Origin of the sequence: Vibrio sp. S9_S30, from assembly GCF_014694455.1 — a bacterium.
Lineage (GTDB): Bacteria > Pseudomonadota > Gammaproteobacteria > Enterobacterales > Vibrionaceae > Vibrio.
On the sequence record NZ_JAAUWT010000005.1, the window covers coordinates 1 to 115,343 of the forward strand.

Genomic DNA, 115,343 nt, shown 5'->3' on the forward strand with positions numbered 1-115,343 from the left:
AACTGGACAGTGGATGTGGCGGGCAGCGACCTGGCAGCGGACACCGAGTTCACGGTGAGCGTGGCGTCAACGGATGAGGCGGGCAACACAGTCGACAGCACCGCGACCTCCACGCATACGGTGGATACGAAAGCGCCAGACGGGGGTAGCAATAGCATTCAATTTGATTCTTCTGTGAATGGAGCACCAGAAGGTGGCTCTAACCTCTTTACATTAAGCCAAGTATTTACGCAAAGTGATATTGGTATTGGTGCAAACGGCTCTCCAATTGGATTTACGTTTACTGTAGATGAAGAAGCACAAGAGTTGACCCTGAGGGATGACGATCTTCTCCTTGAAGATAATAACGGCAGTACTTCTGTTGCAGGCTCTCAGTCGTTAGACGCAAGTTTGCAAGTGTTAACGTCTGATTTCAATAGCAATGGGGAGGGGGCTTATGTACACGCTCGCGCCTATCAGGAAGTAACAAATTTAACCACGGGTGAGACGGGGAGAATATACCAAATTCGTATCGCCGATGGTTATGTGTCGGGAACGACACCTGTGGGGACGCAGTATTGGGCATTTAGCAATGGGTTTGTCGTCAACCCTGGTGATGAAGTTGTGACGACCAGTAACTTTACAGCTGGCGGGAACGTTGCTTATGACGATCTTTTTGTCGATATCGATGACGGCATCATTAATAAGAATGAGTCAACTGCTGTGCCATTACATGGTCAAGTAGAGTCAGGGGCATCAGTCATCAGTATAGTCATTACGGATTCAGCACAAAATGCCATTACAGTGGCAAGTGGGGATTTCAGTGTAGACAGCGATGGTAAGGTCGTTGTTCAAGGGCAGGATTTGTCTGAGCTGGAAGAGGGTCTGTTGACGGTGACCATGACGGTTGAGGATAGTGCAGGTAATCGTGGTCAGGTTCAAGATACGGTTATTTTGGATACAACTATTACAGCACCAAGCATCACGCTTGAAGCAGCGGATACGAACGAAGATGGTATCTACAACGCCGAAGAGCTTGGTGATGATGGCACCGTGACAGCGACTATTTCTGTCGCGGAGTCAGATGTGGGCGATACGTTGACGTACACGGTAAATGGGGCGCAAACCACCATTGTATTAACCGAAGCGAATATCACCAATGGTATCACTCTCAACGTGGCACCGAATGCGATTGTGACCGCGACGCTGTCGGATCCTGCGGGCAACAGCTCAGATACCGTGACAGAAACCGCCTTGGATGCCGATACAGAAGCGCCAAATGAAGGTAGTAATAGCATTCAATTTGATTCTTCTGTGAATGGAGCACCAGAAGGTGGCTCTAACCTCTTTACATTAAGCCAAGTATTTACGCAAAGTGATATTGGTATTGGTGCAAACGGCTCTCCAATTGGATTTACGTTTACTGTAGATGAAGAAGCACAAGAGTTGACCCTGAGGGATGACGATCTTCTCCTTGAAGATAATAACGGCAGTACTTCTGTTGCAGGCTCTCAGTCGTTAGACGCAAGTTTGCAAGTGTTAACGTCTGATTTCAATAGCAATGGGGAGGGGGCTTATGTACACGCTCGCGCCTATCAGGAAGTAACAAATTTAACCACGGGTGAGACGGGGAGAATATACCAAATTCGTATCGCCGATGGTTATGTGTCGGGAACGACACCTGTGGGGACGCAGTATTGGGCATTTAGCAATGGGTTTGTCGTCAACCCTGGTGATGAAGTTGTGACGACCAGTAACTTTACAGCTGGCGGGAACGTTGCTTATGACGATCTTTTTGTCGATATCGATGACGGCATCATTAATAAGAATGAGTCAACTGCTGTGCCATTACATGGTCAAGTAGAGTCAGGGGCATCAGTCATCAGTATAGTCATTACGGATTCAGCACAAAATGCCATTACAGTGGCAAGTGGGGATTTCAGTGTAGACAGCGATGGTAAGGTCGTTGTTCAAGGGCAGGATTTGTCTGAGCTGGAAGAGGGTCTGTTGACGGTGACCATGACGGTTGAGGATAGTGCAGGTAATCGTGGTCAGGTTCAAGATACAGTTATTTTGGATATGATAGCGGATGCGGGCACCGTCACGGTGGGTAGCATTACCGCCGATGATGTCATCAACGCGACCGAAAGCGACGCGACCATCGCGGTGAACGGTACGGCGACAGGTGGCGATATCGCCGAAGGCGATAAAGTGACCATGACCATCAATGGTACCGACTACGAGACCACGGTTGGCGCGATGGGCACCTGGACCGTGAATGTGGCGGGCAGCGACTTGGCAGCGGACACCGAGTTCACGGTGAGCGTGGCGTCAACGGACGCGGCGGGCAACACCGTTAGCAGCACCGCGACCTCCACGCATACGGTGGATAAGACAGCGGATGCGGGCACCGTCACGGTAGCGTCAATCACCGCCGATGACGTGATCAACAAAGCCGAAAGCGGCGAGACCATCGCGGTGAGCGGTACGGCGACAGGTGGCGATATCGCAGAAGGCGATAAAGTGACCATGACCATCAATGGTAAGGCTTACGAAACCACGGTCGGCGCGACGGGCACCTGGACCGTGAATGTGGCGGGCAGCGACTTGGCGGCGGACACCGAGTTCACGGTGAGCGTGGCGTCAACGGATGAGGCGGGCAACCCCGTCAACAGCACCGCGACCTCCACGCATACGGTCGATACGATAGCGGTTTCAGCACCAAGCATTACGAATATTACTGATGATTCTGAAAACAGTGATTACTCTGAAGTCACCTTACACGGTGCGGGCAGTGAGGTAGGAAATACGATTGAAGTGTTTGCTAAGGATGGTAATGAAGATTATGTATCCATTGGATTTGCGACTGTGCAAGATGATCTCACTTGGACGCTTGATATATCTGATGTCAGTGTAACGCCTACGAACGACGACGAGTTCATGTTTGCTAAGGAAACGGATTCTGCAGGCAATGTAAGTGAAGCGTCCGATACAGTTCATTATTACCATGGTACTGTTGATCCTTTAGTTACTGAGTCGTCTGACGATTACTCGCTTCTGGGCGGTGGAAATGATGACCTTGAAATGGTATCGGATGATGATAACGATTATTTCGTTGCAGATGGTGGCGCACATCGTGATAGAGCGATATTCTCTGGCTCAATCGAAGATTACGTTATTAGTATTAATAGCGATGGTGAGATAGTCATATTCGAACCTGAAGAGAATGATACGAATATCTTTAGAGATTTTGAGTTATTTAAGTTTGGGGAAGAGGTTTACACTGTAGAACAACTTCTTAAACCCGAAATCTCTATTACCAGTGATATAAATGACGATGAGGTACTAGCAGGGTCTGAGATTGGTCAGAGCATTGCTTACCAGATAGACCTCCCGAAAGGTGTGACCGTTGGTACTGTTTTACTCGTCACTCTGCCTTCAGGCGTTCAGTCCATTACATTGACTGAACAGCAAGTAACTAATGGAAAGGTTGAAGGTTCTTATGTTACACCTGCTGCGGGTAATAATTTTGAGGTAAGCGTTTCTATAACTTATCCAGATGGTTCTCAATATGGGGCTACAGATACGGTTTATATCAATCAAGGACCTGAAGTTAATGATTTCTCAGTATCATCTACCTCTGGTGTTTTTGATATTCCATTCTCTAAATACGCTACCGATGAGGAAGATGATGCGGATCCAAGTAAATCCACGAGCATTGTCATTACTAGCCTTCCTGAGTTTGGAACACTGTATGTAGTCAATGAGGACGGTTCTAGAACGGATTTGGTCGTAGGCTCTAAAGTTGACGACGCCTCTATCATTAAGTATGAGCTGGATGAAAATGTTCATGAAGCTTTCAGTTTTGATGCGACTAATTACAATAACGAAACCCCAATCAGTGATTTAACCGAAATTGCTTTAGACAGCGGCATGTTGATCACAGGAGGCACCATAGCGGATGATGGCTCGCTGGTTCAGGGAGTGTTAAATTACCATAGTGACGACAACGAGCGTGGAATAGGCGTAAACGATAATGAGATAGAGAGTGACGGTAAAGACGGTAAAGAATATCTCTCTATTGATTTTGGCGATAATGTGAATATAACCGAAGCAAATGTCTCTCTTGGTAGTCTGCATGGAAACTATTCTGACGCTACTCTTGGCATGAATGCCAAGGTTCATATTGAGTTATATAAGGACGGTATTCTACAAGAAACCGTTGTTGTTGATTCGTCAAGTGACATTGTTAATTCTCAGTATGTTGCAAACCTTCAATTGGCGAGTGGCTTTGATGAAATTCGTCTAACAACGACAGCAAGTGAAAACTCAAATTTCATTGTTTCTAATATCGAAGTGCTAGATTCAGAAATCTATGATGAGATTGAATATAAGGCGGTCGATTCTGATGGTCGAGAAAGTGAAAGTACTGCAGTTGTTGACATTGCGATTCCAAGCTCTGAGTCAGCGCTAGAGCGAGCGCCTGTTATTAATGGCGATGCTGATTTAGGTAGTTCGGCAGAAGATAATGCCTTTATTATTGATGCTTCCAAGTTACAAGTGCTCTTAAATACGGCGACGGACGACAACCAGGACGATTTGTTTATTTCTGCTCTTTCTGTCGATGGGTCTAAGGGGGAGCTTGTTGTGACAACGAATTCTCTTGGGCAAGTTACAGGCGCGGTGTTCTATCCGAATGAGAACATGTCTGAAGATGACATTCAGTTCGATTTCACTGTGAGTGACGGTAAGTTAACGGATACGGGCAGTGCGTATCTAAATGTGACGCCAGTGGCTGATGAGCCCGTAGTGGATGTATCCATTACCGGCAATATCAATCATACCTATGATAACTATCCAACATGGGGTATCACTGTAGAAGACTTCCAATCAGGACAGTTTGATAAGTCCATATTTAATATCGCAAATGAGCAATCAGATAGCCAAACAACAGCTGAAGCTCTCTATGGGACTTCCGGAAATGATTACATTGTAAGTGTCAACGGAGGGGGCGATTCAATTTACGGGGATATTTATTCGAACTACCAAAATGACGGTGACGATATTTTGGTCGGAAGTAATGACCTTAGTAGTGATTCGCTTTACGGCGGGAACGGTAAAGACATATTGGTTTCAGGTTTTGGTTCTGATGCGCTCTATGGCGGAGCCAATATTGATATCGCTATTCTTCCTGGTAAATCGTTAGCTTATAACGTGGAACATATTGCCGGTACCAATTCGTTTAATTTTGTTAGTATGGAAAATGGTGTCTCTGAAACAAAAGTTCTTCACGACATTGAAACGGTTCAATTTGAGGACGGCATTTTTACTCTGGATGCAACGTCCGGTGAAATGGTATTAGTTAATCCTACATCATCTGAATACCCACTAAGTATAGAAGCATCACTGACCGATGTTGACGGTAGTGAAGCACTTACTGAAATTGAAATTTCAGGGCTTGCAGAAGGTGATGTATTGAAAGACAGTAACGGAACGGTTATCGGCACTGCGTCGAGTGACGGCACAATAACGCTTTCTGGTCTTTGGGCTGCTGATGCGACATCGGTTACTTTATCTGGTTTAACTTTAATCACGACAGCAACAAATGCAGCCGAGATTTCTGTTGCGGCAACTTCACAAGAAGGAAGTGATACAACGAATACAGCATCGGCAGTTGACTCTATAGCCCTTAGTGATTTTGCTGGCGTAACAATGGGTGATGAGGGACAAATCAAGACAGCAGGCGACACGCATGACATCGTTGTTGGAGATACAACTGGTACCATAATTACTCATGGGCAGGACTACAACATAGCATTCATGGTGGATACATCAGGAAGTGTTGGAAGCAGTAATATCGAAGAAATGAAAATCCAGTTAAATCAAGTATTTGATAACTTGATTGACAGTGCGCAAGGTGGGCGTTCTGGTGACGTGAATGTCATGTTAGTAGACTTCGATACATTGGCACACACAAGCATAAGTGTAGATCTTACAGACCCAGATGCAAAAGAGAAACTTGGAACAGTCATAGATAGCTTATCTTCCTATGGTGGTACGAATTATGAAGATGCATTTACTGTTACTAGTGACTGGTTTGATACCGTGAAGACGACGCATCCCGATGCAAATAATATGGCGTACTTTATTACTGATGGTCGTCCGACCTATTACAATACGGATGTGACGAACCCAGTTGTATATGACAGCTATTACTCAATCTATGATCGTACGTTGAACGATATTCTCAACGATACGGACTATGTACCGGGCGAGTCTTATAGCTACGCAGGTAGGACGATTATCGATACGTCTGGTATGGTTTATAGCTATACGTCGCTTAGCTATGATGCTACGTACCAAGGGTATATGAGACCTAACGGTTCGGGTGAATATGAGTTTGTTCAGGTAGCTGGAAATGGCTATTACGAGGACGATGTGACTATTTCACAAGCGGCAGCAGGGTTCGAATTGCTAGAAAATAATGGTGTAACGGTAGAAGCAATCGGTATAGGCGTCGAATTGGATGAAGCGCAGTTGCAAGACTTTGACTCAGACGGCAATGTACAAGCCAATCTGGATGTTGCTAGTTTGTCCGAAGCCATTCTTGGCACTTCAGAAGATAAACTTCCTGGTGGCGATACCATCAAGGCAGGTAGAGGTGATGACATCCTATTTGGTGATTCTATCCATATGCTTGGTGTATCTACACAAGGATATGAGGGAATAAAAGAATATGTAGCGGGTAAGCTCAATGTCGAAGAGGTGTCCGATGCGCAAGTACACGGTTATATAAGGGAAAATATCGGGGAGTTTGTTCAGTCAACAGACCAAGACAAAGCGGATAATCTCCATGGTAATAAAGGTGATGATATTATCTTTGGACAAGGTGGTGATGATTACCTATATGGTGGTGTTGGCAACGATACATTAATTGGTGGACTTGGAAATGATATTCTAACGGGTGGTGACGATGCAGATGTATTTAAGTGGGTTAACTCCGATTTAGATGGAAGTATCGATCGCATTACCGATTTTCACATCGATGAAGGCGATAAGCTTGATTTGAGTGATTTGTTCACGGATCTATCTGAGAGTGAAGTGACGTCTATGCTGGACCAAATAAAAGGGACAGTGGATGGTGATGATGTCAGCTCAAGCCTAACCGTTAGTAAGGATGGTAATTCGGTAACGATTGACTTTGAAGGCGTATCGGCAACCGATCTTACGAACAACTTGAGCACCATTCTTCTCATCAAAGATGACTAATCAATAAGTTAAATCTTTGAAGCACTTTAAAATGCTGGGGCTAAAACCTCGGCATTTTTTGTTTTATACACTTTCATATCCCATGGGTATGGGATGCCTTATGATAGACATCATTGGATAGAGCCTATTCCCAGCGTTATTCCAGTGCTATCTTTTTGAATACACAAACGAGGAAGGAGCATCAAAATGGATTCGGACTGGGTTGAATGGTTTGGCTATCTCGCCTCTTTGGTCGTCTTAGTGTCACTCACAATGACATCAATTATAAAGTTGAGGGTGATTAACTTTATCGGTTGTTTGCTGTTTGCAGCATTTGCGTATTTTATTGACTCTTACCCCACAATGTTGATGAACTTAGGTATCGCAGGAATCAACATCTATTATTTGTGGAGTATTTATACCACTAAAGAGAGATTTAAACTGATCTCGGCTTCTGTCGATTCTGAGTATTTTGACCATTTTGTTTCTACCAATTTGGCTGACATTGAGCAGCAAACCTCGATTGAAGCGTTAAAGAAATCGGATACGGCTTTTTACACGCTTCGGAACAATAGTATTGCTGGGGTGTTGGTTGGAAATAAGGGCAAGGATGGCACACTATCGCTTGTTTTAGATTTTGTGACGCCAGAATATCGAGATATGAAAGTCGCGCAGTATTACTACCAATTACACCCCGAAGTGATGAAGCAACGGGGTGTAAGTATGCTGGAAGCCATAGCAAAAACGAAAGAGCATGAAGAGTATCTTTTGAGCGTTGGTTTTTCTCCATCCAAAGAAAATAGTGCGGTGTATTTAAAGGCTCTCTAGGTTCTATGTTGTATTTCTTGTTTATAAAAAGGTTAGGGTATGGCAATAAAGAACATCGTTTTTGATGTAGGTAATGTGATTGTAAAGTGGTCTCCTCTTGAGATCGTTTCCGCAACGTTTGGTGTGACAGGGGAAACGGCACAAAAAATGGCTCGGGATATTTTCTCTCATCAGGTTTGGCTTGATTTAAATAAAGGTCGTCTAACGGAAGATGAAGCGAAGTTAGCTTATCAAGCACAGTTGCAACTCAGTGTGATTGAAACAGAACAACTGTTCGATAACGTGAAAGCTTCCCTATCCTTATTGGAGGGTACGGAAAACATGATGAGAGACTTAAAAGCCTCGGGCTACGGCATTTATGCGCTCACCGATAATGTGCATGAGATCGTGGCTTTTCTAAAGGATAGGTACGATTTTTGGTCGCTATTCGACAAAGCCATCGTATCGGCTGAATGGGATGTATTGAAACCTGATCCAAGAATTTATCAATTGGTTGTAGAGCAATGCAACGTGGAAGCCAATGAATCCGTATTTTTGGACGATATGCCCGCGAATGTGGAAGGGGCTAGGACCCAAGGGTTTCACGCTTTCCAGTTTTCAACGGCTGAGAAAGCGCGAGAAGATCTTCGTAGTTTAGGCGTTTGCGTATAACCCAGACGAATTAAACATATACGTTAATGGATGATACTGCGTGTTCGCCAATGGGGGATTGTCAATGCCATCGAAAAGGTAATCATACTGACAATGACGCGCAGTAAATTTGCCCTATTCCATTGTTCTCGGACGGTTTGCCAATCATCAGGTAGCGCAGAGGGATCCCATGATTCTGTGTAATAGTTAAGTGGTAAATTAACAAACCGAGTAAAAATAACTATTCCAACAAAGTAACTCATAGCGATGGCTAACCAAACAAGCGCTCGTCGTTTGTCTCGCCTTAGCCACACTATTCCCGTTATCGCCGGCAGCAGGGCTGCCCCAAAAAAGCACGCAAAAAATCCAGCGTGCCTGACATTGATATTAAACAGTGATTGCACCGTTGCGTAAGTGCTGCCATCGACTTCCAGCATGGCGTAATTCACATTAAAGCTGTAGGTGGCAAAAAAGCCTGCCATAAGTCCAAGTAGTAGAGTTGATGTGGCTTCCAATCCTTTTTCCATTTCGCATTTCCGTTTTTTCGTTAATGGAAAGTGTGACGAAATGTTAGAGGGTTGTACTTATCATTTGGTGAGTGAGAGGGTCATTTGGTAAGTGAGAGGGATTTTTTTAATCGGGAGAACGATTCAGGTGTTACGCCAATATAACTTGCTAAGTGCATGTTGGGCAAACGCTCGAATTCCGGTCTCAGGGTGATGAGTTTAACGTAGCGCTGCGCTGCGGTAAGTTGCAGCCAGTCCTTTTCCCGATTGAACTTCTCTGCCAATACCTTTTCTATCCATAGGCGAGAAAATGCCATCCAGTCGACTTCGTTGCTGAAGGTTCGCTTGAATGCATCGACATCCCAGCACCATCCGTTACAGAGTTCTATGGATTCAATAAAGAATCCAGCGGGTTCATTTCTTAGTGACTCTGTCACCGGTCAGAAGAAAGCCTGATCTACAAAAAAGGCTTTGTTGTGCTCTTTACCGTCTCTATCCAAGTAATACATTCTGACGGCGCCGGAATTCAAGAGAAACACGGTGTTCCATTTTAACTGTGAATCAAGAAGGAACGTCTGCGGTTCGAATCGAAAGGATCGCGCTGATTGGGCAAGTTCTTTCTGCGTTAGTTGGTCAAGTGACCTAAAGAACTGACTTTCCACTATGGCTACCTTCTCACTATCACTCACTATCACCATTACTATCACTCACTATTGCTACCATTTTTAGAATTTAGAGAACCGATTACCTTTTGCCGACAAATTATCTAGACAGTTCTCCAGATCTTAACAACCAGTATAAGACTCAAGTCTGTCAGAGAAGAACTCGCTCATGTTATCAATGATAAGATCTTGGTTTTTATTATGTTTGAAACCTAAAAGACGAGGTCATCGACCCTAGGTTGGAAGCCGGTGAATGAGGGAGTGACTCAAAGAAGTAAACTAAAAAAAGACCCTAACGAGTAGGGTCAGTCATATTGACATGGACTAAAAGTTAAGGCCTTAGGGAATAGCCCTTGAGGTATTATTCGATATCTCAGTTTTTGCAAAAGCGAGTGAGTGTATAGTCTTCGCCACTGCGTGAGGTGTATTCTTTGTCAACACTATGGGCAATAGGATCCCCTTTTGCGCCCGTTTCGAGAAGGCTGATCCAGTAACGGTGATTAGATTGGGTTTCCATGCACAGTGACGTACGTGATTCGAGCTGTATGTCTTGGATATTCGCTAAATTATCAATGCTACCTAAGTGTGCCCCTAGCGTAATTTCTAGGTGTGAACCCTGTGCATCTTTTAGCAAGATGGCTTCTGGTTCGCGTTTGTGACCGGATAAAGCGACAAACTGTGAAGGATTGTCTAACCCCACCAACTTCCCATCTGCAAAGCAGGCCACTAAGTTGCAGTAGTAAACCATATAGTTCACCACATCTTGGTGTGAACCATATTCTAGCGGGAAAGATGAATCCAGTATTTCTTTTGCTCGTTGTTGCTTCTCTGTCACTCGTTGCGCATTTGATTTTTCAGCAGCGAGGACAGAAGTCGCATCAAACTGTTGTTCGGTTTCTGCATTTTGATTGTTCGAAGCAGTTGATATAGTCATAGTGATGTCCTCATCATTTATCTTTTTTGCTAGCTTAGGTAAAAGGAAGTGACTGTTCTTTTGCCCTTGCTTCAACTTTAGATTAGCGTCAATCAAATAAAAATTTCACAATAAAAATTTCACAGTGTAAATTTTACAAAAATGGCTGTGAAATTTTATACAGACTCTACCGTCTTTATACGGTTTGTATTTTGAGAAGCGCGAAAATATTAGAAACACAAAAAAGCGACCGCAATGGTCGCTTTTAGTCTTTTTGGTTACTTTTTCAAGGAGAAAGAGTTTTATTCCCTTCCTTGAGCGGAGTGGTTATTGGAATGGAACACCGCACTGACGGTTATAGAGCTACACGCTGGCTTCTTCATGTTGTGTATCCGCTCTTTTTTCACCAAGCAATCGGCTGGTAATCGTGCCAGCTGTCATCGCGCCAGAAACATTCAATGCCGTACGTGCCATATCAATCAAGGGTTCGATTGATATTAATAGAGCCGCTATCGTCACAGGTAACCCCATTGCAGGTAATACAATGAGTGCCGCGAATGTCGCGCCGCCGCCTACACCCGCAATGCCAAACGAACTAATGGTGATAATGGCAATCAGTGACAGGATAAAGTTGATATCAAGCGGATTAATACCCATGGTTGGGGCAACCATAACTGCGAGCATAGCGGGATAAATACCAGCGCAACCATTTTGACCAATTGTCGCACCAAAGGATGCTGATAAGTTTGCGATAGCGGGTGGTACATTGAGCTTGGTTATCTGTGCTTCAACATTAAGTGGAATGGTGGCTGCGCTACTACGAGACGTAAACGCAAAAGTCAGTACAGGCCAAATTTTCTTGAAGTACGCTAATGGGCTGACGCCAACAAACGAAACCAATACACCATGAACGACAAACATCAGCATGATCGCAACATAAGAAGCAACAATAAAGCCCAAAAGATTAAGGATGTCTGTAGCACTGGATGTCGCCACCACTTTGGCCATGAGAGCCGCAATACCGTATGGGGTTAAGGCCATGATCATTTTAACCAAGCGCATGACAATGGATTGGGACGCCTCGACAAACGTTCGAATAGGGGATGCCAACTCCTGTTTTTCCAGCATGACTTTTCTTGCGGCAATACCGGTTAAAATGCCAAAAATAACCACGGCGATGATGGAAGTGGAACGTGAACCCGTGAGATCGGCAAATGGGTTGGTAGGAATAAAGCTCACCAACATTTGAGGTATGGTCAAATCGCTCACTCGATCAATTCGATTCTCAAGTACAGAAATACGTGCCGTTTCACGAGCTCCTTCGGTTAACCCTTCTGCTGTTAGCCCAAATGCTTGAGTAACGCCAATACCGATCACGGCTGAGATCATGGTGGTTACAAGCAGCACGGAAATGGTGAGGGCGCTGATCTTTCCTAGCGACCCTGAATTTTCAAGTTTCACGACCGCAGCAATCATCGAAACCAATACCAGCGGCATGATGATCATTTTCAGTAAACCAACATAGCCAAGACCCACCACATTTATCCAATCGAGGCTTGCCTGTATGGATGCGTGGCCTTCCCCATAGATCAGTTGAAGTACGAGCCCAAAAAGGCTTCCCGAAACCAAACCTATAAGTACGAGCCTTGATAATGTGTTTGATTTTTTCTGCTGTTTAAAAATGAATAACAAAATGAGCGCAAAAACAGCAAGGTTGAGTAAGACGGCGACTGACATTGATAAATAACCTATATTTACATTTAAGATACATAATTCTGATTAATTTATGAATTTCAGAATTAATAACTGCTGGCTAACATAGTCTTAGGTGACTGAATCGCAAAGTGTGATTTGAAATTAGATATATGAAAACATTATATGAAAGATGTTTTTATAGATTGAAAGTCATATTGAGAAGTGTTGGGTACTGAAGTGTTTGGAATCTAGTGGTGAGCTTACTGGCTACTGGCTATTGAGGAAGAACGATTCGTGTTCCAGTGGATTCGGTCAAATCGTCGGTTATTTAAATTGGTCTAACATCGCGAGCATTGAACGCGTATCAATAATTGTAGGGTAGGGCTGAGTTGTTTGAGTTTCAAATAAGGAATAAAGCATGCACTGTGCGACGTCTTTTCCTGAAATAGGTTTGAAGTTTGCCAGCTTACCAATAAGAAGAGGTGAGAATAGCTTAAGGATATGTTCAGTAATAACTTCGTTTTTTCGTGGCTTATCGCGTTCACCACTTAAGGGACCTGGTCTAACAAATACAGTTCTCTCGAACCCCATTCTTGATACGGCAGACTCCATGCGACCTTTACATTTCAAGTAATGAGAATAAGAGTGGGGGTCTGCGCCATAACTGGAAATAACGGCAATTCGCGTTACACCGAGCAGTTTCATTTCCTGAGCAACGTTGCACACCAAATCAATGTCGACTTTAGCGAGCTTTTCTTTCGAGCCAGCTTGTTTGAGTGTTGTTCCTAGGCAAATAAAACCTATTTCAGGGGAGCGAGCGTTTTCATCCCACTGTGTTACCGAAAGGTCAACGTGGATATGCTCTGTAAGCTTTGAATGAGAGAGGTGCGTCGGCCTTCTGCCAATGGCGTGAATTTCGGCAATGGCGTCTTCTTTAAGAAGCAGCATCATTAACTCATGACCGACTAAACCACTGCCACCTGCGACAATCGCGACTTTACTTTCTGGAATACTCATAACCCCTCTCGAGAATTTAGCGCGAGGTTGTGGACAATAAGATTCCTGAACCGACAAACACGCTACCAGTCAGCCTATTAAACAGTTTGGCACGCCCCCTTTGCAATAACCAATTTGAAGATTTTGCACCTAAATAGGCATAGATCAAAAGCCAAGACAATTCCATCACCGCAAAGGTACTGGCTAATATCAAATATTGACTGAGTAAAGTGGCTTGAGGATCAATAAACTGTGGGAAAAGAGCGGTAAAGAATATGATGGCTTTTGGATTACTGGAGCCGACAATAAAGCCACTGATGAACAGACTTCGGGGGGATTGCCGAGGGGTGTTCCCTTCTGCCACTTCATAACTTTCCTGTTTGGAGAGCAACGCCTGTACGCCAAGGTAAATTAGGTAGGCAGCTCCCGTCCATTTAATGATACTAAATACCCACTCGGATGTCGCGATGATCATACCTAACCCCGTGAAGGAGAGGGTTAGAATACCCATAATGGCGGTCAAACTGCCAAGAGCGGTAAAAACTGACGAGTGAAACCCTTGGGTTACCGATTTGCTTAAGCAAAGCAAAACACTGGGTCCCGGTGAAGCGGTAAGTATGAATATCGCCGCGACGTAGATCATCCATGTATTCCAATCCATTTCTCTATCCTTATGAAAAATGTGCCACAAAAAAGGCAGCGATATCACCGACTCGCTGCCTAAGTTGATACTTTCCTTAACTTACTGAACTTTAAAGCGCCCGACAACCTCATTTAGCCCTCTTGATGTCGAATCAAGGGTTTGGTTCACGGTATTGGCATTGGAAGCGTTATCATTCAATTGATGTACAATTTGCTGAATGGCGACCATATTTCTGCTCACTTCTTCTGTAACCAAGCTTTGTTGATCAGCGGAGGTTGCCATCAGCGCGTTTAACTCGTTAATTTCAATAACGGAATCGGTGACTTGGTTAAGGGAGTCCATCACCTTATTGGTATTTTCAGCGGTATTCTCACAGCTGCTGCGGGTCGATTCCATTGCTGAAACCACATTGTCGGTCGCGTTTCGTAGCTTACTGAGCATTTCGTTTATCTGAGACGTACTGTCTTGTGTGCGTGCGGCTAATGCCCTGACTTCGTCGGCGACGACCGCGAAGCCTCTTCCTTGTTCTCCTGCTCGGGCTGCTTCAATCGCAGCATTCAGGGCGAGCAAGTTAGTTTGTTCTGCAATTTCGCCAATGACTTGGAGTACGGTGCTGATTTGTTTGGTGTCTGCGCTCATTGTGCTAATAGACTGAGACATACTGCTTACTTCATCTACAAGTGCTGAAACACTGTTTACCGCTTGAGAAACAATTTCTTTTGATTCCTCTGCATTTGCCGATGTGTGCTCCGTCAACTTCGCTGCATCGGAGGCATTTTGTGCGATGGATTCAGCCGTTGCACTCATTTGATTGATTGCCGTGATCGCTTGTTTGGTTTCAATATTGTGATTGTTGAGTGTGCGTAGGTTCGATTCTGTTTGACTGTTTATTTGGGATACAGCGTTATCAATACTGCGGCTGGATTGTGAGACTTCAACAAACATGTTTTGAAGTTTTTGAATGAACAAGTTGATCGAGTGGGATATTTGACCAATTTCGTCTTGAGAAGCCACATCCAATCGTTGGGTTAAATCGCCACTGCCCTTCGACAAATCTGCGACCACACTTTTCAAATTTTGCAAAGGTTTGAACGCAACGTGTAGCAAAGCGACACTGATTCCGATAATAACCACGGCACAAATGACCAGCGCCATGGTGATCAGCCAGTTTAACGAAGACGTATTTTTCTCAATTAAATCCAAGTCGATATAGCCATTCAGTTGCCAGCTCTTGTCACCCAAAGAGACGCGTTTGTTAAAAGGCATGAGGTTCTCGCCTTGCTTATTTGAGTATATAACCGTGCCATTTTGGGAAATCAGTTCAATGTAACTGCCGCTGATCGCATAGTCGGCAACAATGGATGACATTTCACTCAAATCAATAACAAAGAAATCGATAGAATCATCTGGGCGACGTATTGAAATAGTAAGAAGTGGTTTTCCATTCGTCACTGTTACTTCACTGATCGAGGGTAATTCTGTTTGCGAAGAGGCGGCATTAATAAAAGCCTGAGAATTCTCTTCTTCCATAATGCCAGAATCATCAAATGCGTAGTCGTTTACGATTTTAACTATTTTATAGAAACCGGTGTTTTCTTTGGTTTCGGCTATATCCATCATACTGAAGTTTAAACTTTTCGCTAAATTGACTTGCCGTTGCAAATCGGTGCTGAGTTTCGTCTTAACCAGATCGATATTGTGGCTGATGTTCTTTGTATCCGAGTCGCTAATGTATTGGCTAATGAAGTAGTGAACACTGACGTAAGAAGTAAGAATGGTAATGGATACAATGGTGGTAATTAGAGCGATGATCTTGTTTTTGAACGATAAGTTTTTCATGCACTTTACATCCCTAAAAGTGTACTGAAGAAAGCAACCGCATGGCGAGGAGCTAACGATATGCACCACATGTTAAGCAGAGCGCTAACAATGTGCAATCGATATGCAATAAAGACCTTAAATTGAGCTTCATATTAATCAAGTTGAGCTTTTATCAAGACAGAACATAGATGAATGTAATTTATAAAACCATTTTGAATAAGTGTCTGTATGCATAATATTTTAATGGCGTATCAATAGTTTGAGCTATAATTATAAGTATTGAACTGGACGCTATATAAGCAAGCGCTAAAATTCAAGCATAAAAAGTTTTTAATTATAAAAAGATAAATTATTCATGATGCAGATGAAGAGAGAGTTTTGCGTATTGTAGCCAGTGAAACCAAACGGATTTAGGCTGATTATGAAAGTCAAAGTTAAAAATATAACACTACTAACCGTTGTCACATCGTTGCTGTTTTCAGTTCTTTATTACGTTACGTGGAGCGCGACACATGAACTGGAAAGTAAAGTGCAAAGTGAAATGCAAAACGCGGCAAAAGAACTGATTGAAAAGATCGATCGTAACTTATTCGAACGGTTTCACGATGCACGAGCCTTTGCTCTCAATGCGAGTTTATTGTCAACTATCCCCAATCAAGACGACGCCTCAAACATCAATCTTACGGAATATCTCGATAAGTTAATTACCGAATATAAGGTATACAGCCATATTTTGCTTTTTTCTAACCAAGGTGTCCTCATCGCACAAAATCGAATGGATGCATTTGGGGAAGAGATAAAACCAGTAAAGCCAAAGCCAGAAGAAGTTATTTTAAAACAGTGGTTTAATGATGTTTTGAATGAATCCTACTTGCAACCCTTATCGCCAAACCCAGCCTACCCAGAATTAGGAACAGTCGTATCCGGACCCAATTCATCTCTTTTGGGACAGAAGAGCGGGCGCGACGAGCAGTACGATATGATGTTTGCGACGGCAATAAATAATGATTTGGGTGAGGTGATAGGGGTATGGGTAAACGTTTTAGATTTTAAGTTTCTAGAAGATATATTTCTTGAATACCACTTATCGCTACTCATGAAAGGCTATCACAACATTCAGCTACTGCTTGTTGATCACAAGAATGATGTCCTTATCGATATGCGGTCAAAAGACAATCAAGCCATGGATTACTTTCGGACAAACGCGGAGTTAAAAGGAAAAAATTTCAATACCGTCTATCAAACTCAGTCAGTGACGTACCCAGATTCGACGAAGGATATCTCCTTCGTCAATCAACCCGGAGAGGAAGAGCTTCTCAGAGTGAGTGCAAATAGCCTCGGTGCCTATGACTTTCCTGGGCTTAGCTGGCAGGTATTCATTCAGGTGCCAAGCGAATCGGCGTTTGTAGAAGCGGGGCAACTCAAAACAAAATTGTGGTTGATCTCGATTATGATCATCGCCGTGCTGGTATCAACGGGCTTATACATGTTTTACCGCGTGAGCTCCCCGCTCAAACAGTTAGCAGACATATTCTCACAGCTATCACGTAGCGATTTTTCGACACCGTTGCCCAAATATCGCCGAAATGACGAAGTAGGGGAAATTATTAGAGCGGTGGATATCTTTAAAAGCCGGCTTCAAGACCGTGAAAAACTGCTTAAGAAAACGTTAGACCTACAGCAAGAGTTGGATTTGCAACGAAGGGCGATTCGTGCCGCAAAATCCGGAATGATGGTTTGTGATGCTAAAGATCCTGCGCTTCCTATTGTGTATGTCAATCACGCTTTCTTAGCGATGACGGGGTATACCAGTGAGGAAGTCATAGGGAAAAAACCTGATTTTTTCCACGGTTCCGATCAGAGTCAGCCAGGGTTAAGTGAGCTAAGGAGTGCTTTGTCTGAAGGACGCTCTTGTAATGTATACATTCAAAATAGGCGAAAAGATGGGTCACTATTCCAATGCCATTTATACGTTGATCCTGTTTATTCCGACGAAGGCATATTGACACACTTCATCGGCATCCAAACAGACGTAACAGAATTACACCAAGCGAAAGAAGAAGCGCAAGAAGCTAACCGGTTGTTGCAGGACTTGATTGCTCAAACAACGTTAGATCTCGAAGACAGTGAGAGCCGCATGAAGGCGGTGTTCAAGTCGGCTATTGATAGCCTAATTATCTTTAAATTGGATGAATCCATTTTAGATATTAATGATTCAGCAAGAAAACTGTTTGGTTGGACTCGGGAGGAACTGTTAGGTAAGCCATTTGACATTTTGTTCGCCGACGATTTTGGGCAGAAAAAAGGCAACTTTCTTACTCATTCGTCCTCGGTGGATACGTCCGATAAAGGGAAAGACAGTGATGAGGTGATGGGGAAATCCAAAAGTGGGGCGCTTGTGCCACTAGAAATGTCGATTACCCAAGTTGCAGCCAATGGGGAAGCTTACTATTTAGGAACGCTGAGGGATATCAGTGAGCGTAAGCAAGCCGAGTCGGAGTTGAAGTTAAGTAAGAGCAACCTCCAAAATTTGGTTAGGCGTTTAAACCTTGCCACGGAGGCTGGGGAAATTGGGATTTGGAATTGGGACTTTAGAAGCGGTGAACTCGAATGGGATGACCGGATGTATCTTATGTATGACGTGGACAAAGAAAAGGCCACAGATACCTACGATATGTGGAAAGTTCGAGTTCATGAGGAAGATGCCTCTTACGCTGAAGATGAACTGATGAGGGCGAAAGACAGTTTGTCTCGTCTTAATTCTGAGTTTCGAATTCAGTGTCGAGATGGTGAAGTCAGGTGGATAAAAGCCGCAGCGGATGTTGTGTTTGACGAAAGTTCAGGTGAAGCCATTGGCATGGGCGGAGTCAATATCGACATTACCAAAGAGAAAACTGCGCAAGATGTTTTAAGGCGTGAAAGTGAAATCGCAAACGCCGCCAATGAAGCGAAATCGATGTTTCTGGCCAATATGAGCCATGAGATTAGAACACCAATGAATGGTGTGGTTGGGATGATCAACTTGTTAAGTGAAACCGAGCTGACGCCCGAACAAAGTACGATGGCTACAACCATTCGTGATTCCTCTATGACGTTATTAAACATCATTAATGACATTTTAGATTTCTCCAAAATCGAAGCTGGGCAAATGCAAGTAGAGAACATTCCCGTTGAATTCCTAGTGGTCATGGAGCGCACAGCAGACGTGTTGTTCTTGCAAGCACAAAAGAAAAATATCTCGCTATTGCTAAAGCATGATGCTCGAATTCCTCAGTACATAATGAGCGACGGAGTTCGGTTGGGGCAGGTGTTGCTCAATGTGGTAGGGAATGCTGTGAAATTCACCAGTGGAGATCAGCACTATCAAGGGCAAGTATGGATCATGTCCGAACTCATTTCTCAACAAGGGGGGGATGAAATAGAAATCCGTGTTCAAGACAACGGGATTGGTATGTCGCAGCAACAAATGGACAAGCTATTTTCAGCTTTTTCACAAGCCGATACATCAACAACCCGTGTATACGGAGGAACTGGGCTGGGCTTGTCTATTACTAAGTCGCTGATTGAAATGATGGGTGGTCGCATTCGAGTGGAAAGCCAAGTGGGTGAGGGCAGTTGCTTCATCGTGACCATACCCTGCGTTTATGATCTTAACTTCAGGATGGACCAAAAGGATATCCCTTACTCTGAAGCGAAAATTTTATCAGTTTTACGTTCCCCAGAATTAAGTGAAGTCGTGAAATACAACCTTGAATCCGTGGGGTGTGAGGTGGTTTCAGTGTCTTCATTTTCGCAAGCCGAGATGGTTCTGACTCATGAAGAAAAAGGCTTCACTATCTTAGTCGCAGGACCTGAATATTCAGTGAAAGACATTGAAAAAGTCTATGAAGGCAACGTAGGGAAGCTACTCGATGGTAAAGCAAAGACATTGTTATTATCTGCGGATTCTTCTTCAAGCAAAGGATTTGTGAATTCTAACACTATGGTGTCTGGCGCCCACCCATTAAAACCCAGTGAGCTTGAAATGGGCATTGCGATCTTAATGGGCAAACGTAGCCCTATTGTGGAAAACAAGCAAAAACTAAGATCAACTCAAGACTTACCCACGAAAGAACAAGCCGAGAAAGAAGGTCGGCTTATATTGGTGGCAGAGGATCAACCCACCAATCGTGATGTGATACAAAGGCAACTTAACCGGTTAGGGTATGTTTGCGAAATGGCGGAGGATGGATTGGCGGGCTTGAACATGTGGAATAAAGGGCAATACGGTCTGATACTGACAGATTGCCACATGCCTGTTATGGATGGGTTTGAATTTACTAAAGAGGTCCGGAAAACGGAGCTAGAATTCGGTGCCACTCGACGGATCCCCATCATCGCTATTACTGCTAATGCGCTCGTTGGTTCGGCGGAACACTGTATTAAAGCAGGGATGGATGACTACCTATCAAAACCCGTTGAGCTGAATGCATTGGGGGAAATGGTGGAAAAGTGGCTTGCTAATTCAATTAGACGAGAAAGCGAAGACGCCGAATTCAAACATACGGAACACGTTATTAATATTGATGCGCCATTTAAGCACGATTTGGAATTATCGGAATTAGAGGAATCAAACGCCATCAATTTAGAACAACTTGAAGCCATTCTCGGCACCGCGGAACTGGATGTCGTTGCCCCACTTTTGCAAGGGTATTGGGATTCACTGCAAGAAGACATGAGCGCTTTGGAAATCGCACTAACCAATAAAGATGAAAGTCAGATTCAAAATATTGCTCACGCCGCAAAAGGAGCGGCGAGCTCAGCGGGCGCAGAGCGGCTGGCAGAATCGTTTATGATCTTACAAAACGAGGCATTAAAGCAAAATTGGGGATACTTAGAAAACCTTTACCAACAAAGCGTTATGAAAGTAACGGATATTCAGAAATACCTAGAAAAAGAAAAAATCATTTAGCTGGAATAGGTTAATAGAGCGAAAGCTGATTGACTGGAATGCAACGTAAAAAATGCTGGGAAGGAATACACCATGAAAGCTTCAGATATATTCTCTAAAATAACGGTCATGGTTGTTGAGGATCATGATTTTTCTCGAAAGGCGACGCTTTCTATACTTTTGAGGCTAGGAGTAGAAAATATCCTGACGGCTTCAAATGGCAAAATAGCGATTCAAAAGCTGGCTATGCACAAAGTCGATATCATTATTACCGATATCAATATGCCAGAAATGAACGGAATAGAATTGTTGAAAGAAGTACGAACGGGCAATACATGCAACGACAAATCCACGAGAATAATTGCCGTGACGTCCTATTCTAATACCGAAGTATTGCGTGCGTGCATGAACCTAGACATTAATTCTTTTCTTGTTAAACCTATCACCCTCGATATGGCGAAAGAAAAGATAATGGCGGCTTTTAGTGAGCCAGCCCAACTCTTCCGTGAGCATGAATACCATCAAGTCGAATCAGACTTTGACTGCGTGACAGAGGATCCTGTTATTCAGCATGACATGAAGCCAGTTAATCACGTACCTGAAAAGCCTACGTTGGGGTCCAATGAACGGTTGATTGATAAATTGAGTGACTTGGAGGTGGGGATGTGCCTGAAGCGTGATATATGTGCTGCCAACGGCTCTCGCCTTATCGCGGAGGGAGTCGTATTGAACGAAAGGCTGATTAATCGGATTCAAGAACTCAGTACCATCATCACCATAGATCAGCTTAGAGTGGAACTACCAGAAGAAGATGTCACAAAAGTTTCATAAACCAGGCAAATTCCAGCTGCTGTTAATGTTTCTTTGAATGATGGTTTGAATTTCTTATTTCATTCTCTAAATTAAGAACCGTATTGCGCACGCTTTACTTTATAATCTGCCAATAACGTTACGGTAACCACGAATAAAGTGTGGTTAATAATATTACGTATGTACATAGGTTGTATGTAAGATGGGGCGCGTATTAAAATGAAAGCTATATTTCAAATCATTTTAAGCTCATTTAGAGCGGCGATGGTCTCACTGATTCCTTATTTGTTTTTTCGCTCAACTTGGATTGTATTCATTGTTGTAAACAATAATTATGAGCTTATTCGCTATCAAAATATTGCAACGATAGATATTTTACTTGGAAAAATATTTCCAGTTTTACTGACATGTACTCTTGCCTATCACCTTTCATTTCATTTCTTCGATGAGCGACTGTTGGTTACCTCGCTTGCATTAACCATGTTTCTCATTTTTTCGGGTTACATTACTAAGACCGATAATGGACTTATTCTTTCTGATGCGTTTGTTCTTGATGATGCGGTGTTCGTGCCGATTATGGTTTGTTTGGGTTATTTCCTTGTAAACAGGCACGTGAAATACAAGCTGATACACAGTAGAGTCGTTAACCCAGTTCTAGAAGGTGCGATCAACGGGATGATGCCTCATCTCGTTGTTTTTATAGGAATAGGTGCTCTTTATTTTATATTTGGTCAATATACATTACAGGCCATTGTGGAAATCATTGCCCAGTGGCCTTCTGGTATTCAAGCTTATTTGCATACGCTGATTATTCATATTACTTGGCTGTCAGGAATACATGGTGCAGCTGCGTATTACACTTTTTTTGATACCTCTTTTGTATCGGATGTGTATGTATCAAATATGTCGTTTAGCCTTTTTTTCGATGTCTTTGTTATCTATGGTGGTGCAGGAAGTACATGGTCACTAATCATCGCCCTCCTTTTATTTTCAAATATGAAATACGCAAGAACACTCGCAAAGCTTTCCATTCCTTTTGCGATAGTCAATGTCAATGAGCTGTTGGTTTTTGGTTTGCCAATCATCTTCAATCCGATATTAGCTGTGCCATTTGTTTTGGTCCCTATTATTAACCATCTGTTTGCGCAGATATGGATTTCTGCCTTAGACATTACGGTGGTACAAGATAGCATCGAATGGGTAACGCCATCGCTGCTGAATTCGTATATCGTCACTGGGGGCAGTGTAAAGGCAATATTATTGCAGGTCGTGACGATAGGGTTGGGTGTGATCATTTATATGCCTTTTGTTAAAAAATACACCAATACCAGCAACGATAGCTTGCTTAATACCTTGATGAGAAAACTGAGGTTCAGCTACGCCGTTCCCGTTCAAAAAGAAGTCACCTTCATGGGAATGCACTATGAGTTGGTGGCTCAACAAGATAAATTGAATCAGAGCTTAAAAGAAATCTTGGCAGGTGAGCTGAAAATGTATTATCAGCCTCAGTTCGATTCCAAAACACTCAAGATGGTTGGCGTCGAGTCATTGCTTCGATTGGAAAGCGAGGAGCACAAACCACATTCACCGGACTTCATCCAGCATTTCGAAAAAGCCAAAATTGGGGAATATATTGATAAGTGGGTAGTGGATGCGGTCGAAAATGATGTAAAGAACCAGCCTGTATTCAAGGACTTCAGCTTAAAGATCAGTTTGAACCTTAATGTTGATTCTCTAAGTGATAGGGCATTCATCTCTGATGTCATTGATCAATTGTCTGGTTATCCAGTTTTATTTGAAATTACCGAATCTATTTATTCACAACATGTTGAATTAGTGAGTGAAAGTGTTGCAATGCTGCGTAAAGCGGGCTTTATGGTCGCCATAGATGACTTTGGTACGGGTTATTCTAGTTTGTCTATGCTCGGGGCATTAGATGCCGATGTGATTAAATTAGACCGGATCTTTTTAAAGCAAGCGAATAACGTCAGGGGAAAAGAACTCTATCGGTCTGTTGTTTCTACCTTAAAACGGCTGGGTTTTTTTGTTGTATCGGAAGGCATTGAAACCGATGAAGAACTGGATTTTGTGCGAAGCTGCAACGTCGATATTTTACAAGGTTACTACTTCTCGCGTGCAATCAATATTGAAGAGCTGGAACACTATTTTTCCGTTGAAGAGGTGCCGGAGCAGGCTTATGAACAACACTATACTGCTGTAAATTGATTTTGTGTGTACAGATGAATAAAAAAGCTCAATAGTCCAAGGGTGTATTGAGCTTTTTTATGAAGGTGACTTGCGCAGGGAGAGCATAGTCTGTTCTGCCTGTTTAGAAACGATGACTATGCTCTTCAATGGTTGTGCCAAATCAAATTGTATTTCAAGACAATTGGTTAAGGCGTCAGTTATGTCAATGACATTGGGATTCTCAATTTGCCCCGTGCCTTAGGTGAGCCTTTTTTGGCTGTGGGTTTCTGTTTTGTTGGTTTGTTCGGTTGTCGATTAGGTAACATAACGCCTCCTACATCTTGGCTTCATGCAAGTTGAGAATGAAGATCCCCCTCAATGTTCAACTTGCCTAGTTCAACAGACCCTAATTTCTCACTTCTTCGATTCATTTACTGTCTCAAAATGAGATAACGAAGAGCCGATTTTGTTATGCCCGCATGTTACATGCCTAGGGCTAACAATTCTTGTGCTCGTATACTAGGATGACCTCTTTTTGTATACACGTTATCTATCAGTATAGACCATGCTCTGCGATAGAGAAGTTCTCTCCATTCCTATGTTGTTTCCGTTTTCATTGAAATAATGGATGTAAGTGCAAATGGATATATTGGTAAGGGCGAGAATTGCTGAGCGAGAGAGTGGGGCTTCGATATATTCAGTAGTAGAAGTAGTAGAAGTAGTAGAAGTAGTAGAAGTAGCAGAAATATAAGAAGCATAAGCACTATCGATCTTGTCCGATAGTGCCAATTGAACCAGTGACGTAACCGAAATTTGGGTCAACGTGTCCTAATCGTGTTGTTCAGTAATAGAACGATTGGTTAGCGCTGAAATGATACTGTTATAGCATTGGTCTGCACGATAACCATGAGCGATGTGCGCACCCGCTTTCGATATTTGATGAAGGGAAGCCGGCTCATTAACAATTAATTCTAACTTTTCTTTTAAAGAGGACGTGTCATATGGCTTGTATTTTAGGCAATTGACTTGGTTCGATAACGCCAAGTCCCAAAACGAACCGTCTGCTGGTAGTATCACGCACATTCCAGAACTCAATGCTTTTAGTATCTGTCTTTCATTATCTGGGTTTTCGGGTAATGCAAGATAAATGTGCCCTGGTGACCAAGGTATTGAGCCTTCAATTTTGCAGCAGCCCAAATGATCTGATTGATGTTTTAGGTCGGTATTTTGGTTTTCATCCGCACTTACCTGTTTCAGCTGAATAGAAGGGCGAGCACTTTGCTTAATGTGTGCTAAAGCATCAAGCAGGTGAGACAAATTCTTTGTCTGAGTTTCGCAATACACTTGAGTATGCTCGGTGCTGTTTTCGACAGCTTGGTCTATATGAACGTATCCCAATTTGAAGGGAGTGAACTTTTCGCTTTGAATAACATCGAGGGCTTGCTGGTGAGCGGTGGTGTTTGGGCAATGTTGCCATTGACACGCAATGGCTTCAAACATGGATTCTCGCATGCTTTGCAAGTAAAACACGTGGTCTGCTTTGATGAGACTGGCACCATTCTTAGGGGTCCAACTCACAGGCTGACACACAATCTGAACAACTTGGTATTTGAGTATATGTCGAAGCCAGTAAACAGGAGAACTGTGACTCGGTTGAGCGGTGAGTAAAACACTTGAGATTGCACCAAACTTGATTCTTGCGTAAAGCACATAACAACAAAACATCACGGTGCGATACCAACGAGACACTGCGTGAACATGGGCAGACATGGTCTGGTTGCCCATCGAGATCGTATTGTAGCCTTCGATTTTGGAATGCTCTGGCGCCACCACAGTGATTTTTGTATCGTCACCTTTTAGCTGACCAAGTACATCTTGAGTAAGGCTTTTCGCACTTTGACCTTGCTCGTTTGGTGAGACAACCAGTATGTGAGATGTATTGTTCATAGTGAACCTCCCGTCGCTTTACTACCTGTTAGCAACTTAGTGATGTAGCCCAAATTATTAAGAAGAGGAGACAAATGGTCCGAGTCATTATTTTCAAAATGTGTGTCGATTTCTTGCTTGTATACCGATGCGAGGGATGCACCGTAGCGTTTGGGGTCGGATAATCGTTGTGCAAAAAAGTAAGCCTGTTCCGAAAAGTAAGATAGGCGATCCGGATCGGCGGTCATCATTTCGATGGCTTCGCTGATGGAAACGTGCGAATGTGCCAACGCCAAAAAGCCGGTTATACCTTGGCGAATACATTCTGGGTTACTGCCTATCATAGGAGCAATAGAAGGGAGGCGGTTTTGCCCGGCAGTCAGGATGTGGGGTCTTGCCCCCTCTTTTCGGGCTCCACTAATGTAAACGTCGGCTTGTGCTAAATAGGGGCTATGGTCGTCGGAACTCTTAACAAAATGCACAAATTCTTTCATGTTCAGCAGCATGGCTTGTTGTTCTAGCTGGCATCGTTCTTCTCCTTGCCCCAACAAAACCAAATGAACATTGGGTTGCGCCACGCGCACGCTCGAGAGTGCTTGTATCAGTGAATCAATGCCACTTGACAGTACTAATGGCTCCGAATTGATCAGAATGTACTCGTCTTCCCTGATGCCGAAGTGCGATTTTAAATTAAGCGCTTCTGTTGTACTCGATTTAACTTCTGCTAGCGAAACTGGACTGGGGATAACCGCCAACTGCTCACACGGATACCCAAATGCTTTAAGTGCATTCGAAATGTTATTGCTAGGTGCAATCAGTTTGGGCATCAACCTAATGCCTAACGGCAATGAATGCGCTTCTGCAAACTCAAAGCCAATATCCGCTATTATCGGGACGTTGCAATGATTAGAGACCCAGTTCATCCATTGACAGCATTGGATGTCCAGACAATGAATTAAGGATATTTGCTCACTCCGTACCATTCTTTTTCCGACTTGGTATTTTTGATACCAACGCGATAAAGATTCAGAATTGCAAATCGCAGAAGAATAAAACTTAACCGTAGGAAAATCGCTCTGTAATTCATTTTCCAAATCTGAATTTAGGCGGTGCCACAATGTGATGGTCAATGCTTTCGTATTCAGCCCAGAAAATATCACCCTAAGCCGGTTGACGACTTCTTTGGGTTTTTCATTGTTGTGCTGAACAAGCAAAATATTTGTTGTTGCCATCATATTGCCCCCTACGTTCCATTTCTTAAATGGCTTGTACTAGACAACAGCAATAGATGTGCCAATTTAGTGGTTGAATGTATCTGTATGATTTATATAAAAGTAATGGGTTGATGTGCTTGTTGTTTCCTATTATTGCAAAGGTGCATTTGCATTTTGAAAATCGATTCCCAAAATGCTAACTCTGAATGCGTTAATAATAAAAGTGTAATAAAGAAGGCGTAACAGCCTGAGTCGAATGGTTATTTTTTATGGCTCGTTATGTCACTTTCCGAACGCCATTTCTTTTTGGCGCATGGCATGGGTTGCGATAGAGCAATTGCCGCTGGCAATCAGTGGGATCAACTAGGCGTCACACCTTGCTCTATGACTAAAAAGCATTGAACTAAAAACACATTGAATCCCGAAAGATCAATAGACCTTAGCAACCACTTAGGATTGATTGACGCTGTTCTTTCACATTGAGATGGCTTTCAAGGTAATTGAGATGGCTGCCAAGGGAGCCGTGTATGAGGTCTCAGGATGAAGCGAACATACTGATGTAACGTCTTGTTAGTGATATTCATCGAACTTGCTGTATCAGTTGGTTGATACGTGATATTTGTGTTATTAATATGTTAACGTATTGTTTGGACAAGTGTTGGGCTGAAAAAGGACATCTGTCATTGGTCACGTATTTTGGGGACGGAAGGTGGAGTATGGTTTACAAAACGCTTTTTCTCTTCCTTGTTACCGTCATCGCTAGCATGTCGAATATTCGTATTTTATCCGCACAACAAATCATCGGTGTACAAGATAGATGGGCGCCATTTTCTATGTCGGGTAAAGACAAAGGTATTGCTGTCGATATTGTTACCGAAGCGTTTAAATCCCAAGGCTACGATCTTAAATTTAAGCTTATGCCATTTTCTAGAGCCATTCATGAGGTGAAAAAAAACCGTGTGGATGTATTAATTGCGACTTGGTATATCGAAGAAAGAGCAACCTACCTCGAATACAGTGATCCCTATTTTTACAGCAAGGTTAAGTTCATAAAATTGAAAGGCGATCCATTCGAATATTTTGGAATGGAAAGTTTGAGAGGAAGAAATGTAGGTATCGTAAGAAGTTATGGTTATGATGACGACTTTTCAAGTTCCTTGTTATTTCAGCGCGATCCGGTCGCAGATACATTAAGTAACTTAAAAAAACTTATCGCACGTCGAATAGATTTGACCATAGAAGAGCCTATTGTTGCGTCCTATCTTATGACTGAAAATGGATTGAACCCAGACCTGTTCGAGGTTTCAGAAAACTCATTGTCCGTAAATGCATTGCATATTACTACCAGTAAGCACCACCCTTACGCGAATCAGCTCATCCATGATTTCAATGCTGGGCTAAGAAAAATCAAGAAAAATGGTACCTATTGGTCGATATTAGTTAAATATGGGCTCCAGCCAGAATGAGCCACTGCTCATCTTGACCGTTTCCCGTACTGGATTGAACTCCGCTTTTCAGTGATAATTCCGTAACTAATAATAGTGTATCGTGAAAATAATGAAGCAAATCACTATCTGATTCGATTTGCTCATAAAATACTCCGGTATGAGTTGTACAAATACCTTGATATTCAGCATAGCCTGAGGTGCATTGAGCGAGTAGACTACGATGCGCCTAAGTAGTCAAAATAAGAAGAAAAATGCTAGACCAAACACACTCTAACCACATTCAAAATGTCATCAACCAGAAAACGAAGCCGCCCGGTGCGCTCGGTTTGTTGGAAGACACCGCACATCAATTGGCCTTGATTCAAAGCCAAAACAAATCAAGTGCTATAAACAGAATCGTATTAAATAAGCCTCAAATGATCGTATTTGCTGGCGATCACGGGATCGCCGAAGAGGGGATAAGCATCGCACCGAGTGCGGTAACCCAGCAGATGGTCAGGAATTTCCTGGCTGGTGGGGCAGCAATCAACTGTTTTTGTACGCTCAATAATATTGATTTATCGATCGTCGATGCAGGTATCTTGCAACCAGTCGAATCGAGTCAGAGCAACTATTTTGTGCAGCGTCTCGGCTCGGGAACGGAAAACTTTGTGAAAAGCCCAGCGATGTCTTTAGAGCAAGTCAATCAGGGCATCAAGCTTGGGCGAACTCTGATCGCAAAGTTTAGCCAACATGGTGCTGATATTCTCATGTTTGGTGAAATGGGCATTGGGAACACAAGTAGTGCATCCGCTCTGCTAAGTTTAGCGCTAGGTATTGAAGCAGAAGAATCCGTAGGGGTTGGAACGGGGATTAATCAAGAACAGCTTTCTCGTAAAATTAAGCTTGTGCAACAAGCTATCGAGCGCAGCAATGCAACGCATTTGAGCTCAGATCCTTTGGTGATGCTAAGCGAAGTGGGTGGTTTTGAAATCGTTCAAATAGTGGGCGCTTTTCTGGAGGCCTGCGATAAGAAAATTCCCGTATTGGTTGATGGATTCATTGTTTCAGTCGCTGGGTTGATTGCGAATAGAATTCAACCTGACGTTCGGGATTACATGCTTTTTGCTCATTGTTCAGAAGAACATGCCCATAAACTTGTTCTTGGAGCGTTAAGAGCAAAACCTATGATCGATCTTGGCCTAAGGCTAGGAGAGGGCACAGGGGCAGCATTAGCGTATCCACTTGTACTTGCCGCCGCCGCGTTTTACAACGACATGGCGAGTTTTGACAGTGCAGGAGTAACCGTGTGAGTTGGCTGAAAAACCAACTTCAGTTGTTCTGTCTTGCTCTGAGTTTCTTTTCTCGAATTCCTGTCCCCGCTTCGACCCCCTATTCAGACGAACGTATGAATAGGGCTGGCAGATATTTTGCCGTGGTTGGCGCGATACTCGGTCTGCTCTGCGCCTTGGTCTTTGAGGCATCAAATTTACTCTTTCCGTCTCAGATTTCGGTATTTATCGCGATGACATTTAGCCTCATGTTAACGGGCGCCTTCCATGAAGATGGCCTTACGGACATGGCTGATGGAATAGGGGGCGGAATGACACGAGAGCGGCGCTTGGCGATCATGAAAGACAGCCGAATCGGGACCTATGGTGCCAGTGCGCTTATTATGGCGATGTTGGGCAAATTTTTATTGCTTTCGGCATTAGCACAGCATGAGAGTATCTTTTTAATCTGGATCGCAGGGTATACCTTTAGCCGCGCGGTTGCCGCCAGTTTTATCTACGATACACCCTATGTTTCGGACTCCGATACCAGTAAAAGTAAGCCCCTTGCGCAAAAGCAATCCCTCTCTGAACTTCTTTTTTTACTCGTTTGCGGTATGGCTTCGATACTTTGGTTGCCTTTCATTTCCGTCGTTATCGTCGGTGTAACTGGGATCGCTTTTCGCATCGTATTTAAGCGTTGGTTAATGGCTCGGATAGGGGGCTTTACTGGGGATTGCTTAGGTGCTGCTCAACAACTTGTCGAGCTCCTTTTCTATTTGATTGTATTAGGTGCGATGGGAAATTTGGCATGAACAAACATCACTTGATTTTGGGGGGCGCACGAAGCGGAAAGTCGACTTACGCAGAGCAGTGTGTGCAAGAAATGGCAAATGCCTACAGCCTAAAAAAAATATACATTGCAACCGCGATTTCGTTTGATGAAGAAATGTCGCAACGGATCGACATACATCAAGAACGAAGAGGTGAAAGCTGGGATCTTATTGAAGAACCGCTGAATCTTGCTGTTGTAATTCAAGCTTTGGATGAAGATTGTGTCGTCTTGTTAGATTGCTTAACGCTCTGGTTGAATAATGTTTTGTTCAAGCTAGGAGATGAAGCGGCAGATAGCCAAGTACACGAAAACGTCGCGGAACTCGTGCATGCCATTACTGCGTCTCGTTGCCGCCTTGTTATTGTATCTAACGAAGTTGGAATGGGGATAGTCCCGTTAGGCAAAGTAAGCCGGTTGTTTGTGGATCATGCCGGCTGGATGAATCAGAAGATGGCTACTGTATGCAGTAAAGTGACCTTTGTTGCCGCCGGATTGCCGTTGTCTTTGAAGTCATAGAGCCCAATTATCTTAATCATGGCGCTGCCGGAGCCGAAAATAGGCACAGCGTTCATTCACAGAAATTAAGAAAGGAAAATGGTCGCCAATTACAACATTTATTTAGTGAGACATGGAAAAGTGACGGGGGAACCCGCTCTGAATGGTCTGACCGACGCTAAGGTATCGGAAGCATTGCAGTCTCAAATTGCTCAAGATTTGGTATCGGAAATCGGTACTTTTAATTCTATCATTTCGTCACCGTTATCTCGTTGTTTGAATTTAGCTAAACTCTTATCGTTAGGGAAAGACTCGACTGCAGAAAACAGCTCTCAGCCCTTAGCAAGCGTTGAAGTGTCAGAAGCATTCAAAGAAATGTTTTTTGGGGATTTGGATGGGAAACCATTCGACTCAATACCATCTCATTGGCATCTTCTGGATGATTTTTGGCGGGACCCGGCAAGTCATCCACTCCCCAATGCTGAAACATTAGAAGAGTTTCATGATCGAGTTGAATCGGAATGGCAAGCACTAACACAAACTTGCCAGCAAAATACGCTGATTGTTACGCATGGTGGTGTAATCAGAATGATACTAGCAAGCGTATTGGGTCTAGATTGGCGCAACCCTGCACTTTACTCTACATTATCAATCGCTAATGCCTCTGTTACACATATTGAACTTTGCAAAGCAGAACAGGTTTTCATAAAAGTGAGGAGCATTGGCGTTACCATAAGGAAATAAAAATGACAGCTCCAAGCTGGGATCTCAGTGTCGCATATCAGAATCTTAATGACGCCAGAATCGAAAAAGATATCCACACTATTGAGCAAGGTATAGATCAGCTTAATTACCATTCAAAACAAGGGTTTGATGAAGGTGAGCGACTCATTACTCAACTCCAAAAAGGCATTGTTACCTACTCCAATGTTTTCAAAATCCTTAGCACTATTTCCAGTTTCGCCAATTGCTACGCTTCCGTTAATTCCACATTGAGCAAAGCCAAGCAATTGGTTGGTCGTACGACGAAATTAGGTGCGAATCTTCAGCAAGCCTACAGCCCATATCAAGATAAACTTGTGACGGTAGGCGAGGACATCGTTGAAAAAGTACTCAGCCATCAGAGCGACGATGTGAAAGCGCAACGTTTTGCGATTCGTTGCCTCAGAGAAAAAGCGTCTCAAAGGTTATCGGTTGGGCAAGAGCAGTTGCTGTCTGCTTTGCAAGTCGATGGTAAGACGGCGTGGGGGCGGTTGTACGATAATCTTACAGGAACATTGAAGGTAAATGTTTCCTATAAAGATGGCTCCTCAGAAACAGTGGCTCTGTCGCAAGCTGCAAGTGAGTTATTCAGCGGTAACGTTGACAAGCATGAACCCACATGGCGGGGCATTCAAACTGCAATGGAAACACACAAAGAAACATTTGCAGCCATCGTCAACGCACTCGCGGGGTGGAGACACACAGAAGCGCAGAAGCGAGGCATTTCTAACTTCTTAGAACCCAGCTTGAACGATAGCCGTATATCTGAAAAAACGCTCGATGCATTGATTGGCAGTGCATGGGATAATAAAGAAATTTCACAAAAAGCCGCACGATTAATGGCAATTGTACGAGGCTCTGAAACGTTAACACCGTGGGATATGCATGCGGCAATGCCGTCGCTAACCAATGGGGTAACCAAGGTTTATGATTTTGATGAGGCGATCGAGATCATTAAGAGCGCGTTTGCTTCCGTGTCTCAGGAAATGGCAGACTTTGTCGATCTTATGGTGGAAAACGGCTGGATAGATGCGGCTCCCCAACCGAATAAGAGGCAAGGCGCTTACTGCGATAAACTTGCAAGTACACGCACTCCCATCGTCTTCATGACGTGGAGCGGCAGTCAGAAAGATTTGATCACCCTTGCTCATGAACTTGGGCACGCATTCCACAACTGGGTGATGAAGGACATGCCGCTGGCTGAAACTTCTTACCCGATGACGCTTGCAGAAACCGCCTCTGTTTTTGCTGAGAACATTGTTCGCGATGCGTTGTTAGAACAGGCGGAAAGCGACTTAGATAAGCTAGAAATGTTGTGGGAAGAGTTGTTTGCCTGCGTCGCCTTTATGTTGAACATTCCCGTACGTTTTGAGTTCGAACGTGAATTTTACGAGAAACGTAAAAAAGCGGAGCTGTCGTCAGAAGAATTGTGCGCGCTAATGGATAGCACGTGGCAAGAGTGGTATGGCAGCGTGATGCCAGAGTCAGACACCTATTTCTGGGCAAGTAAGCTCCACTTCAGTATTCCTGAAGTCAATTTTTACAACTATCCGTACCTATTTGGCTACTTATTCAGTAAAGGCGTGTACGCTCAACGCGACTCTAAAGGAGAAGATTTCTATCCTGATTATGTCGCGTTACTTCGTGATACGGGTCGAATGAAAGCAGAAGAAGTCGTAGAGAAACACTTAGGCATGAATCTGGAAGAGAAGGCCTTCTGGCAACAGAGCATTGATCAAGTCGAGAAGAAAATTTCTGAGTTTGAAGCCTTGTTGGCGAAGATTAATAGTTAAGCTTTTGTTAACCCCAAAGAAAATGCTTTGGGGTTCTTTCTTCCATAGTGCGATATTCTTCGCAGTAATCCATTTAGCCTTCTAAAAGTACGCAGTGCGATATTGGTTTGTTCTAGTAAATCGAATAGTTTGTAAGCAGTGTTAAGTTGCATATGTTGCTAGGAACAAAAATGACAAGAATAACGTTAACTGGGTCAGTTGGGCTTAAAGGTAAAAACGCCTATTCTGATATAAAACGAATTCAAATTTCTCTTAATAAACTGGCTAGTTTAATCAATCTTAAAGAGCCTCTGGCAGAGGACAGTTCTTTAGGTTCCAATCCAGCTAAATCAAAAACAGTTGGGGCGATAAAGTCTTTTCAGGCTCTAATGGTTGGAATGGCAAAACCCGACGGGCGAATTGATGTAAACGGACGTTCGCACAAAACTCTATCAAAGGTGCTCGATAAGACTAAAATTAATCAATCAAAGTTGCCTTCTATTAAGATTGCCCCATTTTCTATCATTTGGCCATTAAAGAAAAATAAGATCAGGAGAGGATCGAAAAGACATACGTTTGGATATGTAAGACGAAACAGAGATGGGAGCAAACGAGGGCATCAAGGTTGGGATTTTGAAGCAAGAGTGGGTACTCCGGTATATTCTATCGCTACAGGAAAAGTTGAGTACTTTCGCAACTTTGGTGATTACGGAAAGCAACTATGTGTATCCTTTCTTTTTAATGACAAAATTCACTATGCATTCTATGCCCACCTTAAAAGTGTCACTGTTTCCAAAGGCGATCTGGTTCATGCTGGAGAGCATATTGGCTATACAGGTGATAGCGGTAACGCAAAAAACGATGATGTGAGAGAAGAACATCTCCATTTCGAGATAAGGTTGGCACCCTATGTAGATAGGGGTTTGGCAGGAAGAATTGACCCTTTCAATGTATTTAAAAAATGTCCTTTATCTGCTCCTCAAATTCAGTCATCTGCACTACCTCAGTGTTTTGTGGATACGAGCGTCAGTTTCAGCAAAATTCTCGATAATAGGTAATTATGAAATACATAGTTCTTTGGGCTTTAATACTACTAAGCTTTAATGGGTATTCTGGATCCAGAAATCTCATTCCACTGACCCCACTTCAAAATATATTTGATCAGAAGGGACCATGGTCATCGGAAAAGCCAAAATGCCAAAAAGTGTACGAAATTCCTAGTGTTGCAGTTCATCTTACTGTATGTGAAGGATGGGGAATGACTACCAAGTTTGAGCGCGATGGTAATGTTCTACTCAAGGAAACTGAATTCGGTGATGCGTCTTACTTCAAACCTTACACAATTAAAACTAACAAGCATGAATTCATTTTTGCAGATATTGGAGACCAAGTCTCTTGGGGAGCTAGTGTTTATAATGTAACTAGTGAGAAAATTCTGTACTTGGGCTATCTTGTTATTAATCCTGGTAGCATAGACAGTTATGAAACCCCCGAACTTCTTGATATCATTGAATTCACTGGTCATGGAGACAAAGTGAATATCAGATTTACGGAAACTCACCATGATTTTGATGAGAAAGGAATAGCTTTTAATATCGACAAGGACGCCTATTACTACGAGCTAACCGCAGACTCGATTGTAAAAGTAGAGAATAAAAAATCCGACTGATTCAAATCGAGTTCGCCTTTTTACACCACCGAAATTGTTCACTTAACTTACTGAAGTGCCATTGAATAATGTGCTTCAGTTTTTTAGTTAAATCCTCACTGTGTCAAATCTTACTCTTAGTTTGTATATTTTAAGAAATAAATATTCTTTCAGTACGAATAGTAAGTCATTTTGGTATATTAAAGGTTGTTAGATATTATGACGCTTTCATTTTAATTACTTGGTTATTAAGTCTAAATATATTCTATATCGTATGTACTTCCACTTTACTCAGATGTAACATTGTTGCAACAGATGTTGAGCCGGACAGGGAGTTGTACAATGCAGGGTTCACTTTTCAAAAAGTCTTTTCTTTACGATACATTGGATTTTGATGGGAGTTTTTCTCCTCAATCCCTTTCATTGTCTTCGGGTGTTCTTAATTGGGTGGATCGTGGTGTCCTTCTTTGGGAGCCCAAGCAACGTTCTCAAGACAGCAAGAGTATCATTGTGTCTGCGGGTATTCATGGTGATGAAACCGCGCCAATGGAGTTAGTTGACCAATTGGTGAACGATATCGTGGATGGCAGCTTTGAACCTACTTCAAGATGTTTGCTCATTTTGGGGCACCCTCAAGCGACAAACCAACACACGCGTTTTGTGACAGAAAACTTAAATCGATTGTTTGATGAAAGCGAACGACCAGAAACCATCGAAACAGAAATAGCAGCGAAGTTAAAAGCGCATGTTAAGTCGTTCTTTGAAGGCACCGAGCAAGCTACTCGCTGGCATCTTGATTTGCATTGTGCCATCCGCGCATCAGAGCACTTTACTTTTGCGGTGAGCCCTTATGTTGTTCATCCCGTTCGCTCTAAAGCGCTGGTTGAATTCCTAGAGGCAGGGCAAATTGAAGCACTGTTGCTTTCTAATTCACCGACCAGCACGTTCAGTTGGCACTCAGCACACTTTTATGGTGCGCAAGCGTTAACAATGGAGCTTGGAAGAGTCTCCAAGCTTGGCAGTAACGATTTAAGCTTAATTTCTGCATTTGATCGCTCTCTTCGCGCATTACTGACCGATAGTCGAATGCCTGAAAAGAAAAACGATTTAAAAGTGTATGCTGTGAGTCGCACCATCATTAAGAATCATCTCGATTTCAGTTTCACTTTTTCTAATGACGTCGCGAACTTTACGCGTTTTGAGAAAGGCGAACTCTTGGGTTTTGATGGCGATACATTGCTCTATGCAGAAAAGCAAGGAGAAGCCATTGTCTTCCCAAACCCGAAAGTGACACTGGGTCAACGAGCCGTTGTTATGGTTGTCGAATCGGAAACGTGCTTTGAAAATGGCCAGTTAGTCGCAGTTAATTTAGATTGATACTTGCTTAATATGGTTTGATATCGGTATGGTATCGACATGCTTACCAACCATGCCAATATGAACTTTAGTCAACTGATTCAAAACAAGCAGCGCAGATGGAAGAATTGCTTTATTGCAAGTTCGATCTTGCTGCTTGTTCTTTGCCTTAGCTATTTGTCTATCGGTGAAGTTTTCATCTCCCCCTTTAACTATTCCGAACCGCTCCATCAAATGTTGCTTATGGAACTCAGGTTGCCTCGTTTACTTGCGGCTGTAGCAATAGGTTCAGCATTAGCCATTTCAGGCGCGAGCCTTCAAGTATTGCTAGGCAACTCGCTTGCAGAGCCAGGCGTGCTCGGCATTTCTGGCGGTGCGAGTTTAGCAATGGTCGTTGTACTATTTCTTCTCCCCGTGATGCCAAGCCCAGAAGTGTCGATGCTTGCTGCGATTGGAGGATCATTACTGTTTACGCTTGTGATTGTGAGTATGGCGAGAAGTTTGAGGTTAAGTACGCCAAGGCTTCTATTGGTTGGTGTTGCACTCGGCATTTTGTCGGGTGCTGTGGTGACTTGGGCATTCTATTTTAGTGATGATATGAGTATGCGCGTGCTCATGTATTGGCTGATGGGAAGCATTGGTGGAACCAGTTGGCATCAACATACGCTCACATTGTTTATGCTCCCTGTTATCGTCTGGTTATGTTTGCAAGGTAATAAACTGGATAAACTTATGGTAGGGGAAACACACGCTAAACAGTTGGGCGTTGATGTAAACCAATTGCGCTGGCGGTTGATTCTCGCGGTCTCTTTGCTGGTGGGAATGTCAGTTGCATTAGGAGGCATCATCAGTTTTGTTGGATTAGTCATTCCTCATTTATTGCGTTTAGCCTTTGGAACAGAAAATAAATACCTGTTGCCCATGTCTGCCATTGCTGGTGCGGGCTTGCTGGTTTTTGCGGACATTCTGGCTCGAATCTCACTCGATTCCGCGGAATTACCGCTTGGTGTCGTCACGACCACTATCGGTGCCCCTTTCTTTATTTGGATGCTATTAAGAAATCATGATTTGCGTTAATGCGTTGTCTGTAGGGAATCGGCTTCTGCCTCTTTCATTTAACGTGAAAAAAGGGGAAGTGCTGCATGTGATTGGTCCGAATGGCAGCGGAAAGAGCACCCTGCTTTCTGCGTTGTCCGGTTTACTCGGATATAAAGGTGATGTTCATTATGGTGACCGAAACATTGAGCAATATTCACTAGAGGAATTAGCGGCTGTTCGAGCGTATCTTGTGCAACAAGAACGTCCTACTTTTACTATGACCGTGCTTCAATTTTTGTCGCTTTCCGTTCCCAATCGTCACACGCTAGCCGATTTGGGTGAGCCATTAGAAACTCTTTGTTCTCAGCTTCAGATTGATGACAAACTGGGGAGAGATACCACGACCTTATCCGGAGGGGAATGGCAGCGTGTGAGGTTGGCAGCAATGTGCATTCAGGTGATGCCGCAATGGAATCCTTATGGGGAAGTCTTGATTCTAGATGAGCCTGCTGCGCCGCTAGATATTGGGCAAGAATCCTTGTTGTATGAATTGATCGAACAAATTGCCAAGCTCGGTATCACGGTTGTCATGGCAAATCATGACTTAAACAGAACCTTGCAATACGCCGACAAAGTACTTTTGCTCGAAAACGGAACGTCGAAAGGATTCGGAGATGTTCATGAGATGATGGATCCGAAGTTACTCGCGAAAGTCTACAAAACAAAAATTAGAAGAGTCGAAATAGAAGGGGAGCCGCACCTGATTTTCAGGTAACGCTTAAAAAAAAACCGCCCAGTGGAGCGTGGGCGGAAAAATAGGATTATTATTATCGAAATACTATGATTGCCTGAACATAACGCTAATAAGATCGAACAGCGCTATGCAGGCAGACATCCAAACATTACGAAACGGTTGGGTAGGTTTTGTAACGCACCCCCATCATTTGTTCCATGCAGTGAACAACCTGGCAACTATAGCCAAACTCGTTGTCGTACCAAATATAAAGTACGCAGCGATTATCTTGAGCAATAGTGGCTGCACCATCAACAACACTTGGGTGGCGTGAACCAACAATATCAGTAGACACCACTTCGGTTGACTCAGTGTAATCAATTTGGCCCGCGAGCGGCGAATTCAATGCCATTTCGCGAAGATATTGGTTAAGTGATTCTTTATCGACTTGCGATTCCAAATTCAAATTCGCAACGGCCATGGACACATTGGGCGTTGGAACCCGAATAGAGTTTCCAGAAAGCTTTCCTGCCAATTCAGGTAGCGCTTTTGCTACCGCACTTGCAGCACCTGTCGACGTGAGAACCATATTCAGAGAGGCACTTCGACCACGACGCTCGCCATTGTGGAAGTTATCAATCAAGTTTTGATCATTCGTATACGAATGCACGGTTTCAATATGACCCGAGTGGACGCCATATTTATCGTTAATGGCCTTTAATACGGGTGTGATAGCGTTAGTTGTACAGCTTGCCGCAGAAACAATGGTGTCATCAGGCTGAATCATGTGTTCATTCACCCCGAATACGATGTTTTTAATATCGCCCTTACCAGGGGCTGTCAGCAGCACTTTAGATGCGCCGTTGCAAGAGATGTGTTGACCAAGTCCTTCGGTATCACGCCAAACACCCGTATTATCAACCACCAAAGAATCCTGAATGCCATATTGGCTGTAATCCACTTCTTCAGGCTTGTTTGCATAGATGAACTGGATGTAGTTGCCATTTGCGATGATGGCTTTGTTCTCTTCATCAATGATAATGCTGCCATTAAACTGACCATGAACGGAGTCGCGACGAAGTAAGCTAGCCCGTTTTTCGAGGTCGCCTTTTTTACCACCGCGTACCACAACGGCACGAAGTCTGAGCGGGTAGCCAGGGCCACTTTTCTCAACTAAAAGCCGAGTCAGTAAGCGACCAATACGACCAAAGCCATAAAGTACGACATCGCGAGGCTCTGTCATTGGTGCGCCGTTTAGCGGCTCGACAAGAGCAGAGGACAAATAATCGCTTAGGTTGGATTCATCATCATTATTTTGCCAGTAATTATGAGCGAGTTGCCCAACGTCGATACGACATGGCGATAATGACATCTCATTGAGTTGCTGTAGAACAGGAAGGGTTTGCGATGGGGAAAGATCGTGACCAACATAGCGGCGGGCGAGTCGGTGTGCTTTAACAATATCAATTGTCGATGCGTTCACGAGAGGACGACCAAAAAGCAAAACCTCGACGCCTTTTTGTCGATATAGCTGGCCAAGGATAGGGAATATGGACTCAGCATTGGTTTGGCTCGTTTGCCAGTCTAGAAGGTATTTTTCTGGACTCATCTTTACTTTAAACCTTTTCACGTTTTATTGCTTAGATACAGCCTCACGGCTCAATCATAAGCTGGGTTAGGGATAATGTTTTTGTAGGGTATTTGTTATTGTTGTTCGCGAGGATTGTAAAGTTGAGTGGCTTATTCTGCTAGTAAAATTAATGACAGTGCTAAGCACGTTGTAATTGAAACATAATGGTTTAAATACCTGATAAGTTGGCAACCTTGAGTGATTTTTGCAACAATTTGTTTACTTCTAATGCGCTTAATTCGTGACGTGAATGTTTCATGTCGCAAAAAGTATTAGTGTGGTGTGTTTGATTGCATGAAAAGTGTGATCGATTTGGCGGCGTTTACGCCTCGCCGCCTTAGATTGAGAAAATCTGACCTTCATTACGGGCTATGAATTCGTCAAACTCAAAATTCACTGGTTGAAGCTGAATTTGTGGCTGTGTTGTCAAATTAGTATCTTGTTTTTTGTGATCTGCTTCAGAGTAGGTCAAGATCAAAGTCGTCACCAATGCCGCTAAATAAAAAGCAAACACACTACGTTTTCTTAGTGCTTGCTTTACGCGTTCTCTCTTACTTACTTGTAATATCATCATATTCCCCTTCAATTATGGTTGAGTAGTGAACCGCCGAACCGTAATACTGAAAGTGGTTTTTTGCCATATTCTGTTCGAATCTTCTTCCCATTATTAACGCTACGATACCGATGAATACGGCCATGAAGAGTCCAGCAAACAGCGCGATAAGCCCAATACCCGCTGATGCAATAGAAAGTGGAATTCGTTTCATAGTGATCCTTATGTCGTTAATGAGTAAGTTAATAATATGAAAAGATCCATGAATAGAAGATGAATGTATGATTCATATAATCGTTAGTTGCTTTAACCGTTGAAAACAAGCAGAATGACGCCCCTTTTAGCGCCTGTGTGCTACTTCATAGAATGAGATGTTTAATATGAGTTTTTCCTCTTTGGGTTTGTCTGCTGAAATCATGAAAGCGATTGAAGAGTTGGGGTACGAAACGCCCTCACCAATTCAAGCTAAAGCAATACCAGCGGTCATCAAAGGAAAAGATGTTATGGCTGCTGCCCAAACGGGAACGGGAAAAACTGCGGGATTCACACTTCCAATCCTAGAACGCCTTGCAAAAGGTCCTAAGGTTAAAGCGAATAATGTACGCGCCCTTGTACTGACGCCGACTCGTGAGTTGGCTGCACAGGTGAATGGTAGTGTTGTCAAATACGGCAAATACCTCCCTTTAACGTCCAATGTGGTGTTTGGTGGTGTAAAAATTAACCCTCAAATGATGAAGTTGCGCAAAGGTTCCGATGTTTTGGTGGCAACGCCTGGTCGATTGTTGGATCTTTACCAACAAAATGCCGTTAAGTTTTCCCAGTTGGAAGTGCTGGTTTTAGATGAAGCTGACCGCATGCTGGATATGGGCTTTATCCGAGACATTAAAAAGATCTTGTCTTTCCTTCCGACTCAACGTCAGAACTTACTGTTTTCAGCCACGTTTTCTGACGACATTCGCCAGCTAGCAAAAGGTCTAGTGAAGGACCCAGAACAGATTTCAGTCAGTCCTCCAAACGCGACGGCGAAAACGGTAGAGCAGTACCTGTACTCTGTAGACAAAAAGCAGAAGCCATCGGTTCTTGCGCAGTTGATTAAAGATAATGATTGGAAGCAAGTTCTTGTGTTTTCGAAAACAAAACACGGTGCCAATAGGCTGAGCCGTTTCCTTGAAGCGGAAAAAATCTCTTCTTCAGCCATCCATGGTAATAAAAGCCAAGGCGCACGGATCAAAGCCTTGGAACATTTCAAAACCGGTCAAATTAAGGTGCTGGTAGCGACGGACATTGCGGCGCGTGGTTTGGATATCCCTCAGTTGCCTCAAGTCGTTAACTTCGACTTACCCCATGTGCCAGAAGATTACGTCCACCGAATTGGTCGTACCGGGCGTGCTGGCGAGTCGGGTAAAGCGTATTCATTGGTGTGTGCAGATGAAGCCAAAGAGCTTTTTGCCATTGAACGCCTAATTCAAAAGCTGATTCCGCGAGAAACACTGGCAGGTTATGTACCAGTGCATCCGCTTCCAGCATCAAAACTTGATTCGCGCCCGATCAAGCCTAAAAAGCCGAAGAAAAACAAAGCTATTACTGGACAGAATGAAGAAGGCAAATCCAGCTCTAATTCTTCCAGTAAAAACCAGAAACAAGGCGGTCAGAAAAGACGTTTTAACTCTGATGAACAAAAGCCTAAGCAGGGGCGAAGTCACCGTAATTCAAACGAAAACAAAGGGGCGTCTGAGAAGCCAGCAAGAAAACCTCAGCGCAGACGTCACCCTAAAGCAAACAGCCAAAACGATTAATACCTTTCGTTAATCTAACGTTTTTTACACATGAAAAAGCGCGAGTTGATTCGCGCTTTTCTTGTATTTCAGCTTCCTAAATGCGTTATCCGTTTTCTAAATGGGTTCTAAGCCGGAGTAGCACTTTGGTACGCGTGGGCATACCGCACCGCGTGAACAAATCAGGCGTGCGCGGTTGTCTATCCCACGTTCCACCCAATTGATGTTTAGAATACGCGCCACGGTCATCAGCAATTGTCGAACTTTTAGCGGAATGATCGCTGTCCCCCCATTTTGTACACACGCGTCTTTTAAGAGATTAGCGACGGCAACAGAGTCATGCCCTTGTGCGTCAATTGCTGGGTTTAAATCGACGCCTGTGCATAACACATGTGGGTTGCCTGCCAAATCCATGACTTTCTTCGACTCACAACAGTAAATATGCGGCACGTCGTTTTGATAGAGAATGGAAATTTGGGCGACGGTTCTATCGTCGTTCAGTTTGTCATCGTTAGACACCATTCTAAACACCGACCAGTGTTGGCAAGGGTCTTCCACCATTCGCATGTTTCCCCATGGAAGAGGAATGCCGTTTCCGCGGTATACTGCCTTGAGCTTACCGGGGTTATACGCATCAAAATAATGCCAATGGGGGTAGGGAGAAACCGCCGTCATACGCCGCATTGCCACGGATTCCGATACACCTGCTTGTTTGCAAACGTCGATTTCATAGCCATTTCTGTCCAATAGCTGACGAAAAGGCACGCGTGGGCAAAGAAGCGCCCCCGCAAAAAAAGAACACTCAAAGTCTCGCCATGCGTGGAGGATCTTGGTCGAATCCAATTCAACTGACCCGCCGGACTTTGATTCATCACGCACCTCATAGCTTGGGCTACTGTCGGCGATAACCATGCTTTTTTCCCCATCCCCTTCATGCAACACCATGTGCCCGATGTTGACCGCTAAATCGTATTTAAGGCGTATGGGATCCTTCTTCAGGGTTTTGTTCAAATGCAAGGTTGCTGGTGCTTCAAAGTAGGAGCGAACAACACGGTGTACCTCTATTCCATTGGCGCTCAGGCTGCTTTGTGGTGATTTTTCGAACCATTTTATTTTCAAACCGACGTCTTCACAGATTTCGAGCAAATCTTCCACGCTTAGCGGCATTCGTTTTTTCCCAATGTCCTCTGCGGCGCGTTCTAAATCAGGAAAGTGATTTTGGTGGTGTTCTTGGTGAGCACGAATCAGCAAATGCGCAAATTGACGACCAGTCGTCCCCGTCTGAGAGAGCATTTCAGGAATGGCGATTTGTAAAATTTCATTCGAGAAAAGAAAGCTGGGTTCGAGGGCCATACCGCGAATACCCCCACGGCTTCCTTTTTCAGGAACGATTTCTTTTTGATCGTGCGCATCATCAAGAAACCACTGCATATTTTTCTGAAAAACCGACGCGATGACGTCCAACATGTCTTCACTTGGCACCCGTTTCCCACGTTCAATCATCGATAAATAAGAGACGGAAGGGGCAGATTCAGGGTCCAATTTTACACAGCGTGACGACAGATCTTCCAGCGTTAAATTGTTTCTTTTCCGTAGGTTACGGATTTTTGTGCCCAAAAAATGGGATTGTCTAAATAGACTTTTTGTATTTTTCATAGTTGTAAAATTTACATTGTGAAATTTTCTTTGTGAAATTTTAGTAAATATTTAGTTAAAGTGAATGTGTAGCGAACAATAAGCGAGCAGAAATGATTCAAAAGGAGAAGCTGCTCACTTAATCAACCCTTTCCCTAAGGGAATACATGAATATCCAGACCAAGAATTTCACGAGGAATGAAGCGATGAGTCTACCCAAAATAAAGGAATGTCATTTTCATCAAGGCTTCTATGAGTTCATCAATCAAGAAGTACTGCCATTAACCGATTTAGAGCCCAATGCGTTTTGGGAAAATGTGGCGCGTTTAGTCGGCGAACTTACTCCTCGTAACCAAGCTTTATTAGCAAAAAGACAGCAATTGCAAACTCAGATAGACCAATTTCATCGTGATAACCGCTCCTTTTCACAAAACCAATATCAATCGTTTTTGGAAGAGATCGGTTACTTGGAAGAAGAAGGACCAGACTTTCAAATCGAAACGCGAAATGTCGATGAAGAAATTGCATCAATAGCAGGCCCGCAACTTGTTGTTCCGATTCGTAACGCACGATTTGCACTGAATGCCGCGAATGCGAGATGGGGAAGTTTGTACGATGCACTTTATGGCACCGATGTGATTAGCCAAAACGGCGCGGGTATGAGCGTAGGTAAAAAATACAACCAAGCACGTGGCAAAAAAGTGATTGCGTTTGCAAAAGACTTTTTGGACGAAGTCTTCCCTCTTAACGAAGGTTCGCACCACGACGTTGAAAGCTATACCGTGTATTTCAAAAACCTGCTCGCCTTTTTTCCAGACGGCACTCAAGCGGGCTTGAAATACCCAGGTCAATTTGTCGCGGCGAGCGACCTCGATAGAGAGCCAACCTCGATCATTTTGAGAAACAACGGTCTGCACATCGAGATGATCATCAATAGTTGTGGAGCCATTGGAAGCCAAGATCTGGCGGGCATCGATGATATTCAAATCGAATCCGCAATGTCGACCATTATGGATTTTGAAGATTCCATCGCCGCGGTTGATGGTGACGACAAAGTCGAGGCTTACACTAATTGGCTTGGTTTGGTGACAGGGTCACTAAAGTCGGAGTTTACCAAAAATGGCAAAACGCAAACGCGTAAGCTTAATGACGACAAAGTGTATACCGGTAGAAATGGTGACGACTACATCTTGCATGGTCGTTCACTATTGATGATTCGAAACGTTGGTCACCTAATGGGGATCGACTTAATGACAGACCAAGAAGGGAATGAGGTTCCCGAAGGCATTATGGATGCCATTGTTACCTCACTCATTGGCAGTATAGCCATTAAGAATGCAAGCGCATGTCGCGTCTCAAACAGCAGAACAGGAAGTATCTATATCGTGAAGCCCAAGATGCACGGACCTGAAGAGGTTGCGTTTTCCTGTGAACTGTTTAGCCGTGTTGAGTCCATGTTAGGTCTCGCACCGAATACCTTAAAAATCGGGATTATGGACGAAGAACGCCGCACTTCACTCAACCTCAAGGAGTGTATTCGCCAAGCGAAAGAAAGAGTGGTGTTCATCAATACGGGATTTTTGGACCGAACTGGTGACGAAATTCATACCAGTATGGAAGCCGGTCCGTTTCTTCCAAAAGGTGAGATCAAAAACCAGCCTTGGATTGCGGCTTACGAGCAAAACAATGTTGCTGTTGGTCTTGCTTGCGGTTTCTCCGGTAAAGCTCAGATTGGGAAAGGAATGTGGGCGATGCCAGATGAGATGGCAGAGATGATGAAGCAAAAAGTGGCTCACCCACAATCCGGTGCAACAACGGCTTGGGTGCCATCACCAACGGCTGCCACCCTACACGCCTTACATTATCACCGAGTGAATGTCTTTGATTGCCAAAAGGCATTAGAGATCGACGCAGGTTCACTTAAAAACAACATGCTGAAAATGGCTCTTATGCCGCAAGAAACCGACCTAACGGCAGAGGATATTGAGCAAGAGTTGGCGAACAACATTCAGGGGATTCTGGGTTACGTGGTCCGCTGGGTTGAAATGGGTGTGGGCTGTTCCAAAGTACCCGACATCAACAACGTGGGTTTGATGGAAGACAGAGCGACCTTGCGAATCTCTAGCCAGCACATTGCGAACTGGTTAGCGCATAAAGTGTGCAAAAAAGAGCAGGTTGAACGCATTTTGGCGAGAATGGCAAAAGTGGTCGACGACCAAAACCAAGGGGAGGTCGGCTACAAACCCATGACACCGGATATTGAGTCGAGCACCGCATACCAAGCCGCCAGAGCGCTGATTTTTAAAGGCGCCACACAGCCAAGCGGTTATACAGAACCCTTGCTTCATGAATACCGAAAGCAAGCCAAATACGCACAAAGCTGATTTTCGTAAAACCAATTTTCGCAAAACCAATTTTCGCAAAACGAATATGCATAAAGCGAAATACACATAAAGAAAAAACTGAACATTCAAAATACCGATTAGGCACATCCAATAACGTGAACACAATAAAATATTAAAAGAGAGATCCCATGGAAAATTACAGAACAGAGACCCAAAAGGCAGACGAACTTATCCAACATCAAGGTCAAACTTGGGCGGCCATTAACCCTGAATATGTGGCACGAATGCGTCTACAAAACCGATTCCAATCGGGATTAGATATCGCCCGTTACACGGCAAAAATCATGCGTGAAGACATGGAAGCGTATGATAACAACAGCGAGAACTACACCCAGTCTCTCGGCTGTTGGCATGGGTTTATCGGCCAGCAGAAAATGATTGCCATTAAAAAGCATTTTGAGACGACTCGTGGTCGTTACCTGTACCTTTCTGGCTGGATGGTCGCAGCGCTTCGCTCTGAGTTTGGTCCACTACCAGACCAATCGATGCACGAAAAAACCACCGTGCCGATGTTGATTGAAGAACTGTACACCTTCTTAAAACAAGCCGATGCGCGTGAACTTAACCATTTATACAAAGAGTTAGATGGCGCACGTAATTCCGGTGATACCGTTAAAGCGCAGGCGGTTCAAAATCAAATCGATAATTTTGAAACGCACATCGTTCCCATTGTGGCAGATATTGATGCGGGCTTTGGTAATGAAGAAGCAACGTACTTGTTGGCGAAGAAAATGATTGAAGCTGGCGCATGTTGCATCCAAATTGAAAACCAAGTGTCGGATGCGAAGCAATGTGGTCACCAAGATGGCAAAGTAACGGTACCTCATGAAGACTTCTTAGCGAAAATTAACGCGGTTCGCTATGCATTCTTGGAGTTGGGTGTCGACGACGGTGTGATTGTGGCACGCACGGATTCGTTGGGTGCAGGTCTTACTCAGAAAATCCCAGTGTCGCAAACCGCAGGCGATTTGGCGGATCAATACAACGCATTTATCGATGGAGAAGAAATCAGCTCGCTATCGGATCTAGGCAGTGGCGATATGGTCTTGAAGCAGGGCGAAAAGTACATTAAGCCGACTCGTTTACCGAATGGTCTGGTTCGTTTTAAACCAAATACGGGTGAAGATCGTGTGGTACTGGACTGCATCACGTCTTTGCAAAATGGTGCTGACCTGCTTTGGATTGAAACTGAGAAACCCCACGTTCAGCAAATTGCGAGTATGGTAAACCGCATTCGCGAAGTGATTCCAAATGCGAAGTTGGTCTACAACAACAGCCCTTCATTCAACTGGACATTGAATTTCCGCCAGCAAGTATTTGATGCATGGGCAGAAGAAGGCAAAGATGTGTCTAGTTACGAACGTGAGAAGTTGATGAGCAGTGTGTACGATGATTCAGAGCTCGCAGTAGCCGCGGATCAAAAAATTCAAAGCTTCCAACGCGATGCAGCGAGAGAGGCGGGGATTTTCCACCACTTGATCACGTTGCCGACTTATCACACAGCCGCATTGTCTACCGACAACCTAGCGAAGGACTACTTCGGTGAGAAAGGCATGCTAGCGTATGTGAAAGAAGTACAGCGCAAAGAAATCCGTCAGGGATTGGCATCGGTTAAACACCAAGACATGTCGGGTTCTAATATTGGTGACGATCACAAAGAGTACTTCTCGGGTGAGCAAGCACTCAAAGCCTCGGGCGAAAACAACACAATGAATCAATTCGCTTAACAGCCCCTTAATTAAACAACGCCAACCTTTTTAAAGGTTGGCGTTTTTGTATTTGTTGGATGTATCAAATGAAGATGTTTTTTAAGGTTTTAGAGAGATATGTATCCTAGCGGTATATTTTTTGAATTCATGCCCTATGCTTCCATTTAGCATGTAATTAATCGACTATCAGCTACTATTTTATCCTAATCACACTGATACCAATAAAGGATAAAATAATGAGTTACTTACAAAAGATAGGTGGGATTGCGGCATTATCTGAGGCTGTTATTTATGTATCAGCTTTTGTGTTTTTTGGCGTTTATTGGGATTTTCCGGTTGATGCTGACTCGATGAAAAAATTGGCTTTTCTCTCTGAAAATCAAACCAGTTTTTCCGTTGTAAACCTCGTTATGTATGTGCTGTTTGGTATTCTTTTGGCTGTGCTCGTACTGGCAGTTCACGAGCGTTTGAAAATCAATGCTCCAAATCTATCGAAAGTGGCTTCAATTTATGGGTTGATATGGGTGGGTTTGGTCATTGCCAGCGGAATGATTTCAAATATAGGTTTAGCTGCTGCCCTTGAATTATCAACAACGAACTCAGAACAAGCCATTTTAGTTTGGTCTATTATCTCCACCATAGCTGAAGGTATCGGTGGTGGGAACGAGGTTGTTGGAGGCTTATGGGTTTTATTGTTAAGTATTGCTGCTTATAGAAGCCATGAATTTTCTAAATCTTTTAACTTCTTGGGCTTTTTCGTTGGCATTGTTGGTATTCTGACGATTTATCCCGCTGAAGTGCTCACGGCAATGTTCGGCATAACTCAAATAGTATGGTTTTCTTGGTTGGGCGTGTCGATGCTCTTTGGTAGTAAAAGCTAACAAATAAAAATAGAGTACTGTCGTAACGAGTGGGTTTACGTTTTCTAGTCATAATCTATTCTGATATTTCTGGGTATGATCAAAACAGGTCAATCAATTAAAGTTATGTCCGAAAATCGGGACCAAGTCTTTAAAAGGGGCGACAGTGTTAACTTATCGAAAGGCGGAACAGTACCCATCAAAAAACCCGAGTAACATTACTCGGGCTTTATATTATTAGGCTTTTTTCTTAGCCTGAGATCCGATGGCTTATGCCGTCAGCTTTTCAAGATCAGCAGGGCGGTAGTATACCGACTTAAGCACCTTTCCTTGGCGAATGGTCTTGCCTTCAATCGTTACATCTTCAGCGCACTTTGCAATGATGTATTCGCCTTTAGTGACCGCGACCAGCTTCACTCCCTGCTCAGCGTAATGGGCTTCTGTCTCACTGTATTCCTGTTCATTGCGGCACACTTTGCTCATGTTGCTGGAATGCACTTCGTCCCAACAAGGCACAAAGTCGATCTCGCGATTAGCGGCGACATGAAGCAGTAAATCAATCAGGTAGCTGATGGTCAAATTGTCTTCCATCTTGCTATGGCCAAGGTGCACAAGTCGACCCATCAGTACGTATACCGTATCGATAATGGCATCGGCTTGTTCTGTTTTGCAATCCGCTTCTGCGAGCTCTGTGAGTTCTTCAATCGCCAGAGAAGAGTGAAGTTGATCGGCTTTTTCGTCCAGTGAATCTGGCTGCGCGACAGGTAAGTCAAAAGTAGAGCGGAATTCAGTAATGTCTTGATATAAGTGGTTGTATAAGTCTTGAGTCAGCTTTGTCAGTTGCATGGTATGCTTCTCGTTTGAATTTTTCGAAATGTTACCAGAAAAACTCATTTTCTTCATTTTCTTCATTTTCTTCAATTTTTGAGTTTTATAACTGGCCTAACTTATTGAGGGCAGAGAGGGTATTGATTAGGTCGATAAAAAATACTCTACCCAATCATAACCTGTATTCCCAAAGGGGGAGCAATACTGAATGACGGCGGCTGGTATTGCTGGCGCGACACGTTCAATACCTCTTATGGAGAGGACCCTAAATCTTTTCTAGATAACGTTATTAAATCTTTGCTAAATAGCTTTATTTTCACCACGTACCATAATTTTAACCACGTACCATACGGTGTGTGAAGCCAAAGAAAACGGAAGAAATAGGGTCGTATTTGGCTCTTTCGATGTGGATAAAACGTTACTGACGCAGAGTAAACGTTTTTGGCGGAAAGAGCTTAACGGATCAATTCTTCACATAGCGTACGCGGCATTGCTTTCCTTTTAGTTTCCCACTCTCAAGTTTCTTGAATGCCTTTTTCGCACTCAATGTATTAACCGCAACATAAGCGCTCATGGGAAATACGTTGATTTTGCCTACGTGGTCACCTGATATACCGTTATCGCCAGTCAGAGCACCTAAAATATCCCCTGGTCTTATCTTTTGTTTTTTTCCGCCATCAATTTGAAGTGTCACCATTTTTGCGTAAAACGTGGGGGCGTCGAGCACCTCTTTATTTGGCAAGGATCTGGGTGAAATTTCGAGGTCGAAATACTCTTCGATTTGAGCGACTTTATGGCCTTCCTTCTCGCTAATAAAGGAGTGCGCGCAGCCTTTCGCCCCCGCTCGACCTGTCCGACCGATTCGATGGACATGCACTTCAGGATCGCGGGCTAAGTGGAAGTTGATCACCGCATCGAGGTTATCGACATCCAGCCCTCTGGCAGCGACGTCTGTGGCAACAAGAATCGAAACGCTCTTATTGGCGAACTGAACCAGCGCTTGATCACGTTGCCTTTGCTCCATGTCACCGTGTAACGCAATGACACTAAACCCACGGTAACGAAGCTCGTCGGCGACGTCATCAACATCGCGTTTGGTGTTGCAGAAAATCACGGTTGATTCTGGTTGTTCACTCATTAGTAGTAAACGGGTTGCTTCTAGCCTGTCGTCAAAGCTGTCTGCCGTGTAGAAGTGTTGCCTAATGCTTACGGTGTCGTGAGTCGACTCTACTTTCACCATGGTTGGGCTGCGGAGAATACGCTTAGAAATGGCTTCGATAGACTCTGGGAACGTGGCACTGAACAACAGTGTTTGCCTGTTCTCAGGTGTTCGCTCGATGATCGCATCCAGCGCGTCTTGGAAGCCCATATCCAACATACGGTCGGCTTCATCCAAAACCAAGGTATTTAAATGTTCGAGATGGATGCGCCCTTTTTCTAAATGGTCGAGGATCCGCCCAGGAGTGCCAACCAAAATATGTGCGCCATGCTCTAGCGACCCTATCTGTGGCCCCATTGGCATACCGCCACATAGGGTGAGCACTTTAATGTTATGAATGGCACGCGCCAATTTGCGAATCTCTTTCGCTACCTGATCGGCTAATTCGCGAGTAGGGCAAAGCACCAAAGATTGCACTCGGAATTTTTTGACGTCTAAGTTTTGCAATAACCCTAAGCCAAACGTCGCTGTTTTACCTGAACCGGTTTTACCCTGGCCAACAACGTCCTTTCCTAAAAGAATTTGAGGCAGGCTTTTTGCCTGAATGGGTGTCATTTCTGTATAACCCATGGAATCTAGGTTAGTCAGAAGTTCAGGCTTGAGCCCAATGGAAGAAAATGATGATTGAGACAAGTGAATATCCTAAACAGGGTTAAACAAACAAGTAAGGAAAGAGTTTTTTTCTTTCCGCTTCTGAAAGGTTAGAAACTCTTTCAATATTAGTATCTGGAATCGATTCTGGATTTGGGTAATGTTTAAGCACACGTTCCATACTTTCTTCGCGAATTAAGTGAAAGATGGGAAAAGGTGCACGATTGGTTAGATTTTCATCATCTTCCGGTTCGGCACCGCCAAAGCAGTAATTGGGATGGAAAGTGGCCACTTGGTAAATGCCTTCCCAATGTTGCTGTTTGATGAGCGCTTCGACCCAATCGATAAAGAAGTTATAGTCCATGAAATCATCGAGCATGTCAGGAACCACAACCAGCGTGGTTTCAAGCTTTTCTGGTTCGCTTTCATTTAACTCATTGAGCTCGCCAAGAATGGCTTCGAGCAAATGCTCTTCTGTTTCAGCATGGCTGATAGCAATCTTTATTTGACGGTTTCTATTGGGCTTGGCGGCAAAAGGGCACAGGTTTAAACCTATCACCACATCTTCTAGCCACTGAGTGACTTGCTGACGTATTTGCTCATCATTTTGCTTCGACATTGGGAGACTTCTTATCGCTTTTAGAGTATCGGTTTTGGGGTATTAATTTAGTGGGGCGGAAGCGTACCACAAGCGAGAGTGAGATGCCTCAAGATTCCATGCCTCTTTAAGTTCCTATTGTTTCTTTAAGCTTCTATTGTTTCTTTAAGTTCCCATTTCCTCCTTAAGTTTCCATCGCTTCTTTGAGCTTGGAAGGGGGCTTTTCATACGAATGTAACGCTCTGCATAGGAGAAACATGATCGTATAGAGTGCGCTGCTACCGACAACCACGCCACCCCAACCCCCGTGTTGCCAGCAATAAATGAGTAAGAAACCACCAAGGCTTCCGCCAACGTAATAGTGAACCAAATAGAGAGCCGTTGCTGTCGCCTTTGCTTGTATGGCATGTTGGCTAACGAAACCATAGGCCAGCGAATGGACGAAAAAGGCCCCAAAACCGATCAGCAGTAATCCTCCAATCAAGGCAGATAACAACTCGATGTAGGCTAAAAGCATACCTGCTGCGCTAATCACGGTACCCGCCACCATACCGGACACCACCGAGTAGTGCTTTCGCCATAACCCGCTTAGCCTTGCGCTGATGGTGCCAGCTAAATAGCACAAAAAGATCATGGATGCGATGCCCACAGGAAGTTCGTAAGGAGGCTCAACCAAGCGAAACGCGGCAACAGAATACAAGTTCACAAAAATGGCAAAGTTGATACCGCCTAAGAGCATTGCGTAACGTAACTTAGGAACCTTCCAATGCTGAAGAACATGCCGATTATGATGAAAAAACAGACCGCTTTGAGGCTTGAAGTGGCGTTGAGTAGGGAGCAACCTCATCACTAAAATCGCACCCAATAAACTAAAAACCGCCATGCCCAATACCGCGGTTTGCCAATCGAAATGTTGTGTGATCATCCCACCATAAATTCTTCCGGCTATGCCGCCAAGAGAATTTGCGCTCACGTAAGTTCCGACAGACAAAGCCAGTGCTTTAGGTGAGAATTCTTCCGCCATATACCCCACGGCAACCGCGGCGAAGCCCGCCAATGAAACCCCCATCGCCGCCCTTGAAAGTGTTAATCCGATCAAGCTTTCCGAAGCGAGTAACAGCAAGCCAACAAATGGGAGTAAAAACAAGCTGATCAACATAACTTTACGCCGACCTGCTGTTTCTGAATACACCGCCCAAGGGATCAGTGACAGCGCGAGAGAAAGCGTCCCTGCCGCTAAGACCCAATTAATTTGAGTGGAAGAAACGTCGAAATGAGATGCCATCAAAGGCAGCATAGGTTGAAATAAATAGAGATTGGCAAAAACAATGAAGGATCCAAAAGCGAGTGCGAAACTCACAGAACGGTATGAAGGGCTATCGGTACAGATCATCATGGTATACGGGCTAAAAATTCTGTAAACAGACTAGCGATACATGGGCTATAGTTAAAATATATTAACTATATGGGTTTGATATAAATAAAATATGGAAAGTAAGCCTCTGAGATATTTCGTCGCCGTTGCCGAAATGGGAAATGTGACAAAAGCCGCCAACGCTTTGAATATCGCGCAACCTGCTCTGAGTATTGCCATTAAAAAGCTGGAAACCGAGCTCGAAATTTCGCTTTTTCATCGTGATGAAAGACGGTTAACGCTGACAGATGAAGGCAAGGTGTTATTGCCCTTTGCTAAAAATGTCATCCAGCAGCTTAACGATGCCAAAATCGCCATGAATGAACTTAAGGGGTTGGAGAAAGGCGAGGTTAGGTTAGGGGTGCCGAGTATGATGGGGTCGTACTATTTCCCTGAAATATTGATGGGGTTTAAAGCCTCTTACCCAAATTTGAAACTGACCATGGTTGAAGCTGGTACGAAATCGATAAGGGAAATGTTACTCGGCGGTGAATTGGATATTGGGGTGGTACTGAATAAAGACGTGCCCAACGCCCTTGAAGTCGACCCGATATTCCGTTCTCAAATGGTCGCGGTTGTCGGGGAGCACCATCCCTTAGCCCGTGAAGCATCGATCTCTTACGAAACCTTTTTTAAGCACGAGCTTGCTATGTTCAAAAAAGGGTACTTCCATCGAGAATTCATCGATGAAGCTTGTCTCGCTCATGGGCTTAAAGCCACGTTTTCTTTTGAAACAAACTTGTTAACGATGATATTAAAGATTGTCCGGCAAGAATTTGCGGTAACCGCATTACTGGAGTTGGTCACGGAAAATGAATTGGGTTTGAAAGCCGTTCCATTCGATAACCCCGTGTACCTTGATCTGGCGATGGCTTGGCGCAAAGGCGGTTATCTCTCCCTCGCAAACCGAACGTTTATTGATTATGTCAAACGTCAGCATAAGTAAGCTGACGTTTCCCATCATGCATATGAGTGGAGCGCGATGTGTAATCTTGAGCGTCGTTTGGTGCTCTTATGACTTATACACTTTGTCGAAATTCTTTGGATTCCAACCTATTAATAGTTGATCGCCCACCTTCAATACAGGAACAGAGCGCGCACCGATGGCATCGAGCTCTTTTCTTCCACGCTGCATTTTTGCATTACACAATCTGTATTTGATGCCTTTTGAATCAAGATACTGTTGCGCAGACTTGCAGTGTGGGCATTTATCTTTCACGTACAGGACAACGCGTTTCATAATGGTCTCTGAACTGATAAAAAGGGCATTTTAACGGAATTAAACGGTTTGAAAAGGCCGTTTGTCATTCGTGTGTAGCTCACGCGTTCAAGGTATTTTGGAGAATAGTATTTTAGATAATAAAGGCTTTCCTACATAAAATCCTCACATATATAAAATCCTCAACTAATATTAGGAATAGCATTGTGAATCCTATCAACAAATTAAATGAGTAAAATTGACGAGGCTATTGGAGCGGCGTGTCAATGGAGAGGTATATGAATTCAAACCAAGGCAAAGGTAGCGATCCGATATCGCTTATGGCGTTGCATGATTTGACCGAGACGGATCTCGCTCTTATTCGGAAATTTGGGAAGATAATGATCCCCAAGTTGGATGAGTATGTGCGCCATTTTTATGTGTGGTTAGAAACACAACAAGAGTACAAGCAGTTTTTTGCTGATCGCAATCGTTTGGAGCGGGTTCAGGACTCTCAGGTCCGTTATTGGAAAACCTTTTTTGAAGCTCAGATCAACCCGAGTTACATTGCTGAAAGAGTTTCCACCGGAGAAGTTCATGCTCGTGTGGGGTTGTCTTTGCCTACCTATTTTGCGGGTATGAACATGTCAATGGTGATTTTCACCAAGCGTATGTATGACGGAAGCCTCGACAAGGATGAATACAGTGCTTTGATAACGGCGTTTACTAAGCAACTCCATATGGATACGACTATCGTAGTCGAAACTTATTCGAATCTCATTAACCGCAGAATTTCCGAACAAAGCGAAGCCTTATTGGCGATGTCAACGCCTGTTACGATGATTTGGGAAGACATTCTTATGTTGCCCGTTGTGGGGATCATCGATTCCAAACGCGCACAAGACATCATGAGTGCGGTATTAGGAAAAATCGCAGATGCTCGTGCAAAAATTTTCATTATGGACATTTCCGGTGTTGCTGTTGTGGACACCGCCGTCGCAAACCATTTCATCAACATTACCAAAGCAACGCGGCTTATGGGCTGTGAATGTTTAGTCTCTGGTGTGTCCCCCGCGATAGCCCAAACCATGGTGCAACTTGGGATTAATGTGGGTGAAGTGAAAACCAATGCCACGCTTCGATATGCGTTGGAAGAGGCATTCAATATTGTTGGTTTGGATGTCATAACAAAATCCAAGTGAGGAAGCTTATGGAATCCGCAATTACCATCAACAGTTTGAATTCTACTTTAATTGCTTCGATTCAAGTTGACCTTACACATTCGATTTTGGATAGCTTCCAAAAACAATTATTGGATCAGATCCATCGGAAAATGGTTGACGGTGTGCTTATTGATCTTTCGGGTGTGGGTTCCTTTGATAAAGACAATTTTGAGCAGCTGAGAAAAATAATTGATTCCGCAGGGGTGATGGGGACTTTGTGTGTGTTGGTTGGTCTAAGGCCCGGAATTGTTTGTGCGCTCATTGAACTGGGAGTTGAAGTCGGTGGACTTAACACGGTAGCCAGTTTGGAGCAAGGCATTGAATTGGTGAATAGGAATCGATTAGGAGAACGCTAATGGAGGCCGCCCTAAAAAAGAGCTTTGGAGAGGAGATGTATTTCGTCTCATCTGAACCTGAGGTGATGACTGTTGTTATGGCGGCATTCGTTTTAGCAAAAGACATCGGATTTAGCGCCGTTGAGGTGAGTGAGATCTCGACCAGTGTTTCCGAGTTGGCAACGAATATTGTCAAATATGCCCAAATAGGCAGTGTTTTTTTTCACGTGATTGAAACGGCGATCAGGAAAGGAATAGAGATCCGAGCGGAAGATCAAGGGCAGGGTATCAATGACATTCAGCGTGCGATGCGCGACTGTGAAAGTACCTCTGGAACCCTTGGCTTAGGTTTGCCGGGTGTCAAGAGAATGATGGATGAGTTTCATATTCAATCCTCCCCAACTGGTACTCAAGTGGTGGTGCGGAAATGGGTGAAATGAGTGAAGTTGGGAGCCTAGCAGTCGATGGCAGCGAGCCTAGCTTACTGTTAGCACGAAACAAAATCATCAGTATTTTGCGTAGCAGTGGTTACTCGGATGTGGAAGTGGACAAATGGGGGCTAAAGTTTGCTCAGTTCTTCACTCTTATGAACAACCAGTATTCCCCCATCAGATTCACTATCCTCGCTAACCCTGATCTTATCCGATTGGTGAGCCTCCCGATTGAGCAAGAGCTCGATACAGAACACCTTAATCAATCCTGTGTTCCATTTCGTTATTCAGAAAACAGCCTAGAAGTGGATATCAAGGCTAAGGTCCCATTTGATCGATCCGCACTTGACCTTTTAGAGCGTGATCTCGCGGTTAAAACGGTTGAAGAATTGATGATCGATTTGCAAGCTAAAAACTTGGTTTTAGCGCGTCATCAAGAAGAATTAGAGAAAGAGATAGAAAGCCAAACTGCCGACTTACAGAAGTCTGAAGAATTGTCTCGAACTATCGTTGATAGTGCACCTATTGGTGTCATTTTGTTGGACAAAGACTGTAAAATTATCAGCTGGAATAAAATCGCTGAAGAACTGTATGGCTTTTCGTCAGAAGAAGCCATTACACATTCGATTAAAGAACTGCTGCAAATGGAAGGTGAGACGCGCTTAGAAGGTGTGCTTGGGCGTAAGCTGGATTTGCAGATCCAGCAGAGCCTCGTAGGGCAGTTTTTTGAAGTTGATACAAAAGACAAATTTAATCGTTCAATACCCGCAGAAATCGGCATGACCATCTTCCAGCTGGGAGAGTTGTGTCAGGCTACGTTGTTTATTCGAGACATTTCGGAAAGAAAACTGGCAGAGCAAGAACTCAATGCCGCGATGGTCAAAGCTGAAGAGGCGGTAGAAGTAAAATCTATGTTTCTTGCTAATATGAGCCATGAAATTCGCACACCTATGAACGCCATTATCGGCATGGCGCACCTCGCGTTAAAAACAGACATGTCACCAAAACAGCGTGACTACGTGTCTAAAATTCACAGCTCCGGTACATTACTGCTCGGTATTATTAACGACATTCTCGATTTTTCTAAAATTGAAGCGGGCAAGCTGGAAATGGAAAATATCGAGTTTACGCTTGATGACGTTTTCAGAAATGTCTCTACAGTCACTGGGCAAAAAGCATTTGAGAAACACCTTGAGCTTCTTTTTCACATCCCTAGGGTTATTCCACAGCAGCTTATCGGAGACCCCCTTCGAATCGGTCAAGTGATTATTAATTTAGTAAACAACGCGGTCAAATTTACAGATTCAGGCGAAATTACGGTATCGGTTGACATTCTTGAACAAATTGGTGACCGAATTGAATTGGAATTTACCGTCGCGGATACAGGGATAGGGATGACGCCAGTACAGTCCAGCAGGCTTTTTACGGCATTTACTCAAGCCGATGGCAGTACCACAAGAAGGTATGGCGGAACGGGATTAGGGTTGTCAATATGTCGAAGGCTTGTGGAGTTAATGGGGGGAAATATTCGCGTAGAGAGTGAACCGGATGTAGGGAGTACGTTCGTATTCAATGTTTGGTTTGATCTTGCTGATCAGGTCGTGAATGCAAAAGACAAATGGACGTCTCTTCGTGCAGACATGCTGGATGAGTTAAAAGTACTCATTGTCGATGATAATCATCATGCGCTTGAAATTATGTCTGAAATGCTTGAAACCCTGCCTATCCAACCGGAAACAGCAAGCAGTGGCTTAGAAGCATTTGACATGATTAAAGAGCGTATCACTCAGGATACCCCATATTCGTTGGTATTGATGGATTGGAACATGCCTAAGCTAAACGGTATAGAAGCCGTGACGCTCATACGAGAAAAATTAGAAAGAGATAAGCAGCCTAAAGTTGTGATGGTTACGGCATACGACAAAGATGATGTGAAAAAAGCGTCAAATAGCGTAGATATCTCTCACTATCTCACTAAGCCAGTCAGCCAGTCGTCTCTTTATGATTGCTTAATCGATTTATTTTCTAATGAAGACCGTTTTTCAAAGCTTGCTGAAGCGGCTCGCTCTGAGGATAACGACGAATTTAAAGGGTTGCGAGTACTGTTGACTGAGGACAATGAAATCAATCAGCAGATTGCTTTTGAGCTAATGTCTGGCAAAGGCATGGAAGTCACTATTGCTAATAATGGTAAAGAAGCACTGGAGTTATTGTCTATCAGTAAGCTCGGTGAAGTGCCTTATGATGTGATTTTTATGGATCTGCAAATGCCGATTATGGATGGCTATGAAGCCAGCAAACGCATTCGTTCAAATAGTCGATATGAACACACCCCTTTAATTGCGATGACAGCGCATGCCATGGTCGAAGAGCGAGAGCGATGCTTAAGTTTAGGCATGAACGATCACATATCCAAACCTATAGACCCCGAAACCTTGTATCAAATCATTCGTAAATGGGCCGCGGAAAAATTGAGAGCGCTAAAAACGTTAGCATCATCAAAATCCACGTTAGAAGCGTCGGTTAAAACGGAATCGAATGAAATCGAATCACCCCAAACAGCAAAGGTGAAAGTGTCAGAAAAGGCGGCGTCGGCAACAAAAGGAAACCGCACACTCTACGATTTGGATTCGATCGATTACAAAAATGCTTTGCTCCGAGTCGGGGGTAATGAAACCTTGTTTAAGAAACTCCTCAGGCAGCTTATTAATAAAGAACTTGATTTTCGTAAGCGCATCGACATCTTGACCGAGAAACAAGACAAAGCAGGGGCGACCATGGCTGCGCATACCTTAAAAGGATCGGGCGCTAATTTGGGATTAACGCGCTTATCAGATATGGCCTCACGGCTCGAGATACTGATAGAGAGTGAAAAGCACAAGGAAATATCGCTTCTTTTGGATGAAATGGAAGAATACATCGCGGTTTTATTTACGGACATATCCCGAGTGATTGGTCATGTTCTCCCTACACGAAAGCAAGAAGTCAATGAGGATATTCTCGGAAGAGTCCACCGTCTAGATGAGTTATTACAGAATTTCGATGCGAACGCGATCGATTTCCTTGAGGAGCATCATCAAGATTTTGAAGCCGTATTGGGTGGTGAAGAATTTGACCAATGTTGCCAGTTTATTCATGACTGCGATTTTGACCAAGCGGCGTCTATCTTAAGAAGCTTAGTGAACTTATATCCGCTGGATATGGGAAAAGTGCAAGGAGCTTAATATTGTTTCAGCAAGGTGATAAAAAAACCATCTTAATCGTCGACGATACGGCTGAAAACCGAACGTTGATTACGGGTTTGCTTAAAGATGAGTATCGAGTATTGGCGGCGGTGAGTGGTTTGCAAGCCATAGAATTGTGTGAACGCTTTAATCCCGACATGGTGCTTTTGGACATCATGATGCCTGTCATGGATGGGTATGAAGTCTGCTATCAGCTAAAGAAAAATCCGAAAACGGATTCTATTCCTGTTATTTTTTTAACGGCTAAATCACAAATTGAAGATGAGCAGAAAGGGTTTGATGTAGGAGCGGTAGATTACATACTCAAACCGATTAGTCCCCCCATATTGTTGGCTCGTGTTAAAACGCATCTAAAGCTTCAATTCGTGTTAGACAGCTTAAAGGATCATAACGAAGCGCTGGAGAGAAGGGTCAAAGAGCGAACAGAAGAATTGGAGATGCTGCAAGATGCGATCATTCTTGCTATGGCTTCGCTAGCGGAAACGCGGGATAACGACACGGGAAATCACATACGCCGAACTCAGAAATACGTAAAGGTTCTCGCCGAAACGATGGCAAAGAATCCGAAATACCATGAAGAATTAACACCGGAAACTATTGAAGCATTTTACAAGTCGGCACCCTTACACGACATTGGAAAAGTGGGCATTCCCGATCATATCTTACTGAAACCAGGAAAATTGACGGTTGAAGAATTTGAGATCATGAAAAGCCACACACGGCTTGGGGGGGACACCATCAACACTGTTGAAAAAACGCTGGGTGCGACCTGTGCTTTCTTAGAGCATGCTAAAGATATAGCGTACTACCATCAAGAAAAATGGGATGGCTCAGGTTACCCTGAACAACTCGTAGGCGCGCAAATACCATTGAGTGCAAGGCTTATGGCCGTGGCGGACGTGTATGATGCCCTGATTTCATCGAGAGTGTATAAGCCCGCTTTTCCACACAGTAAAGCGGTAGAAATCATTGAGTCCTCTTCTGGCAGCCACTTTGATCCCGAGGTGATAGAGGCATTTAAAAGAGTAGAGAACCGCTTTGCCGACATAGCGGCGCAATTTTCGGATGAACTGCCTGTCAATGCAGAAAAACAAAACGGCACTTAGTATTTCAGCGTACAGTAGGCTACTTGGCTATATAGGATTTTATGAGAACAAACATCGTATCAACGGCTTGTTCTAACTCGGTGTAGGCTTTCGCTTTACCAAGCACTCTTATCCCCTGAACTTGTGTCAGCAAAAGGGAAGCAAGCGCTTCAGTATTGCAACTCTCAGCAATTTGCTGTTTCAACTTAGCATTGTCTAATGCGCGTTTAAAGTTGCTATGAAGGAAATCAAATAGACCTTCCCCCCGATTTTTCACCGTATTGTCAGCACTACCATGCTCGATCAGCGCATTTTGTATGAAACAACCGCTTTTTTGCTCTTTTTGAATTCGAGCAAAGCGCGTCAAAAACGCTTCAATAGTGACCAGATCCGCATCACTTTCTAAGAGGCTTTTCATTGAAGGGAAAGAAATGTTTTCAAGGTAAAAATCAAGAGCCGAATAATACAGTGCTTGCTTATCACCATAGGTGTTGTAAAGGCTGAAACGGTTTATTCCAAGCGTCTCGACCAAATCTGCGATCGAGGTGTTTGCATAACCTTTTTGCCAAAAAAGGTTCATGGCATCAATCAGTTTTTCTTGTTTATCAAAATTACTTTTTCTAGGCATGGGTTCTCTCACTTCTCGTTTTGCGAGTATAACAGCTTTAAAAGGGAAAATTAATACTTGACCGTTCGTTTAGTTATTCTGTAACTTATATCTAAACGAACGTTTAGAATGTGAGAGAAAAGCAATGAAACTGTATGAAACTGCCATGACACCAAGTAGCCGTCGTGTCTCTATCTTCATGAAAGAATTGGGGATTGAAATCGCAAAGCAGCAACTTAACGTAAAAGCTGGTGATAACCTGACACCTGAATATTTGGCAAAATCTTTAAACGGAAAGGTGCCCTTGCTAGAACTTGATTCTGGCGACTTCATTAGTGAAAGCGTGGCGATTTGTCGTTATTTAGACAGTACGAACAGCAATGAGTTAGCACTGTTTGGCAGAGGGGCACTGGAAGCTGCCCAAGTTGAGATGTGGCACCGAGTGGTCGAGTTTGAGGGATTGTACGCAGGATTCCAAGCCTTCAGAAACCTAACCGGTATTTATAGTGATCGTGAAACGTGTGTAGAAGCTTGGGGTGCAGAATCGAAAAGTCGTGTCGCCAGTTTCTTGCCAAAACTTGAGAAACGCCTCAGTGAATCGGCTTACATTGCGTCAGATCGATTTACGATCGTTGATATCACTGGGCATATTTTTATCAGCTTTGCGGTCAACGGTTTGGAACTGAATGTATTTGATGAGTACCCATCCATTAAATCTTGGTTTGATAAAATATCGAGCCGCCCATCTTTTCAGGCGTAAATGCCTTCGCGAATGAAGACGTGAAGTCCGGAAAACACAAGGAACCTCAGCCTGATTGCTGAGGTTTTTATTTTTGGTGAACTCTGATGGAAAGGGCTATCTGGCTCGTTCGTCTACTTCTGACTTGGGTAAGCCTTCCTAAGAGTATAAAATGTCGCGCACTCAGATTTTACATCCATGCAGTAAAGGAGCTTATGAGTACGCATCTTCGGTATATCCAAGGTTATCCAGAACCTATTCTCGAGCAGGTAGAGCAACTCATTCAGCAAGAGAAGCTCGGAGCGTGGTTGAAGCAACGCTACCCCAATAACCATTCAATTACGTCCGACAAAGCGCTGTTTAAATACACCATGGAATTTAAAAATAGGTATCTCAAAAAATCATCACCCTTGAATAAAGTGGTGTATGACAAAAAGATCCATATGGTGAACAACGCGCTTGGTCTTCATACCTACGTATCCAAAGTTCATGGCAGCAAAGTCAAATCGAAAAATGAAATTCGGATTGCCAGTCTGTTTCGGCAGGCGCCGGAACCGTTTTTAAGAATGCTGGTGGTGCACGAATTGGCTCACATTAAAGAGAAAGAGCACAATAAAGCTTTTTATCAGTTATGTTGTCACATGGAGCCGGAATATCACCAGCTAGAGTTCGATGCCCGCTTATATCTCATTCATCAAGAGCTCATTCATCAAGAACTCATTCACCAAGAGCCACTTCACCAAGAACTTCAAACCAATCAAAAAGGGTAATTTGTGTCTTCAAAAACGAACAATACATCAAACACAAATAACCCCTTAGGTACAAAGGTGGTAAAAAAGCGCTTTGGCGCCCTCCATAAACGTAATTCGCACAAAGGTAAATATCACTTCTCTGCGCTCGTTAAAACTCTCCCAGAATTGCAAGCGTATGTTATTAAGAACATAAAGGGCGATTTATCTATCGATTTTTCAGATGACAAAGCCGTCATCATGCTAAACAGAGCGTTACTTGCTCACCATTACAGTGTCACAAACTGGAGTATACCTGAAGGGTTTCTTTGCCCACCGCTTCCTGGTCGGGCGGATTATTTGCATCATATTGCGGACTTATTTGTGGGCAAAACACCAGGTTACGCAATTACTGGCCTGGATATTGGAACTGGCGCAAACGCGGTGTACCCCATCGTCGCGATCAGCCACTATAAATGGACAATGTATGCCAGTGACATTGACCCAATCTCTGTTGCTAACGTTCAGAAAATCGCTGAAAGTAACGCCATTTTAAAAGGCAAACTTGCGGTTAAACTACAGAAAGACCCTAAGAAATATTTTGAAAATATCCTCGATGCCAAAGCACGTGTTGACTTCACCATGTGCAACCCGCCATTTCATAAATCCATGGAAGATGCGAATAAAGGTACACAAAGGAAGTTGAAAAACCTCGCCGAAAACCGAAAAAAGCGAGGTGTTATCAAAGCCGATCCCCAGTCTAAGCTCAACTTTGGCGGTCAAAAAGCTGAACTATGGTGTCCGGGGGGAGAGGTGTCATTTATCAAAAATATGGCTTACGAAAGTAAAAAGTTTGCTCGTCAATGCCTTTGGTTTACGACGCTCGTTTCCAACAAGGACAACGTAAGACCGCTAAGAAAAACGTTAGAAAAACTTGGCGCATATGAAGTGAGGATCATTGAAATGACTCATGGGCAAAAGATCACCCGTTTTGTGGCTTGGACGTACCATACCGAACAACAACAAGCCAGTTGGTTCACCTTAGGGTGAACCCAAAGACAATGTGAACAGAAGAAGCAAAGGCAAAGTCAGCAAGCTAAAAAAGTTTGCGAATAGTACCATCGACGCCACGTTTCTGGGTTCTACATCAAATCGTTCTGCGAACAAATAGTTCATGACAGCAGGTGGCAGCATGCTAAAAAGCACCATCATTTGGAGTTGCATGGTGGGCAATGGCACAAGCCAATATATCAAGAGAAGGGCAACGGCACCGGTTCCCAAAGATTGAATTGTGCAAACAATACCGGCTCTCAACCCCGAATATCGCATAAAGCACATTTGAGAGCCTAGGGATAGAAGCATTACTGGGATCGCTGCCTGTCCAAGTAACGTAGTGGCATTGTGAAAAGGTTGCCAAACTTCAATGCCCGCAAGGTTCACGAACATTGCGAGTGCTGCGGCCAGAAAAACGGGCATCTTAATGACTTGTTTGAGTGGGTTTCCGTTACTTAATAGCGCCAAACCAACGCTGATATGTGTGCAAGTGGATATAACAAACAGCAGAACGGCCGGTGCTAATGCTGTATTACCAAACGTGTAAGTAAATAACGGAATAGCAAGGTTGCCACTATTTCTAAACATGTGAGGCGGCGCCCAAGCTTTGAAGTTCAGCCCAGATACCCTGCATATTGGAACCATAAGTAAACCAGGAACTAAAATCGCAATCAGGGCCGCACCAATTAATGGGAATTGTTGTTCATCTATAGGCATCGCAGACAGTGATGAAAAGACAAGTGCGGGTGTAAACACATCCATATTGATACGATTAATAGGCTTGAAATCAGGCTTTTGCCATTTAGCAACGATGAACCCGACGAAAACAAGCGAGAATACCGGAAAAATGATACCGGTGACCTGTTCAAACATTGCAGTCCTTTTCAGCTTGAAATAATGTCCCTAGGAAATAGAAAGTTAACACAGATGATCATTAAAAAGTTAGTTAAGTCTCTAAGTTGGTCGATTTTTAGTACTCAATTGCATTGGGATTTGTAGAACTTTGGATGCACAGAAGCTGGAAGGGAGAAGAAAGCTTGGAAGACAAAGAAAGCTCGGAAGAAAAAGAAAGCTCGGAAGAAAAAGAAAGCTCAGGAGCCCGCATAGACCTGAGCTTACAAACAAACACCTACTGGCGTTTTGGGAAACCTAACACACAACGTGTGGAATAGGTAGATACCTTATCCCAGTTAGTCGGTGTGTATTCATGATCTAAATCAATCCCTTGTTGAGTATTTTATTAGACATAGGTCTAATATAACGGGACGCTTTCTTGCCATGTCTTTCGTTATTCAAAGGGTATCAAAGGAAAGTTAGCCTTTAGCTAATAAGACTAAGGGCTAATACTCTGTAGCGAATATTATGTATTGGTATTAAAAAAGTTAAAAAGTTGTTGCCTTCTTTCCTTGTTCCCTTATTTCCTTGTTCCCTTATTTCCTCATTTCTTTACTCCCTATTTCTTTATTGTTCATTATCAATTCGGAAATTAGCCGTTACGACCATACTGATACTGAAAGTGGCTCGTCGCCGTCGATACCATTACTCATTCTTCTTTTTTCAAATTAAGTGATGGAACCAATGTTTGTCTGCTAAATGCTCGGTCTGAGCTGGGGGTGAGAAAGGTTAGCAAGAATAAGACATGGATAAATAATATTTTTGTAATTTTTAAATTTTGTAAATTTTGTAAATTTGTAATTTTGTTTCTTTATTAGGTAAATATCGCAAAAATGATGTAATTTTTAAGAAATAGCCATTCAGTAGTTTGAGTTTTTAGAGTTTTACAGTTATAGAAATACTTGCTCTATTAATAAAAATGAAATTAAATTTTGCTAAACAAAGCGTTATTAGAAGTTCCTATTGGAAAGTTTGACTAGATTCTTGAGGTTTATATGCGCGTAAATCAACCTGTGACACAAAAAGAAGTAACGTATCCTAAAGGCTATAATTTGCTATCGGTTACATCCACCAGTAGCCACATAAAATACGCCAGCAAAGAATTCTGTGAAGTAGCAGGGTATTCGTTAGATGAGATGGTTGGAGAGCCGCATAACATGGTCAGGCATCCAGATATGCCTTCACAAGCATTTAAAGATATGTGGGAGCACCTGAAGGCTGGCAAGTCATGGATGGGGATAGTTAAAAATCGATGCAGTAATGGCGATCACTATTGGGTGGACGCTTTTGCATCTCCGATCGAAGAAAACGGCCAGATTGTCGAGTATCAATCTGTTCGTCTATGCCCTGATCGAAAGCATGTCGATAACGCAGAAAAAATCTATGCACAAATTCGCAGTGGTAAAATGCCATTTAAACTCAGGTTGCCTCGAACAAGGTTGTGGCAACGAGCCGCAATGTTATTCGTACCCGCTGCGATTGTCTCCGCCATTGCGGATGTTTTTGTGCCTGGAGTCGGAATATGGGCGCTGCTGTTATTGGCTATTCTTTCGGTGTTTAAAGTATCGAGACGATTAGAAGCTCTCAGTGAAGAGTCGAGAAAAGTGTTCGATAATCCTTTAATGGAGTTGGTTTATAACGATCATGTTGATGACATTTCTGAAATACGGCTAGCGCTCAAAATGAGGCAATCAGAGCTGAATGCGATGGTGGGACGAATTCAAAATTCGAATGAACAAATCGGGGAAGCGGCGCAATCTTCATCGAATAATTGTGACACTACAGCGTCTAATTTAGAGGGGCAAACCGCTGAGACAGAGCAAGTAGCCGCGGCGGTTAACCAGATGCATGCAACGGCAAATGAGATTGCCGAAAACGCACAAAGCGCTAGTGTGGCGACAACGAAAGCGAGCACGGCTGCATCTGAAGGGTTAGAAGCAGTAAGCCAAACGAAAGGTGCTATTCATCAGTTGTCGGCTCAGTTAGATGAAGCTTCAGGTTTATTTAGTGAACTTGAAGCACACGGTAAAACCATTGGAGATGTTTTGACCGTTATTCAAAGTATCGCAGAGCAAACTAACCTGTTGGCTTTAAACGCGGCAATTGAGGCTGCGCGGGCTGGCGAGCAAGGACGTGGATTTGCCGTTGTTGCAGATGAAGTGCGAACCTTGGCTAAGCGAAGCCACGAATCGACAGAAGAAATACAGTCGGTTATTACTCAAATTCAAACAAGTACGCAAAGTGCAGTCAATGCTATGCAAGAAGGGAATGAGTTATCCAAACAATGTGTGGAAAGTGCGGAAGTATCTGGAAACAAACTTGATACGCTAATGGAGCAGGTTTCCGATATTTCGGATAGAAATACCCAAATTGCGACAGCGGTAGAGGAAATGGCGAGAGTGACGGAAGACATGAATTCAAGTGTTCAGTCGATCAGTGAAGTGTGTGCTGCTACGAATATTTTAGCCAGTGATACACGTGATGAATGCAGCGGTTTGGTTAGTAACCTCAACTCGCAGGGACAATTGGTTAAGCAATTCCGTCGATTATAAAAATACACAGACTAAAGATATGTCGACAGATTTTCATCGCCCTACATTGTAGGGCTTTTGGTTTTTATGAATTGGAAAACGCTGGTTCCATCAATGGCGGAGCAAGTTGTGTTGGGTTATGAATATCGCTGAGAATGTCGTTTGAATATGGAATCCGGCCGATCACCCAAAGCCAAACTCACGTTTTGCGTTGTTCATTAGCATTGGAATTTGAAAGTAACCATTGCTGTGTAAATTCAGTTGGTGGAAGGGCTTTTGAGTAGTAAAAACCTTGCCCGATATCGCAATTAATTTGCCTTATGTATTCGGCTTGTTCCTGAGTTTCGATGCCTTCAGCGACCGTTTTCATTCCTAAGCTTTTTGCCATAGAAACAATGGCTTTAACTAAGGAACGATTGTTTGCACTAATGTGCATATTTGAAACAAATGAACGGTCTATTTTTACGCCATCAAATTGCAGTTTCTGCAAATAACTCAAGGAAGCGTAGCCAGTTCCAAAATCGTCTAAAAGCACTTGGATGCCATGCTCTCTTAGACTTCGAATGATATCTCTAGCGGCATCAATATCATGCAGTAGCTGACTCTCGGTCACTTCGAGTTGAAGCTGACTGGGTTTGCATCCCGCCTTCATCATGCTTTTCGCTAATATTGCACCTATATCCTGCCTGTAAAGTTGTTTCGCTGATAGGTTAATCGTGAGATAAAAGTCGGGTGGTACTTGCTTGTTTGCCCACTGTACTAGTTGAGTACAGGCAAGATCGATTAAATGCGAGCCCATAGACAAGATCATATCGGTGTTTTCTGCAATTTGGATAAACTGATCGGGCATAATGATGCCGCGAGTAGGGTGACGCCAGCGCATTAGAGCTTCTGCCCCGATGATTTTCCCCGTGCTCATGTTGATTTTGGGCTGATACCACAGCTCGAACTGTGTTGGATCCGATAGGGCTTTTCTGAGCTCCTGCTCTATATCTATTCGCTGCTCGATTTTTTTGTTCATGGCGTGCGTGAATAAACTGTACGTGTTTTTACCACGGTCCTTAGCGTGATACATCGCAATGTCGGCATTTTTAATCAGTGTATCTGCATCGAGCCCATGTTGAGGAAAAGAGGCCAACCCAATGCTTCCACCAGCAACGATAGAATCGTGCTCAATTACTATTTCTTTTTGTAATGTATCCAGAATATTCTTAGCCATACGTTCACGTTGGTCACCCACAAGACCAGTACAACAAATTAGGAATTCGTCGCCACCTAGACGTGCAACCATGTTCGAAGTGGATCCCACAAAACTGAACCCCACTTCATGCGCTAATCGAGATGAAACGATTTCAAGCAAATGATCACCAGACGCATGGCCAAAATGATCGTTGACCTGCTTAAATTCATCTAAGTCAATAAAGAAGAGATCAATATTGTCGTAGGTTTGAGCGTGAATAAGCTGATTTACGTGCCGAATGAAGCATGAGCGATTTGGTAACCCAGTTAATGCATCATGATAGGCCATGAATCTGATATCTTCGGTATGCTTTTTGATCCGCATGCCCATGTCATTGTATGCGTTAACAAGCTTGCCTATTTCATCAGAACGACGTAATGCTGGCATCGTACGGAAGTGACCTTGACCTGCTTCTTGTATATGAGCGGTGAGCTTTCGAATCGGTTGTGTCAGTGAGCGCGCCATTAGCATGGCAAGACAAAGGCTGACAATGAAACTGACCGTTGTAACCCAAAAATGGCTCCGATATAAACTGCGTATGTTTTCTTTGTATACATCGCTAATTACGATTTGGTTTGCCGAAATATCGGTCAGGAGCTTGTCCAAACTTAACTCTAAATAGACCGCCCCCATTGATATGCCTGATTGGGAAATGGGCTGAATGTAAATCAATTTGGCATTCGTTTGTTCGATGAAAGAGGTATTCGTTTCCATCGACTGCTTAATCGCTTCTGCATTAGGCGGCGTTTCTCCAAAGAGAAGCATTGATTCCGTTCCGTCATGGAAAATTTTGCCATGTTGGTCAATGACATGAACTATCATTACCTCTTGCTGCGAAATCGCAGGTTGAATGGCCAAGTAAGTCGCTTCTAAATTGAAGTTATACAGTGGATCGAACAGATGCTCTGCAAGGTAATGAGCAATGGATTTACCCCGTAGTTCAAGCTGTTGGCTCAGGCTGGTGCGGGAATGGTTGCTTAGCTCCTCGATAATACTCTCAGTGTGCTGGGTATATAGCTTTTGTTGAAGTACAAAATGACTTAGAGAGAGTGCAGTGATGATACTCGCCGTAGCGATGATGTATCTTGTGCTAAGTCTTATCGAAGGAAATAGACTCATTTTTGCAAAGCTTCGATTTTCGAAAGGTGCTGTCGTGCTTCATCAATGACATTCAACATTTCGTGGTTCAGTTCATCGAATTGTGATGTTCTTTGGAATTGTACAAGTGTCGCCTTAGCCTCTGGCAACAAATGCATTGCCTTTAACGTATTCTTAATGGCTAAATTCATCTCCGGTGATAGCGTTGGGGACGATATCATCAGGTCTCGTGGGTACAGAGAAGATTCGTATACAATTTCGACGGATTGTTTAATTCTATTTGGGATATCCTCTGTTGAATTCCAGTTTCTATCACTGAAGGCACCAAGATCCGCACGTCGCTGGTAGACCCAAGATGATATGTTTATTTCATTTGAATTCTTAAGTTGTTGATTAATAAACATGTAACCAACTTTGTCTGCATCCGGCTTATCGGTATGGGTCTTCAGATATTGCAACTTATACCCCTGTCCAATAAGCGCTACTGCAGGTATAAAAAACGAGCTATTTGAGTTTGGCTGTTCAAAAAGTACTGTTTTTCCATTCAGCTCATTGAAATTCAGTGCCTGCCCATCTTTACGACCGAATATTATAGAGTGATATGTCGGTGTACCATTTTTCCAGCGTCTTACCAGTATGTTCGTATCGGCTCTCTTTTCATAAATTAGAGCGCTATAAACCGTCGCTGGTAAAAGATGAACGTGACCATTCTTAAGCTGCTCAGCCATTTCTTCTAATGTCGGAACAACAACAACTTCCCCATGCGTATAGCCGTACTCTTTTAGATTATTTGCCAGATATTCGGCCAGAGGAAGGCTCCATTTAATCCTAGATTTGACTTTTTCGGACACTGCTCCAACAATAAAAGGCTTATTATTCAATGCTATAGGTTTGTCATCTGAAGCGAATGAGGGCATTGACATTAAACTGGCTAAAACCAGTAAAGCTTTTGAAATAGAAGAAGGCATCCTAGAGTTTTTCATAAAGACAGAGCTCGATATAGAAGATTATTTGGAGAAGCTAATCCGAGAGGATAGGGATAACGACATTTTCTGTAAACAATAAATGGAAGTAAGTTAACAGAAATAATGAAATAAATTATTGCAAGATATTTCTATTCAATGTAGGAATCAAATGATTTATTTATTGGCTCATTAATCATTGCTTTAAACCTAAGGTTTGTTTTTGAGGTGTGTTTTACTTATCAATCAACTCACTGTGTGTGGTTTTAAGTTGGATGCAGGTACCAATACGACATTTGTTGTCACTTCTCTACGGTAAAAATGACGATTTTGAGCTGATTTTGCTTATTAATGATGAAAGGACATCAAAAATTAAAATTAATAAAAACAAAGCAGTAAGTTATATTGATGGTGGAGTTAGAGACCAGCAGCGAGATAAACTTGCTCGTTTCGATATGGCTATATTTCAAGGCTTTTACCTTGGAATACCCGAGATACGTCTACCACAAGAAACTGCAATAAAGGTGAAAAACACTCAACCTTGATAAGTTTGGGGTCGAAATGTATCAAGTTCGTTAATCGCCGAGCTTTTTAAGGTATATAGTAAACAGTAGGGGAATTATAAAAAGGTAGGTAGAATGAACCGTCTGTACTGGGTCATCAGCCTCTTATTTTCAATCAGTGTTGCAACCAACGCCATGGCTGTTAACAAAGTTACTTTGACGTTACCAGCGTTTAGTGACAACGGTCATGCTTACTTTCATGAGCTTTTGGTTGAATCTTTAAAAGCTCAGGGGATCGAGCTGAATATTGTTACTCCATCGAAGCATACTCCTCAGAAACGTATTGTACATATGCTGAATAAAAATCAGCTTTCTGTGTACTGGTTGGTTAAAACGCCAGAACGCAACGCCAAATACCACGTAATTGATGTCCCGTTAACAGAAGGCATGATTGGGCAGCGAGTGCTACTCATTCCAAAGGGGGCTCAAGCTCGATACGATAAAATTACCACGTTAGAAGAGCTTCAAAAATTGGGGGTGGTCGCCGGTCTGGGGGCAAATTGGTACGATATTGATGTCTGGAAAGCCAATAAGCTTCCTTATCATGTAAAGGATGGTGAGTGGAGAGAATTGTACGAAATGCTGAACATAGAAGGGGGAGTAAATTACTTCCCCAGAGGCATGCATGAGGTTGTTGCCGAAGCCAAATCTCAACCCCAATTAAGCATCGAAAAGAACCTGATACTAAAGTATGATCGTAATATGGTGTTCTATATGAGCGAATTGTCGTTAGAACATAAATTGCTGATTGAAAGAGCATTGAAGCATGCAAAAGAGAGTGGTTTAATAAAGAGGCTTATAGATAAGCATTGGAAAGACACGTTAAAAACCATAAAACTTGAAGGTCGGACAATTATAGAGCTGACCTCACCATAACAGTTAGTTGCTAGTAAAATGAATCTAAAATTTAAGAGGCTTTGGCTGGGCTGCATGCTTACTGCTGCCTCAGTTTTGCCATGTTATTCAGTTGCAGACTCTGTACGATTAACATCCCTATATTGGCCTCCCTATACGGGAGAGCATCTTGCTGAACAGGGCGCCAGCGTTGCTGTGGCCAAAGCGGCTTTTGCTGCTATGGGTCACCAGCTTATCGTTGAGTTTTATCCTTGGAATCGAGCGGTATCTCTTGCCCGATCCAATGACCGATACGCAGGTTATTTCCCAGCTTACTATTTTAGGACCAATAAATTGCTATTCTCCGACAAAATGGGCAGTGGCATGTTGGGATTTGTAGAGCAAAGAAGCAAGCCTATTAAATGGCGCGCTTTAACCGATTTAATTCCTTATAAGATAGGCGTTGTAAATGGGTACAGAAACACCATGGAATTTGATGACATGGTGCAAAGTGGTCAACTATTGGCTGTGTCTGTTCTCACGGACAAACAGAGTGTACTCAAAGTAGCGGATGCGCAATTAGACGTTGCCGTGATTGATGAAAATGTTTTGAAGTTTCTTAAGCTTTATGATGACGATGTTGCGAAAGTGAAAGACAAAATTCAGATGAATACAAAACCCTTGGTCAATAAACATTTATATATTGCCTTTAACCGAGGGGAGCAAGGAGAAAAATGGTTGGAGATTTTTAACCGTGGGCTTGCAAAAATAGACGCCGATAAAATCATGACGACATACATGAAGCAGCATTTCGAAAACGAATGATCTCCGCCTTTGGTTAGATACCCCACTATAAGCTTACGAAAGCAAAAAATGCAGAGCTCATTGTTATCGGAATTCCATAGGCTATTCCATTTTCTCGAATAGCCTGAATGCTCCGATATCGCATCAACATGACCACAATTTGAACCCCTCCGAGCATACACATCGCAAGAACAGCAATGGCGAGAAATTCGGGTCTAATACCAAGAGCATAAGCGGCTAAAAGCTTGGTATCACCTCCTCCCCAAATGCCAATAATGGTAGCGATAAAGCCAACAATAAAAACCAAAGCAGCATAGGGCAATGATTCGAGAGCAAAACCACTAATCAATGCCAAAGCAATAGAAATAAAACCAATGATGATGGAGTATTGGTTGGGGATGATTCTATGACGTACGTCTGAAAGGCATGCGGCAAAACCAGTCGTTAAAAGCCCTAAAAAGAGCACCAGTTGAATTATGGTTTCTACGTTCATGCGACGGAGTATATAAATACTCAAGCAACAAAGTACAGTAAAAACAATCGTAAAAGACCAATCCATTCTAGCGACTTGTGCTGACTTGGGTATAATCAGATCGCGTTGGTGAAAATGAAGAAGGTCAGCAGTCAACTTACATGTCTTCATTTGAAACTCAGAACAACGGGTTCAACAGGGTATTACAATAAACTAGAAGGAATGAATATGCAGAGCGTTGCAATTTTGCTCTTTGTCTTGGTAACGGTATTTCTTGTATACCAAAAATACTTTGCGAAACGCTATGCGCCTATCACTTACCCTTATAAGAAGGTCGGAAACTTAATGAGTGGGCCAGAAGTGGCATTTTATAATGCACTGATCGCCGCTGTTGATAACCGCGCTTTCGTATTTGCAAAAGTTCACATGGCAGACGTATTGATGCCAGCACCAAACAAAGATAAGAAAAAATGGTTGGCGGCATTTAATCGTATTGCGAGAAAACATCTCGACTTTGTGGTTTGTCGCCCTGGCACACTCGAAGTTTTATGCATTATCGAATTTGATAACGGTAAAGAACTCAATAAAACAAAAGCGGAAAGAGAAAAGCTGCTGATGCATGTTTGTAAGACATCGGGCATCCCCCTAATCGGTGCTAATGAAAAGTACGCATACCAAGTAGGAAGATTGAGAAAGGTGTTGGCTGAATACGTGGACACTATCGATATTGAACCCGAAGTTAGATTTTGCAAGGAATGTCAATCTCCCATGGTGGTAAAAGTGGGGGTGCAAGGGCCACATAAAGGGAAACGGTACTACGCGTGCAGCCGCTATCCGAATTGCAGGCACACAGAAGATTTTATTGAAGAAATTAACTGGTCCTAATGAGTAAAAAAATAACCAGGCTTATTGAGGTCTGGTTATTTTTTGCCTTTTACTTGTGACATTGTTATGCCGATGTTAGCAAAGAGAAGAGGCATGGACTTGTCTAAGTTTTCTAAGTCTTCCACCGAAATGATGACAACGGCAAGACCATATTGCTGGTATGTTTGGATTTTACGTTCAAATTCGGTTTTCAATTCTACATTCATGTCATTCATGCGTATTTCTAGGTAAAGGTTCACTCTGGGTAAGTAGAATGAGGACTGAATGTCTTTATCTATGGGGAGTCTTCTGGCGTATGCATGTGCAATACCAGTGAGATACAGCCAATTATCTAAATGCATTTCTTCTGTTGTTCGCACATAGTGACCATCTGCACAGTGAAATTTGGCTTCGAATTTTTGTCGGAAATTAGAGTAAGACTTATCGGTCGAACGTTGACTCACGTGGCATCCAAGCAATTCTTCTGCGGACGACAATAATCTAGTGTTCACGATAATACTCTTATCCCAAACAACATAGTCAATGTGTGACGTTTTGTTATGCCTTTGTTCTGCTCCCATTCTTTTGCCTAAGGTGCTGGCTATCCAGCCGCCATCCGACTTTAAAATCCATCCCAATTCACCAAGTAGTTGATTGGATTGTTGGGAAGTTAACTTGAGTCGCTCACCGATTTGAGCTGCGGTGAGTTTATCCGCTTTTGGATCATACAAAGGGACATACAAGTCCTCTGGCCAAACGATATAGCGCCCGTATTGTTTCGATTCTTTATAGTGTCCGCCTTGCGCCTTGCCTATTTCTGTTAATGCCCAGAATTCATCTTCTTTGACGATGAACTCATATTTTTCTAACGCTTGAAATAAAGCGCCTGCTCTAACATTCAATTTCTCAGCGAGTTTACTAGTTGAAATCATATCTGTTTATCGGGAAGTCTATGAAAGTTCTCATATTGTATACCTAAGTGACCTTCAAGGTGCAGGGTTCAGATCTCTATCTCATCATTCCGTTCATAGAATGAATGGCACTGCTTCGGTAACCACATTCACATTCTGTCATGTTGGTATGGCAAAACTTGGTGTGGAAAGTGGAATATGTAAAGATTCCTACCTAAAGTAGAGCAAAATCTCAATATGTCGGGAATCTACAATTTCTGTCCACATATTTGCATGTATTCGTCTGGAAATTTCTCAGTTTACGATACACAGGCTAAAATTATAATTGTCAGGAAGCATAGGGGCTGCGCTCGATACGATATATGCGCCATTATTTGTACAATGATTTGGTGTTCATGTACCAAAATAGGGTCTTTCCACCAAAGGTGGATTTCTCAAATAACGCCAAGATCGTAGGGTCGAGAAGGTCAGTAAGCAAGAAAGGGATGTGCTTTGCCTTCAGCACGGCAGCATATTCAAAGGAGACGACATAAAGCGTTTCCCTAAGTGGCTGGACAAGCTCGGTGTAGGTGTGGCGATCAGATAGCCACATTTCTGCATCGGGTATGACATAACTTATTACTAGGTTTGAATACATACTATGTCCGTATCTAAAGTAGAAACTATCGATATCGAACAGATGAACATTTCAGCGTGCTTTTTTGAAAAGCGTGATTTGTGGAAGAACAAACAATTAAAACAAGGAAGCAAGCCACTTTTTGATTTCTGCCTTGATTGTGGTATCCGTTTTGACCATTTAGTTGAAGCAGGAATCATAGAGAGAAAGGAAGCATCAGATAGTACATCGATATCGGATTATCAGTTAACTGCCAAAGGGGGCGAATTTCTGGTTGCTGAATATGAAAGCTTTTGGGTTGTCAGGTCAAAGCTAGAAGCGCTGGATGAGTTTGTAGAGCGATATATTCACGATATGCTAGCTAGTCGTCTGTCTAGTGGCTGAAGGTTAGTTTAGTGTATGAATTTTGCCCCTGTCTATCCTCTTTCTGAGGAAGCATTTCCAACCCTTAACGTATTGTGGGATAGCTGTGCCTCGATTAATTTTAGTTCGTGGTTTACCTGGTTCTGGGAAATCAACTTACGCCAAGTCTTTATCTATCCACCATGTGGAAGCGGATATGTATTTTGTCAATCAACAAGGCACCTATCAATTCAACCCGGATGAACTTCAGCAAGCCCATAGATGGTGCCAAGAGCAAACCGAGCATGTGCTAAAAGAAGGTCGGGATGTTGTGGTTTCCAATACATTTGTTGAGCGCTGGGAAATGAACCCCTATCTCAATATGGCTTCGCAGTTAAATGCAAATGTTGAAATCGTTGTTTGTAATGGGAATTTCACTTCGGTACACGATGTACCTAGCCGCACCGTTAAGAAAATGAAATTCAAATGGCAAGATTAACAGGCTAGGGTGTTGCACGTGCCTATAGTTATGCTTGTTTGGAATACAACAGCACCGTATGTGCTGTTGTAGAATATCCGCCAATAGGTGTAATACGTGTCTATTTCGTGGTTAGGGAAAACGCTATGACGATAAGTGCTTTACCAAAAAACGTGTGATATCCACCATGTCTTCGACTTTAATGCATTCCTCAGTAGTGTGCACCTTTGCCATGCCAGTAGACAGGTTCAAGGCTTTCAAGCCTCTACTGTTAAAGATATTAGCGTCACTCCCGCCTCCTGTAGACTTTGTTTTTGCTCTGATACCAATTGATTCAAAGCTTGATTTAATCGAAGACACATGATCATCATCGTCGCTTATATTGTACGCGTTATACGCGCGACTAGACTCAATGCTCACTGAAGCACCATGTTTTTGTGCCGCTTGCATAAAGGTGTCTTCCATATGCTTAACTTGCTTCGCCAGCTTTTCATCATCTAGCGATCTTGCTTCGGCTTCTATATAGATTTCGGGCATCACAATATTGGTTGCTTGACCGCCAAACACCACACCAATATTTGCGGTCGTTTCGAAGTCAATTCGAGAGAGTGTCATGTTAGAAATGGCTTCAGAGGCAACCACCATTGCGTTAATCCCTTCTTCTGGCGCCAGACCCGCATGCGCAGGTTTACCTTTTATGGTTACTTTTAAGTTCTGCTGACCAGGAGCCTGAGTCGTAATTGTGCCAATGGGACCACCGGAATCTAAAACGATGGCGTATTCAGACTCTATGCTATCAAGTTCGAATTGCCTTGAACCATGAAGCCCACCTTCTTCATGAACGGTAAATGCCACCTCGATAGTCTGATGGGGTAAGGCATTCTCTTGTAGTGTTCTAACCGCTTCAAATAATACCGCGATTCCAGATTTATCATCACCACCTAAAATGGTATTTCCAGCGCTTCGAATCACACCGTTTTCGAGAACCGGTACAATTCCGTTCCCAGGAGCGACGGTGTCTAAATGCGAACTCACTAGAATACTGCCCACGAGCGTTCCTTTTAGTTTGCCATAAACATTGAATCCGTTAGAAATATCTTCAGTAACGGCTTGTCTTTTCACTTCAAATCCCAACTGACCGAGTTGTTCGGAAACCGTTTCAGCCATTTGTTTTTCATTTCTAGATTCGCTGTCGATTTTGATTAATGACATGAAATGTTCGACAAGCCTTTGTTGGTTTACTTGTGGCATGAGACCTCTGTAATTGGTTAAGGATGGAAAAGGGGAGGTGACTAAGCGCTCGACGTGTTTTCTTCGAACCTACTTTTACGGAATGCGTAGGTCGCCTTCCAAAGTCACATTTAAATCAGAACATTACATTAAATCTCTTTATTGTAAGGATGCTTCAGATCAAAGTGACTCCGGATAGTCAATGTCAAACAAACACTGCTATCCTGTAAAGACGTTGTGTAGGGACATAAAAATGAAAAAACTGTTGTTATTGGTTTTACTGGGGCTAGGTGGCGGCGGGGCTTATTACTATTTTGTGATGATGCCACAAGCTATGGTGGCGACAGACAGAGTAGCCAAAGTGGAAGAGAAAAAAAACGATTTCGATGGCGCAATGGTGGATCTCGAAAAAAAAGAAAACCTAGCCACAATTGAATTGGGTGAATATTACGTTTCGTCTAGCAGCTTAAATGTGAGACGTGAACCCGATACAGATGCGTTGATTTCTCGTGTTCTGGATATTGGCGATAAAGTCAATGTGTTGGAGTCAAACCAAGGTTGGGCACGCATCGCTGAATATAATGAGTACGGTGATGGTGAGTTCGCTCAGTGGATCTCTGAACAATTTCTCTCTTCCACTGTCCCTGAAAATCTTAATGAAGTGCGCTCAGGACGTACAGAGATAGCGATCAAAGGATCCGACAATTTTTTGATCCACCGAGAGTTGTTTCTGTCGGTATCTCAAGATCTGATAAACGATGGAGTATGCACGAATGGCGATTTTCAAGAAGTAGGAGGATGGCTTAAGTCGGTGGTTTATCATCCTCGAGACGTCTACTACACCTACTGTGGTGGAATAGAAAGAGAACATAAATTATATCTCGATGCAGAAAATGGCGAACTCTTAAATGTTAAATAGTTGTAATGTTATCTGAGGGGGTGGCTACAAAAATTTACGACTATATTTTCATCCTAATCATCTGTTTTTAAATAAAATAACTTCCATTACGCATGCGTGTAAATATTATTGTACATACTACTCTGTATTTAGTGATTTTATCAAAATTTTAACATCTATTTTCAAGTTGAGCTTTTTCATCCATGTTGTAAAGGCGTGGTGACCTGTCGAGCATGATTGGTTGATACCACCTAATAACTTTCGCGATTCAGCGAAGGCAAAGCTCACGGAGGAAAAGGGCAGTGAACACTTCATATAACCCACTTGGCACAGACGGATTTGAATTTGTTGAATACACCGCAGCAAACGAAAAGGGTATCAACGATTTAAAATCCCTATTTTTATCACTTGGTTTTGCTGAAGTTGCGAAGCATCGCTCGAAAGAAGCGTGGCTCTATCGCCAAGGTGATATCAACTTTATTGTGAACGGGCAGCCTAACAGCCAAGCTGAAAAGTTTGCGAGTGAGCATGGACCATCGGTATGTGGTATGGCATTTCGAGTGAAAGATGCGGCAAAAGCGCTTGCTCACTCGATAGAAAATGGTGGTGAAAAATACGTAGCTGAAGTCGGTCCAATGGAACTGAGCATTCCTGGTATTTATGGTATCGGAGAGAGCATCTTGTATTTTGTCGACCGTTACGGCAAAAATGAAATTTATGATGTCGATTTTACGTTTTATGAAGATGCGGAAGAGCGCCTAAAAGCTAGCGAAGTAGGGCTCAATGTTATCGATCACCTGACCCATAATGTACATCAAGGTAATATGGACGTTTGGTCTGGATTTTATGAGCGTATCGGAAATTTCCGAGAGATCCGTTATTTTGATATTGAGGGTAAGTTAACAGGGCTTGTAAGCCGAGCAATGACTGCCCCTTGTGGAAAAATTCGTATTCCTATCAATGAATCTTCAGATGATAAGTCCCAAATCGAAGAGTTTTTAAAAGAGTACAATGGTGAGGGTATTCAGCATATCGCTCTGACGACAGATGATATTTATGAAACGGTAAAGACACTTCGTGATCGTGGGATGGATTTCATGCCTACCCCAGACACCTATTATGAGAAAATTGATCAGCGTGTAGAGGGGCATGGTGAAGACGTGAGTCGCCTTAAAGATTTGCAAATTCTTATCGATGGTGCGCCTTTAAAAGATGGCATTCTTCTCCAGATATTCACGCAAACGGTTATCGGTCCAGTGTTCTTTGAAATTATTCAACGTAAGGGCAATGAAGGTTTTGGAGAAGGTAACTTTAAAGCGCTATTTGAATCGATAGAAGAAGATCAGATCAGGCGAGGTGTTCTCCAAAACGTGTAAGCCACAAAAAACATAAACCAACAAAGAATATAAGCTAACAAAGAATATAAGCTTCTCAATGATTAGAGAACAAAAGCAATAGTCACATTGCATGATGCAAAAGCTGCCTGAATTAGGCAGCTTTTTTTTGTAATCACTAAAAAAGGCGAAATAGACTTAGCGCTTAAGGTGCAATGTCAGCCCCTTTTAGATAAGAAACAATCTACAGCACTTTACAAGCGAAGCCTTTAAGGTAAAAACCTTCTGGGTAAGCGGTATCGACAGGGTGATCAGCAGCTTGCTCGAATCGCTCTACAAACTTAACACTTCGACCCGCGTCGACAGCAGCGTCTGCAATGATTTTTTGGAACAAATCGTTTTCCATCAAGCCTGAGCAAGAGTAGGTGAGTAGGGTGCCACCCGGATTGAGGATTTGCATAGCAAGCATGTTGATGTCTTTATAGCCCCGACATGCGCCGTTCAGTTGAGATTTAGACTCTGCAAACTTGGGTGGGTCCATAATAACCACATCAAATTTTGTTCCTTGATCACGGTACTCGCGAAGCAATTTGAAGACATCGGCATTGAGAAAGACAGCCCGTTTTTTCGATATATCAAAACCATTGGTTTCGGCATTGAATTTTGCCGTATCTAACGCTGGTTGAGAAACATCAGCATTGATGACGCGTTTTGCTCCCCCTTTTAGGGCGTATAAACCAAAAGCACCCGTATAAGAGAAACAGTTGAGGACTTCCTTATTTTCTACGTACTTCATTGCCTGTAAACGGCTGTCTCGCTGATCAAGATAAAAACCAGTCTTATGACCATTTACGATATCAACGTTGATTTTAATGCCATTTTCTTCGATCGTGACGAATTTCGGCGGTAAATCGCCGTGCAAAACGCCAACCGTTTCTTCTAGCCCCTCTTTCTTTCTTACAGAGACATCTGAACGCTCGTAAATATTGTGATTAGGGAAGCACTCGATAAGCGCATTCACGATCGCTGCTTTGTTATGCTCTGCACCGGCACTTAGAAGCTGGCACACCAAAAAGTTATCATACTTGTCTATAGTGACGCCCGGTAAGCCGTCCGATTCCGCGGCGATCAAACGATAACCAGTAAGCCCGTCCCTTTGGATGATATCGTCCCTTAGACGTTGAGCATCACGAATGCGTTTCTCAAAAAAGGGTTGATCAATCTTATCGGCTTTATCGAAGGACCACACGCGTGCTCTTATCTGCGATTTTGGAGAGAATGCTGCTTTTGCTAACCATTGACCAGAATGTGCAAATACGTCAACCGTTTCCCCTATTTTAGGCTCGCCAGTTACCTTTTCAATGCCACGTGAAAATATCCAAGGGTGTTTACGATGAAGTGATTTTTCGCGACCTTTAGTCAAATGTATAGCAGGAGTCATATACTAGCCTGATGTTCGAAATTGGGTAGGGGCGGTATTTTCTGTCAGCATGAAGACAATTGCAAATGGATATCACGAAGTCATTGGAGTAAGTTGATTTTACGCTGATGAGGAAAATGCTTAGCTTAGTAGTACTTGGTGAGTATAACAGACATCAGACAGGGCCACAGGAGTGGCCCTTCTGTTCGTGGTTAGGCTTTAAGCCCTGTTAGTAAAGCTTCCATTTGATTACTCTGCTTCTTAAGGCTTTCGATATTGCCGTTGGCCGACTGAATTAAATGATTTACTTCCACAGATTGGCTACGGATGTCCACGACACGTGATGCTATGTTATCTGCTACCACGCCTTGTTCTTTTGCAGCTTTGGCTATTTGAACACTGCATTCCGAAAGCTGTTCATTTTTAATCGATAAGTTACCGATTTCAAGGTCAACTCCACTCATGAGGTCCTGACCATGTGATGCGTTATTGACAGTGGTCTCCATGAGCTTTGTGAGTGAAGAGCTATTGCTTTGCAAAGACTCAATCATTGACTGAATTTCAATGGTGGCGTGCCGCGCTCGTCCAGCAAGGGTACGCACTTCATCTGCTACGACCGCAAAGCCTCTACCTTGCTCGCCAGCTCGGGCGGCCTCGATAGCAGCGTTAAGCGCCAAAAGGTTTGTTTGTTCAGATATCGAGCCAATGGCCGCTACCACCTCGTCAATTTGAGCGGCATTGGCATCTAACTCCGCAACCGCTTGAGCGGCTGACTGAATTTCTGTGCTCAAGCTGGATATGGAAGTTAATGTATCCACGACTTTGCGTTGACCACTTTGTGCAACAGATTTGGCTTCTTCAGTTTGGCTGCTAGAGTCTTGTGCGAGTTCTGCCACTTTCCGAATGGTTATTGCCATTTCTTCAGACGCGCTGGCAAGAGAATCTAAATTTGCTTGTTGTCTCGATGAGATATCGTAGCTTGACGTTGATGACTGATTTAGCTCGGAGCTGATTTGCTGCATCAACGTAATGGATTCCTGCATGGATAGAACGAGTTTTTGTTCGCGCTCAGATACTTTGTCGATATTTATTGCAATAACACTGAACTCATCTCTTACCGGGAAATAATTAAGTCGATTCGTTAAATCCCCATTGGATAGAGTCGTTAGCGCTTTGTTTGCGGAGAACATTGCTCCACCAATAAAGGTCATAATATAGTAGACGCTTAAGCCAACGATAATAAGACAAGCCAGAATGGATGACACCTGAACGACCGACAGCGAAGAGAGCAAGTCAGTAGAAGGTGATGGACTAAGTGAGTATTGTCCGTCCGAAGTCGTGACCGAGTTTACGCCCGATTCCAATCGAATGTTTGGGGATTGCGAAATAATGGCGTGAATTTCTTTACTATCTAGCTCAGATCTTTCAATGAGTGTTGCAACCGTTTTAAGTTCTTGGGCAATCGTTTGCGTTGTAAGCTGATTGGATGCTAAGTTTAAAATGGAGGAAATAATGATGATGGCGAGAGTTGGTAGAAGAAAAAGAAGATAAAACTTTTCCTGAAGTTTCAGATGGATAAGGTATTTATCAATCCATCTAAATGGTATTTCTTTCATGCTTTAAACAGTCCCTATTGAAAATACATAACGGAGATTACTGATCGGGCACACTATAACACTCAGCAAATTAAAGGAATATGCATATGTCTAAAAAGTCAGTTAAGTTTTGCGTGAAAGGATTAGTTCAAGGGGTAGGGTTTCGATATCATACTGCCCATCAAGGGCTAAAGTTAGGTTTGTCAGGTTATGCTAAAAACCTAAATAATGGTGATGTCGAAGTCGTTGCGAGTGGAGATATAAGTAAAATCAATGAATTAGCGTTGTGGCTAGAAAATGGACCAAGAGCTTCTGATGTAAAATCAGTGGCAGCCAATGAGATTGAATTTGAGAATCACACTGGCTTTGAAATATTGTAAGAAATCGTTATAAACACTTTGCAGGCTTAGGCAGACCCGCCAGTTTAGTGGCTTGTTTTGCCGGACCTTGACGGAAAAGTTTAAAAAGATATTTACTATTCCCTTTATCTGGTCCGTGTTCTTTTCCTATTGCTTTTACTAGCATACGTACAGCAGGAGACGTATTGAACTCTTCATAGAATTTACGGACGAAACGAATGACTTCCCAGTGAGCTTCTGTTAGCTCAATACCTTCCGCTTCCGCAAGCACAGGGACTAAGCCTTCATCCCAATCGGTGTGGTTGCATAAATACCCTTGAGCATCGGTTTCAATTATCTTTCCTTGGTATTCAAGCATAGTTATTACTCTTAGAAGAAATTACGGTGGCGTAGAATATCTTAGTTGGCGCTATCTTAAAAGTATAAAAAAGCCCGGTAGCAAACCGGGCTTTAGAGTAGGGTAATTTGAACATTAATCGTCGTTCATAATACCTAGAATGCTGAGTAAGCTGATAAAAATATTGTAGATAGAGACATACAATGTCACGGTAGCCGAAATGTAGTTTGTCTCACCACCGCGAATGATGCTCTGTGTCGTCATGAGTATCGCCATTGTGGAAAAAACGATAAACAGGCTACTAAGCGCTAAGGTCAAAATTGGTGATTGGAAGAAGAAACTCGCGATCACCCCACCAATCAGCACAACGAATAGAGACAACATTAAGCCGCCTAACATCGAAAGGTCGCGTTTAGTTGTCATCGCGTAAGCAGATGCAGCGATAAAGGCTAATGCTGTGCCCCCAAGAGCCGTAACGATAGCCTCGCCCATACCTGCGCCGATGTACGCATTTAGGATTGGTCCAAGCGTGTAGCCCATGAAGCCTGTGAATAGAAAAGTAAACACCAGACCCATTGAGTTATTTCGGTTCTTTTCAGTTAAGAACAGGAGACCATAAAAACCTATTAGAGTAATGATTATTCCAGGATGTGGAAGATTCATCGCCATGGAAATGCCAGCAACGCCAGCAGACCAAAGTAGAGTGAGTGAAAGTAAGAAGTAGGTATTTCTCAACACCTTGTTGGTTTGAGCCAGACTCTCGGTGTGGTGAGAATTTGATACTATTGGACCGTTCATAATGTTCCTTGCCGTATGACTAGTTTATATATAAGACAGTTATGACGCTTAAAGTTCCAAAATGCAAGGGCTGTAAGCTATGTATGTCTAAAGAATGGTACGGAAAATAAAGAAGTATGTATTAAACCATTTGTAACGTATTGTTACTGCGTAATTCGATGCTTGATATTTCCTGTTTAGGATTCCCTAAAAAGAGAAAGGTGGTTAGAACCACCTTCCAACATCACGTCAGATTTTATGGCTACCCAAATCAGTGATGCAGTATTTGACTTAAGAAATTCTGGGTTCTATCCGATTGCGGATTTTCGAAGAAATCGACAGGGTTATTTTCTTCGATGATTTCACCAGCATCCATGAAGATGACCCGATCTGCCACTTCTTTAGCAAAGCCCATTTCGTGTGTTACACACAGCATGGTCATTCCTTCTCCCGCCAGTTCGACCATAACATCTAGCACTTCACGTACCATTTCAGGGTCGAGAGCCGATGTCGGTTCATCAAACAACATCACCTGAGGGTTCATACAGAGCGATCGTGCAATGGCAACACGTTGTTGCTGACCGCCAGAAAGTTGTCCGGGAAACTTATCGGCTTGGTCGGGAATCTTAACGCGCTCCAAGTATTTCATCGCGATTGCATCTGCTTCTTCTTTAGGCATTTTCTTAACCCAGATAGGAGCAAGAGTACAATTTTCTAAAACCGTCAGGTGCGGAAACAGATTGAAGTGCTGAAAGCACATACCGACTTCGCGACGAACCGCTTCAATGTTTTTCAAGTCTTCTGTGAGCTCAGTCCCCGAAACCACGATTTGACCTTTCTGGTGCTCTTCTAAGCGGTTAATACAACGAATCATCGTTGATTTGCCAGAACCTGAAGGACCACATATAACGATCTTTTCGCCCTTCTTCACGTTCAAATTGATGTTTTTTAGTACGTGGAACTCGCCGTACCATTTATTCATGTCCTTTAACTGGATCATGTAATCTTCTTGTTGCGTCATAATACGTCCTTGAACCTGTTAATTATCGTTTGTGACCGGTATGAAGTTTGTTCTCAAGCCATATCGAATACCTCGACATGCCAAAGCAGAACACCCAGAACACTAACGCGACAAATACATAACTTTCAGTTGCAAAGCCCAACCACTCAGGGTCTGTGTTTGCTGCTTGTCCAACACCTAGTACATCAAACATACCAATAATTAGGACTAAGCTGGTATCCTTAAATAGACCAATGAAAGTATTAACAATTGATGGAATCGTAATTTTTAAAGCTTGCGGCAAAATGATTAAGCCCATTTTTTTCCAGTATGACAAACCTAAAGCGTCCGCCGCTTCATATTGTCCTTTTGAAATGGCTTGTAACCCCCCACGAATGACCTCTGCCATGTAGGCGGCACTAAACATCACCACGCCGACCAGCGCACGAAGCAGTTTGTCTGTTTCAGAGCCTTCAGACAAGAACAAAGGCAGCATAACCGAAGCCATAAACAGAACGGTAATCAGTGGCACCCCACGCCAAACTTCGATATAGACAGTACAAAGGCTGCGTATGATCGGCATTTCGGAGCGTCTACCTAGCGCAAGAGCGACCCCAATAGGAAGCGATACGATGATTCCCACAAGCGCAATAATTAAAGTAACCAGTAAGCCGCCCCACTTATGGGTATCCACAACTTCTAGGCCCAAAAAACCGCCGTATAGAAGCCCTGCCGCCAAAAATGGATAAATGTTAACGAAGAACAGCCAAATCCACGTTCTTTTCGGTGTGCCTTCATAAGCCAGCAATCCGACAAAAATGGCAAGGGTTGCGAAGAAAAGTTGCGGTCGCCATAACTCTGCATCAGGGTAGAACCCATACATGAACTGATCCCATCGAACCCCGATGAACACCCAGCACGCGCCTTGTCGAGAACAATCGTCTCGTGTTGTACCGACCCAATCGGCAGACAGAAACCCCCAGTCAATGATGCTCCAAATGGCCATGATTGCCATGTAACCAAGGATTATAGTGATAACAGAGTTCACAGGACCATTGAATAGGTTTTTTCTCATCCACCCAATAGCGCCTACTGTATTCGCAGGAGGTGGGAGATCCGGTTGAAATTGATGTTGTGTCATACTATCTCTCCACCAATGCCACTTTGCGGTTGTATACATTCATCAGAGCAGATGTTACTAAGCTCAATACCAGATAAACGCCCATCGTCATTGCAATAATTTCAATAGCCTGCCCAGTTTGGTTCAATGTGGTTCCAGCAAAGACAGACACCAGATCTGGATAACCTATCGCCATCGCAAGAGACGAGTTCTTGGTTAAGTTAAGGTATTGGCTAGTGAGTGGTGGAATGATGATTCGCAAAGCTTGAGGAATGACAACCAGTTTTAACGTTTTCGCCCGCGGCAAGCCTAACGCCATCGCAGCTTCCGTTTGCCCGTGGTTAACGGCATTAATACCTGAACGAACAATTTCTGCAATAAAGGACGCAGTGTAAACGCTTAACGCGATCAATAATGCAGCGAGCTCAGGAAGAATGGAGATACCACCGCGGAAATTAAACCCTGCAAGTACGGGATAATCTGTTCTTATGGGCATTCCAGCGAGAAAGTATGCGATAACAGGTAAACCAATAATCAGCCCAATACTAATGAGTGAAACAGGGGTTTGCTGACCAGTCAGTTTTTGTTTGTTGCTTGCCCAAATGCTGATCACTACCGACGCAATGATGGCAACAATGAACGCAACAAGAATGGCTCCACTGCCTTCCTCAAAAACTGGGCTTGGCAAAAATAAACCACGCACGTTAAGGAATATGGATTCACCTAAGCTGAGGCTTTCTCTTGGTGAAGGCAAAGCTTGCAATACCGCAAAGTACCAAAAGAAAATTTGCAGGAGTAGGGGAATATTACGGAAAATTTCGATGTAGATGCCCGCAATACGACTGACCAACCAGTTGCTGGATAGTCTAGCAATACCAACAAAGAACCCTAGAAATGTTGCAATGATTACCCCTAATACAGACACCAGTGCGGTATTAAGTAGACCAATTATAAAAGTTCGACCGTAAGAAAAGGTTTCATTGTATTCAATCAGAGTTAGGCCAATCCCAAAGCCTGCTTCCTGAGAAAGAAAATCAAAACCAGTAGCAATTCCACGAGCTTCCAGGTTGCTTAAAGCGTTGTTGATAATGGTATAGAAAAAACTCGCCAACGCCACAACAGCAATAATCTGAAATACGATTGAACGAAACGTAGGATTATATAGAAGATTAGTGCTATGCGCGGATTTGCCCGAGCCAGACACTTTTTTATCAGTAGGTTGCATACAGCTATAACCTCAAATCCATGTAGCTAAATCTAAGTAAGTAAAGGGCGGCAAACACCGCCCTATTATTTAGTTATATTAATCAATAGCTTATCGGATTGGGGGCGCGTACATCAGACCGCCAGCATTCCATAGTGCATTCACACCACGAGAAATCTCCAACGGAGAATCTGCCCCTACCGTTCTTTCAAAGCTTTCACCGTAGTTACCGACTTGCTTGACAATTTGGTAGCCCCAATCGTCAGCCAAACCTAACCCTTTACCCTTTGGACCATCTACACCAAGAATACGCTTGATGTTTGGATCTTTAGATTTCAGCATTTGGTCAGCGTTTTTAGAAGTGATGCCATACTCCTCAGCGTTGATCATCGTATTGAGTGTCCACTTCGCGATGTTAAACCAAGCATCATCCCCTTGACGAACTGCAGGACCTAGCGGTTCTTTAGAAATAATTTCGGGAAGAACGACGGCAGACGCCGGATCTTTCAGGTTTAAACGAAGGGAATAAAGACCAGATTGGTCCGTCGTCAATACATCACAGCGACCTGAATCGAAACCTTTGGATGTTTGAGCGGATGTATCAAATACAACAGGTTTGTAAGACATCCCTTGATTGCGGAAATAGTCCGCTAGGTTAAGTTCAGTTGTAGTACCAGATTGAACACATACTGATGCACCATCCAGTTCTTTTGCACTACTTAGACCTAGGCTCTTTTTAACCATGAAGCCCTGACCGTCGTAGTAATTAACGCCGATGAAGTTCAGACCAAGTGCAGTATCACGATGCGAAGTCCAAGTTGTGTTACGGGATAGCACGTCAATTTCACCAGATTGAAGGGCAGTAAAACGCTCTTTTGCGGTTAGAGGAACATACTTAACTTTTGACTTATCGCCTAAAACAGCAGCGGCAAGCGCCTGACAGTACTCTACATCAATGCCTTCCCATTCACCTTTTGAGTTAGGGTTAGAGAAACCGGGTAAACCCGTGCTTACCCCGCACTGAAGGAAGCCGTTCGACTTCACTTTATCCAACGTGCCTTCTGCGGCCAGAGCAGAGGTTGCCATCATAGCGGTTGAAGCCGCGACTACTGAAGCAAGAATAGTGAGTTTCTTTGCCATTTGATTCCTTCCTGTATCATCCATGCAATACCAATCGAAATTGGCATACGTTTAGTTGTGTTGGTATTTTATGCTGCTATGAAAGAAGTACGGCACTCTATTCACACAGCTATTTATAAGCGTAGAAAAGGATCTGAGACTTCTCAAATTATTAATTTAAAAGAATTTTTGAGTGCAATCACAGAACCGAACACAATTAGAATGACGAAATGTTACATAAATGTAAATAGCACGGCAGTGCGACAAAATAGTGAAGCAGAGTTTTAAGTTCTGGAATAGGTTGTAATTTAGCCATTGATATTGCTATAAAAATGGATGCTAGATGATGTATCTCATAATATAGGAAAATTCGAATGATGATCTCTGGATGTTTCTTAACCTGATGTCCCTAGTGCCCCCTTTTTGTTAGTATTATGGAAATAAGAGAATTACGACAAAGGAATAGGATGCGATATTTCCCGTTATTTTTTGACTTAAATCACAAGCCTGTATTGGTAATCGGAGGAGGAGAGGTTGCATCTAGAAAGGTTGACTCTTTGCTTCGGGCAGGAGCGGACGTAACGATTATCTCCCCTAAAATCGAGCCGTTTCTAGGAAAGTTGGTAGAGGAAGAAAAATGCCATTGGGTGAAAGCTTTTTATAGCCCAGATATGATGCAGGATTATGTCCAAGTATGGGCAACAACAGATAACCCTGAGCTCAATCACAAAGTGCATGCCGATGCCAAGAGTAAAGGCATTATGGTTAATGTTGTCGATGACCAACCTTATTGTGATTTCATTACACCTTCAATGATCAGTCGTGGTCGTATTCAGATCGCGATTTCAAGTGGTGGTGCCTCTCCTGTGTTGGTTCGTAATATCCGAGAGAAGCTTGAATCGATTCTGGCACAAAATATTGGTCTTCTTGCGGAGTTTGCATCGTCAAAAAGAAACAGTATAAAAGAAGTATTGCCTTCGGTTGACGAAAGAAGAAAGTTTTGGGAAGCGTTTTTTTCAGACCCGAACATTGAAAACGCCGAGGATAGAATATATCTCGAAAACCTTTATGAAGCGCGTTTGAAAGATACCGACTTTGAAAGTGGTTCACTCACCTGGCTTGAATTCTGTGATGACGTTGAGCTTGTGTCAATCAAAGGATTAAGGTTCATGCAAGAAGCAGAACTCGTACTTGCTCACAAAGATTGTCCGTTTGAATTCGTGGATCTTTGTCGAAGAGATGCTGAGAGAGAAAGTTATAGAAACTATGCAGAATTGTCGGCGAGATTATCTGCCCCTGAAGTAGGTTCACAGCGAGTGGTGGTATTTTTCCCGAAAGGTGCGCAGCATAGCCCAGAACTTAAATTGCTTGCTCAAAATTATCGAATTATCGAAGTGGCAGGCGTTAATTAGCCATCATTAGTAGGTAAGGCTCAATAAGAAAAAGGCTTCTAATGTGAAGCCTTTGAAATAGAATGCGGATAAAGCTACGCGATTGTGGCGGCTCGACGCATTGAACAGCTCTTAATCACGGAAATTCTCATACTGAAAAGGCTGTCCCAATTCTGATTGCTTTAACAGAGCAATCACTGCTTGTAAATCATCCCGCTTTTTACCGGTAACACGGACTTTTTCACCTTGAACTGCGGCTTGAACTTTGAGTTTGGCATCCTTAATTGTTTTAATAATTTTCTTAGCCATTTCCTTGTCGATGCCTTGTTTGAATAGTACCGTCTGGTTCCAGCTTTTGCCTGAAGCATCCGCTTTTTGGGAATCCATGGAATTTACATCCACGCCACGTTTGGTCAGGTTACCACGCAAGATATCTCTCAGCTGCTTCAATTGAAACTCAGCTTGCGCATGGAGCTTGACGGTTTCATCTTTAAATTCGAAGTTGGCTTCAACACCTCGAAAATCGAAGCGAGTAGAAAGCTCGCGATTGGCATTATCGACTGCGTTGCGAAGTTCAACCGTGTCGATCTCAGAAATAATGTCAAAAGAAGGCATAAGAATTATCCTCTGTCTGCTCGTGTTTTTATGGCATCAGCCAGCATATTTAGCATCTTGACGGTATGCTCCCAGCTTAAACATGGGTCGGTGATCGACTGGCCATAGGTAAGTGAAGTAATGTCGTTCATTGGCTGGTTGCCTTCAAGAATGAAACTTTCAGCCATAATTCCAGCGATATAATCGGAACCGGAGCGTATTTGCCGACAGATATCTTCTGCCACTTCAAGTTGTTTTCGATGCTGTTTCTGGCAGTTAGCGTGACTAAAATCAACAACCAGCTTTTGCGGTAAGTCGAAACGGCTAAGCTGTTCGCAAGCATCAGAGACGGACCCAGAATCAAAATTCGGTCCTTTGTCGCCCCCCCTCAGAATCACGTGCCCATATGGGTTACCGGAGGTGCGGTAAACCGTCATACGACCATTTTTGTCCGGAGAATAAAAATAATGCGAAGCTTTGGATGCACGAATGGCATCAATTGCAATTTTAACATTGCCATTCGTACCGTTTTTGAATCCGACTGGGCAAGAAAGCGCAGAAGCCATTTCACGGTGTATTTGTGACTCAGTGGTACGAGCGCCAATCGCACCCCATGTGATGAGGTCTGCAATGTATTGGCCAGTGATCATATCAAGAAACTCAGTCGCCGTAGCCAAGCCAAGTTTGTTAATGTCTAGTAGCAACTTTCTTGCTTTGTTTAAACCCGTTTCCAGTGCGTAGGAGCCATCAAGGTTTGGATCGGTTATCAAACCTTTCCAACCCACAACCGTACGAGGCTTTTCAAAGTAGGTGCGCATGACAATGAAAAGTTCATCTTTATATGTATCTTGGATCGCACTTAAGCGTTGAGCGTAATCTAGCGCCGCCTCGGTATCATGAACTGAGCAAGGGCCAACAATGACCAGTAGCCGATTATCCTGACCCGCTAAAATGGCTTCAATTTGTCGACGAGACTGTTCGATTCGCTCGGCAACGTCATCTGTGAGAGGGTGAGCCAGAACCAGCTCTGCAGGAGTGGGCATTGGACCCAGAGGCTGAGTTCTTAATTCGTCTGTCTTTAAGGGCATGTGCACGCCTGTAGTTATAATGCAAAACGGTTAAGATAACGGAAATCACATGGGGAATAAACACGCATTTATTCATATGAACAAAAACTTACCTTTCTATCTCAAATCCCTGTAAAAATCACCTTCAGCTGTACACAGTTCTTGACATTATGTTTGATTATATTGACGTCGCGGCCGAAGGTGTTTGATTGATAAGCTAGCGGTACAGTGTCACGTTTAGATTCAAGGTATGCTTTTCGTGCGATCGATCTACTAACATTGGTCATAACTCATTGACAATCTTCTTATTGTGGCTTTATCTGGTCGGACTAGTTATCTTAATGGGTTTGCCTCAATGTTTTCTACGATACAAAAAGCGAATTTCTACTTAAGTACATTCGGATTCTTCAAGGTTCCGCTTATTTGGCTATGTCGCCCTAAAATTCTGGAACTAAACGAGAAAACCGTTGAGGTCAGAATTCCGCTCAAAAAAAGAACAAAAAATCACCTTAACAGCATGTATTTTGGAGCATTGGCGATAGGGGCTGACGTTGCGGGCGGTTTTATGGCAATGGGGAAGGCTCAAGAGCGTGGAGGTAAAGTTTCGCTAGCATTTAAAAGTGTAAAAGGAGAGTTTTTGAAGCGACCAGAGGGGGACGTGCATTTTTTATGTCATGACGGAGATTTAATTGACGAAATGCTGGATGAAACCTTTCAAACCGGTAAGCGCGTGAATAAGTCGGTCACAATTACAGCCATTTGCCCTACATTGCATGATGAAGAACCAATGGCCGTTTTTGAACTTGTGTTATCGGTAAAAGCGATTGGCTAAAGTTGTGAGTAAATTAGGTTGCAGTATTTGTATCCGTAGCTGTTTAAATGGAGATCTGTTCTATATCCACAATTTTTGAGCGATTTAAAACTATTTTCCAGCGATAATAATTTGATTCACCATCATGGTTGTTTTCACGAACAATGAGATTCAGTAGGTGACGCTTCTCGACGGATTCTTTGCTCACCTGACCATCGTTAAGTTGGTAAATCTTGCTGGAGCCTTTGTCCATCAGTCTTGCGATTTGGCTTAAACTGATGTTTAACGTCTCTCGTGTTTGTTCATAGCCACTCATGAACAACGTGGTTGCCATTTCTGTTTGGCTTCGGTAATGCAGTACTTTTTCTTCTCGTTGGGCAACGCGATGCTTTCGAATTTTCTGTATTCGGTCAGGCAGCTTTGAGTAGCTTGTGTAATCCATCCATTCAATTTTCTGACCCACCATTTTGTTGGTGCTGGGATCGTAATAGCGACCGCGCCATTTGGGCTTGCCTTTACGTATCCAATGCCAAAGGATATCTCTAAGATCATCTTTGAAGATTTCTCGTAATGCATAGATGAACGACATAATAATGATAAACGAAGCGGTGATTTCACCTAGCTGATCACGCATCATTATGGCGATGGTCGTGACGAAAATCATCACTATGCCAGTTGCAATGCCTTTTACTGCTCTCATGACGTTTTTACCCATCGAGCGGTTTTTCTTCTTAAGCACGATGGGGTATTCAATCAGTCGCCGGAGTAGTCGCATTTTATTCGACATACGGGTGATGTCGGTACGAGCCTTTTTGGAGTTGTATCGGTTGAGCTCTCGGTGCGCGATTTCCTTTTCGCATAGCGTGATCAGGCGTTCTTTAATCGCGGCATACTCTTTGCCTCTTGGCATGTGCGCAATCAGTGAAAGAAAGTGTTGCTCGGTGAACCACGATAAGTAGTTATCGATATTTGCGTAATAACGTTTTTGTGTTTCGTCATAAGGTATGGAACGACGCAGACGCTTTAGGATATCTAGGGCGAGGCTGATGACCTCATCCACCTCGCTTTCTGTGATACTGTCACGGCTTTGGTGATTTAATTCATCGATGGCTTTATCGAGTGCAATCACATATTGGTAAGCATACAAACTTAAGCTGACACGATACTGGTTGTTTGATAGCTGCCCACGTTTCGCTAATCGGCTGTGTACCAAAGGTAAGTGGGTTTGGTCACTGTAATATGCTCGTTTTTCACTGAGCGCACCGTAATAAAAGTCATTTTCTGACACCACATCCGAGTTCAACCCCAATTCTCCAGGAGTAAAAAGGTACACATCTAAATCCAGCTTCTTAGAAGTAGGCATGACATGTGTTACTTTAAGAGTGAGCGCATCTTGTTTCTCAACAGTAATCACGAATAGATCCTTTCATTTTTATAGTTATGTCGCGAAAGTGTTATCAAAGGGGTGGATATAAAATATAAAAGTCAGATATCAATAAGCAATAGTAAGGCTTGCATCATATTGAAAATGAAGCGTGATTTACAACAGCAATCATAGCAGAGTTAACGTATAATCTCTGTCAAATTTAAGATGAGTAACACCTTAATATGATTAAAATTGGTCAAACCAACACATTAGAAGTTGTTCGTAAAACAGATTTTGGACTCTTTCTTGATGCGTCCGATTACGGAAGCGTACTTTTACCTAACAAACTTGTCCCACAGGGGACAGACTTAGGCAGCAAAGTAGACGTGTTTCTGTATTTTGATTCCGATAATCAATTGTGTGCGACAACGGAAACACCCATTGCACAAGTTGGTGAATGGGGATTGATGAAAATTGAAGGTGTAAACAGCACTGGCGCATTTGCAAGTTGGGGAATTGACAAAAAAGATTTACTGATTCCTTTTAGTGAGCAGCGAGCAAGGTTTCGTGTCGGTCAGGAAGTACTGGTTTTTGTTTACACAGATAAAGCATCGGGTCGTATTGTAGGAACAACGAAGTTTAATAAGTGGCTTGATAATACGCCAGCAAATTACACGAAGAATCAGCAAGTTGATCTCATTATCGCTGAGCGAAGTGAATTAGGCTTCAAAGCCATCGTTAATGGTGAACATTGGGGGATGATATTTAGCTCCGATGTGTTTGGTAAGTTGTTTATTGGCAAGCGTTTGAAAGGTTACATTAAATCCGTCAGAGAAGATGGAAAAGTCGATCTCTCACTTCAGAAGGTTGGCACGGCCAAGATGGATGATTTGAGCAGCAAAGTTCTTGAGACGCTGGAAAAAAAAGGTGGCTTTTTGCCTCTTAATGATAAATCTACCCCTGAAGCCATCTTTGCGATTTTTCGAACCAGTAAGGGTACGTTTAAGAAAACAATCGGTGGTTTGTATAAACTCGGAAAAATTACAATCGATAAAGAAGGCATTAGACTTAACTAAATAACCCCGCTCTAGGCGTTCCTGCGGCGGGGGGGGATGGATTATTCCATAGTAACGTCATGATTTGTTAGACATTAAACGTTTGGGTGAGGTTTGACCACTGACTAAACACCAAAAAAGAGCCCAGAACGATTCCTGTTCTGGGCTAGGGGAATGGCTCTTGTAGAAAGAGCCTGCGCTAATTGCTTCACTTAATCATAGTACACACAGGCTCAAATACCACCATATATAGTGGCTAGAACAGGTTTCCATCTCTAACTAGTTCTCTTGGAAGACCATTTTTAATTCGGTTGCCTACCCATTTCCCTATTCCAATGACATCGTTATCAAGTTTGACGATGACTTCGCCTTTCCCCGATATGCTTTTAGGTCTTACGTCTCTTCCCATATACCACTGACGAGCATCTTCGATGCTTAGTGAAATACTTTGTGTTTCCTGACCCGTTGAAAGTGCCATGACGGCTTCATGTTGCCAGCGGTATCCCTTTTTATGCGCTTCTGCTAGCTTAATTCCCATGCGGTCAAAGCGGATTTCACCAATCATAGATTCGAGCGCTACAGGGAATAACCAAACTTCTTTGTCTCTTATCCAGAGTTGGGTTTGCTCTGGCAACGATATGCTCAGGCATTCTTCTAGGTGCTTTTCGATATCGATTGCCGCTTTTTTAGAAGCTTTTTCAAAAGGAAACTTACCAAGACGTTTCTTTACTTCTGGTGCCGTTACTGAGTGAAGCTTACGCAGTTTGGCAACAAAGAAGCCTTCACTGTCAAAGATTTGAGGGTAGATGTGTAAAAAACCTTCTTCAGTAAGAGCGGCTTCCGCATTCTCAAATAAGTGGCCCAGTGGTTCGAAATCAACGGCTTCACCAAATTTGTTTTTAAGGTGATGACAGACCTGCTGGTTTTCTTCTAAATTGAGAGTGCAGGTAGAATAAACCAATACGCCACCTGGCTTGAGGGCATGAAATGCACTTTCAATTAAGTCTTTTTGGGTATGCGCAATATCCATAACGGATTCCTTACTCCAGTTATTCATTGCGTCTGGATCTTTACGTATCGTGCCCTCGCCGGAGCATGGCGCATCCAGCAAGATGGCATCAAATTTTTCTGGTAACCAGCCACCAAAGACTCTGCCATCAAAATTGGTCAGCGCAACATTTCGAACACCGCAGCGTTGAATGTTTGAGTAAAGACCTTTAATTCGGCTAGCGGAAAATTCATTCGCGACAAGTGCGCCTTTATTATTCAGTGCTGCTGCGATTTGAGTGGTTTTTGAACCGGGTGCTGCTGCAACATCGAGTACCGTATTTAGGTTATCTACGTTGTTGTCTATCAGCAAAGCGCTGACGGGCATCATCGAGCTTGCTTCTTGAATATAAAACAGCCCAGCCATATGCTCCGAGGTATTTCCAAGTGGGACAGTGTCGGATGCTTCCCGCTCTATCCAGAACCCCGTATCACACCAAGGAACGGGTGTCAGTTTCCATCCTTTGGACATCGCTCTGTTTAAAAAGTCTTCGACAGAAATTTTCAGAGTATTTACACGAATACTCCGACGCAAAGGACGCATACAAGCTGCTATGAATTCGTCCATGTCCAAGTGAGAAGGCATGATTTCTTGGATTTGATTGATAAATGCGTCAGGGAGTTTGATATTAGAGTGCAAAATAGTGTCTCTGAAGAAAAATTTGCTGCCAATTCTATCGTAAAATAAAAAAAATGCAGCTTAAACTGAAGCTGCATTTTTGGCGATGCTAAGTGGCATAATGTGATTTTATTTCGGAATTGGCGTGCGCCATTCTAGCCATTCTGGTTGCACCACTTCGTTTAAGAAAAAGGCGGATTTCTCTTTTGCTAATTCTGCTAGGGGGCGGCTTTCTGGCGTCGCGAAAGCGATACCGCCTCTGACTAAGCTGTCTACGGTGCCTGCTTTTATCTTGGCTCCTGTAATCCCAATAGAAACATCCACGCCTGATACATTCCAGAATACGGTGTTTTTTCTCACTAAGTGCTCGAATGGGCGGTCAATCTGGATGGTTGTAATAATTCTGTCCGCAAGGTTCCCTAACGCGACATCGGTTACTCTGCCTACCTCCATATCGCGATACAAAAGAGGTGTCCCAACTGCGATGGAGTTTCGGCGCTCACTTTGCAATTGAAACGTCTTACCTTGCAACTGACTACTTTGCGTGTGTAATGTAAAGGCAAATGCGCTTTTGTTTCCGGAGGGTTCAACATCGATGTGTTTATTGAGTAGGGCTTCAATGTTATGGATGCCTTTCAAACCCAGTTCAGGTTGTACCAACCAAAAATGCGTTCCGTTTAGCGCTATGTTTTTAACAAATTCAGGTAGGATTCGAGCTTTTATCTCAACGTTTTTATTATTGAAATCCGGCGTAACGAGCGTGACTTCACCTACTGGAACACCTTGGTATTTCAGCTTTGTTCCTTTTGCTACACCATTAGCACTCGCGCTGGTGAGTGTGATGAGGCGACCGAATTTCCTTGCCTCGTCGTAGTTGCTGTACAGTTTCCAGTGTTGGTTAAGTTTGTTTTCTACTCCCGGCAAAGAATCAAATGCGATACCACCTTGAATCAACGTTTTAACTGGGGCGGCAGTGATATTAATACCATTCAGATCGGCGTTGACCTCAATGCCCGAGCGATTCCAAAAAACCGTGCTTTTGTTCATCAAGTGCTTGTATTGGTTTTCAAGTTTAAGCTGGAGTAAGACGCCGCCATTAGTGAGTGTGAAATCGGATACTTTACCCACTTGAAGATTACGATAGAGCACTGGTGCCCCTTTAGATACAGCGGGTAATGTTTGGCTGAACAAAGTAATATTTTGCGATCCACTTTGATTAAATTCCGCTATCTGAGCAAGTGATTGGCTCGCAAATAAAGTGTATTGCGGCCTAACCTTCTTGCCTCCCTGACTGGTAAAGCTAATGGAACTGGTTAGCAAACGTTTTGCAGGGGGAACGGAAACAGTCAAACCGGAATCGGTCAATTCTGCCTTTGCGCTGCCATCGACGAAGAATCGGTTTCTACTTTTAATCAAATGGGCGTATTGACCGTCTACGAGAGCCGTCATCTTAACTTGGTCGTCCAGTAAGCTGATTTTGGTCACACTGCCAACTTGAATACCTCGGTAGAGTAGGTGAGTACCAAGCTCCAATCCAAATGAATCATCTGAAACGAAGGTGATCTCAATTGACCCTGGGCTTTCAAGCGCCAGTTCTGATTTTCTTATTGCAATAAATTCACGGGATTTCTCACCACCACCAGGAACCAATGTTAAAAAATTACCCGTAACGAGGTTACCGATGTTTTCGACACCCGAGAGTGAGACTTCTGCTTCTTGAAGCAAAAAGCGTGTCTCGGTTTTTAAGGTGTCGGCAAAGCTAGGTTGAATGGAGGCGTAGGCAATAATTTTTGTGCGATCCAAAGCAAGCTGTACGTCGGTAATTTGGCCTATCTCAATGCCGCGATAAACGATTGGAGCACCATGGGGGCTGACTTTATTGTCGTAAGGCAATTCAATTTGAATTGGAATACCGCGTCCAGCGGTTTTGAGATTAGGGTAAAGTTTGAATTCGGCCCCTTCGATTACAGGCTGCCCCTCATCGGGTGAATCGACCGCAATGGCACCACCAAGCATGGCTCTTAAGCTTTCGACTTTGATATCCACGCCACCAAATCCGACATTGGCACCAATCCCACTGACGTTCCAAAATCGACTTTCACTGGTGACCAGGTGAGAGTATTCGTCTTTGATGAACGCGCGAATACTCACCGAGTTGCCGTCGGGGTCTAGCTGATAGCCGTAGACCTCACCAATCGGAATTTTCTTGTAGACGATCTGAGATCCGACAGAAATTGCCCCTAAATCCGATGAATGTAAAACAATGTTTAGCCCTTGATTAGCGAGAAGATCAGTTGGGCTATTTTCAAGCGCAGTAAAGACCGGATCAAAATCGTCATCTTCCATATCCCCCGATCCTGGGTGAATCGCAATATAGTTACCAGAGACAAGAGCGTCTAAACCTGAGATGCCAGAAAGGCTCGCAGTAGGCTTGACGAGCCAGAAGCGAGTTTGTCCACTTAGCAGCTTGGTGGCCTCTGGGTATATATCTGCTTCAACAAAGATATTGTCTAGCTCAGGTGAAAGCTTGATATCTCGTACCATACCCACTTCCAAGCCTTGATAGCGGATGGTTGTTCTACCCGCAATTAGACCTTGTGCATCAGAAAAGTAAATTTGAATTCTTTGCCCTGCTTCATTCACGGCCTTTATGACAAGCCACCCAGCCAAAGCGATGGTGATAATAGGCAAGAGCCAAAGAGGAGATATCCCAATATCTCGTTTAACTTTTGGTGAATGGGCATTTTGATTGTTGTCTAAATTACTCATTTACAGTCGCTTTCCGTTCAGGGACATCATCATTGTCCCAAATTAGCCTAGGATCCAAGCTCTCTGCCGCGAGCATCGTAAGTATAACGACGACAGCAAATGCAACGGCTCCGTACCCAGGTGTAAAATCGAGAATTTGGCCTCTATCGACCAAAGTCATCATGATCGAAATAACGAATAAATCCATTACCGACCATTTTCCTATCCACTTGACGGCGAAGTAAATATTCATTCGCTGTCTTTTATGCATTTTTTGTTTGAATTGGATACTCAGCAGTAGATAACCGAGCCCAAGAATCTTGATGGCAGGCACAATGATCGATGCCACAAAGATAATGAGTGCGATGCCGGGCATGCCACTTTTAACTAATGAGGCCACACCCGAGAAAATCGTATCCTCCAATCGCTTACCGTTTGTCAGCACTATCGAAATTGGGATGACATTCGCGGGCACTATAGCAATAGAGGCAGCAATCAAATACGCCCACGTTTTTTGAATAGAGAATGGACGCCTATGGTGTAATGGGTTGTCACATCGGTCACAGCGAATGGAATCAGGTTGTGATAGGTGACAGCTGTGACAGTGAATGTCCTTTCTGGGGTAGTGGAAGTTTGTTTCGGGTTCCCATGATTCCCAGTAACGTCTAACGCTCACTCTTGAAATGAGCATCAGCGAAAAAAGCTGAAGGAGAATCAGTCCTAATAACCCCCATTCTACAAAGATATCGGCGTAGTCTTGTAACTTAAAGCAGGAGATCCCGATGCTAATCAAAAATACGTCTAGCATCATCCAGTGTTTTAGGCGTTGTATATTGAGCAATGAATACTGCAGTGGTTTTAGCCATCGTTTCTTGAGTGAAACATGCGCAACCACAACCGATGTGCAGACAATAAATGGTGCAATGGATGCACAAAATAGAACCAGCAACCCTAAACCGATGAAGCCTTCCTGCATTAAGGTAAAGGTTCCATCGGTTAATGTGGCGGGAATCATTACGCCAAAGAGGCGAATACTGATGAACGGGAAAAAATGCGAAGGAATAAAAAGTAGGAGGCAGGCGACAGCCAAAGCTAGATCACCATTGATTGAACGCTCGCCACCCCGATAAAGCTGTGTATTGCAGCGAGGGCAGTGTGCACTTTGACCTTTTGGGATGGTAAGCTTATCAACGGGCAATTCGCAATGCTGACAAAGACGTACTTGGTTGACCTTTTGGCTATGTTCAGTCGTCATTCACACACCAACAAATCATATTTTAAAGATGGTTTTTGTGACAATGTCACGCGCTCGTTTGAACGCTACCGTAAAGTGTTTGATAAAGCCCATCTTGTTGAACCAATTCAATATGTGTCCCCGCTTGTGTGACTTGACCATCTTCTAAAACATAGATGAGATCAGCTTGTTTTACGGCAGAAAGCCGATGCGCAACGATTAAGGTTGTTCTACCAGCTAGAAATTGATTCAGTGCCGTATGCAAAGCCGATTCCGTTGCCGTATCAAGTGCCGATGTTGCTTCGTCCAAAATCACAAATTTTGGATCGCTTAGAACCATTCGTGCAATGGCCAAGCGTTGTCTTTGTCCACCTGACAATCGAACACCTTGCCTGCCTATTTGTGTTTCTAGCCCGTCAGTAAGCTGCTCGGTGACATCTTGCAGTTGTGCTACTTCGAGCGCTTTCCAAAGCTGTGAATCACTATATTCCGTTCCTAAGGTGAGATTATGCCTTAAGCTGTCGTTAAAAAGTATAGGTTGCTGTAATACCACAGCAATGTGTTTGCGAATCAGCTCGAAGCCAATTTCGTCTGTGGTGTGCCCATTAAAGGTGATTTTCCCTGATTTTGCTCTGTATACGCCGATAAGAAGCTGGATAAGCGTTGATTTCCCACCACCACTAGCCCCAACAAGGGCGACTTTTTTACCGTTAGGGATGTGTAATGAGAGGTTATTGAGTACGGTTTTTTCGTCGTTGTATGAAAAAGTGACATTCTGAATACCTACATCGACACTTTTATTTACGGTAAACGGATCCGCTTTTCCCCCCGTTCGTGCCTCTTCTTCCAAATTAAGCAGCGAGTTAATACGTTTGAGTGCCGCTTTGGCGCTGTACCAAGAAAATTGGATGCCCAATAATTCTTGTACAGGAGTAAGCATGAACCATAAGTAACCAAACACCGCGAAGATCTGCCCGATGGTTAAATCACTGAATAGCACCATCAGCATTGCAACCGCCCTAAATAACTCAAAGCCCAGTAAGAAGAGTAAAAAGGATATACGTCCTGCTGCTTCCGATTGCCATGCGTATTTATCAGCATCTAAGCGAATGTCATTGGCTTGGTCTTTCAATTGATTTAGGAAAACACTTTCCTTGTTGGCTGCTCGTAAATGATAAATGCCGTCTAATGTTTCTATCAGCCTGTTTTGAAACTTTTCAAAAGACTGGTTTTCGCGCTTTTTTAGTAGTTTGACTTTACTGCCAAGCTTTCTAGAAAAGTAAATAACTATTGGGTTGACCAATAAAATAAACAACCCTAATCGCCAATCTAACCAAAGCAAAATACCTGCCGTACCAATTACGGTGAGTAGGCTGATAATGAATTTACTTAGAGTCGAGCCAATGAATTGGTCGATGGTTTCAATGTCGGTAATAAGGTGCGCGTTTATGCCACCGCTCCCTCGTGTTTCGTATTGAGCGATACTGATTCGACCTAGTTTGTCGATCATGATCTCACGCATTTTACAGGTAAGGGTTTTAGAGACCAAAGTGAACTGTCGGCTTTGCAAGATATTGAGCGCTTGTGACACGCAACGCATGATAATAACAAGCATAAGTGTTAGACCAATATAGCCAACAGGGGTTTGCCATGTTGATGGTAATAATCGATTCATGGCATCAAGACCACCAGCGGGTTGATTCATGAGAACTTCGTCCACCATCAACGGCATAATCAGTGGAATAGGGACACTGATTAAAGTTGCGCCTATCGCGATTAAGTTAGCGACCATCAAGCGCTTTTTGTGTTTTTTTGCTTGTGTTAATAGCCATGAACGGCTAATAGTGTTTTCACTCATAACGAATTTTTTACAAATGCTAAGTTTCTTATTGACGAGGCATTGTACGTACATCCCTAGGAAAAAGAAGAAAATGATTGAAAAGCCATACCAGACGTTAACGAAGCAAGCACAAGCAATCATTGAAGGGGAGCCGGATTTAATTGCGAATTTGTCTAACCTAAGTGCGCTTTTGAATATGGAGTTGACGAAAATCAATTGGGTAGGCTTTTATTTGATGAAAGATAATGAATTGGTTCTTGGGCCATTTCAAGGTAAGCCCGCTTGTGTCAGGATTCCCGTGGGACGTGGAGTATGTGGAACGGCCGTCGAAACCGATATCGTTCAGCGAATTGAAAATGTCCATGATTTTGAGGGGCATATTGCTTGTGATGCGGAGAGTAACTCAGAAATTGTTATCCCGTTTCGTATAAACGGAGAGATTGCAGGAGTGCTCGATATCGACAGTCCTGAAATTGGTCGATTTGACCAAAATGACGAGAATGGTTTGACCTTCTTGATGAAGGAAGTGGAAAAGCTGTTCAATTCCCACGCGAACAACGATTAATTTACAACTTGGTTGTGGTTTTTCCTAAGCATGTCACTATAATAGCGAAAATATTTATATGAACGCTTTGCGGGTAAAAGGCCGCAACAACCAGGAATCCTCATGGAAAACACTGAAAAGTTAAAAAACAGCAAAGAAGTCATTGCATACATTGCTGAATGTTTCCCTAAGTGCTTTACCTTAGAAGGTGAAGCTAAACCATTAAAAATTGGTATTTTTCAAGATTTAGCAGATCGTCTGAGCGATGATCCAAAAGTGAGCAAGACTCAGTTACGTGCTGCATTAAGACAATATACGTCCTCTTGGCGCTACCTACATGGCGCAAAACTTGGCGCCATTCGTGTGGACTTGGACGGAAATGAAGCGGGCGAGCTTGAAGAAGAGCATATTGAACATGCCAAAACTGCATTAGCAGAAAGCAAGGCCAGAGTTCAGGCTCGTCGTAAAGAAAAAGCACGAGAAGAAGGTAAAACAAAAACGAAGACCACTAAGCCTCAAGTTCGTAAATCGAAACCTAAAGCACAAAACACTCAAAATAATAAAGCAGCAGCACCTACGCGTCCATTGAATGACGATGACATGATCATTGGCAATGCAGTGAACGTAAACATGGGCAAAGGGAATATGGCTGCTACAATTATAGAAATTAACAAGGATGATGTGCGGGTGCAGCTTAATAACGGTCTGCAAATGGTCGTAAAAGCGGAGCACTTACGCGCTTAAAGGAGAAATTCCTACGCATGAAATGCCGTTCTAAATTGACTGCGATCACTGCCAGCTTGATGCTGGCAGCATCAGCTCAGGCCCTCGAAGCCAAACTTTCCAAAGCCGATTTGCCACTTCTAGCTCCTGAACCCCAACATATTACAGCGAGCAAACGAGTGACGTCCCGATTAACTCGTTCACATTATCGAACTTTCAATCTCAATGATGAATTTTCCCAAGCGATATTTAATCGTTATCTGGAAATGTTGGACTACAACAAGAATATTTTTACCCAGAGCGACATCAATTCATTTGCAGACTGGTCAGTTCAGATCGATGATGAATTGAAGTCTGGCAGTAACAAAATTGCCTTCAAACTTTATAACCTCGCAAATGAAAAACGCTTTGAGCGGTTTTCTTACGCCCTGACCCTACTAGACGAAGAAATAAAATTCGATATTGAAGAGTCAATGGTGGTTGATCGTTCTGATGCAGAATGGCCTAAAAACCAAAGCGAAGTTAACGAGCTTTGGCGCAAACGAGTTAAGTACGACGCTCTTAGTTTAAAACTAACAGGTAATGAATGGTCTGAAATTAAAGATATACTTGAAAAGCGTTATAACAACGCAATGAGGCGTCTTTCTCAGACCAAAAGTGAAGATGTTTTCCAGCTTTACATGAATGCTTTTGCACGAGAAGTGGATCCACACACCAGTTATCTATCCCCCAGAAATGCTGAACAGTTCCAGTCTGAAATGAATTTGTCTCTAGAAGGGATAGGCGCGGTTCTTCAAATGACGGAAGACTATACTGTGATTCGCTCTTTGGTTGCTGGTGGTCCTGCGTCAAAAAGTAAGCGATTATCTGAAGGCGATCGGATTATTGGCGTTGCTCAAGATAAGAGCGCCATGGTTGACGTGATCGGATGGCGATTAGATGACGTTGTACAGCTTATCAAAGGTCCTAAGGGGACAAAAGTTCGATTACAGATTCTTCCTGAAGAGAAAGGCGCCAAAAGTTACACCGTAACAATTGTGCGCGAGAAGATTCGCTTGGAAGATAGAGCGGTTAAGTCTGAGATACACGAGAAAAATGGAAAGAAAATTGGTGTACTTGAAGTCCCAAGTTTCTATGTTGGCCTTTCGAAGGATACAGACAAACTTATCACTGAGCTAAAAGAAGAGGACGTTGATGGAATTGTTGTCGATCTTCGCAACAATGGTGGTGGTGCCTTAACTGAGGCGACTGCACTTTCAGGATTGTTCATTAAAAGCGGTCCAATTGTTCAGATTCGTGACAGTTATGGTCGTATCGAACAGAATAGCGACACAGATGGCAAGGTAAGTTATGAAGGTCCAGTAACTATTTTGGTCAATCGCTACAGTGCATCTGCATCAGAGATTTTTGCCGCAGCACTCCAAGATTATGGTCGAGCTGTCATTGTAGGTGAAAACTCATTTGGTAAGGGCACGGTTCAGCAACACAGAAGCTTGAATCATATATACGATTTGTTCGAAAAGGAACTTGGGTATGTGCAATATACTATTCAAAAGTTCTATCGCATCAATGGTGACAGTACACAAAATAAAGGTGTGATTCCGGATATTCAATTCCCAACCGCCATTGAGCCTGAAGAGACAGGTGAAAGTGTTGAAGATAACGCATTACCTTGGGATCAAATCAAGCGTGCGCAATACAGTGAGTTAGATGATAAATCTAAACTTATTAAAGAGTTGACTACTCTTCACAAAAATCGGATTGCTCAAGATACAGAGTTTTCATTTATCAATGAGGATATTGCTGAATATAAAGCAAATAAAGACGATAACTCTATTTCTTTAAATAGGTCAGCACGCAGCATCAAGCAAGATAGGTTCGAAAATAAGCGAATGGAGCGTATCAAACAGCGTCAGAAAATTCAGGGTGTACCTGCTTTTAGAACTTTAAAAGAGGTTCCAAAGGATTATGAGGATCCTGATGCCTATTTAGAAGAGGCCGTTGCAATAACGGTAGATATCGTAGATAAATCAAAATCTTAAAATGAAAGCGAGCCTAGTGCTCGCTTTTTTAATGTCAAAAATTAATGTGATGTAGATCTGAATTTTTGGGTCTATAGCCAATTCACTTCTAAGCTTAAAGAAAAGCGAGGTGGAAGTGATGAGGTTATTACTATTAATTTTTACCTGTTTTTTGCTTGGTTCGACCCATGCCGAGGTTAAGCAAAAAGCTGAAATAGCGCAATTTAATTATCCGTTTCTACTAGGGGATTGGTATCTGTTCAATCCGGATCCAGCAAGCTCATCTGAAGACTTCCTAGCCATAAGGCTCACATTAGAGTCGGACTACGTATTCACCATTGAAATTCAGAAGAAAGATAATTCTGTCGATTATTGGCAAGGCAGCTATGAAGCTGATGAGTCAACTTTGGTACTTGGAAAGGATTCCGAAACGCCCCAAGTTTACCACTACAACAACAACCACAATCAGCTCAATTTGAATGGTATTGTTTTCCAAAAAGCATTACCCACTGCGTTGATTGGGAGTTGGACAAGTGAATCACTTTCTGGTGATGATATATTGGCCAGCGATGTTAGTCAGATGGATTTAGTGCTTCAAGCCGACTTTGTGTTCTATTTCCGGGTGGTTTCCGGTAATGGTAATGAAGCAACTCATGAAGGCATCTATATTGTAGAAGGGGATCATCTTGTGCTTATGTACAGTGATGGAGAACAGGATTCACACTACACTTTGATCGACAACCAGCTCACCCTTGATAGCCAGACATCTGATATGTACGCGGTACTCAATCGTGTAGAGTAGCTTCATCCATCGGCTAGCTGAACCGGAATAGCATTGTATACTGTTCCGGTCTCATTTTTTGAGACTCATTAATTTATGTTATACCCCTCATTCACATTGTCGTATGATAATTTTGACGAAGTACAAGCTATTGTGCGCTATATTCTCAGTCAAATAATCTGAACCCTTTCCGAGTTGGCTCATTTCACATATTCAGCAGAAAATCCCATTTTTTGCTTGTGAACAATTGGCTATATTAGGCAAACGCTACTGGCAGATATAAAAGGAAATTTCAATATGGCTCAAAGCCCTCAAGCAAAATATCGTAAAGACTATCAGTCTCCTGACTTTACTATCACTCACGTAGACCTGACTTTCGATTTGCACGATACAGCGAGCATTATCACGGCTGTATCAACAGTGAAAAAACTAAAGGAGAGTACAACGCTGTTTCTTGATGGTGATGAGTTAGCGCTACTTGCTGTAAAAGTTGATGATGAAGATTGGACTGACTACCAAGAAGTGGAGGGTGGTCTAGAAATCAGAGGGTTAACTAAAGATTTCGAATTAACCATTCAAACACAAGTTAACCCTTCGACCAACACGGCGTTGGAAGGGTTATACAAATCGGGAGATGGCTTTTGCACCCAGTGTGAAGCAGAGGGATTTCGTCGAATTACTTACTACATGGATCGCCCTGATGTATTGGCGATTTTTACAACGACAGTTATCGCAGAAGAATCTAAGAATACCTTTCTACTAAGCAACGGTAACCGCGTTGATGAGGGTAAGCTTGAAAATGGTCGTCATTGGGTGAAATGGAATGATCCACACCCGAAACCTGCTTACCTATTTGCTGTCGTCGCGGGTGATTTTGACGTACTGCGTGATAAATACGTAACGGCATCTGGTCGAAAGGTCGATTTAGAAATTTATGTCGATAGAGGAAATCTTGATCGTGCACCGTTTGCAATGACGTCATTGATTAATTCAATGAAATGGGATGAAGAGCGATTTGGTCTAGAATATGACCTCGATATTTATATGATCGTAGCCGTTGATTTCTTCAACATGGGGGCGATGGAAAATAAAGGGCTTAATGTATTTAATTCTAAATACGTACTTGCAAACAGTGAAACTGCGACAGATGACGATTATCTCGGTATTGAAGCGGTTATTGGACATGAATATTTCCACAACTGGACTGGCAACCGAGTCACTTGTCGAGATTGGTTCCAATTAAGCCTAAAAGAAGGTCTAACGGTATTCCGTGATCAAGAATTCTCTTCGGATCTTGGTTCTCGTGCCGTAAACCGAATTAATAACGTAAGAGTCATTCGCGGACCACAGTTTGCGGAAGATGCCAGCCCAATGTCTCATCCTATCCGTCCAGATAAAGTGATAGAAATGAATAACTTCTATACCCTAACGGTATACGAAAAGGGGAGTGAAGTTATACGAATGATGCATACGCTTCTTGGTGAAGAAAAATTCCAGCAAGGTATGAAGCTTTATTTTGAACGCCATGATGGTACAGCGGCAACATGTGAAGACTTTGTATCAGCGATGGAAGACGCTTCTGGAGTTGACTTGAAACACTTCCGTTTATGGTATAGCCAATCAGGCACACCAACGGTTGAAGCGACAACCGAATTCGATCAAGAGGCGAGTACATTTTCGCTAACATTGAAACAGCAAACGCCGCCAACCCTTGAACAATCAGAGAAGCAAGCGCTGCATATTCCATTTGACGTCGAGCTGTATGCACAGAATGGTCGCGTTATTGAGTTACGGTGTAACTCTGAAAAAGTCAGCAATGTCCTTGATTTTACCCAAGATGAACAAACTTTTGTTTTCGAAAATGTTACTGAGCGTCCAATCATTTCTATGCTTCGTGAGTTTTCGGCGCCTGTTAAATTGAGCTATGAGTATTCAGATGAAGATTTGAAGTTTTTAATGGTAAACGCTCGTAATGATTTTGCTCGATGGGATGCCGGACAACTGCTTCTTGCTAAACACATTAAGCTAAATATTGCGCGTAAACAAAACAAAGAAAGTTTCGAGCTTCCGAAAGGGGTGATTGATGCGTTCAGAGGGGTATTGCTTGATGCTAACTTGGAACCTGCATTTATTGCAGAAGCGCTGAAAGTGCCAAGTGAAGTTGAAATAGCAGGGTGGTTTAAACCCGCAGACGTCGATGCAATTCGTTTTGTGAGAGAGTCGATTCGCCAAACATTTGCTCTTGAATTAGTGGATGAATTCAGTGCGACGTTCCACAGTAATAAACAGTCAGAGTATGTTGTTGAGCATGATGCCATTGGCAAGCGTTCGCTTAGAAATGTTTGCTTGGCATATTTAGCGTTAACGGACCAAGGGGATAACATTGTAAGGTCCGTTTACCGTGAAGCGAACAACATGACCGATACCATGGCGGCTCTGACGGCTGCAAACCTAGCACAATTGCCGTGTCGTTCAGAGTTAATGGCAAGCTTTAGTGATAAATGGAGCCATGATGGCTTGGTTATGGATAAGTGGTTTGCGCTTCAGGGGACTAACCCAGCAAGCAATGCTCTCGATATCATTCGTGAAACGATGTCTCATGCTGCATTTGATCTTAAAAACCCTAACCGAACTCGTAACCTAATTGGCACTTTCTTTGGTGGAAACCCAGTAAACTTCCACAATATAGATGGTCGTGGTTATGCCTTTGCCGGAGAGATCCTAGTCCAAATGAATGAATGTAACCCGCAAGTTGCTTCTCGTTTGATTGACCCTCTTCTTAAGTACCGAAATTACGATGAAAGTCGACAGGCGATGATGCGTCAAGAGTTAGAAAAACTGTCCAATCTCGACAATCTGGTCAAAGATCTCTATGAAAAAGTAACAAAAGCGTTAGAATCTTAAAAAAGGCTGACTAGCGAATGAAGATAAGTGGCAGTTTTTACTGCCACTTTTGTTACCCATGAATCAATACTACTTTTCTCTCAATATTACCTATCAAGAATTTCTCAGCCACTATTCAGGAGTGGCGAGCACAGTCATTGTCTGCACAGACCAAGGTTTAAAAATTCAATTACCTGCATCTCGTTTCAGACCCTTTCTTAGTCAAATTGGTGTAAAAGGGCGTTTTAGGCTAACAACTGACCAGAATAATAAATTTCTAAAGTTGGAAGTTCTGTGAACGTGTGAGTTTTCAGAGGTTTAAATAGGTACCTTAATCACAGATTCAAACTTTTTTCCCCATCCTCCCGTAATTCATTTAACCTTTTATCAATATTGCTTTTACAATATAGATAAGCCTGTTTTTCTAGTCAGGTTAAGGCATTACCAAGTTGCATTAAGCAGCACCCTACAAAAATTCTAAGATTGGAGTGTTAATATGGCCGCGCGAGAAAATGTTGTGCCGGTTCTTCTTGAAAAAGTGTACAAACTGATTCAAGACAAACTCGAGCTTGCCCACCAACCTTTAGTAACAAAACTTGCTCAGCATTTGTTTAGTACCATTGGTCAGGAAGACCTTGTACAAAGAAACGAGTCGGATCTCTATGGTGCTGTTGTCAGCTTATGGCATCACATCAGCGAGAAACAACCCAATGAAATATCAGTAAGAGTATTTAACCCTACGGTAAGCCGACATGGATGGAAGTCTACCCACACGATCGTTGAAATCGTGGTACCTGATAGCCCCTTCCTCGTGGACTCGGTAAAGATGGCGCTTATGCGTCTGGATCTATCCAGCCACCTAATGCTCCATGGCCCCTCCCGAATCGCCCGCGATAAGAACAATAAAATCACAAGCGTAAGCGGAAAATCTGGCGACGACCTATCGCTTTTCCATATCGAAGTCGACATGTTGGCGGATAAAGCCAAAATGTCGAATTTGAAAAACGAGATCGTATCCATTTTAACGGATACAGGGTTGGTTGTTTCTGACTGGAAGCCAATGGTTGCCAAGTTAAAGCAGGTGATCAAAGAAATTGAAGATCAGCGTGTCTCTCTCCCGTTGGAAAAGGAACGTGTTGATGAAACCATTGCATTTCTTAAGTGGTTAGGGGAACACAACTTTACCTTCATGGGGTATAAAGAATATGACTTGGTTGCAGTTGAAGGTGATCATGAGCTTCGTCCGACAGCCGAAAAAGGCTTAGGTATTTTCTCGGTAGCAAGCCGAGTCCGAAGTGTCAAGCTATCCGAGCTAGCGGATTCTGCTCGCTTGGAAGCCAAAAAACCTTACTTACTGATTGTGACTAAAGGTAATACCGCATCACACATTCACCGCCCAGCTTATACCGATTACATTGGCATTAAGAAAATAGGTAAGAATGGTAAGGTGATTGGAGAGCATCGTTTCACTGGTCTTTACACCTCAACAGTTTATAACCAGAGTGTATCCAGTATTCCGCTGATTCGTGATAAAGCAAATCGCATTCTTGAGTCCAGTGGTTATACGAAAGGTGCATACTCTTACAAAGCATTGCACAATATTCTAGAAAACTTCCCTCGAGATGAGTTGCTTCAAGCGACGGAAAAAGAATTGCTTCAAGTTGGTTCTGGTGTTGTTCAAATGCAAGACCGAGATCTGCTTCGTTTGTTCGTTCGTAAAGACCCATTTGGTCGTTTCTTCAGTTGCATGGTGTATGTAACCAAAGAGCGTTATAACACTCAATTACGTCGTCAAACTCAGCGAATACTTGGCGATTATCTCAATTCCAATCAGGAAGTGGAATTTACCACCTTCTTCTCGGAAAGCCCATTGGCGAGAACTCATTACATTGTCCATGTGAAAAACAACAACATTGATGTAGATGTTAAAGAAATAGAGCAAAACCTTATGGAAGTATCTTCCTCTTGGGATGACCGACTACAAGAAGCGATCATTGCTAACCTTGGTGAAAGTACGGGTTTACCGTTATCGAAAGAATACCTTCGTGCTTTCCCTCGATCTTACAAAGAGGCGATGATGCCGGGTTCGGCTGTTGCAGACATTGAACGATTAGAAGCGCTTAAAGACGCGGAAGATCTGGGCATGCTTTTCTACCGACCTCAGGAGGAGCACCACGATTCGAAAGCCGTACACCTAAAATTGTACCATCGTGAGCAACCGATTCATTTGTCGGATGTACTCCCTATGTTGGAAAATTTGGGTTTGCGTGTCATTGGTGAAGCACCATACGAAGTGAGAAAGTCCAACGGCGTAACGTATTGGATCCTTGATTTCTCGATGCTGTTGGGTGCGACTGTATCGGTGGACTTACGTGAAGCGCAAGAGCGTTTCCAACATGCTTTCGCTGATATATGGTCGGGCAAGTTAGAGAGCGACGGGTTTAACCGGTTAGTGCTTGGTGCGGGTCTATCGGGACGTGAAGTCACGATACTTCGAAGTTACGCTCGATATATGCGTCAGGTTGGTTTCCCATTCAGTCAAAATTACATTGAAGAAACGTTATCGCATCATCCCGACATTGCGAAAGGATTGGTCGATCTATTTAGCAAACGTTTTGATCCTAAATTTAAAGGTGTAAAAAAGAGTCAGACAGATTTGGTCAATAAGATCAAAGAGCAATTAGAGGCAGTAGAAAGCCTCGATGATGATCGTATTATTCGCCGATACACCGATATGATTCTTGCCACACTTCGCACGAATTACTACCAGCTTGCACAAGACGGTCAGCCAAAGCCTTGGTTGGCGTTGAAACTCAAACCAACAGACATCCCTGAGATTCCTCAACCTGTGCCAGCGTTTGAAATTTTCGTTTACGCACCTGATATTGAGGGTGTCCATTTGCGAGGGGGCAAAGTTGCTCGTGGGGGCCTTCGCTGGTCCGATCGACAAGAAGATTTCCGTACAGAAATTTTGGGCTTGGTAAAAGCGCAGCAAGTTAAGAACACCGTTATTGTGCCAGTAGGGGCGAAAGGTGGCTTTGTTTGTAAGCGTCAACCGAATTTGACCACTCGTGATGAGATCTTAGCGGAAGGTCAACGTTGCTATAAGCAATTCATTCGCGCGTTGCTCGATGTTTCCGACAATATTGTGGACGGTAATATCTCTCATCCAGAGAACGTGGTACGCCATGACGAAGATGATGCGTACTTGGTCGTCGCGGCTGATAAGGGCACAGCAACATTCTCGGATCTTGCAAACTCAGTGGCTGATGAATACAACTTCTGGCTTGGGGATGCATTTGCTTCTGGTGGTTCTAATGGGTATGACCACAAAGCAATGGGCATCACTGCAAAAGGTGGTTGGGAGTCGGTGAAACGCCATTTCCGTGAAATGGGCGTGAATTGTCAAACCACAGACTTTACCTGTATTGCTGTCGGAGATATGGCCGGTGACGTATTCGGTAACGGGATGCTGCTTTCTAAACACATTCGATTGCAAGCCGCGTTCAACCACTTACACATTTTTATCGATCCAACACCAGATTCCGCCAAGAGCTGGAAAGAGCGTGATCGCTTATTCAAATTGCCGGGGTCAAGTTGGGAAGACTATGATGCGAAGTTGATTTCTAAGGGAGGGGGGATTTTCTCTCGTCGCGCGAAGTCGATCGACTTGACGCCAGAGATCCAAAAGATGCTCGGTACCAGAAAAAGCTCTATGGCACCCAATGATTTGATCAAAACGATCTTGCATATGGAAGTCGATTTGTTCTGGAATGGTGGTATTGGGACATACGTTAAAGCGTCTACCGAAACACACACTGACGTGGGTGACCGCGCTAATGATGCATTGCGCATCGACGGCAAAGACATGAGAGCCAAAGTGGTTGGTGAAGGCGGTAATTTGGGTATGACCCAGCTAGGTCGTATTGAATACGCGTTGCGTGGTGGTCGAGTCAATACCGATTTTGTTGATAACGTGGGTGGCGTTGATTGTTCAGATAACGAAGTGAACATTAAGATCTTCCTGAATAGCTTGGTTGCAAATGGTGATCTGACGGTTAAACAAAGAAATCTTATTCTGGATAAGATGGAAGATGAAGTGGGTGAAATCGTTCTAAAAGATGCCTACTGGCAATCTGAATCTATTTCAGTGAGTGAGCAACAAGGGTCTTCTTTGGTGAAAGAGCAAATTCGCTTTATTCATACAATGGAGCGTTCGGGGTATTTGGATCGTGTTTTAGAATACATTCCTGATGACGAAACATTACTAGAACGTGAAAAGAAAGGGCAGGCGTTGACACGTCCAGAACTTTCTGTACTGGTTGCATACGGTAAAATGGTGCTGAAAGAACAGTTGGTGAACGATGAAATCACAAATGATGCATTTCACGCTCAACAATTGGTCAATTATTTCCCATCAGAGTTACGCCGTAACTATATGTCACAAATGAACACGCACCCTCTACGAGCAGAAATTATTGCCACATGCCTTGCAAACCAAATGGTTAACGAGATGGGCTGTAATTTCGTCACCCGTATGCAAGAAGAAACGGGTGCGACCGTTGTCGATATCGCAAATGCTTACTCTGCTGCTCGCGAGATCTTTGAGCTTGGTGGAATTATGAAGCAAATTCGAAGTTTCGATAACTCCGCTACGACGAGTGCTCAATATGATCTTATGTACTTTATCCGACGGATTCTGCGTCGACTAAGTCGTTGGCTGTTGAGAAATCGTTCAAATAAGTCAACCGTCAATGAGCTTGTTGCTCTTTATCACGATGATGTACAAGCGGTAATGAAAGATCTAGATAACCTATTGGTTAAAGACGAAGTTCAGGAGCATAACGATCTCGCCGATCTTTGGATCGAACAGGGCATTGAGCGGCCAGTTGCGAATTACGTAGCTCGATTGTCGAGTCTGTATTCTGCACTGGATATATCTTCAGTCGCTCGTGAAGAAGGTAAAACGGTGAAAGAAGCGGCTAAGATGTACTTCACATTAGGTGATCGTTTGTCTTTGCATTGGTTCCTTAAACAAATCAATCATCAAGCTGTAGAAAATAACTGGCAAGCCCTTGCTAGAGCGTCATTCAGAGAAGATCTTGATTGGCAGCAGCGGGCGCTTACGGCACAGGTTCTTCACTGTTATTGCAGTGAAGGTAAGATGAATGTAGACAAAGCATTAGACGACTGGATTGACAATAATCGCTCTTCTTTGGTTCGTTGGGAAAACATCCTTAACGAGTTTAAAGTGGGTTCAGTCCATGAATTTGCTAAATTTTCGGTCGCTCTGAGAGAATTAACCTTATTAAATTTGAATTGTGCTTCAAATGAGTAAATAATACAGCCCCGTTTAACGGGGCTTTTTTCTTTCGGAGGCACAATGCTTTACCGTCTAGCCAGAACTGGCTTTTTTCAACTCGATGCCGAA

The 115,343-nt window shown here is 43.2% G+C and carries 94 protein-coding genes (1 of these 94 running past the window's edge); 53 read left to right on the forward strand and 41 right to left on the reverse strand.

The window, feature by feature from the left end; all coding sequences use genetic code 11:
- The first annotated feature begins 15 nt into the window (after positions 1-15).
- The 3 genes from HC752_RS07235 to HC752_RS07245 all read left to right on the forward strand — a co-directional run bounded on the left by HC752_RS07235 (position 16) and on the right by HC752_RS07245 (position 8,706).
- On the forward strand, positions 16-7,248 hold the full coding sequence (locus tag HC752_RS07235) for an Ig-like domain-containing protein (protein ID WP_342029459.1): 7,233 nt from the start codon (positions 16-18) through the stop codon (positions 7,246-7,248).
- A 186-nt stretch (positions 7,249-7,434) separates the two neighbouring features.
- Entirely contained in the window at positions 7,435-8,055 is a 621-nt protein-coding gene (locus HC752_RS07240) for a hypothetical protein (protein ID WP_190334471.1), read from the forward strand.
- A 39-nt stretch (positions 8,056-8,094) separates the two neighbouring features.
- Positions 8,095-8,706 carry an HAD family hydrolase gene (locus HC752_RS07245; RefSeq protein ID WP_190334472.1) on the forward strand — a complete coding sequence of 204 codons (612 nt, stop codon included), beginning with the start codon at positions 8,095-8,097 and terminating at the stop codon, positions 8,704-8,706.
- Between the two features lie 23 nt (positions 8,707-8,729).
- Here HC752_RS07245 and HC752_RS07250 read toward each other — a convergent pair whose 3' ends face one another.
- The 7 genes from HC752_RS07250 to HC752_RS07280 form a co-directional block, all read right to left on the reverse strand.
- A complete protein-coding gene (locus HC752_RS07250) occupies positions 8,730-9,212 on the reverse strand; it encodes a DUF1772 domain-containing protein (RefSeq protein WP_190334473.1) in 483 nt (160 codons plus the stop codon).
- A gap of 80 nt (positions 9,213-9,292) precedes the next feature.
- Complete coding sequence (locus HC752_RS07255; protein ID WP_190334474.1) at positions 9,293-9,628, reverse strand: hypothetical protein; 336 nt, start codon at positions 9,626-9,628, stop codon at positions 9,293-9,295.
- Positions 9,629-10,226: 598 nt separating this feature from the next.
- Positions 10,227-10,787, reverse strand: coding sequence for a hypothetical protein (locus tag HC752_RS07260; RefSeq protein WP_190334475.1), 561 nt, complete (start codon positions 10,785-10,787; stop codon positions 10,227-10,229).
- Positions 10,788-11,129: 342 nt separating this feature from the next.
- The gene (locus tag HC752_RS07265) at positions 11,130-12,503 is read right to left on the reverse strand and encodes an L-cystine transporter (RefSeq protein ID WP_190334476.1); all 1,374 of its coding nucleotides are present in this window, start codon (positions 12,501-12,503) and stop codon (positions 11,130-11,132) included.
- Positions 12,504-12,785: 282 nt separating this feature from the next.
- Positions 12,786-13,478 carry an NAD(P)H-binding protein gene (locus tag HC752_RS07270; protein WP_190334477.1) on the reverse strand — a complete coding sequence of 231 codons (693 nt, stop codon included), beginning with the start codon at positions 13,476-13,478 and terminating at the stop codon, positions 12,786-12,788.
- Between the two features lie 16 nt (positions 13,479-13,494).
- A complete protein-coding gene (locus HC752_RS07275) occupies positions 13,495-14,118 on the reverse strand; it encodes a LysE family translocator (protein WP_190334478.1) in 624 nt (207 codons plus the stop codon).
- 81 nt (positions 14,119-14,199) lie between these two features.
- The gene (locus HC752_RS07280) at positions 14,200-15,939 is read right to left on the reverse strand and encodes a methyl-accepting chemotaxis protein (RefSeq protein WP_190334479.1); all 1,740 of its coding nucleotides are present in this window, start codon (positions 15,937-15,939) and stop codon (positions 14,200-14,202) included.
- 403 nt (positions 15,940-16,342) lie between these two features.
- Between HC752_RS07280 and HC752_RS07285 the strand changes: the two genes are divergently transcribed.
- The 3 genes from HC752_RS07285 (at position 16,343) to HC752_RS07295 (ending at position 23,887) form a co-directional block, all read left to right on the forward strand.
- Positions 16,343-20,872: a hybrid sensor histidine kinase/response regulator gene (locus HC752_RS07285; protein WP_190334480.1), complete on the forward strand. Its 4,530-nt coding sequence runs from the start codon at positions 16,343-16,345 to the stop codon at positions 20,870-20,872.
- 72 nt (positions 20,873-20,944) lie between these two features.
- The gene (locus tag HC752_RS07290) at positions 20,945-21,682 is read left to right on the forward strand and encodes a response regulator (RefSeq protein WP_190334481.1); all 738 of its coding nucleotides are present in this window, start codon (positions 20,945-20,947) and stop codon (positions 21,680-21,682) included.
- Between the two features lie 198 nt (positions 21,683-21,880).
- A complete protein-coding gene (locus HC752_RS07295; RefSeq protein WP_190334482.1) occupies positions 21,881-23,887 on the forward strand; it encodes an EAL domain-containing protein in 2,007 nt (668 codons plus the stop codon).
- Between the two features lie 789 nt (positions 23,888-24,676).
- Here the strand turns inward: HC752_RS07295 and HC752_RS07300 are convergent.
- Together HC752_RS07300 and HC752_RS07305 are read right to left on the reverse strand one after the other, a co-directional pair.
- On the reverse strand, positions 24,677-25,795 hold the full coding sequence (locus HC752_RS07300; RefSeq protein WP_190334483.1) for a hypothetical protein: 1,119 nt from the start codon (positions 25,793-25,795) through the stop codon (positions 24,677-24,679).
- Entirely contained in the window at positions 25,792-27,009 is a 1,218-nt protein-coding gene (locus HC752_RS07305) for a glycosyltransferase family 4 protein (protein WP_190334484.1), read from the reverse strand. Before HC752_RS07305 ends, HC752_RS07300 begins: the two co-directional genes overlap by 4 nt.
- A 695-nt stretch (positions 27,010-27,704) precedes the next feature.
- Between HC752_RS07305 and HC752_RS07310 the strand changes: the two genes are divergently transcribed.
- The 11 genes from HC752_RS07310 to btuD all read left to right on the forward strand — a co-directional run bounded on the left by HC752_RS07310 (position 27,705) and on the right by btuD (position 38,367).
- Positions 27,705-28,454: a substrate-binding periplasmic protein gene (locus tag HC752_RS07310; RefSeq protein ID WP_190334485.1), complete on the forward strand. Its 750-nt coding sequence runs from the start codon at positions 27,705-27,707 to the stop codon at positions 28,452-28,454.
- 233 nt (positions 28,455-28,687) lie between these two features.
- Positions 28,688-29,728: a nicotinate-nucleotide--dimethylbenzimidazole phosphoribosyltransferase gene (cobT, locus tag HC752_RS07315; protein WP_190334486.1), complete on the forward strand. Its 1,041-nt coding sequence runs from the start codon at positions 28,688-28,690 to the stop codon at positions 29,726-29,728.
- Positions 29,725-30,501 carry an adenosylcobinamide-GDP ribazoletransferase gene (locus HC752_RS07320; protein ID WP_190334487.1) on the forward strand — a complete coding sequence of 259 codons (777 nt, stop codon included), beginning with the start codon at positions 29,725-29,727 and terminating at the stop codon, positions 30,499-30,501. The genes cobT and HC752_RS07320 overlap by 4 nt, the downstream gene beginning before the upstream one ends.
- Complete coding sequence (cobU, locus tag HC752_RS07325) at positions 30,498-31,037, forward strand: bifunctional adenosylcobinamide kinase/adenosylcobinamide-phosphate guanylyltransferase (RefSeq protein ID WP_190334488.1); 540 nt, start codon at positions 30,498-30,500, stop codon at positions 31,035-31,037. Before HC752_RS07320 ends, cobU begins: the two co-directional genes overlap by 4 nt.
- 78 nt (positions 31,038-31,115) lie before the next feature.
- Positions 31,116-31,760, forward strand: a complete 645-nt coding sequence (locus tag HC752_RS07330) for a histidine phosphatase family protein (RefSeq protein ID WP_190334489.1) — start codon at positions 31,116-31,118, stop codon at positions 31,758-31,760.
- A 2-nt stretch (positions 31,761-31,762) separates the two neighbouring features.
- Positions 31,763-33,571 (forward strand): M3 family oligoendopeptidase, encoded by a 1,809-nt coding sequence (locus HC752_RS07335; RefSeq protein ID WP_190334490.1) that lies wholly within the window; start codon positions 31,763-31,765, stop codon positions 33,569-33,571.
- A gap of 170 nt (positions 33,572-33,741) precedes the next feature.
- Positions 33,742-34,608: a M23 family metallopeptidase gene (locus HC752_RS07340; RefSeq protein WP_190334491.1), complete on the forward strand. Its 867-nt coding sequence runs from the start codon at positions 33,742-33,744 to the stop codon at positions 34,606-34,608.
- Positions 34,609-34,610: 2 nt separating this feature from the next.
- Entirely contained in the window at positions 34,611-35,219 is a 609-nt protein-coding gene (locus HC752_RS07345) for a hypothetical protein (protein WP_190334492.1), read from the forward strand.
- A gap of 321 nt (positions 35,220-35,540) precedes the next feature.
- Positions 35,541-36,575 carry a succinylglutamate desuccinylase gene (locus tag HC752_RS07350; protein WP_190334493.1) on the forward strand — a complete coding sequence of 345 codons (1,035 nt, stop codon included), beginning with the start codon at positions 35,541-35,543 and terminating at the stop codon, positions 36,573-36,575.
- Positions 36,576-36,635: 60 nt separating this feature from the next.
- Positions 36,636-37,631 carry a vitamin B12 ABC transporter permease BtuC gene (btuC, locus tag HC752_RS07355; RefSeq protein WP_190334714.1) on the forward strand — a complete coding sequence of 332 codons (996 nt, stop codon included), beginning with the start codon at positions 36,636-36,638 and terminating at the stop codon, positions 37,629-37,631.
- A complete protein-coding gene (gene btuD, locus HC752_RS07360; RefSeq protein WP_190334494.1) occupies positions 37,618-38,367 on the forward strand; it encodes a vitamin B12 ABC transporter ATP-binding protein BtuD in 750 nt (249 codons plus the stop codon). Before btuC ends, btuD begins: the two co-directional genes overlap by 14 nt.
- 127 nt (positions 38,368-38,494) lie before the next feature.
- Here btuD and HC752_RS07365 read toward each other — a convergent pair whose 3' ends face one another.
- The 3 genes from HC752_RS07365 to HC752_RS07375 all read right to left on the reverse strand — a co-directional run bounded on the left by HC752_RS07365 (position 38,495) and on the right by HC752_RS07375 (position 40,722).
- Complete coding sequence (locus tag HC752_RS07365) at positions 38,495-39,934, reverse strand: glyceraldehyde-3-phosphate dehydrogenase (RefSeq protein ID WP_190334495.1); 1,440 nt, start codon at positions 39,932-39,934, stop codon at positions 38,495-38,497.
- A 358-nt stretch (positions 39,935-40,292) separates the two neighbouring features.
- Positions 40,293-40,529 carry a hypothetical protein gene (locus HC752_RS07370; protein WP_190334496.1) on the reverse strand — a complete coding sequence of 79 codons (237 nt, stop codon included), beginning with the start codon at positions 40,527-40,529 and terminating at the stop codon, positions 40,293-40,295.
- Complete coding sequence (locus HC752_RS07375; protein ID WP_190334497.1) at positions 40,507-40,722, reverse strand: hypothetical protein; 216 nt, start codon at positions 40,720-40,722, stop codon at positions 40,507-40,509. The genes HC752_RS07370 and HC752_RS07375 overlap by 23 nt, the downstream gene beginning before the upstream one ends.
- 166 nt (positions 40,723-40,888) lie before the next feature.
- Between HC752_RS07375 and HC752_RS07380 the strand changes: the two genes are divergently transcribed.
- Positions 40,889-42,304 (forward strand): DEAD/DEAH box helicase, encoded by a 1,416-nt coding sequence (locus tag HC752_RS07380; RefSeq protein WP_190334498.1) that lies wholly within the window; start codon positions 40,889-40,891, stop codon positions 42,302-42,304.
- Positions 42,305-42,400: 96 nt separating this feature from the next.
- Here the strand turns inward: HC752_RS07380 and HC752_RS07385 are convergent, their stop codons facing one another.
- Complete coding sequence (locus tag HC752_RS07385) at positions 42,401-43,939, reverse strand: DUF3612 domain-containing protein (protein ID WP_190334499.1); 1,539 nt, start codon at positions 43,937-43,939, stop codon at positions 42,401-42,403.
- Between the two features lie 185 nt (positions 43,940-44,124).
- Between HC752_RS07385 and HC752_RS07390 the strand changes: the two genes are divergently transcribed.
- The 4 genes from HC752_RS07390 to HC752_RS07405 all read left to right on the forward strand — a co-directional run bounded on the left by HC752_RS07390 (position 44,125) and on the right by HC752_RS07405 (position 48,913).
- A complete protein-coding gene (locus HC752_RS07390) occupies positions 44,125-46,302 on the forward strand; it encodes a malate synthase G (RefSeq protein ID WP_190334500.1) in 2,178 nt (725 codons plus the stop codon).
- Entirely contained in the window at positions 46,265-46,372 is a 108-nt protein-coding gene (locus HC752_RS25410) for a pentapeptide repeat-containing protein (protein WP_190334501.1), read from the forward strand. The genes HC752_RS07390 and HC752_RS25410 overlap by 38 nt, the downstream gene beginning before the upstream one ends.
- Before the next feature lie 79 nt (positions 46,373-46,451).
- Positions 46,452-48,050, forward strand: coding sequence for an isocitrate lyase (locus tag HC752_RS07400; protein ID WP_190334502.1), 1,599 nt, complete (start codon positions 46,452-46,454; stop codon positions 48,048-48,050).
- Positions 48,051-48,268: 218 nt separating this feature from the next.
- On the forward strand, positions 48,269-48,913 hold the full coding sequence (locus HC752_RS07405) for a hypothetical protein (RefSeq protein WP_190334503.1): 645 nt from the start codon (positions 48,269-48,271) through the stop codon (positions 48,911-48,913).
- Between the two features lie 249 nt (positions 48,914-49,162).
- On the opposite strand, the gene HC752_RS07410 is transcribed toward HC752_RS07405, so the two are convergent.
- From HC752_RS07410 to HC752_RS07425, 4 genes are all read right to left on the reverse strand, one after another.
- Positions 49,163-49,738: a nucleoside triphosphate pyrophosphohydrolase family protein gene (locus HC752_RS07410; RefSeq protein ID WP_190334504.1), complete on the reverse strand. Its 576-nt coding sequence runs from the start codon at positions 49,736-49,738 to the stop codon at positions 49,163-49,165.
- Between the two features lie 445 nt (positions 49,739-50,183).
- A complete protein-coding gene (gene dbpA, locus HC752_RS07415; RefSeq protein ID WP_190334505.1) occupies positions 50,184-51,572 on the reverse strand; it encodes an ATP-dependent RNA helicase DbpA in 1,389 nt (462 codons plus the stop codon).
- 19 nt (positions 51,573-51,591) lie between these two features.
- Positions 51,592-52,149, reverse strand: coding sequence for a DUF1415 domain-containing protein (locus tag HC752_RS07420; protein ID WP_190334506.1), 558 nt, complete (start codon positions 52,147-52,149; stop codon positions 51,592-51,594).
- Between the two features lie 163 nt (positions 52,150-52,312).
- On the reverse strand, positions 52,313-53,488 hold the full coding sequence (locus HC752_RS07425; RefSeq protein ID WP_342029463.1) for an MFS transporter: 1,176 nt from the start codon (positions 53,486-53,488) through the stop codon (positions 52,313-52,315).
- Positions 53,489-53,615: 127 nt separating this feature from the next.
- Here HC752_RS07425 and HC752_RS07430 point away from each other — a divergent pair, with 127 nt between their 5' ends.
- Positions 53,616-54,488, forward strand: a complete 873-nt coding sequence (locus HC752_RS07430) for a LysR family transcriptional regulator (protein ID WP_190334507.1) — start codon at positions 53,616-53,618, stop codon at positions 54,486-54,488.
- A gap of 66 nt (positions 54,489-54,554) precedes the next feature.
- Here the strand turns inward: HC752_RS07430 and HC752_RS07435 are convergent, their stop codons facing one another.
- A complete protein-coding gene (locus HC752_RS07435) occupies positions 54,555-54,782 on the reverse strand; it encodes a glutaredoxin family protein (protein WP_190334508.1) in 228 nt (75 codons plus the stop codon).
- Between the two features lie 257 nt (positions 54,783-55,039).
- Here HC752_RS07435 and HC752_RS07440 point away from each other — a divergent pair, with 257 nt between their 5' ends.
- The 5 genes from HC752_RS07440 to HC752_RS07460 are packed head-to-tail and all read left to right on the forward strand — an operon-like array spanning position 55,040 to position 61,080.
- On the forward strand, positions 55,040-55,942 hold the full coding sequence (locus HC752_RS07440; protein WP_190334509.1) for a protoglobin domain-containing protein: 903 nt from the start codon (positions 55,040-55,042) through the stop codon (positions 55,940-55,942).
- An 8-nt stretch (positions 55,943-55,950) separates the two neighbouring features.
- Positions 55,951-56,319, forward strand: a complete 369-nt coding sequence (locus HC752_RS07445) for an STAS domain-containing protein (protein ID WP_190334510.1) — start codon at positions 55,951-55,953, stop codon at positions 56,317-56,319.
- Positions 56,319-56,738 (forward strand): anti-sigma regulatory factor, encoded by a 420-nt coding sequence (locus HC752_RS07450; protein WP_190334511.1) that lies wholly within the window; start codon positions 56,319-56,321, stop codon positions 56,736-56,738. The genes HC752_RS07445 and HC752_RS07450 overlap by 1 nt, the downstream gene beginning before the upstream one ends.
- Positions 56,735-59,953 carry a hybrid sensor histidine kinase/response regulator gene (locus tag HC752_RS07455; protein WP_190334512.1) on the forward strand — a complete coding sequence of 1,073 codons (3,219 nt, stop codon included), beginning with the start codon at positions 56,735-56,737 and terminating at the stop codon, positions 59,951-59,953. Before HC752_RS07450 ends, HC752_RS07455 begins: the two co-directional genes overlap by 4 nt.
- Complete coding sequence (locus tag HC752_RS07460) at positions 59,953-61,080, forward strand: HD domain-containing phosphohydrolase (RefSeq protein WP_190334716.1); 1,128 nt, start codon at positions 59,953-59,955, stop codon at positions 61,078-61,080. Before HC752_RS07455 ends, HC752_RS07460 begins: the two co-directional genes overlap by 1 nt.
- Positions 61,081-61,099: 19 nt before the next feature.
- On the opposite strand, the gene HC752_RS07465 is transcribed toward HC752_RS07460, so the two are convergent.
- A complete protein-coding gene (locus HC752_RS07465) occupies positions 61,100-61,687 on the reverse strand; it encodes a TetR/AcrR family transcriptional regulator (RefSeq protein ID WP_190334513.1) in 588 nt (195 codons plus the stop codon).
- Positions 61,688-61,811: 124 nt separating this feature from the next.
- Between HC752_RS07465 and HC752_RS07470 the strand changes: the two genes are divergently transcribed.
- From HC752_RS07470 to rlmF, 3 genes are all read left to right on the forward strand, one after another.
- A complete protein-coding gene (locus HC752_RS07470) occupies positions 61,812-62,426 on the forward strand; it encodes a glutathione S-transferase (protein WP_190334514.1) in 615 nt (204 codons plus the stop codon).
- Positions 62,427-62,620: 194 nt separating this feature from the next.
- Positions 62,621-63,175 carry a M48 metallopeptidase family protein gene (locus tag HC752_RS07475; RefSeq protein ID WP_190334515.1) on the forward strand — a complete coding sequence of 185 codons (555 nt, stop codon included), beginning with the start codon at positions 62,621-62,623 and terminating at the stop codon, positions 63,173-63,175.
- Between the two features lie 3 nt (positions 63,176-63,178).
- Entirely contained in the window at positions 63,179-64,183 is a 1,005-nt protein-coding gene (gene rlmF, locus HC752_RS07480; protein ID WP_190334516.1) for a 23S rRNA (adenine(1618)-N(6))-methyltransferase RlmF, read from the forward strand.
- Here rlmF and HC752_RS07485 read toward each other — a convergent pair.
- Positions 64,175-65,059, reverse strand: coding sequence for an AEC family transporter (locus HC752_RS07485; protein WP_190334517.1), 885 nt, complete (start codon positions 65,057-65,059; stop codon positions 64,175-64,177). The genes rlmF and HC752_RS07485 overlap by 9 nt on opposite strands.
- Positions 65,060-65,223: 164 nt before the next feature.
- Here HC752_RS07485 and HC752_RS25120 point away from each other — a divergent pair, with 164 nt between their 5' ends.
- Positions 65,224-65,358, forward strand: a complete 135-nt coding sequence (locus HC752_RS25120; protein WP_274602114.1) for a hypothetical protein — start codon at positions 65,224-65,226, stop codon at positions 65,356-65,358.
- A gap of 717 nt (positions 65,359-66,075) precedes the next feature.
- Entirely contained in the window at positions 66,076-67,632 is a 1,557-nt protein-coding gene (locus HC752_RS07490) for a methyl-accepting chemotaxis protein (RefSeq protein ID WP_190334518.1), read from the forward strand.
- Between the two features lie 178 nt (positions 67,633-67,810).
- Here the strand turns inward: HC752_RS07490 and HC752_RS07495 are convergent, their stop codons facing one another.
- The gene (locus tag HC752_RS07495) at positions 67,811-69,970 is read right to left on the reverse strand and encodes an EAL domain-containing protein (RefSeq protein WP_190334519.1); all 2,160 of its coding nucleotides are present in this window, start codon (positions 69,968-69,970) and stop codon (positions 67,811-67,813) included.
- The gene (locus tag HC752_RS07500) at positions 69,967-70,917 is read right to left on the reverse strand and encodes a phosphate/phosphite/phosphonate ABC transporter substrate-binding protein (protein WP_190334520.1); all 951 of its coding nucleotides are present in this window, start codon (positions 70,915-70,917) and stop codon (positions 69,967-69,969) included. Before HC752_RS07500 ends, HC752_RS07495 begins: the two co-directional genes overlap by 4 nt.
- A gap of 293 nt (positions 70,918-71,210) precedes the next feature.
- On the opposite strand from HC752_RS07500, the gene HC752_RS07505 reads away from it, so the two are divergent.
- The 3 genes from HC752_RS07505 to HC752_RS07515 all read left to right on the forward strand — a co-directional run bounded on the left by HC752_RS07505 (position 71,211) and on the right by HC752_RS07515 (position 73,133).
- Positions 71,211-71,456 carry a hypothetical protein gene (locus tag HC752_RS07505; protein ID WP_190334521.1) on the forward strand — a complete coding sequence of 82 codons (246 nt, stop codon included), beginning with the start codon at positions 71,211-71,213 and terminating at the stop codon, positions 71,454-71,456.
- A gap of 93 nt (positions 71,457-71,549) precedes the next feature.
- Positions 71,550-72,350: a hypothetical protein gene (locus HC752_RS07510; protein ID WP_238930455.1), complete on the forward strand. Its 801-nt coding sequence runs from the start codon at positions 71,550-71,552 to the stop codon at positions 72,348-72,350.
- A gap of 18 nt (positions 72,351-72,368) precedes the next feature.
- On the forward strand, positions 72,369-73,133 hold the full coding sequence (locus tag HC752_RS07515) for a substrate-binding periplasmic protein (protein ID WP_446751426.1): 765 nt from the start codon (positions 72,369-72,371) through the stop codon (positions 73,131-73,133).
- A gap of 25 nt (positions 73,134-73,158) precedes the next feature.
- Here the strand turns inward: HC752_RS07515 and HC752_RS07520 are convergent, their stop codons facing one another.
- Positions 73,159-73,755 (reverse strand): A24 family peptidase, encoded by a 597-nt coding sequence (locus tag HC752_RS07520; RefSeq protein ID WP_190334522.1) that lies wholly within the window; start codon positions 73,753-73,755, stop codon positions 73,159-73,161.
- Positions 73,756-73,812: 57 nt separating this feature from the next.
- Between HC752_RS07520 and HC752_RS07525 the strand changes: the two genes are divergently transcribed.
- Positions 73,813-74,469, forward strand: coding sequence for a DUF2726 domain-containing protein (locus HC752_RS07525; RefSeq protein WP_190334523.1), 657 nt, complete (start codon positions 73,813-73,815; stop codon positions 74,467-74,469).
- Positions 74,470-74,504: 35 nt separating this feature from the next.
- Here the strand turns inward: HC752_RS07525 and HC752_RS07530 are convergent, their stop codons facing one another.
- On the reverse strand, positions 74,505-75,380 hold the full coding sequence (locus HC752_RS07530) for a glycerol kinase (RefSeq protein ID WP_190334524.1): 876 nt from the start codon (positions 75,378-75,380) through the stop codon (positions 74,505-74,507).
- Between the two features lie 349 nt (positions 75,381-75,729).
- Positions 75,730-75,996, reverse strand: a complete 267-nt coding sequence (locus HC752_RS07535) for a hypothetical protein (protein ID WP_190334525.1) — start codon at positions 75,994-75,996, stop codon at positions 75,730-75,732.
- A gap of 3 nt (positions 75,997-75,999) precedes the next feature.
- On the opposite strand from HC752_RS07535, the gene HC752_RS07540 reads away from it, so the two are divergent.
- Together HC752_RS07540 and HC752_RS07545 are read left to right on the forward strand one after the other, a co-directional pair.
- Positions 76,000-76,359 (forward strand): hypothetical protein, encoded by a 360-nt coding sequence (locus HC752_RS07540; RefSeq protein ID WP_190334526.1) that lies wholly within the window; start codon positions 76,000-76,002, stop codon positions 76,357-76,359.
- Positions 76,360-76,444: 85 nt separating this feature from the next.
- Positions 76,445-76,816: an AAA family ATPase gene (locus HC752_RS07545; protein ID WP_190334527.1), complete on the forward strand. Its 372-nt coding sequence runs from the start codon at positions 76,445-76,447 to the stop codon at positions 76,814-76,816.
- Positions 76,817-76,939: 123 nt separating this feature from the next.
- Here HC752_RS07545 and HC752_RS07550 read toward each other — a convergent pair whose 3' ends face one another.
- A complete protein-coding gene (locus HC752_RS07550; protein WP_190334528.1) occupies positions 76,940-78,046 on the reverse strand; it encodes a M20/M25/M40 family metallo-hydrolase in 1,107 nt (368 codons plus the stop codon).
- 232 nt (positions 78,047-78,278) lie between these two features.
- Here HC752_RS07550 and HC752_RS07555 point away from each other — a divergent pair, with 232 nt between their 5' ends.
- Positions 78,279-78,944: an SH3 domain-containing protein gene (locus HC752_RS07555; protein WP_190334529.1), complete on the forward strand. Its 666-nt coding sequence runs from the start codon at positions 78,279-78,281 to the stop codon at positions 78,942-78,944.
- A gap of 281 nt (positions 78,945-79,225) precedes the next feature.
- On the forward strand, positions 79,226-80,299 hold the full coding sequence (gene hppD, locus HC752_RS07560; RefSeq protein ID WP_190334530.1) for a 4-hydroxyphenylpyruvate dioxygenase: 1,074 nt from the start codon (positions 79,226-79,228) through the stop codon (positions 80,297-80,299).
- A 202-nt stretch (positions 80,300-80,501) separates the two neighbouring features.
- Here hppD and HC752_RS07565 read toward each other — a convergent pair whose 3' ends face one another.
- Positions 80,502-81,698: a class I SAM-dependent methyltransferase gene (locus HC752_RS07565; RefSeq protein WP_190334531.1), complete on the reverse strand. Its 1,197-nt coding sequence runs from the start codon at positions 81,696-81,698 to the stop codon at positions 80,502-80,504.
- Positions 81,699-81,889: 191 nt separating this feature from the next.
- Entirely contained in the window at positions 81,890-83,293 is a 1,404-nt protein-coding gene (locus HC752_RS07570) for a methyl-accepting chemotaxis protein (protein ID WP_190334532.1), read from the reverse strand.
- A gap of 86 nt (positions 83,294-83,379) precedes the next feature.
- Between HC752_RS07570 and yccX the strand changes: the two genes are divergently transcribed.
- Complete coding sequence (gene yccX / locus HC752_RS07575; RefSeq protein WP_190334533.1) at positions 83,380-83,652, forward strand: acylphosphatase; 273 nt, start codon at positions 83,380-83,382, stop codon at positions 83,650-83,652.
- Between the two features lie 7 nt (positions 83,653-83,659).
- Here the strand turns inward: yccX and HC752_RS07580 are convergent, their stop codons facing one another.
- The 6 genes from HC752_RS07580 to HC752_RS07605 all read right to left on the reverse strand — a co-directional run bounded on the left by HC752_RS07580 (position 83,660) and on the right by HC752_RS07605 (position 89,209).
- Complete coding sequence (locus tag HC752_RS07580; protein ID WP_190334534.1) at positions 83,660-83,989, reverse strand: TusE/DsrC/DsvC family sulfur relay protein; 330 nt, start codon at positions 83,987-83,989, stop codon at positions 83,660-83,662.
- A 114-nt stretch (positions 83,990-84,103) separates the two neighbouring features.
- Positions 84,104-84,766 (reverse strand): Bax inhibitor-1/YccA family protein, encoded by a 663-nt coding sequence (locus HC752_RS07585; RefSeq protein WP_190334535.1) that lies wholly within the window; start codon positions 84,764-84,766, stop codon positions 84,104-84,106.
- Positions 84,767-85,016: 250 nt separating this feature from the next.
- Positions 85,017-85,766, reverse strand: coding sequence for an amino acid ABC transporter ATP-binding protein (locus HC752_RS07590; RefSeq protein ID WP_190334536.1), 750 nt, complete (start codon positions 85,764-85,766; stop codon positions 85,017-85,019).
- Positions 85,767-85,788: 22 nt separating this feature from the next.
- Positions 85,789-86,886 (reverse strand): amino acid ABC transporter permease, encoded by a 1,098-nt coding sequence (locus HC752_RS07595; protein WP_190334537.1) that lies wholly within the window; start codon positions 86,884-86,886, stop codon positions 85,789-85,791.
- A gap of 1 nt (position 86,887) precedes the next feature.
- Positions 86,888-88,090, reverse strand: coding sequence for an amino acid ABC transporter permease (locus HC752_RS07600; protein ID WP_190334538.1), 1,203 nt, complete (start codon positions 88,088-88,090; stop codon positions 86,888-86,890).
- Positions 88,091-88,180: 90 nt separating this feature from the next.
- Positions 88,181-89,209: an amino acid ABC transporter substrate-binding protein gene (locus HC752_RS07605; protein ID WP_190334539.1), complete on the reverse strand. Its 1,029-nt coding sequence runs from the start codon at positions 89,207-89,209 to the stop codon at positions 88,181-88,183.
- A 446-nt stretch (positions 89,210-89,655) separates the two neighbouring features.
- Between HC752_RS07605 and HC752_RS07610 the strand changes: the two genes are divergently transcribed.
- The gene (locus HC752_RS07610) at positions 89,656-90,600 is read left to right on the forward strand and encodes a precorrin-2 dehydrogenase/sirohydrochlorin ferrochelatase family protein (protein ID WP_190334540.1); all 945 of its coding nucleotides are present in this window, start codon (positions 89,656-89,658) and stop codon (positions 90,598-90,600) included.
- 111 nt (positions 90,601-90,711) lie between these two features.
- On the opposite strand, the gene HC752_RS07615 is transcribed toward HC752_RS07610, so the two are convergent.
- A complete protein-coding gene (locus tag HC752_RS07615) occupies positions 90,712-91,194 on the reverse strand; it encodes a YajQ family cyclic di-GMP-binding protein (protein ID WP_190334541.1) in 483 nt (160 codons plus the stop codon).
- 5 nt (positions 91,195-91,199) lie between these two features.
- Complete coding sequence (locus HC752_RS07620) at positions 91,200-92,261, reverse strand: 3-deoxy-7-phosphoheptulonate synthase (RefSeq protein WP_190334542.1); 1,062 nt, start codon at positions 92,259-92,261, stop codon at positions 91,200-91,202.
- 334 nt (positions 92,262-92,595) lie between these two features.
- Here HC752_RS07620 and HC752_RS07625 point away from each other — a divergent pair, with 334 nt between their 5' ends.
- The gene (locus tag HC752_RS07625; protein ID WP_190334719.1) at positions 92,596-93,072 is read left to right on the forward strand and encodes a DUF4442 domain-containing protein; all 477 of its coding nucleotides are present in this window, start codon (positions 92,596-92,598) and stop codon (positions 93,070-93,072) included.
- 43 nt (positions 93,073-93,115) lie between these two features.
- Here HC752_RS07625 and HC752_RS07630 read toward each other — a convergent pair whose 3' ends face one another.
- Positions 93,116-94,465: a hypothetical protein gene (locus HC752_RS07630; protein WP_190334543.1), complete on the reverse strand. Its 1,350-nt coding sequence runs from the start codon at positions 94,463-94,465 to the stop codon at positions 93,116-93,118.
- Positions 94,466-94,659: 194 nt separating this feature from the next.
- Between HC752_RS07630 and HC752_RS07635 the strand changes: the two genes are divergently transcribed.
- Positions 94,660-95,493, forward strand: coding sequence for a CvfB family protein (locus HC752_RS07635; RefSeq protein ID WP_190334544.1), 834 nt, complete (start codon positions 94,660-94,662; stop codon positions 95,491-95,493).
- A gap of 235 nt (positions 95,494-95,728) precedes the next feature.
- Here HC752_RS07635 and rsmF read toward each other — a convergent pair whose 3' ends face one another.
- The 4 genes from rsmF to HC752_RS07655 form a co-directional block, all read right to left on the reverse strand.
- A complete protein-coding gene (rsmF, locus tag HC752_RS07640; protein WP_190334545.1) occupies positions 95,729-97,159 on the reverse strand; it encodes a 16S rRNA (cytosine(1407)-C(5))-methyltransferase RsmF in 1,431 nt (476 codons plus the stop codon).
- Between the two features lie 108 nt (positions 97,160-97,267).
- Positions 97,268-99,907 carry an MlaD family protein gene (locus tag HC752_RS07645; protein WP_190334546.1) on the reverse strand — a complete coding sequence of 880 codons (2,640 nt, stop codon included), beginning with the start codon at positions 99,905-99,907 and terminating at the stop codon, positions 97,268-97,270.
- On the reverse strand, positions 99,900-101,141 hold the full coding sequence (locus HC752_RS07650; RefSeq protein WP_190334547.1) for a paraquat-inducible protein A: 1,242 nt from the start codon (positions 101,139-101,141) through the stop codon (positions 99,900-99,902). Before HC752_RS07650 ends, HC752_RS07645 begins: the two co-directional genes overlap by 8 nt.
- A gap of 46 nt (positions 101,142-101,187) precedes the next feature.
- A complete protein-coding gene (locus HC752_RS07655; RefSeq protein WP_190334548.1) occupies positions 101,188-102,978 on the reverse strand; it encodes an ABC transporter ATP-binding protein in 1,791 nt (596 codons plus the stop codon).
- A 73-nt stretch (positions 102,979-103,051) separates the two neighbouring features.
- On the opposite strand from HC752_RS07655, the gene HC752_RS07660 reads away from it, so the two are divergent.
- The 8 genes from HC752_RS07660 to pyrD all read left to right on the forward strand — a co-directional run.
- On the forward strand, positions 103,052-103,525 hold the full coding sequence (locus HC752_RS07660; protein ID WP_190334549.1) for a GAF domain-containing protein: 474 nt from the start codon (positions 103,052-103,054) through the stop codon (positions 103,523-103,525).
- A gap of 102 nt (positions 103,526-103,627) precedes the next feature.
- Positions 103,628-104,248: an RNA chaperone ProQ gene (gene proQ / locus HC752_RS07665; protein WP_190334550.1), complete on the forward strand. Its 621-nt coding sequence runs from the start codon at positions 103,628-103,630 to the stop codon at positions 104,246-104,248.
- Positions 104,249-104,265: 17 nt separating this feature from the next.
- Positions 104,266-106,269, forward strand: a complete 2,004-nt coding sequence (gene prc / locus HC752_RS07670) for a carboxy terminal-processing peptidase (protein ID WP_190334551.1) — start codon at positions 104,266-104,268, stop codon at positions 106,267-106,269.
- A gap of 118 nt (positions 106,270-106,387) precedes the next feature.
- Positions 106,388-107,050 (forward strand): hypothetical protein, encoded by a 663-nt coding sequence (locus tag HC752_RS07675; protein WP_190334552.1) that lies wholly within the window; start codon positions 106,388-106,390, stop codon positions 107,048-107,050.
- A gap of 276 nt (positions 107,051-107,326) precedes the next feature.
- The gene (gene pepN / locus HC752_RS07680) at positions 107,327-109,933 is read left to right on the forward strand and encodes an aminopeptidase N (protein ID WP_190334553.1); all 2,607 of its coding nucleotides are present in this window, start codon (positions 107,327-107,329) and stop codon (positions 109,931-109,933) included.
- Between the two features lie 58 nt (positions 109,934-109,991).
- Positions 109,992-110,210 carry a DUF2835 domain-containing protein gene (locus HC752_RS07685; protein ID WP_190334554.1) on the forward strand — a complete coding sequence of 73 codons (219 nt, stop codon included), beginning with the start codon at positions 109,992-109,994 and terminating at the stop codon, positions 110,208-110,210.
- A 198-nt stretch (positions 110,211-110,408) separates the two neighbouring features.
- Positions 110,409-115,250, forward strand: coding sequence for an NAD-glutamate dehydrogenase (locus tag HC752_RS07690; protein WP_190334555.1), 4,842 nt, complete (start codon positions 110,409-110,411; stop codon positions 115,248-115,250).
- A 45-nt stretch (positions 115,251-115,295) separates the two neighbouring features.
- Positions 115,296-115,343: the start of a quinone-dependent dihydroorotate dehydrogenase gene (pyrD, locus tag HC752_RS07695; RefSeq protein ID WP_190334556.1), read on the forward strand. The gene runs 963 nt beyond the window's last position; only the first 48 of its 1,011 coding nucleotides appear in the window; its start codon is at positions 115,296-115,298; its stop codon lies off the right edge, out of view.

Bases quoted from the DNA above. Each gene is read 5' to 3' on its own strand.
- HC752_RS07250 (WP_190334473.1), bottom strand. From the start codon at position 9,212: ATGGAAAAAGGATTGGAAGCCACATCAACTCTACTACTTGGACTTATG.
- HC752_RS07430 (WP_190334507.1), top strand. From the start codon at position 53,616: ATGGAAAGTAAGCCTCTGAGATATTTCGTCGCCGTTGCCGAAATGGGA.
- HC752_RS07570 (WP_190334532.1), bottom strand. From the start codon at position 83,293: ATGAAAGAAATACCATTTAGATGGATTGATAAATACCTTATCCATCTG.
- yccX (WP_190334533.1), top strand. From the start codon at position 83,380: ATGTCTAAAAAGTCAGTTAAGTTTTGCGTGAAAGGATTAGTTCAAGGG.
- HC752_RS25410 (WP_190334501.1), top strand. From the start codon at position 46,265: ATGAATACCGAAAGCAAGCCAAATACGCACAAAGCTGATTTTCGTAAA.
- HC752_RS07470 (WP_190334514.1), top strand. From the start codon at position 61,812: ATGAAACTGTATGAAACTGCCATGACACCAAGTAGCCGTCGTGTCTCT.
- HC752_RS07420 (WP_190334506.1), bottom strand. From the start codon at position 52,149: ATGTCGAAGCAAAATGATGAGCAAATACGTCAGCAAGTCACTCAGTGG.
- HC752_RS07485 (WP_190334517.1), bottom strand. From the start codon at position 65,059: ATGTTTGAACAGGTCACCGGTATCATTTTTCCGGTATTCTCGCTTGTT.
- HC752_RS07410 (WP_190334504.1), bottom strand. From the start codon at position 49,738: ATGCAACTGACAAAGCTGACTCAAGACTTATACAACCACTTATATCAA.
- HC752_RS07375 (WP_190334497.1), bottom strand. From the start codon at position 40,722: ATGAAACGAATTCCACTTTCTATTGCATCAGCGGGTATTGGGCTTATC.
- HC752_RS07335 (WP_190334490.1), top strand. From the start codon at position 31,763: ATGACAGCTCCAAGCTGGGATCTCAGTGTCGCATATCAGAATCTTAAT.
- HC752_RS07450 (WP_190334511.1), top strand. From the start codon at position 56,319: ATGGAGGCCGCCCTAAAAAAGAGCTTTGGAGAGGAGATGTATTTCGTC.
- HC752_RS07605 (WP_190334539.1), bottom strand. From the start codon at position 89,209: ATGGCAAAGAAACTCACTATTCTTGCTTCAGTAGTCGCGGCTTCAACC.
- HC752_RS07455 (WP_190334512.1), top strand. From the start codon at position 56,735: ATGAGTGAAGTTGGGAGCCTAGCAGTCGATGGCAGCGAGCCTAGCTTA.
- HC752_RS07305 (WP_190334484.1), bottom strand. From the start codon at position 27,009: ATGATGGCAACAACAAATATTTTGCTTGTTCAGCACAACAATGAAAAA.
- HC752_RS07520 (WP_190334522.1), bottom strand. From the start codon at position 73,755: ATGAAGACATGTAAGTTGACTGCTGACCTTCTTCATTTTCACCAACGC.
- HC752_RS07490 (WP_190334518.1), top strand. From the start codon at position 66,076: ATGCGCGTAAATCAACCTGTGACACAAAAAGAAGTAACGTATCCTAAA.
- prc (WP_190334551.1), top strand. From the start codon at position 104,266: ATGAAATGCCGTTCTAAATTGACTGCGATCACTGCCAGCTTGATGCTG.
- HC752_RS07295 (WP_190334482.1), top strand. From the start codon at position 21,881: ATGAAAGCTATATTTCAAATCATTTTAAGCTCATTTAGAGCGGCGATG.
- HC752_RS07445 (WP_190334510.1), top strand. From the start codon at position 55,951: ATGGAATCCGCAATTACCATCAACAGTTTGAATTCTACTTTAATTGCT.
- HC752_RS07565 (WP_190334531.1), bottom strand. From the start codon at position 81,698: ATGACTCCTGCTATACATTTGACTAAAGGTCGCGAAAAATCACTTCAT.
- HC752_RS07265 (WP_190334476.1), bottom strand. From the start codon at position 12,503: ATGTCAGTCGCCGTCTTACTCAACCTTGCTGTTTTTGCGCTCATTTTG.
- HC752_RS07645 (WP_190334546.1), bottom strand. From the start codon at position 99,907: ATGAGTAATTTAGACAACAATCAAAATGCCCATTCACCAAAAGTTAAA.
- HC752_RS07385 (WP_190334499.1), bottom strand. From the start codon at position 43,939: ATGAAAAATACAAAAAGTCTATTTAGACAATCCCATTTTTTGGGCACA.
- btuD (WP_190334494.1), top strand. From the start codon at position 37,618: ATGATTTGCGTTAATGCGTTGTCTGTAGGGAATCGGCTTCTGCCTCTT.
- HC752_RS07240 (WP_190334471.1), top strand. From the start codon at position 7,435: ATGGATTCGGACTGGGTTGAATGGTTTGGCTATCTCGCCTCTTTGGTC.
- HC752_RS07275 (WP_190334478.1), bottom strand. From the start codon at position 14,118: ATGGATTGGAATACATGGATGATCTACGTCGCGGCGATATTCATACTT.
- HC752_RS07380 (WP_190334498.1), top strand. From the start codon at position 40,889: ATGAGTTTTTCCTCTTTGGGTTTGTCTGCTGAAATCATGAAAGCGATT.
- HC752_RS07300 (WP_190334483.1), bottom strand. From the start codon at position 25,795: ATGAACAATACATCTCACATACTGGTTGTCTCACCAAACGAGCAAGGT.
- HC752_RS07350 (WP_190334493.1), top strand. From the start codon at position 35,541: ATGCAGGGTTCACTTTTCAAAAAGTCTTTTCTTTACGATACATTGGAT.
- HC752_RS07660 (WP_190334549.1), top strand. From the start codon at position 103,052: ATGATTGAAAAGCCATACCAGACGTTAACGAAGCAAGCACAAGCAATC.
- cobU (WP_190334488.1), top strand. From the start codon at position 30,498: ATGAACAAACATCACTTGATTTTGGGGGGCGCACGAAGCGGAAAGTCG.
- HC752_RS07270 (WP_190334477.1), bottom strand. From the start codon at position 13,478: ATGAGTATTCCAGAAAGTAAAGTCGCGATTGTCGCAGGTGGCAGTGGT.
- HC752_RS07675 (WP_190334552.1), top strand. From the start codon at position 106,388: ATGAGGTTATTACTATTAATTTTTACCTGTTTTTTGCTTGGTTCGACC.
- HC752_RS07615 (WP_190334541.1), bottom strand. From the start codon at position 91,194: ATGCCTTCTTTTGACATTATTTCTGAGATCGACACGGTTGAACTTCGC.
- HC752_RS07370 (WP_190334496.1), bottom strand. From the start codon at position 40,529: ATGATGATATTACAAGTAAGTAAGAGAGAACGCGTAAAGCAAGCACTA.
- HC752_RS07285 (WP_190334480.1), top strand. From the start codon at position 16,343: ATGAAAGTCAAAGTTAAAAATATAACACTACTAACCGTTGTCACATCG.
- HC752_RS07600 (WP_190334538.1), bottom strand. From the start codon at position 88,090: ATGCAACCTACTGATAAAAAAGTGTCTGGCTCGGGCAAATCCGCGCAT.
- HC752_RS07555 (WP_190334529.1), top strand. From the start codon at position 78,279: ATGAAAAAACTGTTGTTATTGGTTTTACTGGGGCTAGGTGGCGGCGGG.
- HC752_RS07245 (WP_190334472.1), top strand. From the start codon at position 8,095: ATGGCAATAAAGAACATCGTTTTTGATGTAGGTAATGTGATTGTAAAG.
- HC752_RS07340 (WP_190334491.1), top strand. From the start codon at position 33,742: ATGACAAGAATAACGTTAACTGGGTCAGTTGGGCTTAAAGGTAAAAAC.
- cobT (WP_190334486.1), top strand. From the start codon at position 28,688: ATGCTAGACCAAACACACTCTAACCACATTCAAAATGTCATCAACCAG.
- HC752_RS07580 (WP_190334534.1), bottom strand. From the start codon at position 83,989: ATGCTTGAATACCAAGGAAAGATAATTGAAACCGATGCTCAAGGGTAT.
- HC752_RS07310 (WP_190334485.1), top strand. From the start codon at position 27,705: ATGGTTTACAAAACGCTTTTTCTCTTCCTTGTTACCGTCATCGCTAGC.
- btuC (WP_190334714.1), top strand. From the start codon at position 36,636: ATGAACTTTAGTCAACTGATTCAAAACAAGCAGCGCAGATGGAAGAAT.
- HC752_RS07650 (WP_190334547.1), bottom strand. From the start codon at position 101,141: ATGACGACTGAACATAGCCAAAAGGTCAACCAAGTACGTCTTTGTCAG.
- HC752_RS07475 (WP_190334515.1), top strand. From the start codon at position 62,621: ATGAGTACGCATCTTCGGTATATCCAAGGTTATCCAGAACCTATTCTC.
- HC752_RS07405 (WP_190334503.1), top strand. From the start codon at position 48,269: ATGAGTTACTTACAAAAGATAGGTGGGATTGCGGCATTATCTGAGGCT.
- HC752_RS07280 (WP_190334479.1), bottom strand. From the start codon at position 15,939: ATGAAAAACTTATCGTTCAAAAACAAGATCATCGCTCTAATTACCACC.
- HC752_RS07440 (WP_190334509.1), top strand. From the start codon at position 55,040: ATGAATTCAAACCAAGGCAAAGGTAGCGATCCGATATCGCTTATGGCG.
- HC752_RS07365 (WP_190334495.1), bottom strand. From the start codon at position 39,934: ATGAGTCCAGAAAAATACCTTCTAGACTGGCAAACGAGCCAAACCAAT.
- HC752_RS07635 (WP_190334544.1), top strand. From the start codon at position 94,660: ATGATTAAAATTGGTCAAACCAACACATTAGAAGTTGTTCGTAAAACA.
- HC752_RS07525 (WP_190334523.1), top strand. From the start codon at position 73,813: ATGCAGAGCGTTGCAATTTTGCTCTTTGTCTTGGTAACGGTATTTCTT.
- HC752_RS07685 (WP_190334554.1), top strand. From the start codon at position 109,992: ATGAATCAATACTACTTTTCTCTCAATATTACCTATCAAGAATTTCTC.
- HC752_RS07590 (WP_190334536.1), bottom strand. From the start codon at position 85,766: ATGACGCAACAAGAAGATTACATGATCCAGTTAAAGGACATGAATAAA.
- HC752_RS07595 (WP_190334537.1), bottom strand. From the start codon at position 86,886: ATGACACAACATCAATTTCAACCGGATCTCCCACCTCCTGCGAATACA.
- HC752_RS07550 (WP_190334528.1), bottom strand. From the start codon at position 78,046: ATGCCACAAGTAAACCAACAAAGGCTTGTCGAACATTTCATGTCATTA.
- HC752_RS07625 (WP_190334719.1), top strand. From the start codon at position 92,596: ATGTTTTCTACGATACAAAAAGCGAATTTCTACTTAAGTACATTCGGA.
- HC752_RS07515 (WP_446751426.1), top strand. From the start codon at position 72,369: ATGAATCTAAAATTTAAGAGGCTTTGGCTGGGCTGCATGCTTACTGCT.
- HC752_RS07260 (WP_190334475.1), bottom strand. From the start codon at position 10,787: ATGACTATATCAACTGCTTCGAACAATCAAAATGCAGAAACCGAACAA.
- HC752_RS07510 (WP_238930455.1), top strand. From the start codon at position 71,550: ATGAACCGTCTGTACTGGGTCATCAGCCTCTTATTTTCAATCAGTGTT.
- pepN (WP_190334553.1), top strand. From the start codon at position 107,327: ATGGCTCAAAGCCCTCAAGCAAAATATCGTAAAGACTATCAGTCTCCT.
- HC752_RS07290 (WP_190334481.1), top strand. From the start codon at position 20,945: ATGAAAGCTTCAGATATATTCTCTAAAATAACGGTCATGGTTGTTGAG.
- HC752_RS07495 (WP_190334519.1), bottom strand. From the start codon at position 69,970: ATGAGTCTATTTCCTTCGATAAGACTTAGCACAAGATACATCATCGCT.
- HC752_RS07690 (WP_190334555.1), top strand. From the start codon at position 110,409: ATGGCCGCGCGAGAAAATGTTGTGCCGGTTCTTCTTGAAAAAGTGTAC.
- HC752_RS07530 (WP_190334524.1), bottom strand. From the start codon at position 75,380: ATGATTTCAACTAGTAAACTCGCTGAGAAATTGAATGTTAGAGCAGGC.
- HC752_RS07390 (WP_190334500.1), top strand. From the start codon at position 44,125: ATGAGTCTACCCAAAATAAAGGAATGTCATTTTCATCAAGGCTTCTAT.
- HC752_RS07435 (WP_190334508.1), bottom strand. From the start codon at position 54,782: ATGAAACGCGTTGTCCTGTACGTGAAAGATAAATGCCCACACTGCAAG.
- HC752_RS07400 (WP_190334502.1), top strand. From the start codon at position 46,452: ATGGAAAATTACAGAACAGAGACCCAAAAGGCAGACGAACTTATCCAA.
- HC752_RS07620 (WP_190334542.1), bottom strand. From the start codon at position 92,261: ATGCCCTTAAAGACAGACGAATTAAGAACTCAGCCTCTGGGTCCAATG.
- HC752_RS07610 (WP_190334540.1), top strand. From the start codon at position 89,656: ATGCGATATTTCCCGTTATTTTTTGACTTAAATCACAAGCCTGTATTG.
- HC752_RS07585 (WP_190334535.1), bottom strand. From the start codon at position 84,766: ATGAACGGTCCAATAGTATCAAATTCTCACCACACCGAGAGTCTGGCT.
- HC752_RS07330 (WP_190334489.1), top strand. From the start codon at position 31,116: ATGGTCGCCAATTACAACATTTATTTAGTGAGACATGGAAAAGTGACG.
- proQ (WP_190334550.1), top strand. From the start codon at position 103,628: ATGGAAAACACTGAAAAGTTAAAAAACAGCAAAGAAGTCATTGCATAC.
- HC752_RS07540 (WP_190334526.1), top strand. From the start codon at position 76,000: ATGTCCGTATCTAAAGTAGAAACTATCGATATCGAACAGATGAACATT.
- HC752_RS07535 (WP_190334525.1), bottom strand. From the start codon at position 75,996: ATGTATTCAAACCTAGTAATAAGTTATGTCATACCCGATGCAGAAATG.
- HC752_RS07655 (WP_190334548.1), bottom strand. From the start codon at position 102,978: ATGAGTGAAAACACTATTAGCCGTTCATGGCTATTAACACAAGCAAAA.
- HC752_RS07465 (WP_190334513.1), bottom strand. From the start codon at position 61,687: ATGCCTAGAAAAAGTAATTTTGATAAACAAGAAAAACTGATTGATGCC.
- HC752_RS07500 (WP_190334520.1), bottom strand. From the start codon at position 70,917: ATGCCTTCTTCTATTTCAAAAGCTTTACTGGTTTTAGCCAGTTTAATG.
- HC752_RS07345 (WP_190334492.1), top strand. From the start codon at position 34,611: ATGAAATACATAGTTCTTTGGGCTTTAATACTACTAAGCTTTAATGGG.